Here is a 115,343-nt window from a genome sequence, read left to right as displayed (position 1 = left end):
GGCCTCGTCCTCGGCGCGCACGGCGGTCCCCCCGTTGAGATACGTCGAGAGCGGCTTCATCAAGCGACACCTGTCCCCGGGGCGTCGTCGGTCAGCGAGTCGAGGGCGCGCTCGAAGTCGTCGAGCAGCTTCGTCATGGTCGGCTCATCGAACAGCTCGGTGCTGTACTCCAGGAATCCGGTGATCTCCCCGTCCGCGTCGGATGACGGGCTGATGCCGTCCCGCACCGCCTGGCTCTCCTGCAGGACGAGCGCCACGTCGGACCTGGTGGTGTCGAGTCCTGCCTGGACGGGTTCGATGCGCAGGCCCGGAAGTTCGACGCCGGACCGTCCCGGCGTGTTGTTCAGTACGAGCTTGGTCTGGAACAGCGGGCTGTGCCGGCGGCTGCGGGGCGGGTTGAGCGCCTGGACGACCCGCTCGAAGGGCACGTCCTGGTGGCTGAGCGCTTCGAGCACCGTGCCGTGGACGCGCGCGAGGAGCTCACTGCGGGTCGGGTCGCCCGCAAGGTCGACGCGCAGCGTCAGCTGGTTGACGAAGAAGCCGAGCATGTCCTGCGTCTCGGCGGCGGTCCGGCCCGCGACATCGGTGCCGACGGTCACCTCCCGCTCGCCCGTGTGGGCGCACAGGGCCACGCCGAGGGCGGTGAGCAGCACGGCGAACGGAGTGGCCCCGGACTGCCGGCACAGCCGCCGGATCTTCCCCACCGTTTCGGCCGGGACGGAGACGGGGAGCAGCCGGCCACTGCCGGTGGGCCGGACGGGCCGTGGGTGATCTGTGGCCAGTAGGGGCAGATCGACGACTCCGGCCAACTTGCGCTTCCAGTAGGCCAGTTGGGCGTCCAGGTGGCCCTCGTCGAGCAGGCGACGCTGCCATACGGCGTAATCGGCGTACTGGACCGACGGCGTGGCCGGGTCGGGCTCGCGTCCCTCGGCGAAGGCCTCGTAGAACGCGGCGAAGTCGACGTTGAAGAGGCCCAACGACCAGCCGTCGTGCACGATGTGATGCAGCGACAGGAGGAGGGCGTGGTCCTGCGGGGCGAGGCGCACCAGGTGGGCACGGATGACCGGCCCCTCGGCCAGGTCGAAGGGCCGGCGGTACTCTTCCCGCACCAGGCGGGCCAGTTCCGCTTCCCGAGCCGCCGGGGGCAGCCCGGTGAGGTCGACCAGCGGGAGCGGCACCGGCGCGGGCGGCCGGATCTCCTGCCGGGGCACGCCGTCGGGCGCGGTGATCATCGTCCGCAGCACCTCGTGCCGGGCGACGAGCGCGTCGAGCGCCCGGGACAGCGCCCGGGGGTCGAGTGGTCCGCGGATACGGTCAAAGACCGGCACGTTGTACCGGGGATCGCCCGGGTTCAACTGGTCCATGAACCAGAGCCGTTCCTGGGCGCAGGAGGCCGGCAGCACTCCCGTGCGGGGCACGGCGGTCAGCGGCGGCGGTGCGGCGCCGGCCTCGGGCTCCCGCAGCGCGTCGACACAGGCGGCGAGGTCGGCGAGGGTCCGGTGGTCGAACGGGGCGCGCGCCGGCAGGGCGACGTCCAGGCGCTTGCGGAGGCGGAAGACGACCTGGAGGGTGAGCAGCGAGTGCCCGCCGAGTCCAAAGAAGTCGTCGTCGGGCGTGACGTCACCGCAGTCGAGCAGCTCGCGCCAGATGTCGGCGACGACCTGTTCGGTGGCGGTGAGCTCCCGGGCGGCCACGCCCCAGACGGCCCGCTCCACGACGGCGGGGTCCGCCGCGAGTCGCCGCAGCTGGGTGCGGTCCGCCTTTCCGTTCGAGGTGAGCGGGATCTCGGGCAGCGGGACGTAGTGGGCCGGAAGGAGCGGTTCGGGCAGCCAGCTCCGTACGTGGGCGTCGATGTCCGGAATGGTCACCGCGCAGGCACGGCGCCAGTGCGGGTCGTTGGTGTGCCGCCGTGCGTCGAACAGCTCGGCGGGGGGTGTGGCGGAGCGGTGCGCGGTGGTCTCGGGCGGCGGGGCGGCGCAGTCAGCGCGGCGCACCAGGACGACGTCGTACGCGCCGTCGGACCGCCCTTCGAGCCAGCTCAGTTCCACCTCGTACGCGCACTGATCGGCCAGCTCCCACCAGTCCTCCGGGGCGCGGCCGTGCGGGGGCAGTGCGCTGGCGCGGGCCCGGAGTTCACCCACGGAGGACGAAGGCGCACGCTCCTCGATGAGGTCGCGCAGGGCGAGCGCCGCGCCGAGCCGGGCGTTGGGTACGCCGGTGAGGCTGAGCCGCTCGGGGCGCTCCCGCTCGATGAGGCGCAGGAGTTCGTCCGGAGTGAGGGGTGAGGCGGCCCAGTCGAGCAGCGTGCCTGAGCGCTCCAGCGAGGGCTCCTCGGGGCCGACGGTGAGGACGACGTCGTACCGGTAGTGGTTGAGCTCGTTGTCATGGCGGCCGCGCTTGGGCAGCACACGGACCTGCGCGACCCGCGGCCAGCGGGCCGCCACCTCCTCGAACAGCCGTGGGTCGACGCACAGTTCCGGGTCGAGGGCGCTCTGGCGGCGGATCCTGGACCGCAGTTCGGCGATGCGCATGTTCGCCGGGGCCCGGTGCGTCTGGACGGAGGTGTGGAACAGGTCGAGCAGCGGCAGGCTGCGCAGATCGCCGAGGAAGACGTGGCCGCCGTCGGGCACCGCGTCGACGGCCTGCCGGAGCACGTCGAGGAGGTAGTCGGCCGAAGGGAAGTACTGGACCACCGAGTTGAGCACCACCGTGTCGGGTGCCGGGTCGCCCGCCTCCGGGGTGAAGCTCTGGTGGGCGGGGGCCGTGCGGACCTCGACCCGGCCGGGTGGAAGTTCCATGGCGGCCACCGTGTCCCGTACGTACGCGACGGCGGGGGCGGAGAGGTCGGTGGCCCGGTAACTCCCGCACGTGGGCGCCATGTTGAGCAGGATCATGCCGGTGCCGCTGCCGATCTCCAGAACGTTGCGGGGCCGCAGGGCGCCGATGCGGCGCAGTGTGTCGTCGAGCCAGGCACGCATCTCCCCTTCGTCCAGGGGCCGGCCGGTGTAACTGCTGAGCCAGCCCGCGAGGTTGAAGTCGGCGTCGCGGTCGGCGGGCAGATCGCCGTAGGTTGTCTCGTAGAGCCGCCGCCATTCCTCGACGCGGTCGCCGTCCCAGTTCCGCTCGCTCCTCGAGCTGTCCCGCAGGCAGACGAAGGCGACGATGCGTTCGTCGCCGGGCGCGCGGCTGACCACCTCGACGGCGCATTGCCGCACTTCCGGGTGGCTGCGCACCGCGGCCTCGACCTCGGCGGGTTCGAGCCGGTGGCCGCGCACCTTGACCTGTCCGTCCCGGCGGCCCAGGTACTCCAGCTCACCGCTGGGCAGCAGCCGGACCAGGTCGCCCGTCCGGTACAGCCTGGCGCCCGGGACCGTGCCGAAGGGGTCGGGCACGAAGCGTTCGGCGGTGAGCGCGGGACGCCCCCAGTAGCCCTGGCCCACTCCGGCACCGCCGACGCACGCCTCGCCGGGCACACCGACCGGCACCGGGCGCAGCGCCTCGTCCAGGACGTGGACGCGGACGTTGGCGATCGGCCTGCCGATCGGCACCGGGCCCCCACTGTCCGCCTGCGGGCCGCTCCCCGCGTCGAAGGCGGTACAGGCCACGGCGGTCTCCGTGGGTCCGTACTCATTGATGATCCGGACATCGGGCGTACCCGCGCGCAGCGCGGACAGGGCGTCCTCGTGCAGGGCCTCCCCGCCGAGGATGGCCGTCCGGGCGGGCAGAACGAGCGGTGCGCCGTCGGCGGACTGTTCAAGGAGCCTGAGGTGCGAGGGCGTCAGTTTGACGAAGCTCAGGTCGGCGGCGTCCGTCAGCAGGTCGCGCAGGGCGGCGTCGGGGGTGTCGTCGGCGGTCGGCGTCGGGAGCAGCACGCGCTGACCGGCGAGCAGGGGCGCGAAGACGCTCGTCACGGTCAGGTCGAAGGCGAGCGGCGAGTGCACGGGCACGCCCGTCCCCGCGGCCGCGGCGTAGTAATCCTTCGCCCACAGCAGGTAGTTGACGATGTTGCGGTGGGTGAGCAGCGCCGCCTTGGGGCGGCCCGTGGAGCCCGAGGTGAACATGAGGTAGATCAGGTCGTCCGCCGACACACGGACATCGGGGGCGGCCGATGGCCGCCGCGCTATCGCGTCGGCTTCGGCGGCCGTCCTGACGACCCGGGCGCCGGCCGGGTCCACCTGCGCCGGCAGGGCGTCGTACACCACCAGGACGGTGGCCTCGCTGTCGGCGAGCATGGCGTTCGTACGGGACGCGGGATGCGTGCGGTCGAGCGGCACGTAGGCGGCGCCGGTCTTGAGGATCGCGAGGAGCGCGGTCACTGTCTGGGGTCCGTGGTCCATCAGGACGGCCACCACGGTGCCGGTCCTGGCGCCGGCGTCCCGCAGGTGGTGGGCGAGCCGGTTCGCCGCCCTGTCGAGTTCTGCGTACGTCATGGTGTGGTCCGCGCGGCTCACCGCGACCGCGTCGGGTGTGCGGGACGCCTGGGCCGCCACCAGTTCGTGCAGGGGGGTCGCGCAGGACTCGGTGCCGGTGTCGTTCCACTCGTTCACGATCCGCCGCAGTTCGCGCGCGGACAGCACCGGCAGGGCGGAGAGGCGCCGTTCGGGGTCGGTGGCGACGGCACGGAGCAGTTCGCCGAGGGAGTCGCAGATGCGGCCGACGGTGGCGGCGTCGAAGAGGTCGGTGGCGTAGTCGACCAGGCAGTCGAGTCCTTCGTCGGTCTCCAGGATGTTGAAGTCGAGGTCGAAGCGGGACGACTCGGTCGCCGTGTCGAGCAGTGTCACCGTCAGACCGGAAGGGTCGCCGGTGACGGGCGGCGTGTTGTGCAGGGTGAAATTCACCTGGTACAGCGGATTGCGCGCGAGGTCACGCTCGGGGAACAGGCGCTGGGCGATCAGGTCCACCGGAACGTCCTGGTGGTCGTGCGCCTCCAGGCAGGTCCGGCGCACCCGGGCCAGGTGTTCCGCGAAGTCGGGGTCGTCGTCGAGGCGCACCCGGAAAAGCACCGAGTTGGCGAAGAAGCCCACCAGGTCGTGCAGTTCGCTCTGCCGCCGGTTGGCGACGGCTCCGCCGATGAGCAGATCGCCCTGACCGCTGTAGCGGTGGAGCACGGTGGCGAGCGCGGCGAGCAGGGTCATGTGGAGGGTGGCTCCGTGCCGTACGCCCAACTCGCGCAGGGAGTCGATCAGTTCGGCGTCGACCACGAAATGATGGGTGGCTCCCCGGTGGCTCTGCACGGGTGGCCGCGGCCGGTCGGTGGGCAGGTCGAGCCGGTCGGGGGCGCCGCTGAGGTGCGTCTCCCAGTAGGCCAGTTGCCGCCGGGCCTCCGCGCCGTCCTCGCAGACCGCCTGCCAGCGGGCGAAGCCGCCGTACTGCACGGGCAGGGGCGGCAGCGGGCTCGGCAGGCCGATCGCGAACGCCTCGTACAGAGCGGTCAGTTCGCGGCCCAGGACGGCGAGGGACCAGCCGTCCACGAGGACGTGGTGGAACACCGAGAGGAGCACCGACTCCTCTGCGGAGAGCCGCAACAGCCGGAACCGCACGGGCGGGGTCTCCGCCAGGTCGAAGGGGATGCCGTGCTCGGCCTCGATGAGTCGGTCCGCCTCGGCGGCGCGCCGTGCGGGCGGCAGTCCGCGCAGGTCGACGACGGTCAGCTCGACCCGTGCGGCGGCCCGGACGCGCTGCACGGGGACGCCGTCGACCAGGGGGAACACGGTACGCAGGATCTCGTGCCGGGCCGTGATCTCGTTCAGGCAGCGGTGGAGCACGGCCGGGTCGAGCCGCCCGGTGAGCCGGAAGGGGTTCACGCTGGTGTAGCCGGAGTTCTCCGGCTGCAGCGCGCCCAGGAAGAGGATGCGACGCTGCCCCGACGACACGGGCGCGTCGCCATCGGCAGGGCCTGCGAACAGGCTCAGCGGCGGGGTGATGCCGCGCTCGCGCAGCTGTCTGAGCAGTTCCGTGCGCTGCTTCGCCGTGAGGTTCTGGATCCGCTCGGCGAGGTCGGCTTCAGGCATGGTCCCCCTGTCGCTCCAAGGCGTCCACGAGCGCGCTCAGTTCATCGGCTCCCGCGGCACCGGTCTTCCCTGCGGCGTCGGAGGCGGTGGCGATCGCCTCGCCGAGGCCCGCGGGGGTGGGCTGCCGGAAGAACGCCTCAAGGGTCACATCGGCGCCGTAGCGCTCCTGGACGTGGGTGATGAGCACCGTCGCAAGCAGCGAATGGCCGCCGCACTGGAAGAAGTTGTCGTGCCGTCCGACGCCCGTGCAGCCGAGCAACTCCTCCCACAGTGCGGCCAGTTCGCGCTCCATGGGGCCGACGGGTGCGGTGTTGTCGGACGGCTCCGGGGCGGGTGCGGGGGCGGCGTCCTGCGATGGCGCGGCCGTGAGGCGGCCGTCTCCGCGTGACCGCACCGCGACGCCGGTCGGCCGCGCGGGACCATCCGGCCTGTCGCGGCGGAAGAGCTCACCGACCGCTCCGGGCGGCGCGGGGTGACCGTAGGGGTCGCGGACGGTCAGCACGGCATCGGCGGGCAGCTCCGCGAGGGCCGCATCGCCGCGCAGCTCGTCCGGCAGGACGTCCGGGGCGTACGGACGCTCCTCGGCCAGGGCGATGTCCCGCAGGGGGCGGTCGGGCCGCTCTGCGAGGTCCCGCAGCGCCCGCTGCCAGGCGTGACCCAGGGCCGCGACGGTGTCCTGGTCCCACAGCTCGGTCGCGTAGTCCAGGGTCGCCGAGAGCCGGCCGGCCCTGTTGGTCACGGTGCACACCAGGTCGAAGGTGGTGACACTGGTGGCGGCCTCGCGCATCCGGATGCCAAGCCCTGGCACGGACAGCTCGTCGTCCGGCTCGGCGATCATCTGGAACACGATCTGGAACAGCGGGTTCCTGTTGGCCCTTCGGGCGCCGCCGTGCGCGGCCACCAGCCGCTCGAAGGGCAGTTCCTGGTGGTCGTAGGCGTCGTGACAGGTCTCCGCGGTGGCCCGCAGCACGTCCCGCAGCGTGTGGTCGTCGCGGACCATGGTCCGCAGCACCACCATGTTCACGAAGGAACCGATCACGTTCTGGGTCTCAGGGCGGGCCCGGCCGGACGTGGTGCCGCCCACGGTGAGGTCGGCCCGGCCGCTGTAGCGGTGCAGCGCGACATAGAAGCCGGCGAGCAGGCCCATGAAGAGGCTCGCCTCCTCCTCTCGGCACAGGGCACCCAGCCGGCCCGCGAGCCGGTCGTCGAGCGGGACGGAGAGTTCCTGGCCTCGGTAGGAGAGCTGTTCAGGGCGCGGACGGTCGGTGGGCAGGGGCAGTTCGGGCAGGTCGCGGAGGCGCTCGCGCCAGTGGGCGAGGAGCCGGTCATGGGCGCCGCTCGTCCCGGCGCGCTGCTGCCAGGCGGCGAAATCCGCGTACTGCAAAGGAAGTTCGGGAAGTCCGTCGGGAGCGCCGGTGACATGGGCCCGATAGAGCGCCGCGAGCTCACGCAGGAGCAGGTCCAGCGACCAGGCGTCGGCCACGATGTGATGCAGCGTCAGCAGCAGGACGGCGCGCTGGTCGGTGAGGCGGATCAGTGTGGTCCGCAGCAGGGGGACGCGCCGCAGATCAAAGGGTTCGGCGGCCTCCTGGCGGGCCAGCTCGGCGACGAGGTCCTGCTCGTCCGGCGGGGTGTCCCGCCCGAGCAGGGTGCGCAGGTCGAGGATGCGCAGCCCGGGCTCGTGGTCGGTGACGATCTGCTGCAGCTGTCCCTCGTGGACGCGGAAGCAGGTGCGCAGGCTCTCGTGGCGGCGCACGCATCCGCGCACCGCCGCGTCCAGGGCCGCCGGGTCGAGGTCACCGGTCAGGTCGAGGACACGGGCGACCGTGAACACCCCGGTCCGTTGGGCCAGTTCGTCGAGGAAGTACATCCGCGCCTGGGCGTACGACGCGTCGCTCACCAGGGCGGACACGGTTCGTCCCGTCATGGCGGTCACCCCCGCCCGTTCGCCGCGACCGCCTCGGCCATGGCGACGGCGATCGTACGGGGGCGGGTGAAGGGTTCCCGGCCGTGCGCGGTGAGCATGTTGTCGATGACCAGGACGTCGTCGCGGGACCAGTCGAACCGTGTGGCCGCCGTCCGGTAGCAGTCGCGTACGTGCGCCATCACGTCGTCGGGAATGTCCGCGCCGTCACCGAAGTAGCTCTGGTTGGGCAGGTCTTCCTCGCCGAACAGTTCGAGCATGCCCTCGCGATTCTCCGGCGACAGTGTCGAGATGTGGAAGATCGCCGCGTGGTTGAACCACACCTCCTCCCCCGTCTCCGGGTGCCGATGGACGGCATCGCGCACCGAGGACGTGCGCAGGCCGCCGTCCGGACGCCATTCGACGTCGACGCCGTTGGCCGCGCAGAACCGCTCCACCTGGGCCCGGTCGTCGGTGTCGTAGACCTCCTGCCAGCTCAGCCCGAACTCGGAGCCGAAGTTGCGCACCACCTTCCAGCCGCGCCGCTCGAACTCCTCGCGCACGGCGGGGTCGAGGAGGCTCAGCACACGGCGCGTGTCGGAGAGCGGGGTCGCTCCCCTGCCGCCCGGTGGCTCGACGCAGTAGAAGTACAGGCTCATCGGCCAGGACACGCGGTAGGAGTTCTCGTTGTGGAAGAAGATCTCTTCGTGCGGCGGGTAGTCGGTGGAGGTGTACACCCGGCCCTTGATGGTGCTGCGCGGCGACGACCGTTCCTCGTAGCGCAGCGGGGCCTCGCCGGACAGTTCCCGTACCGCGGACTCGAACCCGTCGACGCCGCCTGCCGTGAAGCCGCGCAGCAGCACGGCGCCGTCGGAGCGCAGCCGCCGGCGGATCGCGGCGCGGTCCCGGCCGATCCTGCCGAGGAGTTCCTCGCCCTCGTGGGCCTCGATGACGTGGGGCAGCTGCACGGCCGTCACTTCCGTCCGGCGGGCGGCTCGAACCGCAGCGCGTCGGCGCAGAAGGCACGCCACTGCGGCGTCGCCGCGTCCCACAGCACCCCTTGGTCGGCCTGCACCGGGTGGCGTACGACGGCCAGGTCCTCGCGCAGATACACCACGGTGTCGTCGGGCAGCTCCCGCTGCTCCCCCGCCGCGGCTTCGGCCCAGCCGGCGAAGCCGCGCACGTCTCCGAGGAGACAGCCCAGGTAGTACGGCGTCATCCGGCGGCCTCCCGCTCGATCCGGCGGCGCAGGCTCAGCGGCCGCATGTCGGTCCAGACGGTCTCGATGTACGCCAGGCACTCCTCGCGCGGTCCGCCGTGCCCGGTGTCCTCCCAGCCGGCCGGGCGCGGCTGTTCGGCGGGCCAGATCGAGTACTGCTCCTCGTGATTGACGACGACCCGGTATGCGGCCGGGTCGCCGCCGTGCTGCGGTCCAGTGGTCACTCAACCCTCCTCGTACGCGATGCGTCGGCGGGCGACCGGGACGATCCGGTCGGGCGCGCCAGAACTTCGGTCCGTCCCGCCCCGTGCGGCGGGATCGGCGAGCAACCCCTCGACCAGCGGGGCGAGTCGGGCCACGGTCGGAGCCCGGAAGAAGGCCCGTACGGTGATGTCCACGCCCCAGGTGTCGTGCGCTGCCGCGATCACCCGCATCACCATCAGCGAGTCACCGCCGTGGCTGAAGAAGTCGTCGTTGACGCCGATGTCCGCGCGCCGCAGCACGCCGCGCCACAGGTCGAGCAGGGTGTGCTCGACCGGTGTGCGGGCGGGTCTGGCGGTGCCGGGCGGCGCGACCTCGGCGCCGCCGGCCTTCGGCAGCGCGGCGCGGTCCAGTTTGCCGTTCGGGGTGAGCGGAAGCTCGGGCAGCAGCACGAGACGGTCGGGCAGCATGTACAGCGGCAGATGCTCGCGCACCACCGCGTGCCAGTCCACGTCTCCCTGCCCGGCGCTCGGTACGAGATAGGCGTGGACGCGCCTCGTGCCCTGCTCCTCGGCGGTGAGGACGACCGCGTCCCGGATGCTGGGTGAGCGGCGGAACGCGGCCTCGATCTCGCCGAGTTCGACGCGGTAGCCGCGCACCTTGAGCTGGTGGTCGCGGCGGCCGAGGAACTCGATGCGCAGGCCGTGCGGCCCGTGCCGGTAGCGGCCGCGGTCGCCGGTCCGGTACATCCGCGCGCCGGGCCGGGTGGCGAAGGGGTGCGGCACGAAGGCGTCCGCGGTGCGGCCCGGGGCGCCGAGATAGCCGCGGGTGAGGCTGGGTCCCGCGATGTACAGGGTGCCGGGCACGCCCGGTGGCACGAGGCGCATCCGGTCGTCGAGGAGATACGCCTCGGTGCCGGGCAGCGGGGTGCCGATGAGCACGGACCGGGTGTCCTGGTCGGCGGCGCCGACGGTGAAGTAGGTGCTGTCGATGGTGCCTTCGGTCAGGCCGTAGCAGTTGACGACATCCGTGTCCGGACCGCACAGCCGGCGGATCCGCTCCAGCTCGTCGGCGGGGAAGGTGTCGGAGCCGACGATGAGCAGCTTGAGGAAGGCCAGGTCCTGGCCGCTCTCTGTGATGTGCGCGGCCAGCGTGCGCAGCACCGTGGGCACGAAGTCGGCCACGTCGACGCCCTCGTCGCGCATCAGGCGGAGCAGCCGGGCCGGCAGGAGCAGTGTCTCGCGGGGGCAGACCACGAGGGTCGCGCCGGATCCTATGGAGCGGACGAGCTCGCCGAGGTAGCCGTCGAAGCTGAAGTTGGCCATCTGCAGATGGCTGCGGATCCGTCCGCGCAGCACGAAGGCGTGCTCCCACGCGAGCTGGATGCGCCGCAGCGATCCATGCGTGGCCATGACGCCTTTCGGGCGCCCGGTCGAGCCCGACGTATACATGACATAACAGAGGCTGTCGCGACCGATCCCGCGCTCGGGCCTGCTGCCCGGGAAGCGCCCGGGGTCGGCGCCGTCCGGGCCGGCGACCACACTGCGTACGGGATCGTCGGCGAGGTCGGCGACGATCCCCTCCTGGGTGACCACCACACCCACCCCCGCGTCGGCGACGATCATCGCGCGGCGGGCGGCCGGGCTGTCGAGGTCCAGCGGCACATGGGCGGCGCCCGCCTTCCACACGGCGAGGACCGCGACGACGCTCTCGGCGGAGCGCTCCATGTAGATGCCGACGCGGGAGCCGGGTGTGACGCCCTCGCCGCGCAGCCGGTGGGCCAGCCGGTTGGCGGCGCGGTCGAGTTCGCCGTAGGTGAGCCGGGTGTCGCCGTGCACAAGGGCGGGCGCGTCCGGCGTGCGCTCGGCCCACTGCTCGAACACGTCGAGGACGCAGTCATCGGCGGGCGCGACCGCGGCGCCCGTCGCGGCGTCGAGCAGCAGCGCGCGCTCCTCGGGGCCGAGGTCACCGGTCAGGCCGACGGGCCGCTCCGGATCGAGGGTCATGTCGTCGAGGACGGTCTGCCACAGGCCGAGCAGCCCGTCGATGGTCTCGGGCCGGTAGAGATCGCTGTCGTACTGGGCGAGTACGTCGGTCTGCCCCTCCTCGGCGAATACGTCGACGGTCAGGTCGAACTTGGCGACGCCGACCTCCACCTCATCGGCGCGGGCGGTCAGACCACCGGCCCTGCGGGTGGAGGGCGTGCCGATGTACTGGAAGGTGACCCCGAAGAACTGGCTGTCGCTCTCGGTGCGTTCGGCGCCGATGGCGGAGACGACGTCCTGGAAGGCGACCGTCTGGTGTTCGTACGCGCCCAGGCAGGTCTCCCGCACCCGGGCAAGGGCCTGCCGCACGGTCGGGTCGCCGGACAGGTCGGTGCGCAGGGCGAGCATGTTGAGGAAGGGGCCGATCAGCAGGTCGGCGTCGACCTCCTCCCGCAGGGCGCTCGGCGTGCCGACCACGACGTCGTCCTGGTCGAGGTGGCGCGAGAGCGTGATCACGAAGGCGGTGAGCAGCACCATGAACGGGGTGACGCGTTCGGCTCGGGCCAACTTGCCGACGCGGCACATCAGTTCGGGGTCGAGCGTCCGGCGCGCGGCGTCAGCGGGCGGGGTGGACCGTTCGGGAGGCGTGCGGTCCGGAGGCAGCCGCCGGACGTCGGTGAGCCCGGACAACTGCGCGCGCCAGTAGGACAGTTCCGCCTCGTATACCGGGTCGCCCGCGCGCAGGTGCCGACGCCCGGCGACGAGATCGGCGTACTGGGCGGGCAGCGGGGTCAGGTCGGGGTCGCGGGACTCGGCCCGGGCGGCGACGAGTTCGAGGAACTCGTCGAGGAAGACCTGCCGGGACCAGCCGTCGCAGATGATGTGATGCCAGTTGAGCAGCAAGGTGTGGTCGTCGTCGGCCGAGCGCAGCAGCACCGTGCGGATCAGCGGGCCGGTCTGCAGATCGAAGGGGCGCCGGGCGTGCTCCTCGGTGAGGCGGCGGGCCTCGGCGGCACGGTGCTCGGGGTGCAGTCCGGTCAGGTCGATCAGCGCGGTGGGCACCGGCAGTTCGGGCTCGACGCGCACCCGTGGGACGCCGCCGTCCGCCGGGAAGCGGGTGCGCAGGACGTCGTGCCTGCGGACGATCTCGGCCACGGCGCGGGCGGCCGCTTCGGGGTCGAGCGGTCCGGTGAGGCGGATCGCCGAGCACGCGTTGTACAGCGCGGTGCCGGGGTGCATCCGGTCCAGGAACCAGAAGCTCTCCTGGGCCGGGGACAGCACGTCCCCGCCGGACGGCGCGGGCCCGGACGGAAGCCGGGTGCCGGGGGTGCCGAAGCTCATGCGACCTCTCCTGCCGGGCGGTCCGCGGCGTGCGGCCGGGTGATGCCGGTCAGCGTCCCGGTCAGTGCGATGGCCAGGACGACGACACCGATGACGAGACAGACCGTGGTGACGCCGACTCCGGCGGCGGCCGCGGTGGTGATGGCCGCGCCGATCGGCCCCAGCGCCGTGTGGATGGTCCAGAACGAGGACGTGACCCGGCCGAGGAGATGGCTGGGGGTCACCTCCTGACGCAGTGACATGGATGAGATGCCGGCGATGCCGGTGCACATCAGGGTGATCATCATCAGCACGGCGATGACCGGCACGCTCCCGGACAGGCCGATCCCGGCGACGGCGAAACCCGCGAGCGAGAACGCGCTGATCCAGGCCACACCGAACCCCAGCCGTTTGCGCACCCGGGCGACCGCAGCGGAGGCGATGAACGAGCCGACGGTCCCGGCCGTGAGGACCCAGCCGACCGTGGTGTCCGGGTGGCCGAGCTCGTCCTTGACCAGGTAGATGACGAGGTCGGTCAGGCCGTAGATGAGGAAGGTGATCAGTGAGAGGAGCAGGGTCAGCGGCCGCAGCACGGGGTGCGCCCACAGGAACTTCGCCCCGGCGAGGAACTCGCCCCGGATGCTGTCGTGTTGGGGGGTGTCGGACCGCCGTGGCCTGCCGTCGAACTTGACGAGCAGAACGCCGAGCGCGGAGACGGCGAAGGTCGCGGAGTCGATGCCGATCGCGGCGGCGGGACCCGCGGACGAGGCCACGAAGCCCGCGAGCGCGGGTCCGGCGACGCTGGCGACCGCGTATGTCGCGTACAGGTGGCCGTTGGCCTTGGTGATCTGGTCCGGCTGCACGATGGCGGGCACCACGGTCACATAGGTGACCTGGAAGAGCATCGAGAAGCAGCCCGCTATGGGGACGACGGTGTAGATCAGCCAGAGAGGCGTCGCGGAGATCCAGACCAGCGGGATCACGAGGTAGAGCAGACAGCGCGCCCCGTCGGCGAGCATGAGGAGCCGCCTGCGGTCGAAGCGGTCGGCGATGACGCCGGCGAACAGGCCGGTGAGGATCGACGCGACACCGGTGAGCCCGGTGACGAGGCCCATCTGAAGGACCGAACCCGTGGTGTGCAGGACGAGCAGCGGCAACGCGACATACGAGAAGGAGTCACCGAGCGCGGAAAGGGTCTGAACGCCTAAGAAAATTCGGTATGCGGGGTTGCTCCATAAAGAGGGCGACCCGCCCCCCGTACCCGTCGGCCGTGCCTGATCCTGGTCCTCGGACAGTTCACCTGACGGCACGGGTTCCCCCCATCCAGATCCGCCGACGGGCAGTACACCACACGCCCCAGAAGGCGTCAAGGACCCCTCGGGCAACGTGTCTTGTTTCAACTTCTTGACGTCAATCTAACATGCATGCTAGAAATTCGATTTCGCTTGGATCGTCTGTGCGCAGCCCCAGTCCCCTCTTCCTTGGAGAGAAATTGCGGGTCGCTTTTGTGCATACTCCCATGTCTACTGTTCCTATTGCGCAGCGCAAAGATTTCTGGCGGAACTTCGACATTCAATACCATGCGGCACATCCCGGTCTTGACCACATGAGAAAGAACATGTGGGAGCTGCCGCACTGGATGCATTGGCTGGGCGGAGTTCTCGTCGCGCACGGCTACAACGACATCGACGTGGTCGACCTGTACACCGATCCGAACACGTTCACACGGCCGGGACACCTCGCCGTGGACGCCGTCGAGTCGGCGTTGCGCGAGCATCCGGCAGACGTCTATCTGTTCTCCCCGATGACCGTGAACCTCTGCTACGCGTACGAGATCTCGGACGCCGTGAAGCGGGTCCATCCCGCGGCCGCCGTGGTGTACGGCGGTGTCGTCGCCACGCCGCTCGCGCACGAGGTGGCCGGCCACCCGAGCGTCGACTACGTCGTGGTCGAACGCGGCGAGCAGGCCCTCCCCGCGCTCCTCGACGCCCTGGCCGACGGACGCGACGTGACCGACGTCGGCAACCTGGTGCACCAGCGGTCCGACGGCACCACCGCGCGGACGACGCGCCGCTATCCGGATCTGCACCCGTCCGAGATCCCCTTTCCCAAGGTGGACCTTTTCCCTGCGAGTACCGGCGAAGACATCCGCTATTTACGCCAGGTCTACGCTCTGGGCTGCCCCTACAAGTGTACGTTCTGCACCATCCAGACCATCGGCCAGCGCCCCGACTATTTCCCCCTGGACCGCGTGCTCGAAGAGATCCGCGCCTACCGGGCCCGCTACGGCCGCCATCACAACATCTACTGGGGCGACGAAACCTTTACCCTGCATCCGGACCACACCCTCGAACTCCTTGACCTCCTGGAGAAAGAGGGTGACATCAATTACGACTGCCAGACACGACTGAATTGTCTGACCGATGACCGTATTCTGCGCAAACTGAAGAGCAGCGGCTGCCAATGGGTGGAGATAGGCCTGGAGACCGCATCCCAGGAAAGCCATGAGACGCATAAGCATCACATGAAGTTGAGCGCGACCAGGGAAACCCTCAAGAAGGTCAGGGACGCCGGGCTCGCCGCCTGCTCCTTCACCGTGAACGGCTTTCCCGACCAGAGCCCCGACGACATGCGGCGCAGCATCGACTGGGTGTGCCAACTGCTCGAAGAGGACCTGCTGCAGGCGACCTATCTCTTCGGCCTCGTGCCGTATCCGGGCAGCGCCATGTTCGAGACTCCCGAGCGGTTCGGGATGAAGCTGCTCCACCGCGACTTCAGCCTCTACCACGAGGACCTGCCCCCCGTCTTCGCCACCGACAAGGCCACCCCGGACCAGGTGTACGAGGTGTTCCTGGAGGGCCAGGAGCTGTTCGCGCAGGCCATGGACAAGACCCCGTACTTCGGTTCCGCGCCGGCCCCCGGCACCGCCGACGAGTACGGCACCTTCTGGGCCGATGCCCACGTATAGCCTTCCGCGGCTCGGACAGACGGGAGCACCATGACTTCTTCTCGATGGCACGTACTGCGGGACGGCGACGCGGGCCTGATCCTCACGGTCGCCTTCGACGCCGGACGCGGCGACGCCCGGTTCGCCGACCTGGCGTCTTCCCTTGACGGTCGGCGCGTACTGGAAGGCCTGCCGAGGCGGAGCACGGTCGCCGACCTTGTGGAGCGCGGGGCCGACGACTATGTGACGCCCTGGCTGGAGGAGATCAAGGAGCACGGGCAGCCGGTGCGGGCCGTGCTCGGACACTGCGCGGGGAGCGGGCTCGCCCGCGAACTGGCCGACCGGTTACGGATGTTGGGGCTCGGCACGCCGTCCCTCATCATTTTCGATCCCATCGTGGCCGAAAGCCGCACCCTGGGCGAGGAGTACCGCACCGCCGTGCGCACCCTCGCCGCCCAGCTCTCCCCGGAGGACCTCGACACCGCCCTCGCCGCGGCCCGACCCTGCGATGCCGAGCCCTCGTTGACGGGTGCGGACGTCCTGCCGCTCGCCGAGGCACTGGAAGCGGCCTACCGGACGGCGGTGGCCGCCGCCTGCAGCCGGCTCTCCGTCGCCCCCGCGGTCCAGCAGCAGCTCTCCGACCGCTTCTCCCACTACCTCGCCTACCTCGCCGCGGCGGCCTGGACACACGCCGGGAACCCGCCGCCGGACACGCCTCCCGCGACGACCGTCCTGTCCGCCACCGGTGGCGTCGGCACCAGCGGCGCCGACCCGCGCGGCACGGTCACCCGCTTCGCCGTGGACCGGACCCGCCTCCTCGCGGACCCCGAGGTCGCGGCGTACGTCTCCCGTGTGACGGGCGGGTGACGCTCATGGACCCCACGCCGCTCGCCGTTCCGGAGGCCCTGGCGCAGAGCGTGCGCCAGGCGCGCGCCGACCGAATAGACCATGAGCTGTACGAGGAGGAGAAACGCTGGCGCTGGCACCCCGGTGACGGCGAGGACCCCCGCACCGTCTCGCAGGAGGCACTGCGCCGCGAGACCGCCCTTGAACACGAGATCGACGCCCGCCTCGGCCCGGCCGCGCCCGGGCCCGAGGACCCGCGCCGTCACGAAGAGCGGCGGCGCGCCAAGCACTTCCCCGTCCTCTTCGTCAGCGCCCCGCACATCGAGGAGGGCGCGACCGGCGCGTTCCCCGGCATGCCCACTCCGCTGCTCTACGCAACCTGCGTCCTCGACCGGATGCTGCGCATCGACGAGTTCCCCGGCGCGCGGGTCCCCGAAGTCGTGGCCGTCCTCAATCCGCCCGCCTACTCCGCCGCCTTCGAGCAGGAACTCGTCACCTGCCTGCGCGAGCACCGCCCCGTCGTGGTCGGCATCAGCAACCTCTCCGAGGGCCACCACTTCGCCCTGCGCATCGCGGCGACGGTCAAGAAGGAGTGCCCGCAGGCGATCGTCCTGCTCGGCGGCCAGCACGAGGACGCCGTGAACCCGGACGCCTACCGGGCGGCCTCGCGGCGTGTGGGCGACATGAGCGGCCGCCGGCAGGCGAGCCACGACGACTTCCGGATCGGCGCGGAGGAACTCGGCCGGCTCACCGCACTGCAGACCTTCGCCCGCCCCGATGAACGCGAGCTCATGGACATCGTGTTCGCGGGTGACTCCGCGTTCGCGCTGCCCGAGGTGCTCAAGGTGGTGGCGGACTGCCTGCCCGCCGACGCCGAGACCGTCAAGAAGCGCATGCTCACCGAGCAGGACCGGTTCGCCGAACTGCCGGGCGTGGGCAGCCTGTTCATCTACGACTGGAACGCGCAGCGCATCGAGTCGATGCCGCTCAGCGGCGTTCCGATCGACGGCGACCGGCTCCCGTACATCGACGTGACCCGGATGACGCACGAGAACCGCTTCCCCGTCTTCGGGCATCGCAGGACCGCGCAGATCATGGCCTGTCTCGGCTGCAAGTACGCGTGCTCCTTCTGCCACGAGTCCGCGGACGCGTTCCTCTACGAGCAGCCCAAGATCCGCCAGCGGTCTCCGCAGCACGTCATCGGAGAGATCAGGCTCCGCATCGACCAGGGCTTCGAGGCGGTGTTCTTCGACGACAGCACCTTCACCCAGAACCCCCGCTGGCTGACCGAGTTCCTGACCCTCCTTGAGGATCTCGCCGCCGAGCACGGCACCTTCGAATGGGGCTGCCAGACCACCGTCAACGACGTGGACCGCGGCCTCCTGCGGCGCATGGCCGGGGCGGGCTGCAGCTATGTGTACTTCGGCGTCGAATCGGCCGAACCCGACGCCGTACGCGTCCAGAAGGTCCGCCAGCTGCTTCTGATCTCCGAGGCCGACTGGACCGAGCGCTTCCGGGACGTGGCCCACTGGTGCCGCGACGCCGGGATCCGGGTCGGTACGTCCTTGCAGTTCGGCCTGGGGGAAACGCCCGAGCAGCGGCTGCTCACGCTCGACCTCATCGCCGAACTGCACCAGGACGGCTGTATCCCGGACGGTTGCGTCGCCCTCAACGTCAACAGCCCCTACCCCGGCACCCGTCAATGGCTCCAGATGCTCCAGTCGGGCGTCGCGCTGCCCGACTACCGCGAGAAGCTGGTGCGCCACCCGGCGTTCGAGACCGCCCATCAGTTCTCCGCGATCACCGGTCAGGACGTCGAAGCCCTGTATCTGCTCGCCGCCGACCGCCTCGGGCGGGCGCTGCACCAGGAGGAGCCTGCGTGACGAATCCACCGCGCGGGCCGCTGCCGGGCCCGGCCGGCCTCCGGCAAGTCGTTCCCGCCCAGGTCAGCTTCACCTCCGACTCGCTCGTCAGCCATGCACCGCTCGCACATCCGGGGGAACCGCCCCTGGTCGTCCGGCCGACCGCCGCCGGAGTCGACGTCGCCGCCTGGGCCGCCCACTCGCGGCCATGGCTCGACGAGACCCTCGACGAGCACGGCGCCGTGCTGCTCCGGGGGTTCTCGGTCACCACCACACACGACCTGGAACCCCTCGCCGCCGCGCTCGTCGACGAGTTGTACCGCGACAACGGCGAGCATCCCCGGGCCTCGCTGAGCGGCAGCATCTCCTCTCCGTTGTTCTTCCCGCCGGAGGAGAAGCTGCTGTGGCACACCGAGAACTCCTTCAACGACACCGGCCCCGCCCGCATCATGTTCTGCTGCGCGCGGCCCGCCGCCTCCGGTGGCGAGACCCCGATCGTCGACAGCCGGCAGGTCTTCCGGCGTCTCGACGCGGACCTGCGGTCCGAGTTCCTGGCCAAGGGCGTGATGTACGTACGCCATTACGGGACGGGCCTCGGCCTCGACTGGCGTGAGGTCCTGCGCACCGACGACCGGCGCGAGGCCGAGGCGCGCTGCGCCCAGCAGGGCCTGCGCTCCGCCTGGGACGGTGACCGCCTGCGCACCGAGGCGGTACGTCCTGCCGCCGTCCGGCACCCGAGGACCGGCGTGTGGTCGTGGATCAATCAGGCCCAGCACTGGCACCCGGCCTGCCTGGCCCCCGCGACAAGGGCGGCACTTGAGGCCACCCACACACCGGACACGCTGCCGCGACAGTGCCATTTCGGCGACGGATCCCCGATCCCCGACGAGGCGATGGCCGAGATCTGCCGGGTGTACGCCGAACTCGAAGTCTGCTTCCCCTGGGAGAGGGGCGACGTCTTGGTCCTCGACAACATCCTGGTCGCACATGCCCGCAACCCCTTCAGCGGACCACGCGAACTCCTGGTGGCCATGGGCGACATGGTGCGGTTCGCATGACGGGGGTCGAGGGGTTCCGGCTGTCGTTCCAGCAGCAGCGCATCTGGCAGGCGTACGAGTCCTCCTCCCCGGGATGGGCACAGGCGCTGCTCCACATCGACGGCGCCGTCGACCCGGACCGGCTTGCCGACGCACTGCGCGCGGTCACCGACCGCCATGGCGCGCTGCGGGCGCGGTACCGGCGGGTGCCGGGGGCGAGAACCGCGCTCGCGGACATCGGCGGGGAGGGCGGCAGCAACGTCGAATGGGCGGTCGCCGATGCGTACATCCCCGGGGACCTGGACAGCGCGGTGCGGTCAGAGCGCCTGCGCCCGGCGGGCATCGACGGTGCCGCCCCCCTGCGCGCACGGCTGCTCAGGCTCTCCGACCAGCGCCACGCGCTGCTGATCACGACCTCGGGTCTGTCCGCCGACAGCCTGACCCTGCGCCGCCTCGTGGCCGAGCTCGCCCTCGCCTACGACGGGCGGTCACCGGACGCCGCGCCTCTGCAGTACATCCAGTACGCGCAATGGCAGTTCGAGCAGGATGCCGCCGGGCCGGTGGCCGGGGGCGAGGCCCACGGTGCTCCTGTGGACCTGCCCCTACGACAGGCCGGGGCGCTCACCGGCCCCGCCGTCATACGCCTGGACCGCACCGTGCCGCTCCCGCTGGCGCGGGCCGTGCGGGAGTGCGCGAAGCAGCATGGCGTCACGACCGAAGTCGTACTGCTCACCTGCCTGATGACTCTCCTGCGCAGGATCACCGACCGCTCCGCAGTCACCATCACGACCGCCCTCCCAGGACGTCCGTACGACGAACTGAGCGACTGCGCCGGTCACTTCGCCCACTGGTCACCGATCCGCACCGGGCCGGACGCGGCCGCCACCTTCTCCGGCCTCCTGGCCCAGATCCAGGACGAGCAGTCGAACGCCGAGCGTGCCGCCGAGCGCATACCGGCGTCGTACGCCACCGACCCGACCGACCGGGCGGCCGCCGCGTACGAGGCGAAGGAGGAGGTTAAGGAGGCGGCACCAGCCGAGCGCGCCGACGGCGTCACCTTCACCTTGGCCTGGGACGACATCGAGGCCGAGCCGGCCGCGATGAAGCTGGAGAGCGTCATGGGCGACGACTCCCTGCGCCTGGTGTGGCGCTACCGCGACGGCGCGTTCCCCGCCGACTATGTGCGGAGCCTCGCCGATCAGTACCTGACCCTGCTGGAAGGGGCCGTCGCCGACCCGTCGGCCCCGCTCGACACCATCAGCCTGCTCGACGAGCACAGCCGCCACCTCGTACGGGCCGCTGCCGACCACGGCCGTGACACCCGGCGAACGCCCCAGTGCCTGCACCGGATCATCGAGCGCCAGGCCCGGCAGACACCGGACAGCGTCGCGGTGATGGACCCTGCGGCCCGGCTGACCTACCGGCAACTGGACGAGCAGGCCGGCCAAGTGGCCCTGGCGCTGCGGCAGTACGGCGTCGGCCCTGATCAACCGGTGGCGCTGGCCATCGGGCACACCCGTCACCTTCTGGTGGCGATACTGGGCGTACTCAAGGCGGGTGGCGCCTATCTGCCGCTCGATCCGGACCTCCCCCCGGCCAGGGCCACGGACATCCTTGAGCGCTCGGGGTGCTCCCTGATCCTCACCGGCCCTGACACGGCGCGGGACCGGTTCGGCACGATCCCCTGCCTGAACGTCGACCAGCTGCCGGAGACTGAAGGCCGGGTCCACCCACAGGCCGAGGTGACACCGGAGAACCTCGCCTACATCTTGTTCACCAGCGGCTCCACCGGTGTCCCCAAGGGCGTGATGCTGCCCCACCGCGCCCTCTCCAACTACGTGCTCTGGGCGGCCCGGACGTACGGGCACGAGGAGGGGACGGGGGCCATGGTGCACTCCTCCGTGGCCTTCGACCTGACGGTGACCAGCCTGTTCGTGCCCCTGGTCAGCGGGCGTACGGTGCATCTGGATCCGGCCTGGCGCAACGTCTTCGGCCTCACCGGTGAACTGGGCCGTCGGGCCGGCCTCGACCTGCTCAAACTGACGCCCTCACACCTGAACGTGATCAACCACGAGCTCGCTCCCGGTGACACCTCCAAAGTCACGCACTCACTAGTCCTGGGCGGCGAGAACCTCTCCTGGGAGCACATCGCACCGTGGCGCGAACACGCGGCGCCCACACGGATCTTCAACGAGTACGGGCCCACGGAGACCGCGGTGGGATGCGCGGTCCACGAGATCACGGCCGATGATCCCGCGGTCGGCGACGTACCCATCGGCCGCCCGGTGGACGGCAGCGACATCTACGTCCTGGACGACCGCCTGGCACCGGTGCCGGTCGGAGCGCTCGGCGAGATCTGTGTGGGCGGCATCGGCCTGGCGCGCGGCTACGTCGCCGATCCCGCCGGGTCGGCGGAACGCTTCGTACCGCATCCCTTCTCCGACATACCCGGCCAACGGCTCTACCGGACCGGCGACATCGGCTACTACGCCCCCGACGGGACGCTGCACTGCCTCGGCCGCCGCGACGAGCAGATCAAGGTGCGTGGCGTCCGCGTGGAGCCGGCCGAGGTGGAGCGGGCGCTGCTCGGACACCCGTCCGTCCGCGAGGCGGCCGTGGTGCTCTCGCCGGACGGTGCGGGCGGTGCGGGCGGTGCGGACGGTGCGGGCGGTGCGGACGGCGGCCGACTCACCGCGTTCCTCTCGGCCGCGGCCACCGGAGCGGTCGCGCCGTCGGAACTGCGCGGCCATCTCACCGAGCGCCTGCCGGCCGCCATGGTCCCCGCCTCGTACGTCTGGCTCGACCGGCTGCCCCTCACGGTGAACGGCAAGATCGACCGCGACGCCCTGCTCGCCGCCGACACCCCGCGCGAACCGCACGGGCAGACGTCCGCCCCGCCTCAGGACGCGGATGCTCTGGAAGCGAAGGTCGCGGCCATCTTCGCTGACCTCCTCTCGATCCCCTCCGTCGGTGTGGACGACGTCTTCTTCGACCTCGGCGGCCACTCGATCCTGGCGGTGCGGCTGATCGCGAGGATCAACGCCGCGTTCTCCGCCGAACTGCCGGTTTCGGTGCTGTTCGAGGAGACAGAGGCGGTCGACGGACCACCGGTCGACCCTGCGACTCCTAGGGCACTGGCCGCGTTGCTCCGCGGTGCGGAGGGGGCCGAGCGTTCGCGTCCCCTCATCACGCTGCAGAGCCGGGGCGAGGGGACGCCGCTGTTCTGCGTCCCCGGTGGCGGGGATGCCATCGGCTTCCGCAATCTCGCCGGCGGGTCCGTGCTGCTGCGTCCGCTGTACGCCGTGCACGACGGCACTCCGCAGGGGGCCGAGGCCGATGCGGAGGTCGATGTCGCGGCTCTGGCCGAGCGCCACCTCGCGGTGGTCCGAGAAGCCAGGCCGCACGGCCCCTACCTTCTGATGGGCTGGTCGATCGGCGGCCTCGTCGCCTTCGAGATGGCCCAGCGACTCACCCGGCTCGGGGAGCGGGTCGCGATGCTGGTCCTCGTCGACAGCTACCTGGCCGACCAGCTCCCGGCCGAATCCGCATCCCGATCCGCGCCGAGCGACCCGCACACTCTCGCGGCGCTGCGGTACCGGCCGACACCGTACGCCGGTCCGACGGCTCTGTTGCAGGCGCAGGAGGGCGACCCCGGAATGCGGGCGGCGGCAAGCGCGGCCTGGGCGGAACTGTGCCCGGCGCTCTCCCCGCCGCGCGTGATCGCCGGTGACCACTACTCCATGCTGGACGAGCCGTTCGTGGCCGCACTGGCAGCGGAACTGGAGAAGACACTTCAGGAGGCGGACGTTCCCGATGCCTGACGGCCACGCTTCGAAGCCTGACGAAGCCCGCGCCACGGTCCCCGGCGGCGGGGGTGTGCTGCGGTACTTCGACGACACACGGCGTACGTCACCCGACCTGCCCGCGGTGGAATACCGGGGACGCCAACTGTCGTACGAGCAACTCGGGCGCACCGCGGACACGTTGGCCGCCCACCTGCGGACCCTCTCCGTCGCCGGCACGGTCGTCGGCATCCGCACCGACCGTTCGTTCCGGCTCCCGATCGCCATCCTGGCCGTGCTGCGGGCCGGCGCCGCGTACATGCCGCTGGATCACGCCTACCCTCAGCCGCGGCTCGACTTCATGATGCGGGACAGCGGGATGCGCGTACTGCTCACGCACCGCACGCCCACCGGCCTGCCACCCGCGCCGCCCGGGACGCGGGTCGTGCTGCTCGACGAGGACATACCCGGCGGTGCCGACGGGCAGCGGCCCCGCACCACCTCCACCGCCGACGATCTCGCGTACGTCATCTACACATCGGGATCCACGGGCACGCCCAAGGGCGTCGCCATGCCGCACGGCCCGCTGCGCAACCTGATCTCCTGGCAGCGCGAGACCTTCACGTCCGGGGTCGGGTCCCGGACCCTCCAGTTCGCGGCGGCGAGCTTCGACGTCCACTTCGAGGAGATGTTCAGCACCTGGGGCACCGGCGGCTGCCTCGTGCTGATCGACGAGGAGATACGCCGGGACTCCCACCGGCTCCTGCGCTTCCTGGACGAGCAGCGGGTGCACCGCGTGTTCATGCCGTTCGTGGCCTTGCAGGCCCTCGCCCACACGGCACAGGACGTGGGCCGCCATCCGCGCTCGCTCCAAGAGGTCGTCTGCGGGGGCGAGCAGCTCTACATCACTCCCGCGGTGCGGCGGTTCTTCGGTGCCCTGCCGGGCGTCGCGCTGCACAACCAGTACGGGCCGTCGGAGACGCACAACGTGACGGCCCTGCGGCTGTCCGGCGATCCCGCGTCCTGGCCGGAGCGCGCCCCCATCGGCCGGTCCATCGACGCCGCGCGCGTGCGGGTGCTGGACGGGGACGGCGACCCGGTCCCGGCCGGAGTCACCGGTGAGATCGTCATCGGCGGCCCGGTGCTCGCCCGTGGCTACCTCAACCGGCCAGGACTGACCGCGGAGCGTTTCACCCCCGATCCGCTGGGACCGCCGGGATCGCGGGTGTACCGGACCGGGGACGCGGGCCGGGTCGACGATCAGGGGCGGATCCACTTCCTCGGCCGCGACGACGGGCAGGTGAAGATCCGCGGGTACCGCGTGGAGCTCGGCGAGATCGAGTCGGCGGTCAGGGCCCTGCCGGAGGCGGCCGACGCCGCGGTCGTGGTGAACGAGAGCCGCACGGCGGGCAAGCGCCTCGTCGCCTATGTGGTGGGGCAGTCACCGCTGCCGGACGACCTCCGGGACCGGCTCGCCGAGACACTGCCCGAGTACATGCTGCCGGTGGCGTTCGTCCCGGTGGACCGCCTGCCTCTCACACCCAGCGGCAAGCTCGACCGCCAGGCCCTGGCCGCCCGCGAGTTGACGGTCACGGGCAGCGGCGTCGGCCTGGTGGAGGACGAGGTGCAGCATGACCTCACCCTGCTGTGGGAGCAGGTGCTCGACGCGAAGGACATCGCCCTCAACGACAACTTCTTCCAGCTGGGCGGCACTTCACTGCTGGCCGCGGTGCTGATAACCCGGATCAACGAACGCTTCGGCGCGTACGCGGACCTGGAGACGTTCATCTCCCGGCCGACGATCTCCGCGATGGCCGAGTGGATCGAGGAACGGTGCGACGTGTCCCGACAACCGGTGAGGCTGGATTCGTGATCGAAACTGACGACGGGCATCTGGCGGAGCTGACCGCGGAGTACGAGGAGAACGGCTGGTGCCACTCTCCGTTCCGGTTCACCGGCCCTGCGGTGAGCGTGCTCCGCGACAGCCTGGACACCATCTGCCGCCGAGGCGGTCCTGAGGTGGTCCACGAGCCGGACAGCACGGCAGTCCGCGCGGTGCACGGCTGCCACGAGTTCGACGAGGCGTACGCGGTGCTCGTGCGCCACCCCTATCTCCTGGCCCTGGCCGAAGCGCTGACCGGGACGCCGGTGTACGTCTACCAGTTCAAGGTGAATCTGAAGCAGGCCCGGGAGGGCCAGGCCTGGCCGTGGCACCAGGACTTCGCCTTCTGGAACGCGGAGGACGGCCTGCCGACGCCCGCGGCGGTCACGCTCGCCGTACCGCTGGACGATGTGCACGAGGGCAACGGTCCGCTGATGCTCATCCCCGGCTCTCACCGCGTGGGATATCTCGGCCCCGGCAAGATCACGCGGGGCGACAGCGGGGACTGGCGCAAGAACTTCGCGGCGGATCCCGAGCACATCATGGACGACGCCCGCGCCCAGGAACTGATCGGGACCTTCGGCAGCACACGGGCGACCGGCCGGGCGGGCACGATCCAGGCCTTCCACCCGAACATCGTGCACTCCTCGTCGGACAACACCTCGCCGGACCGGCGGGCGCTCCTGATGGTGTCGTACAACTCCATCGACAACGCCCCGCCCCATCCGACCCGCCCAGAATTCCTGGTGGGCCGGAACACGGACCAGCTGAAGCCTCGGTGGGACGACCGCTTCCCGCTCGAACGCGTCTGAGGGCGGGCCGCGGCAGGCGACAACCCCGATCAGGCGCCGTCCAGTTGGCTCCAGGGCATCAGGCAGGATGTGGGGCATGCCAGCGCATTCGATACGCCCCGCGGCCCGTCCGAACGAAGACCTGATCCCTGCTGCCCTCTCCGGGCTCATCGGCGGCTCCGGGTACTGGCGGGCCGGCACCCTCGCCGGCTTCGCCCGCACCGGCGACTACCTGACCGGACGGACCGATCAACTGCCCGACCAGTACCGGGGTTGGTACTGGTCCCGGTTCATCGGCCGTATCGGCGCCGTCGCCCTGCGGGCCGGTTCCTTTCCCGTCCACGCCGACCTGCGCGAGGTCCTCCTGGCGATGCTGGACGTGTGGGCCGGGACGCCCTTCGCCGATCCCGCGGCCCTCGCCCGGATGCGTACCGGCACCATCGAGCTCACCGACGATGGCGCGTACGCGGCCCGCGACGAGCGCGGCGCCGTCCTCGCGGTCCACGGAAACGGCGCGAAGGCGACCGGGGAGCACTTCGTGGAACTGCGTACGGGTGAGGCCGATCCGCCCGCTCCCGGAGACATCACCGCGGCCGAGCCCGTCCCGACGGGCGGCTGGGGAACCCCGGCCCAACTGCAGGGGCTCACCACTCTCGTACGCGCGAACGGCCCGGCCCCCTGGGACCGGGATGCGGCCGCCGCACTGGCCGACGCCACGGGACTCAGCCGCGCCGCCGCTTCCCTGCTGCTCGCCGGAATTCCGGACGGCTCCTACGTCAAGTGGCGGCTGGACGCCGAGGCCCGCAAGACCCTGCGGCTCAAGCAGTCCGAAGCCGATGCGGGCTTGCGCGAGCTGAACGACCTGCAGGTGCCCGCACGCCTGGATCTGCTCGCCGGGGTGCTGCCCGACGACCCGGAGCAGTTGTGGCGGCCCGGCGGGCAGGCCGCGCTCGCCGATCGGATCGCCGAGGCCTGGCGCACGCAGCAGGGCACACGCCCGGCCGTCTCGGAGGCGACGCTCGCGGTGGCGACCGAGCACGAGTCGGTGCGCATGGCCCCGGCCGCGGTCTGCACGGTGTTCACCGACCCCACGAGCAACGCGGTGCTGACCCGGGACGCCGACACCCGGCTGCGGGCGAGCAGCGTCATCGGCCACGGCTGGGAGGGCGAGGACGGGTTCCGCTTCAAGGAACTGCTCGCCTCGACGTGCCACGCGATGCCGTGGATCTACGCCGAACTGCCGGGCGGGGACCCGGTCCGCGAAGGCCTGCCCAAGGTGGCCACGCTGCTGCGCGAACGCCTTGCCCACCCGGAGCTGCTCCTGGACACCCGGGGCTACTCACTGCGCGGCTGGACCGTGGCGGACCTGGCACCAAGCTTCCCCGGCGCCCAGGAGTACCGAGAGGCCCGCACCCCCCTCGATCACCCCACGCTCGACGACGGGCTCACCGTCATCGCCGAGGGCGGCATCGACCGGCGGGGCGCCCGCCAGTCGCCGGGCATCTACTTCCGGCCGGCCCAGTACGGCAAGGACGAGCGTTCACAGCGCCTGGATTCCGCCGTCGACCGCGAGGGGTCCTATCTCTCCCTCGTACGTTGGCTGCGTGGCCCCGAGTGCCGCCGCCTGGAGGAGAGGATCAGCTCCGGGGCGCTGCCGCCCGGCAGCTACGAGACGGACCCTCGCGCCTCGGCCCCCGACACCGTGGCCAAGGCCGCCGCCGATCTCGGCCTCGATACCGATGCCGCGACCCTGTACCTCCAGCTGCTCGCGCTGCCCGCACCCACCGACCGCAACATCCGCCGCTGGAACGACTGGACGCCCGCCCGGCACAAGGCGGCCGCCGCCCCACTCCTCGACGCGTCGCTGGTGGTCACCGATCGTCGGCCCCGGGCAGGACGCACCACGTTCCTGCCCGGCGACTGGGCCTCGGCGAAGAAGCCGCATCACCCCATGGAAACCTGGAAGGCAGACCTGCTCGGCGCCGAGCTGTCTCACGACCGCGAGAAGGTGCTCACCAGCCCCACCGCCGGCCCGCTGCCCGAACTGTTCAACCGGGCCTGGCTGTCCCGGCCCCGCTGAGGAGGGCGGCTGCTCCTGGCAGCGGCCGGCATCATGGCCGCCGGCCCGGGCTGCGGCCCGGCGGCGGCTGCCGCCAACGACAAACGGTGCCGGCCGAGAGTCGGCCAGCACCGGATGCTGTACTGCTATGTGTCCGAGGGGGGACTTGAACCCCCACGCCCGATAAAGGGCACTAGCACCTCAAGCTAGCGCGTCTGCCATTCCGCCACCCGGACTAGGTGTTTGCCGTTCGCGGGGTGTTCCCCGCGGCGACATGGACAACAATACCAAGCTTTCGGAGTGCCTTTCACCTGCGTATCCGCCGGTCGGCGGGCGGATGCCCGGCGCCCCGTTCCGCCGCATCTACAGTCTCACCATGAGTGACGGGATGATTACTGGTGCGCTGGGTGACGTGAAGGTTCGGCGGCCCCGGCTGCTGTCCCCGTTGCGCGAGCATCTGCGGGACACCATGTGGTTCGCGCCGACCGCCGGGCTGGTGGGCGCCATGGTGCTGTGGTGGGTCGCGGCCGAGCTGGACGCCCACATCGTGACGGTGGCGAAGGAGGCCGGGGACTACGAAACCGTCGAGTCCCTGATGTCGATCGCCGAGGACGCGAAGGCGGTGATCAGCACCATCGGCTCGGCGATGATGACGTTCATCGGTGTCGTCTTCAGCATCTCGCTGGTGGCCGTGCAGATGGCGAGCGGGCAGTTCAGCCCGCGCGTGGTGCGGCTGTACGTCAGGTCGCGGATCACCAAGATCACGCTGACCGTCTTCCTTGCGACGTTCCTGTTCTCCCTGATGACGCTGACGTCGTTCGACAGCGAGACCGATCCACGGAAGCTGACGACCGTCCCGCTGATCGAGTCCGTCCTGGCGATGGTGATGGTGCTGCTGAGCCTTCTGCTGTTCATCGCCTACGTGAACGGGACGCTCCGCATGATGCGGATCAGCTTCGTGATCGACCGGATCGCCCGGGAGTCGTTCCGGGTGGCGGTGAAGCATCCGACCGAGGGCGCGGTGGACAACGAACGTCTCGGCCCGGAGACCGCCCGGATCACCCACCGCGGGCGGGCCGGGGTGCTGCGGGACGTGAACATCGCCCGGGTCGTGCGGGCGGCGCGACGGCAGGGCGTCGTGCTGCGGCTCGTCCCGCGCATCGGCGACTTCATGGTGCCGGGGACGCCGGTGTTCACGGTCCACGGCGGGGCGGCGCCCTCCCCGCGTGCGTTGCGGTACACCGTCTCGGTGGGCGTGGAGCGCACCTTCCACCAGGACCTCGGCTTCGGGCTTCGCCAGCTCGCCGACATCGCGCTGCGGGCACTGTCGCCCGCGGTGAACGATCCGACCACCGCCGTGCAGGCCCTGGACCGCATCATCCAGTTCCTCGCGTCGGTGGCCCGGTACCCGCTGGGCGCCCTGCGCCACCGTGACCGGCGCGGGGCGGTGCGTCTGGTGCAGCCGGTGCCGGACTGGACGGCTCTGGTGGACCTCGGGTTCGCCGAGATCCGTGGCTGCGCGATCGGCAATCCGCAGGTCACGCGGCGCATGCTGGCCGGCCTCGACGATCTGCTGCGCCTTGCGCCCGAGGAGCGCCGCGAGCCCCTCCTTCGCCACCGCGAGCTGCTCGCGCAGGCCGTGGACCGCACGGTCCCGGAGTCGGCGGACCGCGCGTTCGCCCTGCTCCCCGACCGGCAGGGAATCGGCTAGCCGACCGACTCCCCGCCGGTGATGCCTCAGGACTCAGAGCTCAGGGTCAGAGCTCAGGGTCAGAGCTCAGGGTCAGGGCTCAGGGTGAGGGCTCAGGCCATGAGGTGATAGCTGGGGAAGTTCCCCGGCGGTCGCTCCATCGCCGGACCATGGGTGACGGCCCGCACCAGAAGCTCACCTCCGACGAACGCGCCGCGCCACGACGCGCCGAACCCGCCGAACAGCTCCTCCCGGTCACCGCGCGAACGAGGCTTCCCACGGCCCGTCTTGAACGCCCGGATCTGCGGCGCGAGCCGTTCGTAGGTCTCCGGCTCGTCGGTCGACAGGGTGGCGACCAACGCTCCGTTCGACGCGTTCATGGCAGCGAGCAGCTCCGCTTCCGTGTCGACCAGGACGATGGTGTCGACCGGGCCGAACGGCTCCGCGTGGTGCAGCGGCGAGGACGGCGGCGGGTTGAGGAGCGTGACGGGGTGCAGGTACGCGTCCGTGTCCTGCCCCGGCAGGAAGCGGTCCGCCGCCGGCGCGCCGCGGTACAGCGGCACGGCACCCCGGTCGATGGCCTCCGCCACCTGGTCGGAGAGTTCCTTGGCCTTGGCGGCGTTGATGAGCGGCCCGAAGTCCAGCTGCGGGAAAGGGTCTTCGGCCTGCTCGACCGCCAGCGGGTGGCCGACGCGGACGGTGCGCACGGCCGGGAGGTAGGCGGCGAGGAACTGGTCGAAGAGGCCTCGTTGGACGACGAAGCGCGGATACGCCGTGCAGCGCTGCTTGCCGTAGTCGAAGAGCTTGGGGACGACGGCGCTGAGCGCGTCCCAGTCGCTGTAGTTCCAGATGCCCCAGGTGTTGAGTCCTTCCTGCTCGAGGATGTGCCGCTTGCCGAGGTCGGCGACGGCCGTGGCGACCGCCGCGCCGGTGTCCCGCCCGCCGACGAAGGAGACACAGCCGATCTCCGGTGCGCGCACCAGCGCTTCGGACAGCTCTCCCCCGCTGCCGCTCACGAGGGTGACGGGAATCCCTTCGCGTGCGGCGAGCGCGCAGGCCAGGGTGAGACAGGCGACGCCGCCATCGGTCGGGGTCTTGGCGATGGCCGCGTTGCCCGCGAGTGCCTGTACCAACACTGCATGAACGAGCACGCTCATCGGGTAGTTCCAGCTCGCGATGTTGGAAACCGGACCGTCCAGCGGCGTCCGGCCCTCGATCATCGGCTCGATGCCGTCGACGTACCAACGCACGCCGTCGATGGCCCGGTCCACATCGGCCTGCGCGAGGCGCCAGGGTTTGCCGATCTCCCAGACGAGGAGGAGGGCGAGCAGTTCGCGGTGCTGGGTGAGGGCGTCGAGGGTGGCGGCGACGCGGGCGCGGCGCTCCTCCAACGGGATGTGGCGCCAGGCCCGGTGCTGGTCGAGCGAGGCGCGTACGGCCTGGTGGGCGGTGGCGGCGTCGAGGCGTGGCGGGCCCGCGATGGGGCTGCCGTCGACGGGGCTCGTGGCGGGCAGGGCGCGGCCGTCCGCCTGCCAGCTGCCGTTCCACAGGTTCAGGACGTGGTCGTCGCGGAAGGCCTCGGGTGCGACGGCGAGGCAGCGCTGCCAGGCGTCGGCCCAGGACGTACCGGCCTTGAGGACGAGTGGGGTGGTGAGGGTGGGTGCCATTCGGGATTCTCCGCTCACGGTGCACAGATCGGGGCGGGGGGTGCATGGCTCGTATCGGGGCGGGAGGTGCATGGCTCGTATCGGGGACGAGGCGCATTGCTCGTACCGGGCCGATCAGTTCGCGGCCAGCGTGCGTTGGGTGAGAGACGGTAGTGGAGTGAGGGCCGGTCACCTATGAGTGACGTCACGCCCCGAGTCGGTCGAGAACGAGGCGGGCGGTCTCCGTCGGTGTGGCGCCGACCCGCACACCGGCGGCTTCTAGCGCCTCCTGCTTCGCCTTCGCGGTGCCCGACGAGCCCGAGACGATCGCTCCCGCGTGCCCCATGGTCTTGCCCTCGGGTGCGGTGAAGCCGGCGATGTAGGCGACGACGGGTTTGGTGACGGCGCGCTGGATGTAGGCGGCCGCGCGTTCCTCGGCGTCGCCGCCGATCTCGCCGATGAGGACGATCAGTTCGGTGTCGGGGTCGTCCTCGAAGGCGGCGAGGCAGTCGATGTGCGTGGTGCCGACGACGGGGTCGCCGCCGATGCCCACGCAGGTCGAGAAGCCGATGTCGCGCAGCTCGTACATGAGTTGGTAGGTGAGGGTGCCGGATTTCGACACCAGGCCGACGCGTCCGGGTTTGGTGATGTCGGCGGGGATGATCCCGGCGTTGGCCTGCCCCGGGGTGATGAGGCCGGGGCAGTTGGGGCCGATGACGCGGGTGCCGCGCCCCTTCGCGTACGCGTGGAAGGCGACGGCGTCGTGCACGGGGATGCCTTCGGTGATGACGACGGCGAGTCCGATGCCGGCGTCGGCGGCCTCGGTGACCGCGGCCTTGGAGAAGGCGGGCGGCACGAAGACGACGGTGACGTCGGCGCCGGTGGCATCGATGCCGTCGCGGACGGAGCCGAAGACGGGGACGGCGCGGTCGTCGAAGTCGACGGTGCGGCCCGCCTTGCGGGGGTTGACTCCGCCCACGACGTCCGTGCCCGCGGCGAGCATGCGCCGGGTGTGCTTCATGCCCTCGGCGCCGGTCATGCCCTGGACGAGGACCTTGCTCTCCTTGGTGAGGTAGATCGCCATGTCCGGTCTCCTTAGGCTGCGTCGGCTCGGGTGGCGAGGTCGGCGGCGCGGCGTGCGGCGCCGTCCATGGTGGTGGCCTGCTGGACCAGGGGGTGGGCGCGCTCGTCGAGGATGGCGCGCCCGCGTGCGGCGTTGTTGCCGTCGAGGCGGACCACGAGTGGCTTGGTCAACTGCACGGATTCCAGGGCCTGGACGATGCCGTCGGCGACCGCGTCGCAGGCGGTGATGCCGCCGAAGACGTTGACGAAGACGGACTTGACCGCGGGGTCGGACAGGATCACGGAAAGACCGTCGGCCATGATCTGGGCGGAGGCGCCGCCTCCGATGTCGAGGAAGTTCGCGGGGCGCGCACCGCAGCCCGCAACCACGTCGAGGGTGGACATGACCAGGCCCGCGCCGTTGCCGATGATGCCGACCTCGCCGTCGAGCTTCACGTAGTTGAGGCCCTTGGCCGCGGCCGACGACTCCAAGGGGTCGTCGTGTGCGGAGTTGTCGGCGCCCCAGCGTGCCTGGCGGAAGCGCGCGTTGTCGTCCAGGGTGACCTTGCCGTCGAGGGCGAGGATCTCCCCTTGGTCGGTGCGCACGAGGGGGTTCACCTCTACAAGGAGCGCGTCCTCGCGGATGAGCACCTGCCACAGCTTCACGAGTACGCCGGCTGCCGCCGCGGGGAGTCCGGCCGAGGCGGCGATGTCGGCCGCCTTCGCCTCGTCCACGCCTTGTGCCGGGTCGATCTCCACGCGCGTGACGGCCTCCGGCCTGCCGGCGGCCACCTCCTCGATCTCCATGCCGCCCTCGGCGGACGCGATGGCGAGGAAGCGTCCTGCCGCGCGGTCCAGTACGTACGAGACGTAGAACTCGCTGTCGATCTGGACGGGTTGGGCCACCATCACCTTGTGCACGGTGTGGCCCTTGATGTCCATGCCGATGATCTGGCGCGCCGTGATCTCGGCCGCGGCGGCGTCCGCGGCCATCTTCACGCCGCCCGCCTTGCCGCGCCCTCCGGTCTTCACCTGGGCCTTGACGACGACGCGGCCGCCGAGTCGTTCGGCCCCCGCGCGTGCCTCTTTCGCCGTTCCGGCGACTTCGGCATCCGGCACCAAGATGCCGTATTCCTCGAAGAGTTCCCTTGCCTGGTGCTCGAACAGGTCCATTCCGGCTCCTGACGCCGTGTCGTTCCGGGGAGCGACCCCCGGACCCGAAAAGTGCCGCACGCCCCCTGGACACCACCCACCGGATGCGGGATAACAAGCTTCATACAGTATTCGTCGACTGTATGCAATCTACCGTGAGAGCACCTACGAGCAGCGTGTGAGCGCTCCAACTCCCCTACGAAGGGACAGGACTTCGCCATGCCCGACGGCAGCAGCGACACCAACCAGGCCCCCCAGATCTCCGGTGGGCACCTGGTCGCCAAGGCACTCAAAGCGGAGGGTGTGGAGGTCATCTACACCCTCTGCGGCGGCCACATCATCGACATCTACGACGGCTGCGTCGACGAGGGCATCGATGTCGTCGACGTACGCCACGAACAGGTCGCCGCCCACGCGGCCGACGGGTACGCACGCCTCACGGGCAAGCCGGGGTGTGCCGTGGTGACCGCGGGACCGGGGACGACGGATGCCGTCACGGGCGTCGCGAACGCCTTCCGCGCGGAGTCCCCGATGCTGCTCATCGGCGGCCAAGGGGCGCACACCCAGCACAAGATGGGGTCCCTCCAGGACCTTCCGCACGTCGACATGATGACGCCGATCACCAAGTTCGCCGCGACCGTGCCGGACACGGCGCGCGCCGCCGACATGGTGTCCATGGCGTTCCGCGAGTGCTACCACGGCGCTCCGGGGCCGTCCTTCCTGGAGATACCGCGCGATGTGCTCGACGCCAAGGTGCCGGTGGACAAGGCGCGGGTCCCGCAGGCAGGGCAGTACCGCGCGTCGACCCGCTCGGCCGGCGACCCCGAAGCCGTCGAGAAGCTCGCCGATCTGCTCGTGCACGCCGAGAAGCCCGCGATCCTGCTCGGCAGCCAGGTGTGGACGACGCGTGGCACGGAGTCGGCCATCGAGCTCGTACGCGCCCTGAACGTGCCCGCCTACATGAACGGCGCGGGACGCGGGACGCTGCCGCCGGGCGACCCGCACCACTTCCAGCTCTCACGGCGGTACGCCTTCTCCAACGCCGACCTCATCGTCATCGTGGGAACGCCGTTCGACTTCCGCATGGGCTACGGCAAGCGGCTCTCGCAGGACGCGACCGTCGTACAGATCGACCTCGACTACCGCACCGTCGGCAAGAACAGGGACATCGATCTCGGCATCGTGGGCGACGCGGGACTGATCCTGAAGTCGGTCACCGAGGCGGCGTCCGGCCGTGTCAACGGAGGGGCTTCCAAGCGCAAGGAGTGGATCGACGAGCTGCGGGCCGCCGAACAGACGGCGATCGAGAAGCGGCTGCCGAACCTCCGCTCCGACGCCTCGCCCATCCACCCGTACCGTCTCGTCAGCGAGATCAACGACTTCCTTACGGAGGACTCGATCTACATCGGCGACGGCGGCGACATCGTCACCTTCTCCGGGCAGGTCGTACAGCCCAAGTCGCCGGGCCACTGGATGGACCCCGGACCGCTCGGCACGCTCGGCGTCGGCATCCCCTTCGTGCTCGCCGCCAAGCAGGCGCGGCCCGACAAGGAGGTGGTGGCCCTCTTCGGAGACGGCGCCTTCTCGCTGACCGGGTGGGACTTCGAGACGCTCGTCCGCTACAACCTGCCCTTCGTCGGGATCGTCGGCAACAACTCCTCGATGAACCAGATCCGTTACGGCCAGAAGGCCAAGTACGGCGAGGAGCGCGAGCGCGTCGGCAACACCCTCGGAGACGTCCACTACGACAAGTTCGCCCAGATGCTTGGCGGTTACGGCGAAGAGGTCCGCGACCCCGCCGACATCGGTCCCGCGCTCCGGCGGGCGCGCGAGTCCGGCAAGCCGTCGCTGATCAACGTATGGGTCGATCCGGACGCGTACGCCCCCGGAACCATGAACCAGACCATGTACAAGTGAGGAGCCCGTTCGATGACGACCAAGGCTCTTGAGGGCGTACGCGTCCTCGACATGACGCATGTCCAGTCCGGGCCATCCGCCACCCAGCTCCTCGCCTGGCTCGGCGCGGACGTGGTGAAGCTGGAGGCACCCTCCGGGGACATCACGCGCAAGCAGCTGCGCGACCTCCCGGACGTCGACTCGCTGTACTTCACGATGCTCAACTGCAACAAGCGGAGCATCACCCTCAACACCAAGACCGAGCGCGGCAAGGAGCTCCTCACGGAGCTGATCCGCCGCTCCGATGTGATGGTCGAGAACTTCGGGCCTGGCGCCGTGGACCGGATGGGCTTCACGTGGGAGCGCATCCAGGAGATCAACCCGCGGATCGTCTACGCCTCGATCAAGGGCTTCGGAGACGGTCCGTACACCAACTTCAAGGCCTACGAAGTGGTCGCCCAGGCGATGGGCGGCTCCATGTCGACCACCGGCTTCGAGGACGGTCCGCCGCTCGCCACGGGCGCCCAGATCGGTGACTCCGGGACCGGCATCCATGCCGTCGCCGGCATTCTCGCCGCCCTCTTCCAGAGGGAGAACACCGGTCGCGGTCAGCGTGTGAACGTGGCCATGCAGCACGCCGTGCTGAACCTGTGCCGGGTGAAGCTGCGCGATCAGCAGCGCCTGGAGCACGGGCCGCTCGCCGAGTACCCGAACGAGGACTTCGGTGACGAGGTGCCGCGCTCCGGCAACGCGAGCGGCGGCGGACAGCCCGGGTGGGCCGTCAAGTGCGCTCCAGGAGGCCCCAACGACTACGTGTACGTGATCGTGCAGCCCGTCGGCTGGCAGCCGCTCACCGAGCTCATCGGGCGCCCCGAGCTGGCCGAGGACGCCGAGTGGGCGACTCCGCAGGCGCGCCTTCCCAAGCTCGGCAAGATGTTCCAGCTGATCGAGGAGTGGTCCTCGACACTCCCCAAGTGGGAGGTCCTCGAGCGGCTCAACGCCCACAACATCCCGTGCGGCCCGATCCTCTCCACCAAGGAGATCATCGAGGACGCCTCGCTGGCCGCCAACGAGATGGTCGTCGAGGTCGCACACCCGCAGCGGGGCTCCTTCACCACCGTCGGCTCCCCGCTGAAGCTCTCCGACTCCCCCGTGGACGTGGTCAGTTCACCGCTTCTCGGCGAGCACAACGCCGAGGTGTTCGTCGGGGAACTCGGCCTCGGCGACGAGGAACTGCGCCTGCTCAAGTCGAACGGAGTGATCTGACCGATGGCCGAAGACTTGATGGCCGAAGACCGCGCACCGACGGTGCGGGCGCTGCTCGACTCGGTGCGCGCCGAGGGACGTACGTCGCTGACGGCGCCGGAGGGCAAGATCCTCGCGGACGCGTACGGGATCGCCGTGCCGGGCGAGGAGCTGGCGACGGACGTGGACGAGGCGGTGGCGCACGCGGCCCGCTTCGACGGGCCCGTCGTCATGAAGATCGTCTCCCCCGACATCCTGCACAAGACCGACGCGGGCGGCGTCGTCGTCGGCGTGGAGGGCGCAGCCGACGTACGGGCCGCCTTCTGCGAGATCGTCGCGAACGCGCGTACCTACGCGCCGGCAGCCCGCATCGAGGGCGTACAGGTCCAAGAGCTGCTGCCGTCCGGCCAGGAAGTGATCGTCGGGGCGGTGACCGATCCGACGTTCGGGAAGGTCGTCGCGTTCGGTCTCGGCGGCGTACTGGTGGAGGTCCTCAAGGACGTCACGTTCCGCCTGGCGCCGGTCGACGCGGACGAGGCGGCGTCGATGCTCGACTCGATCAGGGCCGCCGAGATCCTGCGCGGCGTGCGGGGCGCGCCGGCCGTGGACCGGTGGGCGCTCGCCGAGCAGATCCGCCGGGTCTCCCAACTGGTCACCGACTTCCCGGAGATCGCCGAGGTGGACCTCAACCCGGTGATCGCCACCCCGGAGGGCGCGATCGCCGCGGACATCCGCGTCATCCTCTCCGAGGGGGTGCCAAAGGCGCGGCGCACCTACACGCGCGCGCAGATGCTCACCTCGATGCGGCGGCTGATGCAGCCGCGCTCGGTCGCCGTGATCGGTGCCTCCAACGAGCAGGGCAAGATCGGCAATTCGGTGATGCGCAACCTCATCGACGGCGGCTTCTCCGGAGAGATCCATCCGGTGAACCCCAAGGCCGATGACATCTTGGGCCGCAAGGCGTACAAGAGTGTCACGGACGTTCCCGGTGAGGTGGATGTGGCGGTCTTCGCGATCCCCGCCAAGTTCGTGGCGGCAGCCTTGGAGGAGGTGGGCCGCAAGGGCATCCCCAACGCGGTCCTGATTCCCTCCGGGTTCGCCGAGACCGGTGAACACGCCCTCCAGGAGGAGATCGTGGAGATCGGCGAGCGGCACGGTGTGCGGCTGCTCGGCCCGAACATCTACGGCTACTACTCGACGTGGCAGGACCTGTGCGCCACGTTCTGCACGCCCTACGACGTCAAGGGCGGCGTCGCTCTGACGAGCCAGTCGGGCGGCATCGGGATGGCGATCCTCGGCTTCGCACGCACTACGAAGACAGGCGTTTCGGCGATCGTCGGGCTCGGCAACAAGTCGGACCTGGACGAGGACGACCTGCTCACCTGGTTCGGCGAGGACCCCAACACCCAGTGCATCGCCATGCACCTGGAGGACCTCAAGGACGGCCGCGCCTTCGTGGAGGCCGCGCGGGCGACCGTCCCCAAGAAGCCGGTCGTGGTCCTGAAGGCCGGACGCACGGCCGCCGGGGCGAAGGCCGCCGGATCGCACACGGGCGCGCTCGCGGGCGACGACGCCGTGTACGACGACATCCTCAGGCAGGCGGGCGTCATCCGTGCCCCCGGTCTCAACGAAATGCTGGAGTACGCACGGGCGTTGCCGGTGCTTCCCACCCCGCAGGGCGACAACATCGTGATCATCACGGGTGCGGGCGGCTCTGGCGTGCTGCTCTCCGACGCGGTGACCGACAACGGACTGCGGCTGATGGAGATCCCGGACGACCTGGACGCGGCCTTCAAGGCGTTCATCCCGCCCTTCGGGGCGGCAGGCAACCCCGTGGACATCACCGGTGGCGAGCCCCCGTCGACGTACGAGGCGACGATCAGGCTCGGTCTCGAGGACCCGCGGATCCACGCTCTTGTCCTCGGCTACTGGCACACCATCGTCACGCCTCCCATGGTCTTCGCCGAACTGACGGCCCGCGTCGTCGCGGAGTTCCGCGAGCGCGGCATCGAGAAGCCCGTCGTGGCGTCTCTGGCGGGCGATGTCGAGGTGGAGGAGGCCTGCCAGTACCTCTTCGAGCGGGGCGTCGTGGCGTACCCGTACACGACCGAGAAGCCGGTGGCCGCGCTGGGCGCGAAGTACCGCTGGGCGCGGGCCGCCGGGCTGCTCGGAGGTGGTCGATGAGGGCGTGAGTGGAGGGCGGCCGGCGGCGCGCGCCGGCCGCCCCGGAACCCGCGCGCGCACGAAAGGAATTGGACAGGGGGCGCTGGCCAGGGTCTTTTCGACGCAAGGGGTGCTAGAGCGACATGACAACAACCGACATCCAGACACCCGTCCCTTACCGGGAGGTGACGGACGCCAACGGCCGCATGTACCGGCTCGGCGAGACCGACGTCGACATCATGGGCCGCAAACGCAAGTGGATGGTCATCCTGCCGTGGGTGGGCATGATGGGCATCAGCTCGGCCGAATACGCGTTCGCCTCTGCCGAGGACACCCTGCACACCGCGCATTCCTGGAGCAGTCTGCACATCTTCTGGATGCTGGGCGTCTGGGTCTTCTTCCAGGCCGCGGTGGCCTTCCCGGCGGGCAAGCTCCGCGAGAGCGGGAAGCTCCCGGCCCGCTGGGCGATGATGCTCGGCGCGGTCGGCACGCTGCTTGGATATCTGTCCCTGGCGTTCGCGCCGCATGTGGTGGTCGCCTACATCGGCTTCGGCATGTTCAGCGGCATGGGCGCCGGCATGGTGTACGCGACCTGCGTGAACATGGTCGGCAAGTGGTATCCGGAACGCAAGGGAGGCAAGACCGGGTTCGTCAACGGCGGATTCGCCTACGGTTCGGTGCCGTTCGTCTTCATCTTCACCGGTTACATGGACCTGACGAACTTCCGCTGGGTACTGGTGTCCGTCGGCCTCTTCCTGGCGGCGATGGTCGCCGTGGCGGGCTACTTCTTCCAGGACCCGCCGAAGAACTGGTGGCCCGCGGACGTGGACCCGCTGCGTCCGCCGGACGACCCAAGGGCCCGCCGGGCCATGAAGATGAACCCGCCGGCCGTGCGGCAGTACACACCCAGGGAGGCATGGCAGACCGGGCGCGTGGCACTGATGTGGTTCTGCCTGCTGTGCACCTCGGGCGTGAACATCTTCGGCATCGCGTTCCAGGTGGACATCGGGGAGGAGGCCGGATTCGCCGGCGGGATCGTCGCCACCGCCATGTCCCTGAAGGCCATCGTCAACGGCACCGGCCGAGGAGTCATCGGCTGGCTCTCGGACCGCTACGGACGCAAACGGTGTCTGATCTTCGTCTGCATCGTCCTCGGCCTGTCGCAGTACGGCATCTTGTGGTCCGCGGACATCAAGAGCCTCCCGCTGTTCCTGGTCTTCTCCAGCATCTCCGGATTCGGCGGAGGCGCCATCTTCCCGATGTTCGCGGCCATGACGGCCGACTACTTCGGAGAGAACAACAACGCCTCCAACTACGGCCTGGTCTACAGCTCCAAGCTGGTCTCCGGGCTCCTCGGCTCCGGCATGGGTGCCCTGGTGGTGAGCCACTGGGGTCACGCGGGGGCGTTCACCCTGGCCGGGTCCATCTCCCTGTTCGCCGGCTTCATCGCGCTCTTCCTGTCCCAGCCGGGCAGGACCCATCCCAAGAAGATCGACCCCAATCCGCAACCTCTCGGTGAGGAGATGGCCTGATATGACGGCGGAGCCCATCGCCGCGAAAAACGCGCCGGGCAGCCCGGGCAGCACTGACGCGTCGTACCAAGAAGTCACGGACGAACGCGGGCGCGTGTACCGCGTCGGCGAGAGCGACCGGGAGATCCTCGGCCGACCGCGCTGGACGATGGTGGTGCTCCCCTGGGTGGCCATGCTCGCCATCAGCGTCTTCGAGTACGCCTACGGAGCGGCGGAGGACACCCTCTCCGCGGCCCACCACTGGACCTCGTCGAACACCTTCTGGGTGCTCAGCGTCTGGATCTTCTTCCAGGCCGCCGTCTCCTTCCCGGCCGGGAAACTGCGCGAGAAGGGCATCCTGACCAGCAGGGCGGCGATGCTGACGGGCTCCGTCCTCTCCCTCCTGGGCTTCGTCAGCCTCAGCCACGCGCCGAACGTGGCGGCGGCCATGGCGGGCTTCGGCTTCCTGGGCGGCGTCGGCTCGGGGCTGATCTACTCGACCTGCGTGAACATGGTCGGCAAGTGGTATCCGGAACGGCGCGGCGGCAAGACGGGCTTCGTCAACGGAGGATTCGCCTACGGTGCCGTGCCGTTCATCTTCCTGTTCTCCTACGGCTTCGACACCTCGAACTACCGCACCGTCCTCGACCTGGTCGGCTTCTACGTACTTGCCGTGACCCTGGTGGCGGGGCTCTTCTTCAAGGACCCGCCGAAGAACTGGTGGCCGTCGGACGTCGACCCGCTGCGGCGGGACGGCGACAGGCGTACGGCGGTCGCGCTGGCCAAGAACCCGCCGGCGGTACGGCAGTTCACTCCTGGAGAGGCCCTGCGGACCGGAGTCGTCCCGCTGATGTGGGTGTGCATGCTGTGCTGCGCGGGCGTCTCGATCTTCGGGATCTCCTTCCAGGTGCCGTTCGCGAAGGAGATGGGATTCGGTCCGCTCATCGCGGCGTCGTCGATGGGCGTAATGTCGGTGATCAACGGCACGGGGCGGGGCGTCGTCGGCTGGCTCTCGGACCGGCTCGGCCGGCAGCCGACCCTGACCTACGTCTGCCTGGTGCTCGCGGTGGCGCAGTTCGGGGTGCTGTGGGCGGGCGAGATGCACAACCAGCCGCTGTTCCTGGTCTTCGCGTTCCTGTCCGGCTTCGCCGGCGGCGCCTTCTATCCGCTGTTCGCGGCCCTCGTACCGGACTACTTCGGAGAGAACAACAACGCCTCCAACTACGGCATGGTCTACAGCGCCAAGCTGGTCAGCGGTCTCTTCGGCGGCGGGATGGGCGCGATGGTCGTGGCTTCGTGGGGATACGTCGGCGCCTATACGACGGCCGGCGTAGTGTCCCTTGTCGCGGCGGGGCTCTCCTTGTTGCTGCGACAGCCGGGGCACGCGCGCGTGGCGACGGTTTAGAACTTGGGGTGACGCTCCAATACGCGTCGCACGGCTCAGCGGCCGGCCCGTGCACCTGATGCACGGGCCGGCCGCCGCCGTGTCCGGTGTCAGTCGCCGCAGCGCAGCGAGTGCAGGTGCTCGCTGGACTTGCGGGCGAAGGCGTAGGACTCGACCGGGTTGTCGTGCTCGGTCTGCCAGTGGTGGTAGCGGCGGCCGTCATGGCTCCGCGCGGTCACCTTGGAGAGGAACCTCTTGTAGTCGATGTCGCCGTCCCCGACGTCCACCATGCGGTAGCCGTCGCGGGCGGTCTCGTCCCGTATGCCGTCCTTGACATGGAACAGCGGGTAGCGGTGCGGCTGCTTGAGTACGTAGTCGAGCGGCTCGAAGGGCGCCGGCGTGCCGTCCGGGCGCTTGCCGAAGCGGAACTGGCCCGCGAACGCCCAGTAGATGTCCATCTCCAGATAGACGAAGTCGGGGGCGGTCTCGGCGAGCAGCACGTCATAGAGGCGCACGTTCGGCTTGTCGGTGGCGAAGGAGAACTCCTCGGCGTGGTTGTGCTGGTAGAACTTCATGCCGCGCTTGCGGGCCGCTTCTCCGTACGTGTTGAAGTCCTCGGCGGCACGCTTCCATCCGTCGACGGTCGAGCCGTAGCGGAAGGGTCCCGACGCGGTGCCGATGTGCTTGAGGCCCAGGGCCTCGGCGTCGTCGAGGACCTTGGTGAGGTTCTGCGCGAAGGTGTAGGCGTTGGGGTTGTTGTCGTCGTAATAGCCGACGTGGCTGCCGATCGGGTGCAGACCGTGATCGCGCGCCAGCTGCTTCAGCTGGGCCAGGGTGATGGCGCCCGCCGCGCCCTGGGTGTATCCGGCGAACTCGACCTCGTCGTACCCGTACTTCTCCAACTCGGCGAAGACGGCGGCGAATCCGAGGGTGGAGACCTTGTCGCGCAGGCTGTAGAGCTGGATGCCGAGGCGGCCGGGCGGCAGGACGGGTCGGCCGCGGCCCTGCTCAGCCGCGGTGGCGGGGGCAGCCGTGGCGGCGGTGCCGATCAGGGCCGCGGCGGTGGCGCCCGCGGCCACGCCGAGCATGCCGCGTCTGCTGAGTCTGTGGGCCAGTTCGGGGTCGGCGGGGGTGTGCTTGCGGCTCATGAGGTCTCCCGGGATCGAGTCAGGGCTGGATGAGTCAGGGCTGGGGCAGTCAGGGATGGGTTCGATTACCGGCTCGGGGAACGATCAGGGTCGGACCCTGATGGCACGGACCGAGCCATCTGGTTCAGTGGAGATCAAGCTGAACTCGGCGGCGCGGTGCACGGCTCAGTGCAGTCCTGCGAGATCGAGCAGCAGCGATTTCACATCGGTGGCCGCGACGCGGCCGCTTACGGCGCGGGGGGTGGAGCACAGAATGAGCGGTCCTGAATCGAGGTCCTCGCTCGTGGGGAGGCGGCCATGGCTGCCGCGAATAGGTGACGGGTCCAGGGGCACGACCGCCATGCGGTAGCGCATGCCGAGCTTCTTGCGGGCCAGGGCGCCCGCGGCCTTGACGCGGACGTAGGGGTCCTCGGGGTCCATGAAGAGCTCGACAGGGTCGTAGCCGGGTTTGCGGTGGATCTCGACGAGCTGCGCGAAGTCGGGCGCGCGGGCGTCGTCGAGCCAGTAGTAGTACGTGAACCAGGCGTCCGGCTCCGCGACGGCGACGAGCTCGCCGGAGCGCGGGTGGTCCAGGTGGTTGGCCTTCTTGCCCTCGTCGTCGAGGAGTTGCTCGATGCCGGGCAGGTCGGCGAGCGCCGCGCGGGTAGCTTCCATGTCCTCGGGCCTGCGCACATACACATGGGCGATCTGGTGGTCGGCGACGGCGAAGGCGCGGGACGTCATCGGGTCGAGGTACTCCATGCCGTCCTGGGTGTGCACTTCGAGCAGGCCGGCGCGGCGCAGGGCTCGGTTGATGTCGACGGGACGGCTCACGCGGGTGATGCCGTACTCGGACAGCGCGACGACGGTGCGGCCTTCTGCCTTCGCGTCGTCGAGAAGGGGGGCGATGGTCGCGTCGAGGTCGGCGGCGGCCTGGTGGGAGCGCGGGTCGTCGGGGCCGAAGCGCTGCAGGTCGTAGTCGAGGTGCGGGAGATAGCACAGTGCCAGGTCGGGGTGGCGGGTGTCGATGATGTGGCGGGTGGCGTCCACGATCCAGCGGCTGGAGACGATGTCGGCTCCGGGGCCCCAGAAGTGGAAGAGGGGGAACGTACCGAATTTCTCGGTGAGTTCGTCGTGCAGGGCCGGGGGCCGGGTGTAGCAGTCGGGTTCCTTGCGGCCGTCGGCGTAGTAGACGGGACGGGGGGTGATGGTGATGTCGGTGTCGGCGCCCATGGCGTACCACCAGCAGATATTGGCGACGGTGTAGCCGGGGTGCGCGCGGCGGGCGGCGTCCCACAGTTTGTCGCCGGCGACGAGGCCGTTGTGCTGGCGCCACAGCAGTACGTCGCCGAGCTCGCGGAAGTACCAGCCGTTGCCGACGATGCCGTGCTCGGCGGGGGTGGTGCCGGTGAGGAAGGTCGACTGGGCCGCGCAGGTCACGGCGGGCAGGACGGTGCCGAGCGTGGCCTGCGAGCCGGACCCGCCGAGGGACTTGAGGTGCGGCATGTGGTCGAGGAGGCGCGGGGTGAGGCCGACGACGTCCAGGACGAGGAGGGGTGTGGGGCTCATGGGAGTTCCTTGAGGCCGAGGTCCGTCAGGAGATCGCGGGCGAGGGTGAGCTCGGCGGCGATGCCGTCGGCGAGCTGGGGGCGGGAGCGGGGGCGCAGCTCGGGTGGCAGCGCCTGCCAGGTGTAGGTCTCGACCTCGAGGTGGCGGGTACGGGGGTGAGGTCCGCCGACGAGGTGCGTGAGCGTGTCCTTCAGGACGGGGAGTGTGGAGGTGAGAGGCGGCGCGGGGGCTGCGTGCAGGGGGACGTGGAAGTGGGCGCGCCAGGGTGCCGAGTCGGGCAGGGCGTCGCCGGCGAGGGCCTCGCCGAGGTCGTCGGTGCCGCGCAAGCCGGCGGGCGTGCGGGTGCGGGTCTGGTGCAGGAAGCGGGGCTCGTCGAAGGCGGCGAGGGCTTCGCGGACTTGGGCGAGATGGGGGTGTTCGGCATGCAGGGCAGCGGAAAGCTGGGACTTCACGACGGGGACGCCCGCGGCGGCGAGGGCGTCGAGCGCCGTCCGCGGTTCTTCGAAGGAGGTGGCCAGGTGGCAGGTGTCGACACAGACACCGATGCGGTCGTGACCGACCGCGGTGAGGGGGGCGATCGCGTCGCTCGTGGTCTCGACGGTGCAGCCCGGTTCCGGTTCCAGGCCGATGCGGATCGACCTGCCGGTCAACTCGTCGAGCGCGTCCAGACGTTGGGCGAGCGCGGTGAGGGCGGCGCGGGCCGCCTCGGCGTGGACGGGGTCGAAGGGGGTGCGCCAGGCGAGGGGAAGGGTGGAGATGGTGCCGTCGGTGACGTCGTCGGGCAGCAGGGCGGCGAGCAGGCGGGCCAGGTCGGTGGTGTGGGAGAGCCGCTCCGGATCGGTCCAGTCCGGCTTGTACACGCGGTACTTGACCTCTTCGGCACCGAACCCTTCATACGGGAATCCGTTGAGGGTGACGACCTCGAGGCCGCGCCGGTCGAGTTCGGTGCGCAGGCCACGGAGGGCGGCGGGGTCGGTGACCAGGGCGTGCGCGGCGTCCTTGGCGAGCCACAGGCCGATGCCCAGGCGGTCCCTGCCGAGGCGTTTGCGTACGGGTTCGCAGTGGTCGCGGAGTTGCGCGAGGACGCCGTCGAGTGTCTCCGCCGGATGGACGTTCGTGCAGTACGCGAGGTGGACGACGCTGCCGTCGGGGTGCCGGAAGCGCATGGCTCACGCCCCGCCGCGGAGGATGGAGTTGCCTTCGTGGGTGGCGTCGGTGTCGGTGACATCGAGGGCGAGGCGCCCGCTGAGTCCATAGAAGGCGACCGGGTTGCGCCACAGGACCAGGTCGACGTCGTCCTCGCTGAACCCGGCCTTGAGCATGGCGTCGGCCACCTTGCGGGTCTTGAGCGGGTCGCTCTTGCCCCAGTCGGCGGCCGAGTTGACCAGGACGCGCTCGGTCCCGTGCTCGTGCAGGATCGCCACCATCCGTTCCTCGTCCATCTTGGTGTCGGGATAGACGGAGAACCCGAGCCAGCAGCCGCTGTCCTTGGCCTCCTTGACCGTGGTCTCGTTGAGATGGTCGATGAGGACCCGCTCCAGGGGCAGCGCGGACTCCCGGACGACGTCGAGGGTGCGGCGCAGCCCCGCCAGCTTGTCGCGGTGCGGGGTGTGGACGAGCGCGGGCAGCTCGTGGTCGGCGGCGAGCTGGAGCTGGGCGGTGAGCGCGGCGTCCTCGGCGGGGGTCATGGAGTCATAGCCGATCTCGCCGACGGCGACGACGTTGTCCTTGACGAGATACCGGGGCAGCTCGTCGAGGACCGGGGTGCAGCGGGGGTCGTTCGCCTCTTTGGGGTTGAGGGCGATCGTGCAGTGGTGGGCGATGCCGTACTGGGCGGCGCGGAAGGGTTCCCAGCCCAGGAGGGAGTCGAAGTAGTCGAAGAAGGAGGCGGGTGAGGTGCGGGGCTGGCCCAGCCAGAAGGCCGGCTCGACGACGGCGCGGACGCCGGCGGCGTACATGGCCTGGTAGTCGTCGGTGGTTCGGGACGTCATGTGGATGTGGGGGTCGAAGATGCGCATCAGGACTCCTGCTCCTCGCCGGTCGAAGGGGTCGCGGGGGCCGAGGGTGTCGCGGGGGATGACGGGTCCGCTGCGGCGGAGGGCGCCGTAGGGGCGGTCAGGGCCAGGACGCGGTGCAGATCGCCGGGGACGGGGCGGCCTGCGGCGGTGCGTTCGCCCGCGTAGTCGCCGAGCATGCGGGCGAGCTCGGCGTCGGCGTGGGCGCGGCGCGGGAGGTCGGCCACGGCGTCCACGGGGACACCGGTGAACAGGCACTTGAGGACCGCGTGGCGCCAGTGATGCGGTGCGAGGTGCCGGGCGGCGTACGGCCCGACTGCCGCGGCGACGAGCCGGGTGTCGTTGGTGCGCAGGGCGTCCTCGACCAGGGGCAGGGCTTCGGGGCCCGGCACCAGGTGGGGCAGGGCGTGCAGGACGGCGCGGCGCTCGGCGGCGGTGCCCTGTTCGTAGACGCGGTTGAGCGTGGCCGGGTCCGCGTCGGCGGCGTTCAGGAGGAGCACGCGAGCGGCGTCGGCGTGCTCCTGGCCGCAGCGTCGGCCGGCCTCGGCGAAGCGCAACTCCCAGACGGGGGCGGCAGCTTGGTCCGGCTGTCCGTGGCGGGCGGCGGCCTCCGCGGTGGCCTGGTCGAGCCAGGCCCGGGCGGCGCCGCCGAGGTCGGCGTCGAGGCGGCTGCGGAGGTCGGCGATGGCGGTGGCATCGGTCACGGAGTTCCTCCTCTGGCTGGGGTGCGGGCGGGGGCGCTCGGTGGCGGAGTGCCCTTTCGGTCGGGGGCGCGGATTCCTTCGGCGGCCCGGTGCAGGAACTCGATGGAGTGGTAGGCGAGTTGGGGGCCCGCGTGGGAGTGGCGGGGCAGTTCGACGACGGTGAGGCCTTGGTAGCCGGTGGCGGCAAGGGCTTCGAGCACGGGCGGGAAGTCGATCTCCCCGTCCCCGAACGGGAGGTGTTCGTGGACACCGCGGCGCATGTCCTCGATCTGGACGTGCCGTAGCCAGGGCGCGGCGGCGCGTATGCAGTCGGCGGGAGGGAGCGGTTCGAGGCACTGGCAGTGGCCGATGTCGAGGGTGAGCCCCAGGGGCTCGGGGTCGCCGAGTTCGTGGCGGAGGCGGTGGAAGTCGGCGAGTGTGGAGAGGAGGTGGCCGGGTTCGGGTTCGATGGCCAGGGGCACGGCGGCGCCGGACGCGGCGTCCAGGACGGGTCCGAGGGCTTCGGCGAGGCGCTGCCAGGCGGTGTCGTCGGTGGTTCCCTCGGGGGTGATGCCGCTGAAGCAGTGCACGGCGTGGGCGCCGAGGTCGGCGGCGACCTGGACGGCGCGGATCAGCAGCCGGACGCGGGCCGCCCGTGCGTCCGGGTCGGGGTCCAGGAGCGAGGGGCCGTGCTTGCGGCGCGGGTCGAGCACATAGCGGGCGCCCGTCTCGATCGTCGCCGTAAGACCGAACCGCTCCAGGCCGCGGGCCACGCGGCGGCTGCGGGCCGCGAGGTCGGGGGCGAGGGGGTCGAGGTGCATGTGGTCGAGGGTCAGGCCTACGCCGACGTAGCCGAGGTCGGCGAGGAGACCGAGGGCGTCGTCGAGCCGAAGATCGGTCAGGCCGTTGGTGCCGTACCCGAACCGCAGGGGTGCCACGGCACCGCTCGGCGGTGTGTCCCGCCGGTCCGCTCCTCCGGTCACGTGACACTCACCTTCCGGCCGAACCGGCGGGCCGCCGGGGCGAGGGCGGCGGTCGCCAGGGCGCTGCCGAGGGCGCCCGCGCGGGCGGAGAGTGCGGCCTGGAGCGGGATCATGGCGCGGATTCCGCCGCCGACGGCTCGTTGGGTGAGCTGGGGTGACGGGTTGAGCGCGGCGTGGAAGAGGGGGCGGGCAGCGGTGACGGCGTAGCCGGCCGCGAGGGCGGCCTGCACCGCGGCGCGGGTACCGGTGCGCCACACGCCGGGGGCCGCGTACGCCGCGCTCGTGGCGCGGGTACCAGGGCGCCACGCGCCGGGTACGGCGTACGCCGCGCTCGCCCGGCCCGCCCCGTTCGCCCTGCCCGCCCCGTTGACCGCGCCCGCCCCGTTGACCACACCCGCCGCGCCCCCCGCATTCACCGCGTTCACCGCTCGCGCCGCGCCCGCCGCGAGCCCCGGCAGCCCTTCGTTCCGGGTCCCGGTGAGCCACGCCCCCGGTGTCGAGTCAGCCCTCGGCGTCGCGTGCCGTGCGGCGCCGGCGCCCCCGCGGCCGGCACCGTGGGTCGCCTGCTCCGCTGTGGAACCCGGCAGGCCGCGAGTGGCTGCTGCCCGTCGGCCTGCCGGGAGTTGAAGGGCGAGGTCACGGCCGCGGCCACCGTGGCCGCTGCGGCTGCCGTGGCCACCGTGTCCGCCGCCGCCACCGTGGCCGCCATGTCCGCTGCGGCTGACGCCGCGTTCGCCGCCGCCTCCCGGTGTGAGCAGCCGGGCCAGTGCCGCCGTCGCTGCCAGCGCTGCCAGCGGTGCCGCCGTGGAGCCGCCCTGTGCCTCGCGGCGTGAGACCGCGGTCACGGCGAGGGTGTGGGCGCTCAGTACGAGGGCGGTGGGCATCGCGGCTCGGAGTTGGTTGCCCGCCGGGTGGCCCTTGCCGGTGGCCGTCGCGCCCAGGAGCAGGTCGAGGCCGCGGGCCGCGGCCATGGCGGCGGGGCCGGCCGGGGTGTGCTTCAGGCCCAGGTCATAGGCCCAGACCGTGCCCGCCAAGGCACTCGCCACAGCCAGGGCGGGCCATCCCGCGCGGGAGGCGAGGGCCAGGCCGCCGGCCGTGAAAGCGGCGGCCGCGCCCAGGGCCGCCGCTGGGGCGATGCGGCCGGACGGCAGGGGGCGGTGCGGGCGTTCGACCGCGTCGTCCGCGCGGTCCGCCCAGTCGTTGAGGGCCATGCCCGCCTCGTACAGGGAGAGGGATGCGGCCATGGCGAGCAGGGTGCGGGGGTTCGGGCGCAGCCCGGTCGCCGCCGCCCCCGCGAGCGCGTCACCGGGCACGGTGAACAGGGCCGGGACACGCAGGAGTTCGGCCCAGTCGCGAGCAGTACTCATGCGACACCTCGCACACCATGGCGGACCGCGCCGACGCCGCCACCCCGTTGACCAACACAGCTCGTACTCACGCCGCCACCCCGCTCGACACCACAGGTCACGCCGACGCCGTGACCCCACCGACCACCGCAGGCCACACCCACGCCTCCACCCCGCCAAGCACCACAGGCCGCACCCACGCCCCCACCCCCATCCCGCCCAACACCACAGGCCGCACCCACGCCAACACCCCTGCCCCGCTGATCACCGAAGGTCCCTCTCACACCCCCGCCCCCCTCAACCGCTCCGCAAAAGCAACCAACGCCCCGTACTGCTCGCCCAAAGCTGACGATGAGCCTGGGTCCGGGTCCTTGAAGTAGAAGCCGAGGGACGGTGACGGGCCGGTGAGGCCCAGTTCGTGGGAGCGGGCCAGGAGGCGGGCCAGGTCCAGGATCAAGGGGGCCGCCAAGGCCGAGTCGCAGCCCTGCCAGGTGGTCTGGAGGACCATGCGCGCGCCGAGGAAGCCGTCGAAGGCGATGTGGTCCCAGGCGGTCTTCCAGTCGCCGAGGGACGGGACGTCGTCGATGTGGACCTCGCCCTCCGGGGCGGAGCCCAACGTGTCCGCCAGGACCCGTTCCTTGCCCGCGTTCTTCGCGGCCGCCGCGGCCGGATCGGCGAGGGACGCGCCGTCGCCGCCGCCCAGGAGGTTGGTGCCGGACCAGGACCGCACGGAGAGCGCGCGCTGGGCGAACATCGGGCCGAGGACCGAGCGGAGCAGGGTCTGGCCCGTCTTGCCGTCCCGGCCCGCGTAAGGGAGGCCGGACGAAGCGGCCTCAGCGGCGAGCGCCGGGTGGTGCAGGCCCATCGACGGGGTGAAGTTCACGTACGGGCAGCCCGCGCGCAGCGCCGCCGCCGCGTACAGGGAGCTGGCGGGGAGGCGTCCGCCGCCCTCCGCCGGCAGCGGTTCCGTCGAAGCCACGTTCACCACCACCGCACGGGCAAGCCCCCGGCGACGTACAAAATCGCGGAGGTCGGCGGCGAAGGAGGCGATCAGTTCCTCGTCCGACCGCCCGCCGGCGTCGGCGTCGGTGTCGGTGTCGGTGTCACCGGGGCGCGGTCCACCCATCCGTATCTCCGCGTCCGCCGCGGCCAGTTCGGAGCGCACCGCCGCGGGGACGCCGTGCGGCAGCACTCCCCCGGCGGCCAGCTGCTCCGCCCGCTTCGGCAGCGGGCACTCCACCGTGTCGTGGCCGCCGAAGACGAGCGACGACAACGTTGGCAGACCGCAGTCCGCGAACGGCGGGGTCTCCGTGACCATCCCGGTCGGCGGGTGGAGACCGGCCGTCACGGCCGCGCACCCCGCGACAGCCGTCGTGGCGACCGAGCCTCGCGCGCCGATCAGCCACACCCCGGTCAGCCCGCCACCCGAAGAACCAGAGGAACCAGCGGAACCAGAGGAATCAATAGAAGAGGAATTGGGCACGGCTGCCTCCTGTCGAAGAAAAGACGGCGGGCGGAGGTCCGGCGTCCTCCGCCCGCCGCCGTCTAGCGGCCCCCGCCGGAAGCGGTGCGGGCCGGCAGTTCCTTCACCCGGATGTCGCGGAAGGAGACCTGGTCATCGGCGCCGTGGTTCTGGATGCCGATGTGACCGTCCTTCAGGCTCCTCGCCGGATCCGTGTTGGTGAAGTCGTTGATCTTCACTCCGTTGAGATAGATCCGAAGGCGTTCGCCCTCGACACGGAGTTCGTACGTGTTCCACTCCCCCGGCGGGTTCAGCGCCTTGTCGCGCTTCTTCAGGTCGGCGGACTTGAAGCCGTAGACGGAGCCGGTGGTCTTCTCCGGGACGTCGGTGGCGTCGATCTGGATCTCATAGCCGTTGTTCACGGCCGACCAGGGGTCGTCGGAGGCCGGGAAGCCCACGAAGATCCCGGAGTTGTCGTCGCCGTCCATGCGCCAGTCCAGCTTGAGGGAGTAAGAGCCGAGCTCCTTCGGCCCGTCGTACCAGAGCATCCCCATGCCGCCGACCGTCGTGAGCGTCCCTTCGGCCTCGTTCAACTCGAAGGACCCCGGGCCCGCCTGCTTCCAGCCGTCCAGCGAGGCAGCCGTACCGTCGAAGATCGGCGTGTAGCCCTTCTCCGCACGGCAGTCGGCCTGCGCCGCGCCCGTCGCCCAGCGGATCCCGCCGAGCAGATGCGTGCGATAGGCGGGGTCGGCGAACGACTCCTTGGTGTGGCCGCCGCCCGTGTAGAAGGAGCGGCCAGCTGTTCCCTCGACGGAGCCCTGGCACCAGGCGATGGGATGGTCGCCGGACATCGTGCCGCCGGTGTACGACGACTCGTCGAGCGAGGCGAGGACGCGGGCCCGGTCCCGGGGATTCGAGCGGTAGTTGTACCACTCGTCGGTGCGGTCCCAGATCCCCGGCAGATGCTCGGTGGACGGGTGCGCGTGGTCCTCGACCTGGACCTTCGCGGGCTGGATCGCGGGATGCGACTGGAAGTAGGCGCCCGCGAGGCCTCCGTAGAAGGGCCAGTCGTACTCGGTGTCGGCGGCGGCGTGCACGCCCACGTACCCGCCGCCCTTCTTGATGTAGCCCTCGAAGGCCGTCTGCTGCTCGGCGTTGAGGACGTCGCCGGTCGTGGAGAGCCAGATCACGGCGTCGTACTGGGCGAGGTTGGCGGCGGTGAAGGCTCCGGCGTCCTCGGTCGCGTCGACGGTGAAGCCGTTCGCCGCGCCGAGCTCCTTGACGGCCGCGATGCCGTCGGGGATGGAGTCGTGCCGGAACCCGGCTGTCTTGGAGAAGACCAGGACCTTTTCGCCCTCCGCCGAGCCCAAACCCGATCCCGACGAATCCGGCTTCGACGCCGCCGGCCCCGACACACAGCCGATGAGCAGGGCGGCCGCGGCCGTAGCAGTGGCCATCCGTGCGGATGCGCGCATGTGATGCCCCTTCCTCAGCTCGTGGTGAAGGTGAAGTCGTCGACGTCGTAGAGGGATCCGGTGCCCTCGCCCTTGAAGACCAGGTAGAACGTGGTGGTCTTGGTGGGCGCTCCGGCGATCGCGGTGCTCACGTCGGTGTACGTCTCCCACCCGCCGGTCGGCGCGACCTTCGTACTGCCCAGGAGCTTGCCGGTGGCCGAGCCGCTGCGGACCTCGAGCGTGCCGCCCGCTCCGCCCGACGCGACGCGCGCGGTCAGCTTGGTGGCGTTGCCCAGGATGTACGGCTTGAAGGCGATCCAGTCGCCGTTGTTGATGTCACCGACCGCCTTGCCGCCGTGCGCCGGGGTGTGGTTGACCACGGACACGCCCTTGGAGTCGTTGTAGTGCTCGCCCTGGCGGTGCTTGGGCTGGACGACGTTCTGGTCGTGGGTGGTCAGCGCGGGCTGGCCGTTCGCACCCTTGTCGGTGTACTCGGCGTCGAAGACCCCGAAGATGTTGGCGTTCGGGTCGTGCTCGCCGTCCGCCGAGGTCTGCAGGGTGCCCTCGCAGCCGTTGGCCGATGTCACCGGGTGGCCGTGGCTGTCATGGCCGAGGATGTGGGTGACCTTGACCTTCGTGCAGTCGATCGGGCCGTCTTCCTTGTCGGTCACCTTCACCTTGAAGGGAATCTTGTCTCCGAAGGTGAACAGCTGCCCGTCGCCGGGGAGTTCCAGGGTCACCTTGGGCGCGGTGTTGCCGACGGTGAGGTGCGCGCTGGCCGAACCGGTGCGCCCGGTCGAGTCCTTGACGGTCACGGTCGCGGTGTAGACGCCGTTCTTCTTGTACGTGTACGAGGGGTTCTGCTGGGTCGACTTGCCGCCGTCGCCGAAGTCCCAGGCGTAGGTCAGCGTGCCGCCGTCGGCGTCCGTGGCCTTCGCGCTGAACTTGGTCTTGAGCGGGGCCTGGCCGCTGGTCACGGAGGAGCTCGCCTCGACGACCGGGGAGTGGCCCTCGGTGGCGTTCTCGATGCGGAAGAGGCCGGAGTTCTCGTCGCCGCCGAACCAGGCGGTGCCGTAGTCCAGGACGTACAGCGCGCCGTCGGGGCCGAACTCCATGTCCATCACCTGGGTGCCCGTCCACGGGAACGGGTTGATCTTCGAGACGGTGCCGTCGGCGCCCTGCTCGATGCGCTTGATCCAGCGCCGTCCGAACTCGCCCGCGAAGAAGTCGCCGTCGTACGCCTCCGGGAACTTCACCGGGGAGGTGTTCGCCGCGTCATAGCGGTAGACAGGGCCGCCCATCGGGGACTCGGAGCCCGAGCCGAACTCGGGGACGGAGCCGCCGTCGTACGGAATCCAGGCTTCCTGCGCGGCCGGCAGATCGGTCAGGCCGGTGTTGTGCACGGAGTCGTTCTTCGGCGCTGCGCAGTCGAAGGCGGCGCCGGAGGTCTGCGTCGCGAAGTCGTAGTCGATGTATGCGTCGTTCTTGCCGGTGCAGTACGGCCAGCCGAAGTTGCCCGGCTTGGTCACGCGGGTGAACTCGACCTGTCCCGCGGGGCCGCGCTTGGGGTCGGCCGCGCCCGCATCGGGGCCGTAGTCACCGACGTAGACGATGCCGGTCGGCTTGTCGACGCTCATGCGGAAGGGGTTGCGGAAGCCCATCGCGTAGATCTCGGGGCGGGTCTTCTCGGTGCCCGGCGCGAAGAGGTTGCCGTCCGGGACGGTGTAGCTGCCGTCGTCGGCGACCTTGATGCGCAGGATCTTGCCGCGCAGGTCGTTGCTGTTGCCGGCGCTGCGGCGGGCGTCGAAGGCGGGGTTGCGGTCCGCGCGCTCGTCGATGGGCGTGAAGCCGTCCGAGGCGAAGGGGTTGGAGTCGTCGCCCGTCGAGAGGTAGAGGTTGCCGTCCTTGTCGAAGTCGATGTCGCCGCCGACGTGGCAGCAGATGCCGCGGCTCGCGGGGACGTCGAGGACCTTCTTCTCGCTGGCGTTGTCGAGGGTGCCGTCGGTCTTCAGGACGAAGCGGGAGAGGCGGTTGACGCCGTCGAACTTCTTGAAGTCATCGGCGGTGCCGGTCTCCGGGGCGTCGCCGGCCGGGGTGTCGAGCGGGGGCGCGTAGTAGAGGTAGATCGCGCGGTTCTCGCTGAACTTCGGGTCGAGGGCGACGCCTTGGAGGCCTTCCTCGTCATGTGAGTAGACCGGGATCTTGCCCGCGATCTTGGTGTTGCCCGCGGCGTCGGTGAGGCGCAGCGTGCCGTCGCGGGATGTGTGCAGGACCGAGCGGTCGGGGAGCACGGAGAGCGTCATCGGCTCACCCGTCTCCGGCTCGCCCTTGGCGAGGGTCACTTGCTGGAAGTCTTCGGCGACGGGGGCAGCGGCCGCCTTGTCGGCCCGCGTCTGGGCGGCGCGGACGGCCTCCGGGTCGGCGGCGTTCGCGCCGGGGGCGGTGAGGCTGAGGGTGGCGCCGGCCAGCAGGGTGCCGGTGAAGAGCGCGAGGGTCTTGCGGAGTCTCAGGCGTTTCCTGTGCACGGGGGTTCCTCCGGAAGGGGGACGGTCGTACGCGGGTGTGGAACGTGGCGCTGGGCGCCGGGGTGCGCCGTCACCCCGGAAGGTTCATGTCCTGTACACATCAGGGACGGTAGCGAGCTTTGTCTTGGGCCGAAAGCCCTTGCGCATCACCGGAGTTCGGCTTCTTCCTTGCCCAGGACAAAGTGGGCTACGCCGTGCTGTGCGCAGCCCGCGCCGGAACCGCCGGACGGGCCGAGCCATGCCCGGCAGGGCTCAGTTGCCGCCGAACGCCGCGTCGAACGACGCCGACGGAGGCTCGAAGTCAAAGGCCTTCAGCTTGCGCAGCGCCTCGGGGGCGCCCTGCAGCCGGTCCATGCCCGCGTCCTCCCACTCCACCGAGATCGGCCCCTCGTAGCGGATCGAGCGCAGCATGCGGAACACGTCCTCCCAGGGGACGTCCCCGTGGCCCGCGGACACGAAGTCCCAGCCGCGGCGCGGGTCGCCCCACGGGAGGTGGGAGCCGAGGCGGCCATTGCGGCCGTCGAGGCGCCGCCGCGCCTCCTTGCAGTCGACGTGGTAGATGCGGTCCCGGAAGTCATAGAGGAAGCCGACCGGGTCCAGGTCCTGCCAGACGAAATGCGAGGGGTCGAAGTTCAGACCGAAGGCGACCCGGTGGTCAACTGCCTCCAGAGCACGGTGCGTTGTCCAGTAGTCGTACGCGATCTCGGACGGATGCACCTCGTGGGCGAAGCGCACGCCCTGTACGTCGAAGACGTCGAGGATCGGGTTCCAGCGCTCGGCGAAGTCCTCGTAACCCCGCTCGATCATCGACTCGGGAGCCGGCGGGAACATCGCCACCAGATGCCAGATCGAGGAGCCCGTGAAGCCGATCACCGTGTCGACGCCGAAGGCCGCCGCCGCGCGCGCCGTGTCCTCGATCTCGCGGGCCGCACGCCGCCGCACGCCCTCCGCGTCGCCGTCGCCCCAGATCCGCGCGGGCAGGATCGCCTGGTGCCGCTCGTCGATGATCGCGTCGCAGACGGCCTGGCCGACCAGATGGTTGGAGATGGCCCAGCACTTGAGGCCGTACTTGTCCAGGAGCTGGCGGCGTGAGTCCAGATACGAGGTGTCGTTCAGGGCCTTGTCGACCTCGAAGTGATCGCCCCAGCAGGCGAGTTCGAGTCCGTCGTAGCCGAAGTCGCGGGCGAGCCTGCAGACCTCTTCGAGCGGCAGGTCGGCCCACTGGCCGGTGAACAGGGTGAACGGACGTGGCATGACGGCCTCCTCAAACCTGGACGGGGGTGTGCGGGACGGGAGTGTTCGGGATCGGGGTGAAGACGGAGTTCTTGGCCGCGCTCTCCTCCACGGCGGCCAGGACCCGCTGGACGCCGAGTCCGTCGGCGAAGGACGGTTCGGCGACGCCGCCTTCGGCGATGGCGTGCACCAGATCGCGCGCCTGGTGCACGAAGGTGTGCTCGTAGCCGAGCCCGTGGCCGGGCGGCCACCAGGCCTCCAGATACGGGTGGCCCGGCTCGGTCACCAGGATGCGGCGGAAGCCGGAGGACGTGGCGGGCTCCGTGTGGTCGTGGAAGGAGAGCTCGTTCAGGCGCTCCAGGTCGAAGGCCAACGAGCCGTCGGAGCCGTTGAGTTCGAGCCGCAGCGCGTTCTTGCGGCCCGCCGCGAAACGCGTCGCCTCGAACGAGGCGAGCGCGCCCGAGGGGAAGCGCCCGGTGAAGACCGCCGCGTCGTCCACGGTGACCGGCCCGGTGGCCGCGCCACCCGGTCCGGTGGCCCCATCGCCCGGTCCGCTCACGGCACCGCCCGGTCCGCCCGCGGCACCGCCCGCCCCCGTGAGCCCGCTGGACGCCCCGTCGAGCAGCGGCCGCTCGCGCACAAATGTCTCGGTGAGCGCGGAGACCCCCGTCACCGGCTCCCCCACCAGATACTGCGCGAGGTCCACGATGTGCGCCCCCAGGTCACCGAGCGCGCCCGAACCCGCGCGGTCCTTGTTCAGCCGCCAGGTGAGCGGGAACTCCGGGTCCACCAGCCAGTCCTGAAGGTACGTCAGACGCACGTGCCGCAGCGTGCCGAGCCGCCCTTCGGCGACCATCTGCCGGGCGAGGGCGAGCGCGGGGACCCGGCGGTAGTTGAAGCCGACCATGGACACCTGGCCCCGCGCGCGGGCCCGTTCGGCGGCCTCGGCCATCGCCTCGGCCTCCTCGACGGTGTTGGCCAGCGGCTTCTCGCACAGCACGTGCTTGCCCGCGTCGAGCGCCGCGATCGCGATCTCCGCATGACTGTCACCGGGGGTGCAGATGTCGACGACGTCGACGTCGTCACGGGCCACGAGTGCGCGCCAGTCGGTCTCCGCGGCCGCCCAGCCGAGCCGGTCGGCGGCGGCGCGCACGGCGCCGCCGTCGCGTCCGCAGACCGCCGAGAGGACCGGCCGCAGGGGCAGATCGAAGACGCGCCCGACGGTGCGCCAGCCCTGGGAGTGGGCGGCTCCCATGAAGGCGTATCCGACCATGCCCACCCCCAGCGGCCGCTTCCCTGTCCCTGCCTCGTGTTCCGTGTCACGCATGCGGTACTCCTCCTCGTCGGTGCTCGGTGGGGGGTGCGGACGCGCGCATCACTTGAAGCCGGTGGACATGTACTGGCCGACGTTGTCCTTGTCGACCACCGCCGAGTACAGCGTGATGAAGGCCGGGATCTCGAACTCGGCCATGCCGCTGACACCCTTGCCCTGGCCGAGCGCGCGGGCGAGGTCGATCGCGGAGGCCGCCATCGTCGGCGGATAGAGGACGGTGGCCTTGAGGACGCTGTCGTCGGACTCGATGGCCTGGAAGGCGGAGAGGGCGCCCGCGCCGCCGACCATCAGGAAGTCGTCACGGCCCGCCTGCTTGATGGCGCGCAGCGCGCCGACACCCTGGTCGTCGTCGTGGTTCCACAGGGCGTCGAAGTTCTTCTGCGCCTGCAGGAGTTGGGACATCTTCTGCTGGCCCGACTCGACGGTGAACTCGGCGGCCTGCCGGGCGACCTTCTCGATGTTGGGGTAGTTCTTGAGGGCGTCGTCGAAGCCCTTGGTGCGCTGCTTGGTCAGCTCCAGGTTGTCGAGGCCCGCGAGCTCGATGACCTTGGCGCCCTTCTTGTCCTTGAGCTTCTCGCCGATGTAGTGGCCCGCGCTCAGGCCCATGCCGTAGTTGTCGCCGCCGATCCAGCAGCGGTAGGCCTGCGGCGAGGCGAAGACCCGGTCGAGGTTGACGACGGGTATGCCCGCCTTCATCGCCTTCAGGCCGACCTGGGTGAGCGCCTTGCCGTCGGCCGGCAGGATCACCAGGACGTCGACCTTCTTGTTGATCAGCGTCTCGACCTGGCCGATCTGGGCGGCGGTGTCGTTGGAGCCCTCGGTGGACTCCAGCGTCACGTCCGAGTACTTCTTGGCCCGCTCCTTGGCGTTGTCGTTGATCGCGTTCAGCCAGCCGTGGTCGGCCTGCGGGCCCGCGAACCCGATGGTGACCTTCTTGCCGGGCTTGTCGTCCGCGACCGGCTGATCCTTGTCGTCCGAGCCCTCGTCCTTGGGCTCATTGCTCGTGCACCCCGTGATCAAGGCCCCGGTGGACAGGGCCGCGGCTCCGAAGAGAAGTCCTCTGCGGCTGGTGATTTCTGGCATGGCGGTGAACCCTTCGAATCAAGGAGTGTTCGCATCAGGGAGTGGAGGCCGTACGTCGCTGGACGAGCACCGCGGCGACGATGATCGCGCCCTTGGCGATCTGCTGGACATCGCTCTGGAGGTTGTTGAGCGCGAAGATGTTGGTGATCGTGGTGAAGATCAGTACGCCGAGCACGGAGCCGGTGATGGTGCCCCGGCCGCCGCTGAGCAGGGTGCCGCCGATGATCGCCGCGGCGATGGCGTCGAGCTCGTACAGATTGCCGTTGGTGTTCTGGCCCGACCCGGAGAGGATGATCAGCAGGAAGGCCGCGATCCCGCAGCACAGTCCGGAGAGCAGATAGAGATAGAGCCGCTGCCTGCGTACGTCGATGCCGGCGAGCCGGGCCGCTTCCGCGTTGCCGCCGACCGCGACCGAGCGCCGCCCGAAGGTGGTGCGGTTCAGAAGCAGCCAGCCGACGACGGTGACGGCCGCGAAGACGAGCACGAGCGGCGGGATGCCAAGGACGTAGGAGTCGCGTTCTCCGAGGCTCAACACCCCGTCGACGGTGACCATTTGGGTCTTGCCGTCGGTGATCTGCAGGGCGAGACCGCGGCCCGACGCCAGCATGGCGAGCGTCGCGATGAACGGCACCATTCCGCCGTACGCGATGAGCAGTCCGTTGACGAGACCGCAGGCCGTTCCGACGAGTACCGCCGTGAACAGGATCCCGGCGAAGCCGTACTCCTGGGTGGCCACGGTCGTCGCCCAGACGGAGGCGAGCGCCACGATCGCGCCGACCGACAGGTCGATGCCGCCGGAGATGATCACGAAGGTCATGCCGACCGTGACGACACCGATGACGGACGCCTGGGTGAGGATCAGCTGGACGTTGTCGGTGTCGAGGAACGATTCGGGCTGGGTGATGCCGCCGATCGCGATCAGCGCGGCGAGCACCCCGAGCAGGGACAGCGTCCGCACGTCGGCACGCGCGGCTAGCGTCCGCAACTGGCGGCCGCCGTCGGCCGGTTCACTCTTCGATGCGGCGGGCCGTGGCGGCGATGCGGGCTGCGTCATGACGCCGGGCTCCCTTCGAGGACGAGGTCGAGTACGCGGTGTTCGTCGAGGTCACGGGCGGGCGCCGTATGGACGACGCGCCCCTCGCGGAGCACCAGGACGCGGTCGGCGAGGCCGAGGACTTCGGGGACTTCGCTGGATACGAGCAGGACGGCGAGGCCGTCGTCGGCGAGGCGGCGGATCACCGCGTACAGCTCGGCGCGGGCGCCGACGTCCACGCCGCGGGTCGGCTCGTCGAGCAGCAGCACGCGGCAGCCGCGGAGCAGCCAGCGGGCCAGGACGGCCTTCTGCTGGTTGCCGCCGGAGAGGGTGCGCACGGGGGCGGCGGGGTTGTCGGGGCGCAGCGACAGCTCGCGGGTCGCGGTCTGCGCGGCCTTCTTCTCGGCGCCCCGGTCGAGCCAACCGCCGCGTGAGAAGCGGGACATGGAGGAGACCGACACATTGTTGGTGACGGACTCCAGCATGAGCAGGGCCTGTGCCTTGCGTTCCTCGGGGGCGAGGCCGAGTCCCGCGCGGACGGCGGCTCGGACGCTGCCCGGCCGCAACACCTGGCCACCGACGGTCACTTGACCTGCGCTCGGCTTGCGCGCGCCGTAGATCGTCTCCAGGATCTCGGAGCGCCCGGAGCCGACGAGTCCCGCGAGGCCGACGATCTCGCCGGGCCGCAGTTCGAGGTCGAGGGGCTCGAACTCGCCGTCGCGGGCGAGACCGTTCACCCTCAGCACGGCGTCTGTGGTGGGCCGTTGGGTGGGCCGGTCGGGGAAGACGTACTCGACGTTGCGGCCCGTCATCAGGGCGACGACCTCGCGGGTCGGGGTCTCCTTCGCGGGGAGTCCGCCCGCCACCGCGCGGCCGTCCTTGAGGACGGTGACGCGGTCGCCGATGCGGCGGATCTCTTCGAGCCGGTGGGAGATGTAGACGACGGCGACGCCGTCCGCCGTGAGATCGCCGACGATGCGGAAGAGGTTGTCGACCTCGTCCGGGTCGAGCGCGGCCGACGGCTCGTCCATGACGATGAGCCGCACTTCGTGGGAGAGCGCACGAGCCATCGACACGATCTGCTGCTGGGCGGCCGAGAGATCACCGACGAGCGTTCCCGGGTCGATCTCACCGTGCCCAAGTCGCTTGAGCAGAGCGGCAGTTGACGCCTTCGCCTCGCGACCTCGCACGACGAATCCAGCCGCGGTGGGCTCATGCCCGAGGTGGACGTTCTCGGCGACGGAGAGGCCCTCCACCAGGTCCAGTTCCTGGTAGATGGTGGCGATCCCGAGGCGCATCGCGGCGATGGGCGACCGGAGCGTGGTGCGCTCGCCGCGCCAGGTGATCTCGCCGTCGTCGGGCTGGTGGGCCCCGGCGAGGACCTTGATGAGGGTGGACTTCCCGGCGCCGTTCTGACCGAGGAGGCAGTGCACTTCGCCGGCCTGGACCTGGAGGTCGACGCCGTCGAGGGCGCGGACGCCGGGGAACGACTTGGTGATGCCGGACATGGTGAGCAGCGGTGGTTCTGGTGCCATGACGGTTCCCTTGGGCGGATGGGCCGGTTTCAGGGCAGGGCGGGGCTCGTGCTGGGCCGAGCCTGTTTCGGAGCAGGGCGAGGCAGCGCGCTGTACTGGGTGAGGTGAGGTGTGATGCGTCGCGTAGTACGGGTCGTACGTATGGGTGACCGGTACGTATGGGGTCCTACGTCCCGGTCAGGCCGGTGAGAACAGGTGGTCGCTGATGAGCCGGGCGCCGCCGATGACTCCGGCGGTCGGTCCCAACTCGCCCAGGACAATGGGGAGATTGCCGGTCGCCAGGGGCAGCGACTGGCGGTACACCTGGGTGCGGATGGCGGCGAGCAGGGTGTGGCCGAGGCCGGTGACACCGCCGCCGATCACCACGAGGCCCGGGTTGAAGAAGCTGACGAGACCCGCGATGACCTGGCCGGTGCGGTTGCCGCCGTCGCGGATGAGGTCGAGCGCGGTGGCGTCACCGGCCGCGGCCGCCGCAGCCACGTCGACGGCGCTGAGCTTCCCCGCCGCTTCCAGCCGCGTCGCGAGCTCCGCCGAGAGCCCCTGCCCGGCCGCGTCCTCGGCGTCGCGGGCGAGCGCCGCGCCGCTGAAGTACGCCTCCAGGCAGCCCCTGTTCCCACAGGCGCAGGGGCGTCCGTCCGGTTCGACCTGGATGTGGCCGATGTCGCCGGCGCTGCCCGTCGTACCGCGGTAGACCTCACCGCCGACGACGATGCCGCAGCCGATACCGGTGCCGATCTTGACGCAGAGGAAGTCGCCCACGGAGCGTGCGACGCCCGCGTGCTGTTCCCCCATCGCCATCAGGTTCACGTCGTTGTCGACCATGACGGGGCAGCCGAGGTCCTGGCTGATGGCTTCCCGTACGGGGAAGCCGTCCCACCCCGGCATGATCGGCGGGGCGACCGGGACGCCCTCGGGAAAGCGGACGGGACCGGGTACGCCGATACCGGCGCCGTCGAACCCTTCCGCGAGCCCGGAAGCCTTCAACTTGGCCGCCATGGCGAGGACTTGCTCGAAGACCGCGACCGGGCCTTCGCGCACGTCCATGGGCTGGTTGATGTGGCCGAGCACCTCCAGCTCGGCGTTGGTCACCGCGACGTCGACCGAGGTCGCGCCGATGTCCACGCCGAGGAAGCGGAGGGCGGGGGCCAGGCGGATGTTGTGGGAGCGGCGGCCGCCGCGCGATGCGGCAAGTCCGTCGGCGACCACGAGTCCGGTCTCCAGGAGCCGGTCCACCTCGACGGCCAGCTTCGACCGCGAGAGGTCGACCTGATCGCCCAGCTGGGCACGGGAGTTGGGCCCTCCGTCACGCAACAGCCGCAGCAGACGCGCCTGGTGCGCATTGGCGGGTCGAGCCGTCATACGTCTCACGCGCCCCTCCCCGCCTCATCGGGCAACTCATGTCGTCGCGCCGGACTTTCGTTCGTCGCGTCGGGCTTTCGAGGGGAACGTAGCAGCGCCTGCCGGGAGTGGGAAGAAGTTGCGCGGGAATTACCCACGACTTTCTCCAGTCACAGGACAAAGGGAGGCGCCGCAAGCACCGCGCGGCAGCTCGCGGCGCGGTCAGCCCGTGGCGGGCAGAGCGTGCAGGGCGCGCCGGGCGGCGGCCCGGAGGTGGTCGAGGACGTCCGGGTCCGCGTCGAGGGTGTAGTCGGCCGTGAGGCCGGCCAGGGTCTGGGCCATCCGCGTGAGGGAGTCGTCGGATACGTCGACGAGACACCGGCCCTCGTCGAGCGGCCGGATGCGGGTGGCCAGGCCCCGGGTGTGGGCGCGGACGTGGTCGGCCGGGGCGTGGACGGTGGCGACGGCGCGGTGGCGGGTGGGCGCGGCCGAGAGCCGGTCGGCGACGAAGGCGGCGGGGTCGTCGCCGGGCAGATCGCGGGCGGGAACGCGTCGGCCGGTGAGCGTGGGGCCGGCGATGCGGTCGAGGCGGAAGACGCGCCAGTCGTTCTTCGCGGTGTCGTGCGCGAGGAGGTACCAGAGGGGGCCGGAGGCGACCAGGTGCTGCGGCTCGACCCGGCGCGGAGTGGTCGCACCCGTACGGGTGGTGTAGTCGAAGGTCAGGACCTCGTGGTCGCGGCAGGCCACGGCGAGGGTGGCCAGGAGAGCGGGGTCGGCGCGCGGCCCTCGGTCGTCCCAGGCGATGCCGGCGACCGCCCCCTGGAGGGCGGTGACCTGGCCGCGCAGCCGGCGGGGCAGGACCAGTTCGAGCTTGGCCAGGGCCCGCAGCGCGGTCTCCTCGATGCCGGTCAGGCCACCGGCGGCGGTGCGCAGGGCGACGGCGATGGCGACCGCCTCGTCGTCGTCGAGGAGGAGCGGGGGCAGGTCGGCGCCGGGGGCGAGGCGGTAGCCGCCCGCGTGACCGCGGGCACTGTCGACGGGGTAGCCCAGGTCGCGGAGCCGGTCGATGTCGCGGCGGACGGTGCGGACGGTCACCTGGAGCCGGTCGGCCAGGTCGGAGCCCGACCACTCCCGGCGGGTCTGCAGCAGGGAAAGGAGGCGCAGCATCCGGGCCGTCATGTCGCTGGTCATGATCTCCACTATGGCCGAGTCAGAGGACACCCCTTGTCCTGAAAGGGTCCTACTGTGGATCTGTCCAACCAGAGCAAATCGGGAGATACCACCATGAAAATCACCGTTCTCGGCACGGGCGGCGGCGCCCGCGCGCACACGGCCAAGCTCGTCGAACTCGGGCACGAGGTGTACGTCGGCACCCGCGACCCCGAGGCCACCCTCGCCCGCACCGAGCCCGACATGATGGGCAACGTGCCCTACGGCCAGTGGCTCGCCGACCACCCCGGCGTCACCCTGCTGCCCTTCGGCGACGCGGCGGCCGCCGCCGACGGACCGGTCATCAGCGGCATCGACGGCCACAACGCCGTCGCCGCGCTGACCGCCGTCGCGGACCGCCTCGACGGCAAGACGCTCATCGACTACGCCGTCCCGTACGTCTACCAGCACGAGAGCGAGCACCCCTGGCCCACGCCGTGGGGCGTCATGCCCAAGCTGGACCCGTGCGACACGGACAGCCTCGCCGAGCAGATCCAGCGGGCGCTGCCCGGGACGAAGGTCGTCAAGAGCTTCGTCACCCAGGAGCAGACCACCGAGCTGCTCAAGTCGTACGGCTGGAGCGACATCCTCGACCTCGGCCCGCTGGTGTGCGCCCGCGGCATGGAGATGTACGCCCATATGCACTCCGCCATCGGCTTCGGCCTGGGCCAGCAGTTCGGCGGCCACTTCGGCATCAAGGTGGTGCGCTGACATGCCGGGCACGAGCAGCACTCCGACACCCGCCCTGGACGGGAAGATCCTGTGCCATGCGATGTGGGCCCGCGACGGCCGCGAGCTCGCCGACTTCTACGCCGCCGCGCTGGGCACGGAAGTCAGCCGTACCTACCCCGGCCCGCAGGGCGAACCCGCCGCCTGCGCGTTCGACGTCGGCCCCTCGATGTACCTCTTCTACTCCTCCGAGAACTTCAGTGCCCCCAACTGGCCCGAGGAGGAGCTGCCCTTCCACATGGACCTGACGTTCACCGACGTACGGGCAGCGGAGGAACGACTACTGCAGATGGGCGCCACCAAACCCGACCACCAGCCGGGCGGGAAGCACTGGACGATCCTGCTCGATCCCGCCGGGCAGCCGTTCTGCATCCACCAGGCCCGCTGACCCGCGGCCGCCATGACTCACCTGCCCCGCATCACCGCCGGCCGGCGTCGCGCCCGCCTGGTCCGGCGGCACCTGCTCACGCCGGCCGTCCGCGTGGACGGCGCGCACGAGGTGGCCGATGCCCTCATCGGCCTGCACGCCACGGACCCGGCGACCGTCTTCCTCGCCGCGGCCGCCCGTATGCGTGCCCCCACGCCCGACGTCATCGACCAGGCCCTCTACGCGAGGCAGTCCGACGTACCCACCCTTGAGCGCATACGGTGCATGCGCCGCACGATGTTCGTCGTCCCCGCCCGCCTCGCGCCCGCCGTGCTCTCCGCGACCGCGCAGAGCACGGACCGCCTCCGCGCCGAGGCCATGGACAAGCTGAACCAGGCCCTCGGCTGGGATCAGCGGCACTACACCGCCGTGCAGCGGGACGCGCTCGCCGCGCTGGCGGAACGCGGTGCGGCGACGGCGGCGCAGCTGGCCGCCGATGTGCCCGCCCTGCGCGAGCAGCTGGTCGTCTTCCCCGGCAAGTCCTACGAGTCCCGCCAGCGCGCCGCCTCGACGGTCCTGGGTGTCCTCGCGGCCGAAGGGCACATCCGCCGGGCCAGACCGGCCGGTTCATGGACCTCGGCGCAGTTCCGCTGGACGCCCGCCCGGCCGCTGCCCGCCGTACCCGTCGCCGAGGCGAGAGCCACCCTGGCGCGGCACTATCTCGCGGCCTACGGCCCCGCGACGGCCGACGACGTGAAGTGGTGGACCGGCTGGAACCTCACCGACACCCGCAAGGCCATCGTCGCCACCGGCGCGCAGGCCGTAGAACTCGACGAAGGCACCGGCTACCTCCTGCCCGAAGACTTGGAGGACTTGGAGGAGTTGGAGGACGTTGAGGACGTGGGGGACCTCGAAGGCCTCGGCCCCGTCGCGCCCCACGCATCCGGCGCGGTCCTGCTGCCCGGCCTCGACCCCACCCCGATGGGCTGGCGCCACCGCCAGTGGTACCTCGAACCCGCCCACACCGCCGCGCTGTTCGACCGCAACGGCAACATCGGCCCCACCGTCTGGTGGGGCGGCCGCATCATCGGCGCGTGGGCACAGCACGCCGACGGGCACATCAACCACCACCTGCTCACCGATGCGCCCGCCGCCGCCCGAGCGGCCGTGGACGAGGAGATCGGGCGCCTGACCGCGTTCCTCTCGACCACCCGCGTCACGCCCGCCTACAGCACGCCCCTGGAACGCCGACTCGCCACCGGCGGGCCCGACTAGGCGTCGTCGCGCTGGTGGTACGTCTCCCGCGTGTGCTCCGTGTGCGCCCGCATGATCTCCGTGGCGCGGCGCTCGTCGCGTTCCGCGATCGCCGCGATCAACTGGCGGTGCTCGATCCAGGACTGCTTGCCGCGCTGGCGGGCCACCGGCGTGTAGTACCAGCGCACCCTGCGGTCCACCTGCCCGGCGAGTTCGGCGAGCACGACATTGCCGGCGAGCTCCATGACCTTGGCGTGGAAGGCCGCGTTGGTGGTCACCACCAGGTCGACGTCGCCGTCCGCGACGGCCTGTTCGCCCTTGGCGCACAGCTCTTCGAGCGCGGTGATCCCGGCGGTGCCCGTGTTCGCGGCGGCGAGCCGGGCGGCCTCCGCCTCCAGGAGCGTACGGACCGTGAGCAGTTGGTCCGCCTCCTCCTCCGTGGGCTCGTGCACGAACGCGCCCTGCGCGGGGCGCAGATCGACCCAGCCCTCGGTGTTGAGCCGCTGCAGCGCCTCGCGCACCGGTTGACGCGAGACCCCCAGGTGCCCGGCCAGTTCGCTCTCCACGAGGTGCTGGCCCGGCTGGAGCGCGCGGGTCGTGATGAGTTCGAGCAGCGCTTCGTAGACCCGCTCCCGGAGCGGACCAGGGCGTTCCAGCTTGGGCACCGCCCCCTGCGGCAGTCCTGTGGACAACATCGCGGTCCCCTCCTCGACGATTGCCTTTTGTCTACAGTCTACTGAGCACAATGGCCAGCACTAGGGGGAGTTGGGCCGGTCACACGGCTCAATAGCGTTGTTCCGGCCCGCTACGGGCAGCGGACGACCTGTCCCGCGTACGACAGGTTCCCGCCGAAGCCGAAGAGCAGCACCGGGTCCCCGTGGACGATCTCGCCGCGCTCCACCAGCTTGGACAGGGCGAGCGGGATGCTGCCCGCCGAGGTGTTGCCCGAGTTCACGACGTCGCGCGCGACGACCGCGTTGACCGCGCCGATCCGCCCGGCGAGCGGCTCGATGATCCGCAGATTGGCCTGGTGGAGCACGACCGCCGCGAGGTCCTCCGGAGTGAGACCGGCCCGCTCACAGGCCTTGCGGGCGAGCGGCGGCAGCTGGGTCGTCGCCCAGCGGTAGACGCTCTGGCCCTCCTGCGCGAACCGCGGCGGCGTGCCCTCGATCCGTACCGCGTTGCCCATCTCGGGCACCGAGCCCCACAGCACGGGACCGATGCCGGGCTCTTCGCCCGGGCCGCACGCCTCGACGACGGCCGCGCCCGCGCCGTCCCCGACCAGGACGCACGTGGTGCGGTCCGTCCAGTCGGCCACCTCGGACATCTTGTCCGCGCCGATCACCAGGGCGCGGGTCGCTCCCCCGGCCCGCACGGCGTGGTCGGCGGTGGCGAGCGCGTGCGTGAAGCCCGCGCACACCACGTTGATGTCCATGGCGGCCGGGGAGGGGATGCCGAGGCGGGCCGCGACGCGGGCCGCCATGTTCGGCGAGCGGTCGATCGCGGTGGACGTGGCCACCAGGACGAGGTCGATGGCGTCGGGCGCGAGGCCCGCGGCGGCGACGGCCTTGGCCCCGGCCTGCGCGGCGAGCTCGTCGACCGGCTCCTCGGGTCCCGCGATGTGGCGGGTGCGGATGCCCACGCGGGAGCGGATCCACTCGTCGCTGGTGTCGACCATGCCCGCCAGCTCCTCGTTGGTGAGGATCTTGGCGGGCTGGTAATGGCCGACGGCGGCGATGCGTGAGCCGTGCATGAACGGGTCCCCCTTGTTGCCGGAGATGCGGGACCGTCCAGTCTGCTCAGCGACTCACCAGTAACGGGGCACGTAAAGCAACAGGAATCGGGCGTGGGCTTTGGATGCTTCTCATCATCGCGTCACCCGGTGAAGAGCTGGGTGGCCTTGTGTGCGAGTTCGTACAGGCCGTAACCGAGCGGCAGCGCCACCCACAGCCAGGCGGCGGCGATAAGGCCACGGCGGCGCGGCGGACTACTGGGCGGCGGGCTGGTCGGCGCCGTCATGGGCGGCCTCCCTCGGGGCGGGAATGTGGTGGCGGGAGTGGACGGGGCGGACGAACTCGTTCGCCACGAAGCCCACGATCAGCAGGCCGATCATGATCGTGAGGGACATGCCGTACAGACCGGAGCCGTGCTTGCCGGCCTCCTCCTGGCGGTCGGCGACCCAGTTGACGATCAGCGGCCCGAGGACACCGGCCATGGACCAGGCGGTGAGCAGCCTGCCGTGGATCGCGCCGACCTGGTACGTCCCGAAGAGGTCCTTCAGGTACGCGGGGATCGTCGCGAAGCCGCCGCCGTAGAAGGAGAGGATCACCAGCGCGCAGCCGATGAACAGCGGCTTCGACGCGTCTCCGAACTGGGCGATCAGCAGATACATCAGCGCACCCACGCCCAGGTAGACGCGGTAGACGTTCTTGCGGCCGATCAGGTCGGACGCCGAGGACCAGCCGATGCGCCCGGCCATGTTGGCGGCCGAGAGCAGGGCGACGAAGCCCGCCGCCGCGGAGACCGAGACCGGTGTCGCGGTGTCGGAGAAGAAGTCGGTGATCATCGGCGCGGCCTTCTCCAGGATGCCGATGCCCGCCGTCACGTTCATGCAGAGCACGATCCACAGGCACCAGAACTGGGGAGTCCGCACGGCGGCCCGCGCGGAGACCTGCGGCCCGTCGAGCGTGCCGGGGGCGCCCGGTGCCCGCGCCCCTTCCGTACGCGGCACCCGCACCAGGAGCACGCCGAGCGACATGAAGACGGCGTACGTCAGACCGTGCACCAGGAAGGCGAGCGCGATGCCCGACGAGTCCGAGCCGAAGGACTCCAGCATCTGGGCCGACCAGGGCGAGGCGATGAGCGCGCCGCCGCCGAAGCCCATGATCGCGATGCCGGTGGCCATGCCGGGGCGATCGGGGAACCACTTGATCAGGGTCGACACGGGCGAGATGTAGCCGATGCCGAGGCCGATCCCGCCGACGAAGCCGTACCCGAAGACGATCAGCCAGTACTGCTCCGTCGCCGCCCCGAGCGCGGCGAGCAGGAAGCCGGACGAGAAACAGGTGAGGGCGACCGCCATCGCCCAGCGCGGTCCGTTGCGCTCGACGAGGGTGCCGCCGAAGGCCGCCGAGAGGCCGAGCATCACGATGCCGAGCTGGAAGGGCAGCGCGCTCTGGGTGCCGCTGAGGTGGAGGGCGGATTCCAGTGGGGGCTTGAAGACGCTCCAGGCGTAGGCCTGGCCGATGGAGAGGTGCACGGAGAGGGCGGCGGGCGGTACGAGCCAGCGGCTCCATCCGGGAGGTGCGACGGGGGGCCTCATGATCCCGAACAGTAGGAATCGGGCGGGCAGTTGGGAAGAGGCCATGCACTATTCCGTCGACGGTATGCAATGTGCCGCGCAACCCCTTGCTGGCCCAACTTCCATACTGTAGACAATATTCCATCGACAGTTCGGATCCCTCAACCGAACGGAGCGCGCCACCGTGAAAGTCGCAGTCCTCGGCGCCGGTGCGATCGGCGCCTACGTCGGAGCCGCGCTGCACCGCGCCGGAGCCGATGTCCATCTCGTCGCCCGTGGACCGCATCTCGCGGCCATGAGGCAGCACGGAGTACGTGTCCACAGCCCGCGCGGCGACTTCACCGCGCGGGCCCACGCCACCGACGACCCGGCCGACATCGGCCCCGTCGACTTCGTCTTCCTGGGCCTGAAGGCCAACTCGTACGCGGCGTGCGGGCCGCTCATCGAGCCGCTGCTGCACGACGGCACCGCGGTCGTCGCGGCACAGAACGGCATCCCCTGGTGGTACTTCCACCGGCACGGCGGCCCGCACGACGGCCACCGCGTCGAGAGCGTGGACCCCGACGGCGCGGTCAGTGCGGTGATCGCGCCCGAGCGGGCCGTCGGATGCGTGGTGTACGCGGCAACCGAACTGGAGGGCCCGGGAGTTGTCCGGCACATCGAAGGCACCCGATTCTCCGTCGGGGAGCCGGACCGCTCGCGCTCACAGCGCTGTCTCGCCTTCAGCGAGGCCATGCAGGCGGGCGGCCTGAAGTGTCCCGTCGAGCCCGAACTGCGCCTCGACATCTGGATCAAGCTGCTCGGCAACATCTCCTTCAACCCGATCAGCGCGCTCGCCCGCGCCACGATGCGGGAGATGTGCCTGCACGGCGGCACCCGCCGCGTCATCGAGATCATGATGAACGAGACGCTCGCCGTCGCCGCCGCCCTCGGCTGCCGCCCCGACATCTCCGTCGAGCGGCGCCTGGCCGGCGCCGAACGCGTCGGCGACCACCGCACCTCCACCCTCCAGGACCTGGAGCGCGGCAAACCGCTCGAACTCGACGTGCTGCTCGCGGCCGTCGTGGAACTCGCCGGGATCACCAAGGTTCCGGTGCCGACGCTCCGCACCGTCCACGCCATCTCGGATCTGCTGGCCGACCGCATGAGGAGCGCGGCATGAGCAAGAAGCGGGACCGGGTGCCCAAGACCTACACCCGGCTCACCCATCCCCTCGTACGCGACGCACGCGACGCGCCCTTCCGGCGGGCCACCTGGGAGGAGGCGCTGACCCGTACGGCGGCCGGACTTCAGGAGGCCCGCGGCGCGTTCGGCATGTTCTCCTGCGCCCGCGCCACGAATGAAATGAACTACGTGGCGCAGAAGTTCGCCCGCGTGGTCATGGGCACGAACAACGTCGACTCCTGCAACCGCACCTGTCACGCGCCGAGCGTCGCGGGCCTGTCGGCCGCCTTCGGCTCGGGCGGCGGCACCTCTTCTTATGAAGAGGTCGAACACACGGATCTGATCGTGATGTGGGGCTCCAACGCGCGCTTCGCCCACCCGATCTTCTTCCAGCACGTCCTGAAGGGGATCAGGAACGGCGCCCGTATGTACGCGGTCGACCCGCGCCGCACCAAGACCGCCGAGTGGGCGGAGAGCTGGCTCGGTCTGAACGTCGGCACGGACATCCCGATGGCGCACGCCATCGGCCGCGAGATCATCCACGCGGACCTGGCCAACCGGGCGTTCATCGACCGGGCCACATCCGGCTTCGAGGAGTACGCGGCCCTGGTCGAGCCATGGACGCTGTCGCTCGCCGAGAAGGTGACGGGCGTACCGGCCGCCGCCATCAGGGAGTTGGCGCACGCCTACGCACGGGCCGAGCGGGCGCAGCTGTGCTGGACGCTCGGCATCACCGAGCACCACAACGGCACGGACAACGTACGCGCCCTGATCAATCTCTCCCTGCTGACCGGACACGTCGGCCGCTACGGCTCGGGCCTGCAGCCCCTGCGCGGCCAGAACAACGTCCAGGGCGGCGGCGACATGGGCGCGATCCCGAATCGCCTGCCGGGCTTCCAGGACATCCTCGACCCGGACACACGCCTGAAGTTCGAGACGGCGTGGGACACGGTCATCCAGCCGCGCTACGGGCTGAATCTGACAGAAATGTTCGAGGCGATGGAGGAGGGATCGCTGAAGGCGGTCTACTGCATCGGCGAGAACCCGGCGCAGTCGGAGGCGGACAGCGAACAGGCGATGCGACGCCTCCGGGCCCTGGACTTCCTCGTCGTACAGGACATCTTCCTTACGAAGACGGCCGAGTTGGCGGACGTCGTGCTGCCCGCGACCGCCGCCTGGGCGGAGACGGACGGCACGACGACCAACAGCGAGCGGCGCGTGCAGCGGGTCCGCAAGGCCGTGCGGCCGCCCGGTGAGGCGCGCGAGGACATCGACATCATCTGCGAGCTCGCGGGGCTGCTCGGCCACGACTGGAAGTACGCGGACGCGCGGGCCGTCTGGGACGAGCTGCGGTCGGTGTCGCCGGACCACTACGGCATGACGTACGAGCGTCTGGAGTCCCTGCAGGGAATCCAGTGGCCGTGCCCTTCGCAGGACCGGGTCGAACCGACGTACCTGCACGGCAGGTTGTGGGAGTCGGCCCCCGAACGGCGCGGCACGCCCGCACCCTTCGGCCTCGTCGCACACGACCCGCCGGTCGACCTGACCGACGAGTCGTTCCCGATCCGGCTGACGACCGGGCGGCGGCTCGACTCCTACAACACCGGTGTGCAGAGCGGGAGTTTCGCCTCTCCGCTGCGGCGCGGCGAGTACGTCGAGCTGTGCCCGGAGGACGCGGAGCGGTTCGGGGTCGTGGTCGGCGAGGAGGTGCGGATCTCCTCGCGGCGGGGGGCGGTCGTCGCGCCGGTGTGGGTCGACCCTGGCCTCCGCCCGGGCCTCGCCTTCATGACCATGCACTTTCCCGACGAGGTCGACACCAACCAGCTCACGATCGAGGCGAATTGCCCGATCGCGGGGACGGCGGAGTTCAAGGCGTCGGCGATACGGATCGACAGGCTCGCCAGTGAGGTGGGGTGACGGATGGATCTGCACTTCGGTGACAGCAAGCCGACGGACGAGGAGCGGGCGGCCGTCGACGCGGTGCTCGGTCCCCCGGAGTCCGCGTGGGAGGGGGCCGATGACCGCAGTGACGCGGATCTGCGGTGGGCGCGGGGTGGCCGTGCGGCTCGGGAGCGGCGGGATCAGTTGTTGCCGGGGTTGCACGCGCTGAACGATCGCGTGGGGTGGGTGAGCGAGGGGGGCCTCGACTACCTCTGCCGGCGGCTTACGGTGCCGCCGGCGGAGGGGTATGGGGTGGCGACGTTCTACTCCATGTTCTCGGTGCGGCCGCGGCCCTCGACGGTGGTGCGGGTGTGTACGGATCTGGCTTGTGGGGGTGGTGCGGAGCTGTGCGGGGAGGTGGCGGCGCGGCTGGGCCCGGAGTCCGGGGTCGCCGTCGAGGCCAGCCCCTGCCTCGGCTTGTGCGAGCGGGCGCCGGCGGCGTTGGTGGTGCGGGCCGGGCCTCCGGCGGTTCTTTCCCCAACCCCGCCCCTTCCCGGCCGTGACATTTGCGGCTCCGCCGCGTGGTCCGGCTCCGCCGGCCGCGAGGTGACCGCAGATCACCGGCTCCGCCGAGTTCGTCCTCAAACGCCGGACGGGCTAAATCTTTCAGCCCCTCCGGCGTTTGAGGAGCGGGGGTCTGGGGGCGGAGCCCCCAGTACGGTGCCCACCCGGGGGTCCGGGGGCTTGCCCCCGGTTTCGGGAAGGGGCGGGGTCGGGGAAAGTGAACGCCCCTACCTCACCGCCGTCACCGCCCCCGCCACGGTCGAGTCCACCGTCATCGCGGCCACCACCCCAGAAGCAGCAGAATCCGAGCCCCCGGCGACCTTCGCCGTCCCCCAAGCCGGCCAGGAAGACCTCCTCCTCCTACACCGCATAGGCAAGGTCGATCCAGCCTCGCTGGACGACTACCGCTCCCACGGCGGCTACACCGCCCTCCGCCACGCCTTCACCATCGGCCCCGCCGCCGTCATCCGCGAAGTCACCGACTCCGGCCTCCTCGGACGGGGCGGCGCCGCCTTCCCCACGGGACGGAAGTGGCAGGCCACGGCGTCCCAGCCGGATCACCCCCACTACCTCGTCTGCAACGCGGACGAGTCCGAGCCCGGCACCTTCAAGGACCGGGTGATCATGGAGGGCGACCCGTACTCGCTCATCGAGGCGATGACCATCGCCGGGTACGCGATCGGTGCCCACCAGGGCTACCTCTACCTCCGCGGCGAATACCCCCGCGCCCTCCGCAGGCTCGAGCACGCCATCACCCAGGCCCGCACCCGCGGCCTCCTCGGCGACGACGTCCTCGGCCAGGGCTACGCCTTCGACATCGAGATCCGGCGCGGGGCGGGCGCGTACATCTGTGGCGAGGAGACCGCCCTCTTCAACTCCATCGAGGGGTACAGAGGAGAGCCCCGCTCCAAGCCGCCCTTCCCCGTGGAGAAGGGGCTCTTCGGCAAACCCACCGCCGAGAACAACGTCGAGACCCTCGTCAACGTCCTCCCCATCCTCACCATGGGCGCGCAGGCGTACGCAGCCATAGGGACCGAGAAGTCCACCGGGCCCAAGCTCTTCTGCGTATCCGGAAGCGTCGAGCGGCCCGGCATCTACGAGCTGCCCTTCGGCGCCACCCTCGGCGAGCTGCTCGCCATCGCCGGGCAGCCGGACAACCTCAGGGCCGTCCTCCTGGGCGGCGCGGCCGGCGGTTTCGTACGCCCCGACGAGCTCGGCATCCCGCTCACCTTCGAGGGGACGAGGGACGCCGGGACCACCCTCGGCTCGGGCGTCGTGCTCGTCCTGGACGACACCGTTCCGCTCCCCCGCGTCCTGCTCCGCATCGCCGAGTTCTTCCGCGACGAGTCCTGCGGCCAGTGCGTCCCCTGCCGGGTCGGCACCGTCCGCCAGGAGGAGGCCCTGCATCGGATCGTCGAGCGGACGGGGGCCGCTGCCGCCGATGACATCGCCCTGCTCCGCGAGGTGGGGCGGACCATGCGGGACGCCTCCATCTGCGGGCTCGGCCAGACCGCGTGGAACGCCGTGGAATCCGCCATCGACCGCCTGGGGGCGTACAAGTGACCGCCGTACCGCTGGGAATCCCGCGCCGCCTCGTCGAGTTCACCCTCGACGGGCAGGACGTCCGGGTGCCGGAGGGGTCGACCATCCTCGACGCGTGCCGGGCCGCGGGCAAGGACGTTCCGACCCTCTGCGAGGGCGACACCCTCGCCCCGAAGAACGCCTGCCGGGTGTGTGTCGTCGAGGTGGAGGGTGCTCGGACGCTCGCCCCTGCCTGCTCGCGCAAGGCCGAGCCCGGGATGAGCGTGCGCACCGACACCGAACGCACCCGGCACAGCCGCAAGGTCGTCCTCGAACTCCTCGCCTCGTCCGTCGACCTGTCGACGACCCCGAAGGTCGCGGGCTGGCTCAAGGAGTACGAGGCGAAGCCCGACCGCTTCGGCCCGGACGCGGCCCGCCTGAACGAGGAGCCGAAGGTCGACAACGACCTCTACGTCCGCGACTACGACAAGTGCATCCTCTGCTACAAGTGCGTCGACGCCTGCGGCGACCAGTGGCAGAACACCTTCGCGATCTCCGTGGCCGGCCGTGGCTTCGACGCGCGGATCGCCGTCGAGCACGACGCGCCGCTGACCGACTCCGCGTGCGTGTACTGCGGGAACTGCATCGAGGTCTGCCCGACGGGCGCCCTCAGCTTCAAGTCGGAGTTCGACATGCGGGCCGCCGGTACGTGGGACGAGGCGGCGCAGACCGAGACGACGACGGTGTGCGCGTACTGCGGAGTCGGCTGCAACCTGACCCTGCACGTGCAGGACAATGACATCGTGAAGGTCACCTCTCCGCACGACAATCCGGTGACCCACGGCAACCTCTGCATCAAGGGCCGCTTCGGCTACCAGCACGTACAGAACCGGGACTGATCGACATGGGACGAGTCACGGAGCGCCGCCGCGTCCTCCGCATCCGGGACGGCGCCGTCAGCGAGCGGCCCGACACCCTGGTCGCGGAGGAGCCGCTGGAGATCCGGCTCAACGGGAAGCCGCTTGCCATCACCATGCGGACGCCGGGTGACGACTTCGCGTTGGCGGCGGGCTTCCTGGTGAGCGAGGGGGTGCTCGGCTCGGCCGACGAGCTGCAGTCCATCGTCTACTGCGCGGGGGCGACCGCCGACGGATCGAACACGTACAACGTGGTCGACGTGAAGACCGCCCCGGGGCTCGTCCTGCCCGACATCACCCTCGAACGCAACGTGTACACGACCTCGTCCTGCGGCCTGTGCGGGAAGGCCAGTCTGGACGCCGTGCGCACCACGGCGCGCTTTCCGATCTCCGACGCTCCCCCGGTCCGGCTCGGGACCGAGCTGCTCGCGGGCCTCCCCGACCGACTGCGCGCGGCGCAGCGCGTCTTCGACCGGACCGGGGGCCTGCACGCGGCGGCGCTCTTCTCCGAGGAGGGGGAACTCCTCGACATCCGGGAGGACGTGGGCCGGCACAACGCGGTCGACAAGCTCGTCGGGCGCGCCTTGCAGGACGGCCGGCTTCCGCTGTCGCGGGCCGTGCTGCTCGTCTCGGGCCGTGCCTCCTTCGAGCTGGCGCAGAAGGCGGTGATGGCGGGCATTCCGGTGCTCGCGGCCGTCTCGGCGCCCTCCTCCCTGGCCGTCGATCTCGCCGCCGAGACCGGTCTCACCCTGGTCGGCTTCCTGCGCGGCTCCTCCATGAACGTGTACGCGGGCGAGCACCGGATCGCCGTGCGGGCCGCGGCCTCCCAGGGCTGACCGGCGGCTCCCCGCTGCACGGCGGCGGGACCCCGGCCGGCGGGGAGCGCCCCCTGCGCCGGCGGGGTCCCGGCCCCGCACGGTTTGATGCTCTACGCCTCGATGTCCTGCGCCTCGATGCCCGAGATCCGGGTCAGCAGTGCGAGGAACTGCTTCCGCTCCGTGGCCGAAAGAGGCGCGAGCAGTTCGTCGTTGGCCCGCCGCGCGGCCTCGGCACAGCGGTCGAGGGTGCGCTTGCCATCCTCCGTGATCGTGATCGCGTTCTTGCGGCGGTCGGTGGGGTCGGGTGCGCGCAGGACGAGGCCGGCGTCCTGGAGGTCGTTGATGACGCCCACCAGGTCCTTGGGGTCGAGCTGGATGCTGCGGCCGAGGGCGGCCTGCGCGACGGGGCCCTGATCGGCCACGGCCGAGAGCACCACGTGGTGCCACATCTTCATGTCCTCTTCCGCGAGGGCCTCGGCGACGAGGCCTCGGCCACGGGCCGCCGTGCGGCCGAGGAGCCAGCTGGGGAGGGTGCGGATGCCGCTGGGGGCGGGCGGGGTCGTGGGCATGGGACGAGCCTATCCGAGAATCATTGGACTCCCCAATGAAAGTGTGAGTATCGTTGGGACTCCCAACGATCCCCTTTCTCTGGAGATGCGCATGCGTCGCGTTCGGTACGAACACAGCGGTGGCCCCGAGGTGCTGTTCCTGGAGGAGGCGCCCGTACCGGTGCCCGGCGCGGGTGAACTCCTCGTCCGGGCCGAGGCGATCGGCGTCACGCTCCCCGTCGTCCGCAAGGTCCGCGAGTCCCGCGAACCGGTCGCACTCGGCGGCGAGATCGCCGGAGAGGTGATCGCGGTCGGTGAGGGCGTGACGGCGTACGCGCCCGGCGATCGCGTCACGGGGCTCGTCTTCGGCCACGGCTATGCGGACTACGCCCTCCTGAACCAGGCCATGGCCTCACCCGTCCCCGATGGAGCAAGCGCCACCGACGCGGTCGCGCTCGTCCGCAGCGGCCTCGTCGCCTACGGCGCACTCGACGCCGCACGGCCCGAGCGGGGCGAGGCCGCACTCGTCACGGCCGCGGCGAGCGGAGTCGGTCATCTCGCCCTGCAGCTGGCCCGACTGAGGGGCGCGAGCCGGGTCGTGGGGGCCGTCTCCGGACCCGCCAAGGCGGACTTCGTGCGCTCGCTCGGCGCCGATGAGGTCGTCACGTACGAGGAAGAGGCGTGGGGCGAGCCGGTCGACTACGCCCTCGACGCCGTCGGCGGCGAACTCCTGTCCCCCGCCGTACGGGCACTCGCGCCGCACGGGCGGCTCGTCGCGTACAGCTCGGGCGGCGGCACGGTCCAGGCGTACGACCTGCTCGTGGGCGCCAAGTCGGTGATCGGCTTCCAGATGGGGCTCATCGCGCGCGGGAAGCCCGAGCTGTACGAGACGTGGCGGCAGGAGCTGTGGCGGCTCTTCTCCAGGGGCGCGCTGCGGCCCGCCGTGCACGCGAGGTTCGCGCTGGACGACGCGGCGAAGGCGCACGCGGTGATCGAGGCGCGGAGCAACCTCGGGAAGGTCGTCCTGATCCCCTGACCAAAGTCGTTCCGATCCCCTGACCAGGTGACGCGCATTCACCCATCGCGCGCTTCTTGTGGGGTGCCGAACGCCCCAAGTAGCGTCTGTGACGCACGTTGGACGTGGGATGTCAGGATGTCCAGTCACCTTGGAGGGTGGACCGCACCATGCCATCAGGTCTCCGTGTACGCCTCAGATCACTCCGAACGGCCGCGACCGCGTTAACCCTCGTCGCCTTCGGCGCGCTGCTGCCCGCGCCGTCCGCGCAGGCCGCCCCCGACGCCCCCGCGACGGAGTTCGAGCAGCAGGTCCTGTTCAAGGCCTCGCAGGACCCCGGGTACGCCTGCTATCGCATCCCCGCCGTCGTGAGGACGGTGAAGGGCACGCTTCTCGCGTTCGCCGAGGGGCGGGTCAACGACTGCAGCGACGCGGGCGACATAGACATCGTCGTCAAGCGGTCGCACGACGGCGGCCGCACCTGGAGTCCGCTCCAGGTCATCAATGAGGGCGCGGGCGACACCCACGGCAACCCCGCCCCGATCGTGGACCGCAGGACCGGCCGCATCGTCCTGGCGGAGACGTACAACACGGGCCGCACGGACGGGCTGAACTGCGCCGTGCCCTGCGACCGCACGCCGCACCTGCAGTACAGCGACGACGACGGCCGCAGCTGGTCGGCGCCGCGCGACCTGAGCGACCAGATCCTCCCCAAGGACTGGAACTCCTGGTACGCGACGGGGCCCGTGCACGGCCTCCAGCTCACCCGCGGCAAGCACGCGGGCCGGCTCGTGTTCACCGCCAACACCGAGACGTGGGACGGCAGTCGGGTCACCGCCAACCACGCGGCCCTGATCGTCAGCGACGACGGCGGCAAGAACTGGAAGATCGGCGCCAAGGACTCGTACCCGATACCTGAAGACGGCACGTTCCGCCAGAAGCCGTCCGAGATGACGATCACGGAGCGCCCCGACGGGGCGGTCTACGTCAGCGGGCGCGAGCAGGACGGCACCGATCTCGGGCATCGCACCCACACCATCAGCCGCGACGGCGGGGGCTCCTTCACCGCGCCGTTCAAGGCCATCCCCGACCTCTATACGCCCCAAGTGCAGGGCGCCACGCTCCAGTTCGGCAAGCGGATGCTGCTCGCCTGCCCGGGTGACCCGGACCGCCGCCGCACGATGCAGATCCGCTCCTCGTACGACGGCGGCCGCACCTGGGACAGCGTGGACCGCGGCACGACGGTCACCACGGACTGGTCCGGCTACTCGGACCTGGTGCGGGCCGACGACGGGCACGTGGGTCTGATGTACGAGGGCGGGGCTGTCGACGCCCGCGACGAGATCCGCTTCGCGCGCTTCACCGAGGACTGGCTGCAGCCGCGCCGCGGCCCGGACCCGACGACCGCCGACCGTGCGCCGCGGGCGAAGCCCGCCGCCGTGCTCGGCGGGGCGGCGTCGACCGAAGGCCGCTTCGGCAAGGCCGTCGCCTTCGACGGCACGGACGACGCCGTCCGGCTGCCCTACCGAAGCCAACTCCCGCTCGGCACAAAGGACTTCACCGCATCGCTGTGGTTCCGCTACTCCGCGACCAGCGGTGAGCAGCCGCTGCTGTGGATGGGCGGTATCGGCACCAATCAGCCGCAGGTGTGGCTGCGCGGTGAGCCCGCGAGCAACCGTGTCACGGGCCTGATCACCACGCGCGACGGGGCGACCCCGCCGAGGTCGGCCTCCGTGCGCACCACGGGCGCGTACAACGACGGCCAGTGGCACCACATCGCGCTGCGCAGGGGCGGCGGGCAGCTGACGCTCTCCGTCGACGGTACGGGGATCAGTACCGCCGATGTGCCGGGCACGGTCACCCGCAATTCGGCGTACGGCTTCCATGTCGGCCAGCGGGTCGACAGCCGCGCCCATTTCAGCGGCTCGATCGATGAGGTGCGCGTCTTCGACCGGGCGTTGAGCGACGCGGAGCTCGTGGAACTGGGGAAGGACGGGGCCGCGAAGGCTCCTGTGACGCGGGACACCGTCGCATGGCTTCCCATGGACCACATCCGCGCGAGCAACTAACGTCCCGCTCGTGCCCGCCGAACGAGCTCCCCGCACCGGCTGGGGCGCGCGCAGGACCACGCTGGTCCTGCTGCTCGCCCTGGTCTGCGCGGCCGTGCTGCTCACCGCCCTCCCGGACGACCGGGAGGGCGGTCCGGCATGCGAGGCGCGCACGGTCTCCTCCTGGTCGGCCGACGAGCGGACCACCGGGGCGTTCGCCCGGTACGGCGACGACACGGCGCGCGCGGACGACTGGACCGGCGGGGACGGCACCCATTCGGTGCGCCTCCCGGACGGGCGGCTCCTGTGGCTGTTCTCCGACACCTTCCTCGGCCAGGTGCACGCGCCGCCCAACCCGGTCGGCCAGCCGCACACCTGGCGGGACACGACCGCGCCGATGGTGCGCAACTCGGCCGTGGTGATGTCCCGCTCGGGCACGCTGCAGCGCACCCTGCCGGCCCCGCTCTTCCCCGACCCGGCGCCGAACCAGTGGCGCTGGCCGGTGGCGGCGCAGGTGGAGCCGCGCTCCCCGGGCTCGGCGGACGACGTCGTACGCGTCCTGCTGTGGACCCGCGCCACCGGGACCGGGCCGTGGATCTACGGCGTGCCCACCGGCACCGAGGTCGCCACGCTCTCGCTGCCCGATCTGCGCGTCGAGGGCATCGTCAAGGTCTCCGACCAGCAGTCGGTGCCGGACCCCGACAAGCGCGTGCTCTACGGCACCACCGCGATCGACGACGACGGCTGGACCTATGTGTTCGGCGGCAATGACGGGCAGGCGGCCGCGCGTCCTGCCTCGCACGCGTACGTCGCGCGGGTACCGAAGGGCAGGCTGGCCGAGCCGGGCGCGTGGCGGTACTGGGACGGCAAGGGCTGGACGAAGGACGGGAAGCCGCGGTCGGTGCTGGGTGACGGTGAGCGCAAGGGGGTGGGCAGCGCGTTCACCGTGGTGCGCGTGAAGGGGACGTACGTCCTGTTCACGATGGCCGCGGGCACCGAGGGCCTGACCACCGTGACCTCCTACTGGGCCTGCTCGCCCACCGGCCCGTGGCGCGGCCCCACGAAGAGCTTCGCGCCGCCCCTGCCCAAGGACGGCGCGGTCCGGCAGGACGTGGCCGCGTACAACCCGCAGGCTCATCCGGCGCTCAGCGAGAACGGGCGGCTGCTGCTCAGTTACGACGTCAACTGGCTGGACGCGGTGCCGGCGAGCGCGCAGGCGAACGTCAGCCGGAACGTGTCCCTGTACCGACCGCGGTTCGTGTCTCTTCGGATCGCGACGGCTCGCTGACGAAGTCCTCCAGATCGCGCGAGCGCCGCTTGGCGATCACCGCGCAGACCATCAGCTGCATCTGGTGGAAGAGCATCAGGGGCAGCACGGCGAGCGACGCCTGGGCCCCGAACAGGACGCTGGCCATGGGCAGTCCGGCGGCCAGGGACTTCTTCGACCCGGCGAACTGGATGGCGATCCGGTCCCCGCGGCCGAAGCCGAGCCGCTTGGCCCCGTACCAGGTCAGGGCGAGCATCACGGCGAGCAGGACCGCCTCGACACCGAGCAGCGCGACAAGGCGCAGCGGGGTCACCTGGTGCCAGATGCCCTGCACCATGCCCTCGCTGAACGCGGTGTAGACGACGAGCAGGATCGAACCACGGTCGACGAGGCCGAGGACCTTCTTGTTCCTGGCGATGAAGCGGCCGATCCAGCGGCGCAGGAACTGTCCCGCGAGGAAGGGTGCGAGTAGCTGCAGCACGATCTTCAGGAGCGAGTCCGCGGAGAACCCGGCCCCGCTGTTGCCGAGCAGCGCGGCCGCGAGCAGCGGGGTGAGGACGATGCCGGCGAGCGAGGAGAAGGAGCCCGCGCAGATCGCCGCGGGCACGTTGCCGCGCGCCATGGAGGTGAAGGCGATCGACGACTGGATCGTGGACGGCACGAGGGTCAGGAAGAGGAACCCGCTGTAGAGGGCGGGGGTCAGCACGTACGGGACGAGTCCCTTGGCCGCGAGCCCGAGCAGCGGGAAGGCGAGGAACGTACAGGCGAGGACGGTGACGTGCAGCCGCCAGTGCTTGAGTCCGTCGAGCGCCTCGCGGGTGGAGAGCCGTGCCCCGTAGAGGAAGAAGAGCAGCGATACCGCCGCGGTGGAGGCCCCGGAGGCGATGTCGGCGCCGGTGCCGCGCGCGGGAATCAGCGCGGCGACGCCCACGGTCCCGAGCAACGCCAAGATGTACGGGTCGATCGGCATCCAGGAGGGCCAGCTCGGGCGTTTCACTTCGCTCCATCGGTTTCGGTTCAGATCGTGCCCTCTTGATGGTCCTCCTGATCGTCGCGATCGGGAATCCCGTATACCGCTCTGACTGTCATCACGTATCGCGATAGGCGGGGCTAAGCTCGGGAGCATGTACGACCCCGCGCAGCTCCGTACGTTCCTTGCCGTGGCCCAGACGCTGAGCTTCACGCAGGCCGCCCGGCGCCTGAATCTGCGCCAGTCCACGGTCAGCCAGCATGTGCGCCGCCTGGAGGACGCCACCGGACGCCAGCTCTTCGCCCGTGACACGCACTCCGTGGAGCTGACCGAGGACGGCGAGGCGATGCTCGGCTTCGCGCGGCGGATCCTGGAGGTGCATGAGCAGGCGTCGGCGTTCTTCACCGGGACGCGGCTCGGCGGGCGGCTGCGGTTCGGGGCGTCGGAGGACTTCGTCCTGACCCGGCTGACCGACATCCTGGAGTCGTTCCGGCACGACCATCCCGAGGTCGATCTGGAGCTGACGGTCGAGCTGTCGGGCACGCTGCACGAGCGTCTCGACGCCGGGAAGCTCGACCTCGTCCTTGCCAAGCGGCGCCCGGAGGATCCACGCGGCGAGCTGGTCTGGCACGACAAGCTCGTCTGGATCGGCGCCGAGCGGCTGCGGCTCGACCCCGAGCAGCCGGTGCCGCTCATCGTGTTCCCGCCGCCGGGCATCACCCGCGCGCTCGCCCTCGAAGCCTTGGAGCGGCGCGGCCGTGCCTGGCGGATCGCCTGCACGAGCGGCAGCCTCAACGGCCTGGTCGCCGCCGCCCGCGCGGGACTCGGCGTGATGGCGCACTCCCACGGCCTCATCCCGCCGGGCCTGGTCCGCGTCCCGGAGCGGGCGGGCCTTCCCGAACTGGGCGCGGTCGACTTCGTGCTGCTGCACGGGGAGCGGCGGGCGTCCGCGCAGGGGGCGGCGGACGCCCTCGCGGCGGCGATCCTGGCGGGCGGGGACCGGCTGCGCCGCTGAGCGCTCCGTTGGACGTGCGGTGATGGACCCGCGGGCCGGTGGGGGCTGGTCGCGCCCGCGCGGCGGAGCCGCATATGTCACAGCCCGCGCCCCTTTCGGGGCGCGGAACGGCTCAGCGCGGAAACGGCCGGTAGGTCAGTTGTTTGACGCGGCGGATGAACGGCGCCGTCTCGACGTGCTGGACGCCGTCCAGGTGGCCGAGCCGCCCGCTGAGGTAGCGGTAGAGCGAGGGGATGTCGCGGGCCACGGCGGTCGCCATGATGTTGGACGCCCCCGCGACGGCGCTGGCATGGGCGATCTCCGCGTGGGTGGCGAGGGTCTTGCCCACCGTGTCGAGGGCCCAGGGGGCGGCGGTGATCCAGAGCATCGACCCGACGTGGAAGCCGACCAGGGCCGAGTCGTACTCGATGTCGATGTAGATCGCGCCGGCCGCGAGGAGCGCGGCGAGGCGGCGCTTGACCGCGGACTCCGAGCGTCCGGTGGCCTGTTGGAGCTCGGGGTAGGTCGCGCGGCCGTCCCGTTCGAGCGCGGCGACCAGCGGTTCGTCCTCCGGGTCGATGCGCAGTGGTCCTTCCGGGCGGTCGGTGCCGGGCCGGGCTGGGCGCAGGGCCGCGGCCTGTTCCTCGGCGAGCGGTCCGTGCTTGATCAGCCAGCCGTTGGGGCCGCCGAAGAAGCGGTGCAGCATCTGCTGGGCGCGGATGTCGACGATGTGCGGGGTGCGCGGGAGCTTGCCGAGCAGCAGTTCGTCCTGGTCGCTCTGGCTGCGCGGCCGGGTGCAGCAGACGACTTCGGTGCCGCCGGACGTGAGGCCGATCCATGAGGTGTCGGGGCGGCGGGCCAGCGCGGCCGCGATGGCCTCGGCGCCGTCGGGGGCGCAGCGCAGGCGCAGCATCCACTGGTCCTGGCCGAGCCGCTCGTTGTCCCGTACGGCGACGACCCGCAGACCACCGTCGGAGACCAGCTTGCGGTAGCGGCGGGCGACCGTCTGGTCCGAGACGCCGAGGACGGCCGCGATCCGGCTGAAGGGCGCGCGTCCGTCGATCTCCAGGGCCTGCAGCAGCTTCGCGTCGAGCGAGTCAGGCATGGGAGACATGGAGGATTCCATTGGCCTGATGTCCATCAGTGTCGGTTTCCTTCGGTCTGCCGCTGGTGATGGCCGGGATCGTCCGGCCGCATCCCATCGTACGAGGCACGCAGATCCGTCGTACAAGGAGTTGAGGATGCGTACATGGGGGCCGCTCACCGCGGTGAGCCTGGGGACGTTCATGCTGTTGCTGGACGTGACGATCGTGGTCGTGGCACTGCCCGACATGGCGCGGGCGCTGAACGCCTCGCTGAGCGATCTGCAATGGGTGATCGACGGCTACGCGCTTGCGCTCGCCGCGCTGCTGCTCGGGGTGGGGGCCGCGGCGGACGTGCTGGGGAGGCGGCGGCTCAATGTCGCGGGCACCGCGCTCTTCGCGCTGGCCTCGCTCGGCTGCGGGCTCGCGTCGAACGCGGACGTCCTGGTGGCCGCCCGCGCCCTGCAGGGACTCGGCGCCGCCGCGATGTTCGCCACGACGCTGCCACTGCTCGGCGCCGCCTACCAGGGCCGCGACCGGTCCGTGGCGCTCGGCGTCTGGGGCGCGGTGAGCGGGGCCGCGGCGGCGATGGGGCCGATCGTCGGCGGGCTGCTCACCGAGGGTCCCGGCTGGCGGTGGATCTTCTTCGTGAACCTGCCGGTGAGCGTGGCGTCGATCTGGCTGACGCTGCGGGTGGTGCCGGAGTCGAAGGGCCAGGCGGGGCGCCGGGTCGACTGGGCGGGTACGGCGACGTTCGCGCTGTTCGCCGGAGCGCTGACGTACGGGGTGGTGCGGGCCGGGTCGGAGGGCTGGACGTCGGCGGCCACCACGGTGACCCTCGCCGTCTCGGTGCTCGCACTCGTCGGCTTCGTGGCGGTCGAACGCCGGGTCGCGCACCCGCTGCTCGACCTGAGGCTGCTGCGTACGCCCGCGTTCACGGGCGTACTGCTCGGCGCGATCGGCTACAACGCCGCCGCGTTCGGACTGATGCCCTACCTCTCGATCTGGCTGCAGACGGTGCTCGGCATGAGCCCGGTGACCGGCAGCCTCGTGATGCTACCGCTGGCCGCGATGTCGTTCGTGGTAGCCGCGGTCGGCGGGCGGATGCTGCACGGGGTGCCCGCGCGGCTGACGATCGGCGTGGGCCTGCTTCTGATCGGCGTCGGCGGGATCGCCCTTGCGGTGCTCGACGCCGGGTCGTCGTGGGGCGCGCTCATCCCGGGGCTCACGGTCGCCGGGATCGGCACGGGCCTGGTCGCACCGGGCCTGGCGGGCGCCGCGCTCGCCGCGGTGCCGGCCGCGAACTCGGGGATGGCGGGCGGCGCGGTCAACACGTTCCGGCAGCTCGGGTACGCGCTCGGGGTCGCCGTCTTCGGCACGGTGCTCACCTCGCGGATGCAGGACTCGCTGGGCCATGACGCGGCTCACACCCTCGCGGGCGGCGGCGCCGAGGCACTCCGTGGGACCCTCTCCGAGCACACCGTGCGGGCCGCGTTCGCCTCCGGTCTGAACGCGGCGGCGGTCGTCGCGGGCGCCGTGGGTCTGGTCGCCGGAGTGCTGGTCCTCGTCATGGTGCGGTCCGCGCGCAAGGCGCCGGAGGATGAGGTTCCGGCGGCCGAAACCCGCATCCCCGCAGGGCAGCCGCAGCCGTAACCGCTGCGTACAGATTCGGTGGAGATTACGCCACCGAAACTTACTCAACCGTAAGTATTCTGTCCCGCCTCTCCCCTTGTGGCCGGATTTCAGCGGCTGACCAGCGTGGATGGTACGTACCGACGGGTCGGTCACCCCTCTCCCGCCGGGCAGCATGGTGGGGTACCGTCACCGGCGCTGTGCGGAGCGCCACAAGGAGCATCATTGCGCGAGTTCACGAACCCTCCGATGGCGTCGGCGCCGCTGGTGGGCGGCCTTGCCGACGTCGTGTTCGACCATGCCCTTGAGGATCCGCTCCACGTCGCCCTCGGCCGCAAGATCGACGGTGTGTGGTGTGACGTCACTTCGGCCGAGTTCCGCGACCAGGTGATGACGCTCGCCAAGGGGCTGCTCGCCCAGGGGGTCCGTTTCGGCGACCGCGTCGCCATCATGTGCCGCACCCGCTACGAGTGGACGCTCTTCGACTACGCGCTGTGGACCGTCGGCGCCCAGGTGGTGCCCGTCTATCCGACCTCGTCGGCCGAGCAGGTCTTCTGGATGCTGCACGACGCCCAGGTGTCGGCCGCCATGGTCGAGCACGAGGACCACGCGATGACCATCGGCTCGGTGATCGACCGGCTGCCGCAGCTGCGCAGGCTGTGGCAGCTGGACGCCGACGCGCTGGGCGAGCTGAACCGGTCGGGCGTCGACATCGACGACGAGGTCGTCAACCGCCACCGGCGCGCGGTCACCCCCGACTCGATCGCCACGATCATCTACACCTCGGGCACCACGGGCCGCCCCAAGGGCTGTCTGATCTCCCACGCGAACTTCATGTTCGAGGCGGAAACGGTCATCCAGCGCTGGGAGCCGGTCTTCCACTCCCGGCGCGGCGACGAGGCGACAACGTTGCTCTTCCTGCCGCTTGCGCATGTCTTCGGGCGGATGGTGCAGGTCGCGGCGGTCCGCGGCGGGGTCAAGCTGGGCCACCAGCCGAGCCTGAACGCGGCGGCGCTCATCCCCGATCTGGCCGCGTTCCGGCCCTCGTTCATCCTGGCCGTGCCGTACATCTTCGAGAAGGTCTTCAACGCCGCGCGGCGCAAGGCGGAGAAGGGCGGCAAGTCGGGCCCCTTCGACAAGGCCGTGGAGTGCGCCGTGCGGTACGCGGACGCCATCGAGGCCAAGGCCTTCGGCACCGGACCAGGGCCTTCGGCGGCCCTGCGGATGCAGCACCAGCTCTTCGACAAGCTCGTCTACTCCAAGGTGCGCGAGGCGATGGGCGGCCGGGTGCGGCACGCGATGTCCGGCGGCTCCGGGATGGACCGGCGGCTCGGCCTGTTCTTCGCGGGCGCGGGCGTGACGATCTACGAGGGGTACGGCCTCACCGAGTCGACGGCCGCCGCGACCGCCAACCCGCCCGAGCGCACCCGCTACGGCACAGTCGGCCAGCCCATCCCCGGCACGACCGTGCACATCGCGGACGACGGCGAGGTCTGGCTGAGCGGCGGCAATGTCTTCCAGGGCTACCTCAACGACCCCAAGGCCACCGACGCGACGCTGCACGAGGGCTGGCTCGCCACCGGCGACCTGGGCGCGCTCGACGAGGACGGTTACCTCACGATCACCGGGCGCAAGAAGGAGATCCTGGTGACCTCCGGCGGCAAGAGCGTGTCGCCGGGGCAGTTGGAGGAGCGGGTGCGCGACCATCCGCTGGTCGCCCAGTGCATCGTCGTCGGCAACGACCGCCCCTACATCGCGGCGCTCGTCACGCTGGACGCCGAGGCCGTCGAGCACTGGCTGAACATGCGCCGCAAGCCGCCGATGTCGCCGACGGACCTGGTGCGCGATCCGGATCTGGAGACGGAGGTACGGCGGGCCGTGGTGGCCGCCAACACCCTTGTCTCACAGGCCGAGTCGATTCGTACGTTCCGGATACTGGCCCACCAGTTCTCCGAGGAGCACGGGTTGCTCACGCCTTCGCTGAAGCTGAAGCGGAAGGCCATCGAGACCGCCTACTCGGCCGAGGTCGAGGCGCTTTACCGCGCGTAACAGGCCCTTTGGGGTTTCTGACGGTTCATCAATTACCGACGCGTCAGTTATTGACGGTTCATCAGGTCACGCACAGAATCAGCCCCACTTCGACGGAGGGGGCTCGACCCGTGTCGCGATCGATCCGCACCTGTACCCGTACCATCACCGCCACCGTGGCCGCACTGCTGCTCGCCACCGCCTGCAACTCCGCATCGAACAGCAGTGGTTCGGGCGGGGGCGACAAGGCCGGCGGCTCCGCCCGCGGCGTGAGTGCCGACTCCATCAAGGTCGGCGGAATCGTCTCCATGACGACGGCGAGCGGCTACAGCAAGAAGGACACCGACCTCGGCGCCAAGGCCCGCTTCGACCGTGCGAACGCCGACGGCGGCGTACACGGACGGAAGATCGACTACCTGGGCGCGGAGGACGACGGCCAGGACCCCGGGAAGAATCTCGCGGCGGCGCGCAAACTCGTCCAGCAGGACAAGGTGTTCGCCATCGCGCCGATGAGCTCGGTCACCTTCTCCGGAGCGGACTTCCTCCAGAAACAGAAGGTGCCGACGTTCGGCTGGGGCACCATCCCGCCCTTCTGCGGCCCCAGCTACATGTACGGCTTCGGCGGCTGCATGGTGCCCATGCCGGGCGGCACGATCACCCAGAGCTGGCCCGAGGGCCTGAAGAAGGTGACGGAAGGATCGAAGGGCAAGTCGGTGGCGATCCTCGCCAACGACAACGACGCGGGCACCTTCGCCATCCGCACCTACAAGCAGAGTTTCGCCGCCGCCGGCTACAAGGTGACGTTCGCCAAGTCGACGGTGCCCGCGACCTCGGTGCCCAGCGACTGGTCGGCGTACACGAAGGAAATTCTGCGCTCGGACGGCGGCGAGGCGCCCGACGTGGTGGTCTCCGTGATGCAGACCCCGTACAACATCGGCCTGTTCACGGCCGTCAAGCGCTCGGGCTTCAAGGGCGTGCTCACCGACCCGACCGACTACGACCCGGGCCTGCTCGCCAAGAGCGCGACGAAGAAGGCGCTCGACGGCGTACACATCCTGCTCTCCTTCCAGCCGTTCGAGCAGAACACGGCGGCGATGCGGCAGTTCAAGACCGACATCAGGAAGGCGGCGGGCAAGGACGTCCCGCTCAACATGCACATGATGACCGGCTATATGTCGGCCGACCTTTTCCTCGCGGTCGCCGAGAAGGCGGGCAAGGATCTGACGGTCTCCTCCTTCCAGAAGGCGGCGAACGGCTTCTCGGACAAGGGCACGATGGTCGGCGACCGCGCCCTGCCCAAGGGACAGAAGGAATCGTTCGGCTGCGGTGCGCTCGTCCAGCTGAAGGGCGGCAAGTACGCGGTGTCCGCGCCCTTCAAGTGCTACGAACCCATCCCCTTCAAGTAGCAAGCGGGGGGCGTCTCACCTCATGTCGGACCTCCTCGGCTTCATCCTGAGCGGTCTCGTATCGGGCGCGCTCTACGCGCTGCTCGCCACGGGCCTCGTCCTGTCCTACTCCGCATCCGGCCTCTTCAACTTCGCGCACGGCGCCACCGCCTACATCTGCGCGCTCGCCTTCTACGAACTCCACTCCGGCTTCGGCTGGCCCGCCGTGCCGACGGCCCTGCTCCTCGTCTGCGTGGTGGCACCCGCGCTCGGCTGGGGCCTGGACCGGCTGATGTTCCGCAAACTGGCGCGGGTCGGCGAGACCGCGCAGATCGTGGCGACGATCGGCCTGCTCGTCGCGCTGCCCGCGCTCGGCCTGTGGATCGTGGAACTCCTGGAGGACGCGGGCGCTTCCGTGCAGCCCGCCGAGAACCAGTTCGGTCTGCCGGGGGTCGGGCCGAGCCCCGCCAAGTCCTGGCAGCTGATGGACGGCGTCGGCATCGACTCCGACCAGCTGATCACGTGGGTGGCGACGGCCGTGGTCGCGGTCGGCCTGTGGGTCCTGATGCGGCACACACCGCTGGGGCTCCGGCTGCGGGCCGCGGTCGACAACCGTTCGCTGGTGGAGCTGCGGGGCATGAGCGCGGACCGGCTCTCGTCGGTGGCGTGGATGCTGTCGTCGGGGCTCGCGGGCCTTGCGGGTGTGCTGGCGACTCCCTTGCTGGGGTTGTCGTCGCACGACTTCACGCTGTTTCTTTTCGTCTCCGCGACGGCGGCAGTGCTGGGCCGCTTCATGTCGATCCCGCTGGCCTTCGCGGGCGGGCTCGGGCTCGGGGTGCTGCAGAATCTGGTCGCCGGCTACGCCGACTTCGCGGAGAAGATCACGGGCTTCCGTACGGCGGTCCCGTTCCTGATCCTCTTCGCCGGGCTGCTGCTGCTGACGCGGCGGCAGCGCACCGCGGGCACGGCGGCGGCGGACGCACCGCCGATCGACTATCTGGCGGGGCGGTCGTGGGCGCGGCGGTGGGGGCCGTGGGCGGCGGGGGCGGTCGCGCTTGCGGTCTCGTTCTACACGGTGACGACGCCCTTCTGGAGCGGCATCCTCGCGCAGGGCCTCGCCATCTCCGTCGTCTTCATCTCCTTCACCGTGGTGACGGGGCTCGGCGCGATGGTGTCCCTGGCGCAGGCGACATTCGTGACGGGGGCGGCGCTGGTCGCCGGTCTCCTGATGAGCCACGGCTGGCCGTTCATCGCGGCGGCGCTGGTGGGGACGTGCGGGGCGGCGGTGCTCGGCGCCCTGGTCGCGCTGCCGGCGCTGCGGCTCGGGGGCCGGTCCCTGGCCCTTGCCACGCTGGCCCTTGCCTTTCTCGCCGATCAAGTCCTCTTCCAGATCGGCTGGTTGAGGAACGGTGACACGGGGTGGGAGATACCCCGGCCGGTCTTCGGCTCGGTGGACCTGACGGACGACCGTGCGATGGGCGTGGCGATGGTCGTCCTGGTGACGGTGGCGGTGGCGGCGCTCAGCGCGCTGCGGGGGTCGGCGACCGGGCGGGCGATGCTGGCGGTGCGGTCCGCTCCGGCGGCGGCGATGGCGTCGGGCGTGTCGGTGGTGCGGACGAAGCTGCTCGTCTTCACGCTGTCGGCGGGTCTTGCCGGGTTCGGGGGTGTGATGTACGCGTCGTTCAACACCCGGATCACTGCTACGGACTTCACGGCGATGACGGGGCTCGTGTGGCTGGCGGTGGTGGTGGCCGCGGGGGTGCGGAGGCCGCAGTTCGCGGTGGTGGCGGGGTTGGTGTTCGCGGTGATGCCGCATGTCCTGGCGGACTATGTGACGGAGTCGGTGCAGGTGCCGGTGATTCTGTTCGGGCTTGCGGGGTTGGCGCTGGCCAATGATCCGGATGGGTACTGTGCGGCGGTTTCGGTGCGGATGCATCGGCGGCGGGTGCGGGGGGTGGGGGTTGAGGTTGCCTCCGGCGGCGGACTTCCCCAACCCCGCCCCTTCCCGAAACCGGCTTCGCCGCCACCAGTTACCGTCGATCACCGGCTTCGCCGAGTTCGTCCTCAAACGCCGGACGGGCTGGATCTTTCAGCCCGTCCGGCGTTTGAGGACGAGGCCGAAGGCCGATACGGGGGTCCGGGGGCGGAGCCCCCGGTTTCGGGAAGGGGCGGGCTTGGGGAAGAGAAACCCCCTGCCCTCGCCCTCCACGACCTGCACGCCGGATACGACGGCGCCCCCGTCCTCCACGGAGTGACCCTCACCGTCCACCCAGGCGAAATCGTCGCCCTCCTCGGACCCAACGGGGCAGGCAAGTCCACGACCTGCAAGGTCGCCGCAGGGCTCCTCGCCCCCACCACCGGCCTGGTGTACGTAGCCGGTGCCGACGCCACGCGGCACGGCGCCGTCGCCCGCGCGAGGGCAGGCGTCGTCCTCGCCCCCGAGGGACGCGGAATCTTCCCGTCCCTCACCATCGAGGAGAACCTCACCCTCCACCTCCCGGACAAGGCCGCACGCGAAGCCGTCTACGACCGGTTCGGCAGCCTCGCCGCCCGGCGGAAGATCACCGCGGGCTCCCTCTCCGGAGGCGAGCAGCAGATGCTCGCCCTCGCACCCCTCCTCCAGCACCCGCCCGCGGTGCTCATCGCGGACGAGCCGTCCCTCGGCCTCGCACCCCGCGTCGTGGACGAGGTGTTCCGCCTGCTCGGCGAACTCCGGGACGCCGGAACGGGGTTGCTCCTGGTCGAGGAGAAGGCGGCGGAGATCCTGGGCGTCGCCGACACCGTGGCGTACCTCGCGCAGGGCCGCGTCTCGTGGTGCGGCCCCCGCTCCGAAGTCCGGACGGACCAGCTCACCGAGGCCTATCTGGGCATAGCCGCGCAGGGGCACACCGAAGGAGTGGGCAGGCCATGAGCGACGACCGCGTAGACGACCGGATACTCGAAGCCCGCGGCATCGGCGTCCGCTTCGGCGGCATCCGCGCCCTCGACCAGGTCGACCTCGGCCTGCGCCAGGGCGAGGTCTGCGGCCTCATCGGGCCCAACGGGGCTGGAAAGACCACCCTGTTCGACGTGGTCTCCGGCATCCGCCGCCCCGACGCGGGGCGGGTCCTGTTCGACGGGGCCGACATCACCCGCCGCTCCCCCGTCTGGCGGGCCCGGCACGGCATGCGCCGCACCTTCCAGCGCCAGCAGCTCTTCGGGCAGCTCACCGTCGCGGACAATCTGCTGGTGGCGCAGGAGTGGCGGGGCGGCGGAGGCGGGTTCGCCGCCGATCTCCTTGCGGCGCCCACCCGGCGTACGCGGGAGAAGGAGCGGCGTACCCGCGCCGCAACTGTCCTGCGCAAGTGCGGACTTGACGCCATCGGCGACGACTACGCGGGGGCACTCCCCGTCGGCCGCGCCCGCATGGTGGAGCTGGCGCGGGCCGTGGCGGACCCGCCGAGGGTGCTGCTGCTCGACGAGCCCGCGTCGGGGATGACGGCCGACGAGCGGGGCCAGCTGTCGGCCGTCATCCGGCATCTCGCGGACGAGGAGGGCTGTGCCGTGCTCCTGGTCGAGCACAACGTCGCGTTCGTGATGGAGCTCTGCGCCCGCGTCGTCGTGCTCGACCTGGGCGGCGTCCTCGCGCAGGGCACGGCGGCCGAGGTGCGCGCGGACCCGAAGGTACGGGACGCCTACCTCGGCACCGCGGCGGCGTGAGCACGTGATACGTGATACGTGATCTAACCGATCGTCACTCGGAAGATCTGATCCGAACCGTCCGGCTCTCCACCGTTGTTGTCCGCGTTGGTGGTGGAGAGCCAGAGCTGATCGGCGCCCGGCACGGCGGTGACGGCGCGCAGCCGCCCGTACTCACCGACGTAGAACGCCTTCGCCGTGCCGACGTCCTCGTTGTCGGCGCTGATCGGTATGCGCCAGAGCCGCTCGCCCTTCAGCGCCGCCATGTAGACGGCGCCGTCGACGACGGCGACACCGCTCGGCGAGGCCTCCGCGACGCCCCAGGTCTTCTTGGGGTTCGTCATGCCGGAGACGTCGCACTCGCCCTCGCAGGTGGGCCAGCCATAGTTCGCGCCGGGCTTGATGAGGTTGAGCTCGTCCTTGGCGCTCTGCCCCAACTCGGCTTCCCACAGCCGCCCTTGGGGATCGAAGGCGATGCCCTGCGGGTTGCGGTGGCCCATGCTGTAGGCGTAGTTGCCGAAGGGGTTGCCGGGGGCGGGTTCGCCGTCCCTCGTCAGGCGCAGGATCTTGCCGTTGAGGGAGTTCTTGTCCTGCGCGAGGCCGCCGTCCTGGGCGTCGCCGGTGGTGGCGTAGAGGTGGCCGTCGGGGCCGAAGGCCAGGCGGCCGCCGTTGTGGTACTTGTTCTTCTTGATCCCCTTGAGCAGAACCTTGTAGTCCGTCAGCCGCGTGCCGTCGTAGGTCATGCGGGCGATGCGATTGCCCTCGGACGAGGTGTGCATGACGTACACGTAAGGGTTCGTGTCCCAGTCCGGGTCGACGGCCACACCCATCAACCCGCCCTCGCCGCCCGTGGTCTGGGACTCGGGGACGGTGCCTATCTGCGTCTTCTCCTTGCCGTCCTTGGAGACGAGCCAGACGCGGAAGTCGTCGCGTTCGGTGACCACCGCGGACGCCCCGTCGGGTGTCCAGGAGGTGCCCCAGGGGATCGTCCAGCCGGTGGAGATGGTGGCGATGTCCGTCGGTTCTCCGGCCGCCGACGTCGACATCGGTGGCGCGGGGGCGGCCGCGGACACGGCGGGGCCGTACTGCGTGAGCCCGGCCACCACGAGTGCGGCGGCCCCGAGCAGAGCCGCTCTCTTCTTGCCGCTGTTCTTGCCGCTGGTCATCTCTCAACCTCCGTACTGGGCAACGATTTTGGTGAAGTCGTACGGCTGTTGCGACACGCCGCTGCACGAGTCGCCGGGGCTTCCGCCCGAGCCGCAGTCGCGGTCACGGTTGACCGACCAGAAGGAGAACCGTGCGATGTGGTGCTCCTTGGCGTACGCGAGGATCGTCTCGAAGTCAGCCGTGGTGACGGTCTCGTCGGGCACGTCGGTCTTGCCGTTCATGGAGGAGACGCCGATGTGCTGGTACGCGTCGGCGTCGCTGTAGCCGTAGGCGCTCTTGACCGCGCTCTGCAAGCCCTCCATGGCGCTGACCGAGGCCTCGCCCATGGAGCCGCTGTGGCCGCCGAAGTCGAACGGCATGATCACCCAGGCGTCGTTGTCGAGTCCGGCGTCGGCGCCACGCCGGATGAGGTCCTTGCCGGTGGCGTCGGGGCCCTCCGGGGTCGTGCCCATGGTCACGTAGGTGACGATCCCCGGGTTCTTCTCCTTCACGATCTTCAGGGCGTCGACGACCCGCTGGCGCACGGTCGCGTTGTTGAACTCGGTGTCCTCGATGTCGATGTCGAACGCCTTGAGGTCATAGGCGTCGATGACCTTCTGGTAGGCGCCGGCGAGCGCGTCGGCGCTGGTGCACTTCTCGCCGAGCTTGGCGCCGCTCCAGCCGCCGACGGAGACGACGATGTCGCCGCCCGCACCACGTATGGAGTTGATGGCGGATTCATCGGAGCCGCCCTTCAGAGGGCGGCTGCCGTCCCAGGCGGGGTTGCAGCCGCCGTCGGACAGGATGAAGGCGAGCGTGAACCATTTGACGCCGGTCGCGGCCATCACGTCGGTGGGCTGCTGCGGGTCGCCCCAGCCCAGGTACTCGTAGGGGGCGGCGTGGATGGTGCCAGGGGCTTTGGGCCGTGCCTGCGGGGGCGCGGCCGATGACTGGGCGGCCAGGGTGAGGGAGGCCGCCGTCGCGAGGACTCCGGCGGCGGCCACCGCGGTGACCGTTCTGTGGGGGGTGTGGGACATGGGGGGTGTGCTCTCCTTTGCGGTGTTAGGAAGGGTTCCTAACGGTCTGAGGGTGCAGGGCAGGTGCGGCTCCTGCGGGAGGGAGGGGTTACGTCTTCGGGTACGCCCGGTAGGCGAAGTCCGTCGGGCGGTCACCCGCGCCGTCACTGGCGCCGTCACCGGCGCCGTCGACGAGGGCGCGGACCGCCGCGTGGTCCGGCGAGCGGTGGCAGGCGGGGTCGGTGCGGGTGGCATCGCCGGTCAGGGCGTACGCCTGGCAGCGGCAGCCCCCGAAGTCCACGGTGCGCAGCTCGCAGCTGCGGCAGGGGTCACGCATCCACGCCTCGCCGCGATAGCGGTTGAAGGCCGCCGACTCCCGCCAGATCCAGCCCAGTTGGCGGTCCCGCACGTTCGGTGCGTCTTCTGCGAGCAGCTCACCGGCGGCCGGGCAGGGAAGCACCGTCCCGTCCGGGGCAACGGTCAGTGAGACGGCGCCCCAGCCGCCCATGCAGGGCTTGGCGATCCCGTCGACGTAGTCGGGCGCCACCCACACCAGCTCCATGCGCCCCGCGAGCCGCTCCCGCCACCGCTCGACGCGTTCACGGGCGTACGCGACCTGTTCCCGCCCCGGAAGCAGCGCGCCCCTGTTCCGCAGCGCCCAGCCGTAGAACTGGGTGTTGGCCAGCTCGATGCGGTCGGCGCCCCAGGCGAGCCCCAGCTCCACGAGCCCGTCGAGCGCGTCGAGATTGGCGCGGTGCAGCACCGCGTTGAGCCCGAGCGGCAGCCCGGCAGCCCGCACGAGCCGGGCAGCCCGCTCCTTGGCACCGAACGCCCGTACCCCCGCGATGAGTTGAGCGGCTGCGGGGTCAGCGTGCTGCACGGACAGCTGGACGCTGCGCAGCCCCGCGTCGACAAGTGCGCCGAGCCGACGCTCGTGCAGTCCGACTCCACTGGTCACGAGCTGCGTGTGGATCCCGACGGAGTCGGCACCGCGCACGATCTCCACGAGATCACGACGCAGGAGCGGCTCCCCGCCGGACAGATGCGTCTGCACGACACCGATATCAGCGGCCTGCCGCATCACATCGGCCCACTGCGCGGCAGTCAACTCACGCTCGCGCTCGACCAGTTCGATGGGATTGGAACAGTAGGCACAGCACAGAGGGCACCCGTGGGTGAGCTCGGCGAGCAGGGCCCAGGGCGGCTCGACGGGATGGGGATGGGGGCGCGGGGGCGCGGCGGTGGGGCTCGGGGGCGCGGGGGTGGCGGGGCGCGGACGCTCAGCCGCACCAAGTCTCAGGCGCGCAGGCGTGCCGGCGTTCGGAGGCTCGGTGGTGGCGGGGCTCGGGGGTACAGCCGTGCCAGGGCTCGGGGGCTCGGTGACGCCAGCGCTCGGACGCACGGCAGCGCCAGAACTCGGACGCAGAGTCGCACCAGCACTCGGGAGCTCGGTAGCACCAGCGCGCGGACGCTCAGCCATGCCGAGGCGCGGGCCCGCAGCCGCGCCAGGACTCGAGGGCTCGACGACGCCAGCACTCGGGAGCTCGGTGCTGCCAGGACTCGGGCCCCCAGCCGCACCCACATTCGGAAGCTCGGTGGTACCAGCGCTCGGACGGGCAGCCGCACCAGCACTCGGGCCCTTCGCCACACCAGCACTCGGGAGCCCGCTCGCCCCAGCGCTCTGCGGATCGCCCCTCACCGGAGCCACCCCTCCGCCCGCAGTGCCGCGAGGAACCCCGGCACCTCGTCGGCGACCGGCGCGTCCGGATGCCGCCGCGCCAACTCGCCCACGATCTGCTCCACTTCACGCTCACCGTCGCACAGGCCCACCACGCTCCCCGCGGACCCGCGCAGTACGACCACCCGCTCGGGCAGTACCAGCAGGTCGACTCCGCGCACCCGGTCGTGTCGCAGGGTCACGGAGCGGGCGAGCACGGGGCGCCAGTCGCCGGCCATCAGCCGCGCCCCGGCCCGCGGTCGACCGCGTCCAGCAGTGTCCACAGGACGTCGCACTTGAAGCCGAGCGCGGCGACGGCCCGCTCCTGTTCCGGCCGTGTGCGCGCCCACTCCAGGACGAGGCCGAGCGCCTCCTGCCCGTCCCTGCCGCCCTGTTCCACCCGGGTGCGGAAGTACGCGAGGCCCTCCGCCTCGATCCACGGGTAATGCCGCTCGAACGCCTCGATCCTGGTCCGCATGAGGTCCGGCGCGGACAACTCGGTGAGCGATGCGGCGACGGCGTCAAGGGCGGGCCTGAGGCGGCAGAAGTTGACGTACCCGTCGACCGCCAGCCGCACGCCGGCCAGCACGCTGGATACGTCGAGCAGCACCTCGCGCCCGATTCCCGCGGCCTCACCGAGCCGCAGCCAGCGCTCGATGCCGCCGTCGCCGTCCTTCTCCCCGTCGTGGTCCTGGATCCGCCGCACCCAGCCGCGCCGCAGCGCCGGATCGTCGAACTTGGCGAGAATCAGCGCGTCCTTGACAGGGATGTACCGCTGGTAGTGGAAGCGGTTGACGATCCAGCGGCGCAACTCGTCCCGGGTGAGGGTGCCTTCGTGCATGCGTACGTTGAAGGGGTGCCGGTCGTGGTACCGCTCGGCGGAGACGGCGCGCAGCCGCGCCGTGAACTCGTCGGCCGTCCAGGGAGCCGTCACAGTCATAGCTCGATCACCATCCGTTCCGCCGCGACTTCGATTCCCCACTCCGCGAGCAGCTTGTGCTGCTCGGCGTGCGGATTCCCCAGGGGATTGGTGTTGTTGAGGTGGGTGTAGAGGCAGCGCCCCGGCAGCCGGGCGAGCCGGCGCGCGGTGCCGCCGGGCCCAGTGATGGGCAGATGCCCCATGCCGGTGGCGGTGCGGGTGGAGAAGCCGCAGCGCAGGGGCTCGTCGTCGTCCCAGAAGGTGCCGTCGACGAAGACGAGATCGGCGTCGCGCACGGCTTCGTCGAAGGCGTCGGACCAGACGGCGAGGGCGGGCGCGTACAGCAGGGTCCGGCCGGTACCGGAGTCGTGCAGACGCAACGCCACGGACCAACTATCCCCGCTGTTCGTGGAGTTGGCGGCGTACCTTGGGCGCTTCCCGGACAGGGGCACGGCGCTGACACGCAACCCCCCGCCCCCCAACGAGCACCCGGCGGCGGTCAGCTCCCGCCACCGCACATCCGTATAGGGCCCGAGGACGGCATCGAGCCCCAGCCCCTCCCCCACCGCCTGCCGTACGGGAGCGGTGGCGAGGACCTCGAAGCCGGCGGCCGCTTCCCGGAAGCGGGCGATGCCGAGGGTGTGGTCGAGTTCGGCGTCGGTGAGCACGACACCGGCGATGGGAGTCTGCCGGGCTCCGGGACCGGGACGCAGGTCCGGGCAGTCCTCGATCTGCTCGCCGATGTCTGGGGTGGCGTTGACGACGTACCAGCACCCCTCCGCCGCGCGCACGGCGAGCGAGGCATGCCGGCGGCGACGCTCCGGGTGGGCGCGCGCCCCGGTGCATCCGGGGCACGCGCAGTTCCACTGGGGCAGCCCGCCGCCCGCCGCGGTGCCGAGCACCTGCAGCAGCATGGCGGCGGGGTTACCGGTCGGCGCGGCGGTACGCGGTCACTTCGAGCGCGGTCTCCACGACCTCGTACTCGGGGGTCTGCCATGCGGTGACGGCTTCTGGCGCCGGAAGTGCCGTGGGGGTCTCGTGGTCATTCATACGTGGATCGCTGCCTTCCTGAAAAAGTGGGGGTTCAGGGTGGGGGCCAGGGTGAGGGTTCAGGGTGGGGGGCAGGAGCGAAAGGAGCACCCAGTTCACCGGGCGTTCACATGAGTGTCCTGCGTTCAGTGATGTGCAATAGAGTCGCGGCATGACGGAACGCGGTCAATGGTGCGGACCAAAAAACGCCCGTACTTCACCCGGGAGTGGTCAAGGAATGCAGCACCGCACCTGATCGTTGACCATGGGAGTACCACCCGACGACTTAAGGATCGAGAGCTCGTGAGCAAGGTCCCCCCGATCATCCTGAACAATGGCGTCGAGATGCCGCAGCTCGGCTTCGGCGTCTGGCAGGTACCGGACGACGAGGCCGAGGCGGCCGTCACGACGGCACTGGAGGCCGGGTACCGCAGCATCGACACCGCGGCCGTCTACGGCAACGAAGAGGGCACCGGCAAGGCCATCGCCGCTTCCGGCATCGCCCGCGCGGAGCTCTTCGTCACCACGAAGCTCTGGAACGCGGACCAGGGTTACGACGCCACGCTCCGCGCCTTCGACGCGTCGCTGGAGAAGCTGGGCCTCGACTATGTGGACCTGTACCTGATCCACTGGCCGCTGCCCTCCAAGAACCTCTACGTGGACACGTACAAGGCGTTCGAGAAGATCCAGGCCGACGGGCGCGCGAAGTCCATCGGCGTCTCGAACTTCGAGCCCGACCACCTGGAGCGGCTGCTCGACGAGACGTCGATCATCCCGGCGGTCGACCAGATCGAGCTCCACCCCCACCTCCAGCAGCGCGCCGCCCGCGAGTACCACGCGGAGCAGGGCATCACCACGGAGGCCTGGTCCCCGCTGGGCCAGGGCAAGGGGCTCCTGGAGGTCCCCGCGATCGTCGCGATCGCCCAGAAGCACGGCCGCACGCCCGCACAGGTCGTCCTGCGCTGGCACGTCCAGTTGGGCAACGTGGTGATCCCCAAGTCCGTGACGCCGTCGCGGATCAAGGAGAACATCGACGTCTTCAGCTTCGAGCTGGACCCCGAGGACATGGCGGCGATCAGCGCCCTGAACGAGGACCGGCGGCTCGGTCCGGATCCGTCCACGTTCGACGTGCTCTGACGTCACCCTGGGGCGCCTCCGTCCGGCACACGCCGGGCGCAGGCGCCCCTTTGCCGTCCCGCCCGCTGTTCGCGTCAACAGGCCTTCGTCAAGTCAACAGGTCTTCGTCAACAGGTCTTTCGGTACTCGACAGTTGGCAGATAGGTCTGCCACTGCGCCCTGCTGAGTCCGCCTCTGGCGCGCTCACACACGGCGTCCGCCGCACGGCCCGCCCCGATCGGCACCGAGCGGCTGGGGATGTGCGCGGTCGCCACCCGGAGTTCGTCCCCGGCGAAGCCGAGTCCCAGGACGGGGCCGTCCGTGGCGGGGTACTCGGCGCCCGCAAGGCGGGGGGTTTCGGTCTCCCAGACGCGTACGGTGCCGTTCTCTCCACCCGCGGCGAGATAGCGGCCGTCTTCGGAGAAGGACAGGACCGATCCGAGTGGCTCCTCCGCCCTGCCCCATTCGTACGAGCCCGGAGAGAGCACGCCCAGGGCTCGGCGGCCACGGGCGTCCCACAGGGTGATCCTGCCGCTGTCGTCGGCGACGGCGAGAAGGCGGCCGTCGGGGCTGTGGACCACGGTGCTCAACATGTCCTCGCCGCGCAGTGCCCGCGACGACCGCCCCGTCCGGAGGTCGGTCAGCACACCGTCCGTCGTGAGGAGGGATCGGCCGTCGGGAGCCAGCGTTCCCACCAGTCCGGCCGTATGCTGCCGCAACGCCCTGGTTCGCGTGTCCCCCGTCATGTTCCAGACCTCGACCTGCCGGTCGTCGTGGTCCCGCTCGCCCAGCGGTGTGCCCGCGGCGACCACTCGCGCACCGCGCGACGGGACCGCCAGGCTGTCGACCCACGACGGGACGCGCGTACGGGACGACTCCTGGGCGTCCCTGATGTTCCACCGCCGCACCGTCGTGCCGCTCTGGCCCAGGAACCCGTAGGCAAGAGCCCGGCTGTCCGGGGAGAAGGCCCACGGCTGGCCCACCCCGCATTCCACGCAGGCCGGTCCTGGCAGCGACGCCGACACCTCACCGCTCCGCGCATCGCGCAGCCTCAGCTTCCCTTCGCTGCCGCGGCCTTCGACCGTGGCGAGGGTGCGCCCGTCCGGGCTGAAGCGCGCGGCCGCCAGCGGTCGACTGCGACCGTGCACGGTCAGGGCCGCTCGAATGTCGAGGGTGCGTACGACTTCGGAGCTGGCCCGGTAGCGGATCACACCCGCTGCCGTGTCCACCCTCAAGTCGGTGGCTCCGCGGTCCCGCACCGGATAGCGCAGGAGCGACGTGCCGGGCGAATCGGTCATCCACAGCGTGATGTCCCCGTCGTCGGCCATGACCGCCGCGACCGTCCCGTCATCGTCGAAGTCCACACCTCCCTCGGAGCCGGCGGGCAGCTTGATCTTCGGGCGCTCCCGGCCGGTCGTCGGCTCCCAGGTGCGGATCCCGCTCCCCATGGAGAAGGACAGCGCCCGGCTGTCCGGGGTGAAGGTCAACTCAGGTGCTCCGCAGACCTGTTCATCCACATCGCGCGGCCAGGTCCTGGGCACGTACCGCCCCTTCGCGACGTCCCGCACAGCGAGCCGGCCGCCCTGCGAACAGGTCGCGAGCAGCCGGTCATCGGGGCTGAGCGCCGGAGCGGGACTCTCCGTGTCCTGGCCCCGGATCTCGTCGAGAAGCTTGTGCCTGCGTATGTCCCACACCTGGACCGTGGCACCGTCGCCGACCCTCGTGCGGATGACGAAGGTCCGGCCGCGCGGCCCGAACCAACCGTCCGTGTCCCACCGTTCCCCCGTCCCGAAGCGCGGGCCGACCGCCCGGTTCCGGACCAGATCCCACACCAGTACGCCGCTCCTGCCGTGCTGCGCGACCATGCGTCCGTCGGCGCTGACGTCCATGCTGTTCTCGTGGGCACCGGGCCGGGACGTCGTACCGATGCGGCGATGGTCGCGCACGTCCCACCGCACCACACGGTCACGGTCGACCGCCGTCAGCGTGCGCCCGTCCATGCTCAGCCAGCGCCGCGCGTTCGGCGTGGTGCTCTTGTCGAGGCCGGCGAACGAGTCCTGCTCCCGCCACGCGCCGACGGCACGCACCGCCTCGCGTGTCTCCGGCAGATCCGCGACGCGCCAGGCAGCCACACTCAGCCGCATCGCGGTCACCGGATCCGAAACCCGCAGCGTCTGCGCGACGCCGACGATCCGCCGCGCCTGGGCCTCGGCCCGCTGCCGCTCCCCGTTCCGGTTCTGCTGCCAGGCGGCCATGCCCGCGACCACGGCGAGGCAGAGCAGTACGGCGAGGCCGGAGATGAGCGCCCGCGTCCGGCGCGCGGCGCGTGCCTTCGCGCGTATGTCGTGGTCGTGGGCGTCGACACCGGCGTCGAGGAACTCCTTTTCCAGGGCGGTCAGTTCGAGGGAGCCGGAATCAGTTCCCGAACCGAACGCCTCCCGCGCCGCCGTCAGCCTCGTCCCCCGGTACACGGCCCCCGCGTCCCGCCCAAGCTCCTGCCACGTCACGGCCGCCTCGGTCAGCGCCCGGTGCAGCCGCAGCCGGTCGCGGTCCGCGTCGACCCACCCCCGGAGCCTCGGCCATGCGCTGATCAGGGCCTCGTGGGCGAGGTCGACCGTCGTTCCGTCGACGGTCAGCAGCCGCGCGGCGACCAGGCGTTCCAGTACGTCGTCGCAGCCGGCCGGAAGTTCGGCGCGGTCGACGGGGCGGCGGGTGTCCTGCGTGCCGTCGCCCGGCGCGACCATGCGCAGGAGCAGCCGACGGGCCGTCGCGGCCTCCGCGTCCGTCAGCCGCCCGAAGACTTCCTCCGCGGTGTGCGCGATGGCGCCCCGTACGCCGCCGATCGCCTCGTACGCCGCCTCTGTCAGTGTCTTGCCGCTGCGCCGCCGCCACACTTCGCGGAGCGCGTGCGCCATCAGCGGGAGGCCGCCCGGCTCGTCCACCACGTCGGCCACGATCCGGGCCGTCAACGTCCGCTCCACGACGAGCCGTTCGGCCGCCGCGGGCCTGACGATGGCCTCGCGCAGTCGACTCGGCGACATGGGGCCGACGAGGAGGTTGGCGTCTCCCAGCGCGTCGGCCAGGGGGCCGTGTTCGGCGCAGCGGCCGTAGAAGTCGGCGCGGACGGCGACGATCACGCGCAGGCGGCTGCCGGGGGCGCGGGCCATGAGCAGCCGGTCCAGGAATTCCGTCCGTTCCGCCGGGGAGTGGCAGAGCGAGAAGACCTCCTCGAACTGGTCGATCACGAGGAGCGTGTCGCCGGCGCCGTCGGCGGGCGTCAGCAGGGCCCGGTGCGTTCGGGCCGGGCGGTCGCCCGGGGTGAGAATGCGCATCGCGGCCGGGCGCCGGGCATCGGTGGACTCCCGTAACGCCGGGATGAGCCCGGCCCGCAGCAGCGACGACTTGCCGCTGCCGGAGGCACCGATCACGGCCGCCACGCGGCGCCGCGAGGTGAGCCGCACCAGCTCGTCCACGAGGTCGCCGCGGCCATGGAAGCGGGCCTGGTCGTCGGCACCGAATCTGGCGAGCCCGGGATAGGGGGACTCGCCCCCGTCCGTGTCCCGTTCGGCGTCTTCGGCGACCGTTTCGTACCAGCGCCGCTCCCACTCCTGCGGGTCCCCGTCGCACACGGACACATAGGCGAGCAGCACGGGCAGCGTCGGCAGCCGCTCTCCGGCGGCGGCCGCGGAGAGCGTCGGAGCGGAGTACGCGACGCGCTGGGCCATCGCCCGGTAGGTGGGGCTGCCCGCGTCGACGCGGAGCTTGCGGAGTTCGTACGCGAACCGCTGTACCGGGCCCGCCGTCGGCTCGAGCGGCTTCTCCCGACGCCCCATCCCCTGCCCCTCCCAGCCCCCTCTGGTCAAGATCCGAGACCACGTTAGCAATTGATCGGTGCGGCGAAACAGGGCTGCCAATCAATCCGTGCGCCGCTGAACTCGGCTTTCCGGTCCCGTTCTTGGGCCCGGATCCGCACAGCCGACCGCACACGCACGGGGAGCCCGCCATCGCCACCACCACTCGGTCCAGCCTTTCCGACCGGCCGCAAGCATCCGCGCGCCAGTCCGAGCACGCCGTTCAACTAAGGGATCGCACACGGTGGTTACCCGCCGTCCTGCCAGGCGTGCTGCTGACTCTCGCCCTGGGCCTCTGGGGCGTACGCCGCGGCGGAAGCATGTGGCGGGACGAAGCGGTCACGTACGACGTCGCGCACCGCGGCCTGTCCGACCTCTGGCACACGCTGGGAAACGCGGACGCCGTGCACGGGCTCTACTACTTACTCATGTACGGCCTCTACGGGATCTGTGAACTCTTCGGCCGTGCCGACCCGTTGCTCGTGATGCGGATCCCGTCCGTGCTCGCGATGAGCGTGGCCACCGCCGGTGTGGCGATGCTCGGGCGGCACCTCGCCGGTCCGCGGGCCGGGCTGCTCGCCGGGGCCGTGTTCGCGGTGATCCCTTCGATCCAGCGTTTCGCACAGGAGGGCCGTTCGTACGCGATGGTGTGCGCCCTTGTCGTCTGGGCGACGTACGTGCTGGTGCGCGCGGCATCGGCCGACGGACGCCGGGCGCGCCGCCTGTGGCGCTGGTACGGCGCGCTGATGCTGGTGACGTGCCTGCTGCACGAGTTCGCGGTGTTCGCGCTGCCCGCGCACGCCCTGACGGTGCCGTGGACCGCGCGCCGGCCGTGGGCCCGGGCCGCGGCGGTCGTGGTCACGGGTCTCGCGCCGCTCGCCGTGCTGAGCCAGCGGCAGAAGGAACAGGTGGGATGGCTCCACGTCGACCTGAGCCAGTACGCGGGAGCCACCGGTCTGTGCGTGGCCGGGGTGGTCTGCGCGGCGCTCCTCGGCAGGCTCGGCGGGCGGGCGGCGGATGCGGGGCGGCCGATCGGGCTGCGTCGGCCCGCCCTGGCGCTGCTCGTCACCCCCACGCTCGCGCTGCTGCTCATCGCCCCGGTCAAGCCGCTCTACGCGGACCGTTACGTCCTGTACGGCATCGCCGGGCTCGCGCTGCTCATCGGGGCGCTCCTCGACCAGGTGTCGCGCGGCGGACGCCGGCGGACCACCATCGCTGTGGTCGCCGCCGCTGCCGCCCTGATCGCTCTGGCCCCCTACAGCGCGCATCTACGTACTCCGGACAGCCGCCTCGACAACACGGCAGCGGTCACGCAGGCCCTTCAGGACGCCGGGAGCGAGGGCGACGCCGTGCTCTACATGCCGCTGCGCCGCCGGGTCTGGTCCCTGCCGCACCCGCAGGCCGTCGCGGAGCTCGACGATCTCGCCCTCGATCGGCGTCCCGCCCCTTCGCACACCTTGTACGGCACCGAGGTCGGCGCCGATGTCATCCGGGCCCGGATGCTCACGCGGACCCGGATCGTCTTCGTCACCGACCCCTCGCGCGATCCCGTCGACCAGATCCCGCGGGAGACCGTGAAACGCGACGTCCTGAAGGACCACTTCGAGCAATGCCACACCCGGAGCGACCGGGGCTGGCGCGTCACCCTGTACGCCCGCCCCGGCCACTGCCCAGCTAGCCCTTGACCCCCACATGCACCGTCTGCACGGACAGCAGGAACACATCCGGCCGGTGGTGCAGGCTCTGGTCGTCGTTCTCGTCCAGGAGGCGGTCGACCGTGGCGAGGTCGCCGGCGTCGAGGGTGTCCGCGTGCATCTCGCGGCGGCGGGTGAGTTCGCCGATGAGGTGGGTGCGGGCGTCGGCGGGCAGGGGGGCCGGGAGGTCGAGGAGGAAGGAGCGGGTGCCCACGTGGCGCAGGCCCGCCTCGGTCAGGAGCGCGGGCCAGTCCTCCGTGACCGACTTGGCGCCCGGCAGGTCCGCGCGCATCTGCGTGAACCACTTCTCGTCGGCCAGGTCGAAGCGGGTCTGCAGGCCGGGGCGGCCGAAGCCGATGTCGCGGGGCAGGCTGCGGGGATTGAGGCCGCCTTCGAGGAGGGCAAGGGCGCCGCCCGGCGCCAGGCGGTCCGCGAGCGCGGCGAGCGCCGCCTGCTGGTCGCCCACGTGGTGCAGGGCACGGCCGATCCAGAGGAGGTCGGCGGGCGGCAGTTCGCCGATGCCCTCGGGCAGTTCCGCCCTGCGGGTGCTTACGCGGTCCGTCAGGCCCTCGCGGGCGGCGCGCTCCCTGGCCCGCTCCAGGAGCGGCTCCGCCGGGTCCACGGTGATCACAGCGGCCTTGGGGAAGACCTCGGCGAGCAGGAAGGAGATGCTGCCCGAGCCGCCGCCCACGTCCGCGATCAGGGACGGCTCCGGCTGCCAGTCGCGCAGCCACGCGGCGATCTCGCGGTTCTGCGGCGCGGCGAGCTCCGCCTGCCGCTCCAGCATGGGGCCCATCGCCGCCCAGTCGATGTCGTCGTGGTGGTGGTGACCGTGGCCGTGGCCGTGGCCGTGGCCGTGCTGGTGAGTGTCGTCGTGGTCGTGGGCCATCTTCGCTGCCGCCGCCTTCGGTGTGCTCAGGGGTGGGTGGGATCGGTCCCCAGCCTGCGCTTCGGGGCGCCACTCGCCAAGCAGCCTTGCCGTTTCAGCAAACCGTCGTGCGGAACTTATGGGGCGGTGACCGCCGGTTGCTTCCTGAACGACAGGAGCGTGAACTCCGGGTCGGCGCGCGGGACTTCCTGGTCCGGCAGCTCCGCGAGGCGGGCCGCGAACCCTGCGGTCAGGGGCGAGTCCGGGGCCAGCATGGTGAACCAGCCGCGGTGCAGGTCATCGACGGTGCCGCGCGGCGAGCGCCCCTGGCCGTGCCCGCGGAACCGGGCCCGCCCCTCCCCCGTCAGGCCGTGCGCCGCCGCGTGCGAGCGCACCGTGTCCGCGCGGTCGGGGGCGGTGCGCACCGGACGTCCGGCGAGCACGGCGTCGATGTCGCTGCCCACGTCGTGCGAGGCGGCCTTGTCGACGGTCGTGACATAGACGCCGCCGGGCCGCAGCACCCGCGCGCACTCGGCGACGACCACGGCCGTCTCGTCGGCTCCGGGCAGCAGATGCAGCAGCCAGACCGTGCTCACGGCGTCGAACGAGGCGTCGGGGAAGGGCAGTTGACGGCTGTCCCCGAGCACCACGGATCCCGGGACCCGCGCCGCCGCCATCCGCGCCATGCCGTCCGCCGCGTCCACGCCGGTCACCCGCAGGCCAGGGCGGGAAAGCCGCCGGGTGACCAGGCCCGTGCCGCAGGCCACGTCCAGCAGGGTGCGGGTCCGGGAAGGCACCAGGCCCAGGACCGCTGCGGCAGCGGCCGCGGCGCGTGGCTCACCGCCGCGCGACGCGTCGTAGCGGACTGCTTCCTTGCCGTAGTCCAGCATCGGTATTCAGGCCGCCCCGTGACCCGGCGCCAACTCCTCGACCCTGCGGGCCAGTTCGAAGTCGAGGCCGGTGATCGCGCCGCCCGCGCTGTGGGTGTTCACGGAGAGGGCGACGGAGTTGTAGCCGAGCGTCAGGTCGGAGTGGTGGCCGAGCTCCTCCTGGATCTGCGCGATGTGCACGACCATCGCGGCGGCCGCGAAGTGCGAGCCGAGGCGGTAGGAGCGGGTGATCCGGTCGCCGTCGAGGGACCAGCCGGGAAGTTCGGCGAGCCGTTCCTCGACCTCCTTCTGTGACAGCGGTTCGACAGGCATGGCCGCGCTCCTTCCGGGTCGGGCTCCGGGTCGTACGGCGTACGGTGTACGGCCGCGGGACCGGCGAATGTACGTACGTTTCTCACCCTGCCACAGCACGCGTCCGCCCGCCCTGGCCCCGAGCTCCGCCCGGCCTCGGCGGCGGCCACCGACAGGCCCGGTCGGCCCGTACCCTCCGGAGCGTGTCGGACCCATCGATTACCGTCTGAGTATGACAACTGCCGCGCCCGCACAGGCGAATCCCACGTCCGGAGTCGGCCCCCTCCTGCGCGGCTGGCGCGAGCGGCGCAAGGTCAGCCAGCTGGACCTTGCCCTGCGCGCTGACTCGTCGGCGCGGCACATCAGCTTCATCGAGACGGGCAGGTCACGACCGAGCGAGGAGACCCTGCTGCGTCTCGCCGACCACCTCGACGTGCCGATGCGGGACCGCAACTCCCTGCTCCTGGCGGCCGGTTACGCCCCCCGTTTCCGGCAGACCCCCCTCGACGACCCGTCGATGGGCCCGCTGCGCGAGGGCCTGGAACAGCTCCTGACCGGCTACGAGCCCTATCCGGCCCTGGTCGTCGACGCGACGTACGACGTGATCACGGCCAACCGCAGCCTGGCGATGCTCCTCGAAGGCGTCCCCGAGCATCTCCTGGCGCCGCCCCTGAACGCGATGCGGCTCACCCTCCACCCCGAGGGCCTCGCGCCCCGGATCCGCAATCTGCGGGAGTGGCGGGGGCATCTGCTGCACCAGATGGAACGGCAGATCGCCCTGCAGCGCTCGGACGCGCTGCGCGCGGTGTACGAGGAGGTGGCCGCGTACCCGGTGGCGGATCCGGGGGTGGACGCCTTCGAGGCCGGCACGGACGTGCCCTACTTCGCGCTGCCCCTGCGGGTCGAGCACGACGGGCACGTCCTCTCCTTCATCTCGTCGATCTCCACGTTCAACACCCCCATGGACGTGACGGTCGCCGAGCTGGCCATCGAGACGCTGCTCCCGGCCGACCCGGCGACGGTCAAATACCTGCAGACCCACCAGCCCTAGCGGCCGGGGCCCGCCGCCCGCAGCGCCGCGTACTGCAGCACCGCGAATCCGCCGACCGTCACGGCCTGCAGCAGGGTCCACACGGCCCCCGCCGTACTGGGCGAGAGCCATGCGACGAGCGCGACGACGCTGAGCACCGCCCAGACGGCGTTGGCCTCGACCACCGCCCGGACGGGCAGCGACGGCGGACTCTTGCGGGCGGCGAGGAAGCCGACGGCCGCCCCGTAGACGGTGAGGAAGACGCCGAGTCCGAGCAGCAGCCCGGTGTCGACGCCGAGGAAGCGCCCGAGCGGGCCCGCGGCGACGGCGTACGCGATGCCGTTCGCGGTGGTCACGACCGCGTCCAGGGCGAGGAAGCGGCGCAGCATCGTCTTCGGGTCGGTCGTGCGGGCGAGGGTGGTGAGGGCGTATGTGGACATGACGGGTCGGCCTCCAAGCAAGGGGGGAGAGCGGGGCAAGGAACCCGGGTCCCGGACCGGAGTGCGCCGGACCGGGCCCGGTGACATCACTGTGGCGTGCCCGCGCCGGCCGGTCGATTACGTCCGGGGTAATGCCCGGCCGTCCGCGGACAACCCGTACGGCGGCGGCAGACAGGTGTCCCGTACCACCCGCACCTAGGTTCGTTGAAAGGCAGACCTAGGGAGCTCCAGGGTGACTGAGACGACCGAGCCCGCCGCGGTGCTGCTGCGCGCGGGGAAGTTCTTCCGCCGCGGCACCGCCGCCCCCGACCTGCACAGCGTGGCGCTGACCGGCGGCAGGGACGCGGACGCCTTCTACCGCGACCGGTGGAGCCACGACAAGGTCGTGAACTCGACGCACGGCGTGAACTGCACCGGCTCCTGCCGCTGGAAGGTGTACGTCAAGGACGGCATCATCACCTGGGAGACCCAGCAGACCGACTACCCGTCCGTCGGCCCCGACCGCCCCGAGTACGAGCCCCGCGGCTGCCCCCGCGGCGCGGCCTTCTCCTGGTACACGTACTCCCCCACCCGCGTCCGCTACCCGTATCTGCGCGGCGTCCTCCTGGAGATGTACCGCGAGGCCAAGTCCCGGCTGAAGGATCCGGTCCTCGCGTGGGCGGACATCCAGGACGATCCCGAGCGCCGCCGCGCCTATCAACAGGCGCGCGGCAAGGGCGGGTTGGTGCGAGCCACGTGGGACGAGGCCGTCGAGATCATCGCGGCGGCGCACGTCCACACCATCAAGAAGTACGGCCCCGACCGCGTCGCCGGCTTCTCCCCCATCCCCGCGATGTCGATGGTGTCGCACGCCGCGGGCGCCCGCTTCATGTCGCTGATCGGCGCGCCCATGCTCTCCTTCTACGACTGGTACGCGGACCTTCCCGTGGCCTCGCCGCAGGTCTTCGGCGACCAGACCGACGTACCGGAGTCGGGCGACTGGTGGGACGCCGCGTATCTGATGATGTGGGGCTCGAACGTCCCCGTCACGCGCACCCCCGACGCGCACTGGATGGCCGAGGCGCGTTACCGGGGCCAGAAGGTCGTGGTCGTCGCGCCGGACTACGCCGACAACGCCAAGTTCGCCGACGAGTGGCTGCACCCGCACCCCGGCACGGACGGCGCCCTGGCGATCGCGATGGGGCACGTGATCCTCAAGGAGTTCTTCGTCGACCGGCAGACGGAGTTCTTCACCGACTACGTCCGCAAGTTCACCGACCTGCCGTTCCTGGTGACGCTGACCGAGCGCGACGGTGCGTTCGTCCCTTCGAAGTTCCTGCGCGCCACGGACCTGGGCGAGCGCGGTGAGGGCGGCGACTGGAAGACGGCCGTCCTGGACGAGAACACCGGGCAGCCCGCCGTGCCCAACGGCTCGCTCGGCTTCCGCTGGACCGACTCCGGCAAGGGCAAGTGGAACCTGGAGCTCGGCTCGATCAAGCCGCAGCTCTCCCTGCACGGCTCGGACGTCGCTGCGGGCGTCGAGGTGCTCCTGCCGCGCTTCGACACCGAGGGCGGCACGCACGGCCAGGGCCGCGGCGAGGTCGTCCGCCGCGGCGTGCCCGCCACACGGCTCGGCGGGCAGGACGGGCCGCTGGTCACGACGGTCTTCGACCTGCTGCTCGCGCAGTACGGCGTGGGGCGCGAGGGTCTTCCGGGTGAGTGGCCTTCTTCGTACGAGGATGAAGACGCGCCGGGCACCCCTGCCTGGCAGGAGGCGCACACCTCGGTGCCGGCCGCGAAGGCGGTGAAGATCGCACGGGAGTTCGCGAGGACCGCGGAGCAGTCGCGCGGCCGCTGCATGATCCTGATGGGGGCGGGGACCAACCACTGGTTCCACTCCGAGACGATCTACCGGTCGTTTCTCGCGCTGCTCCAGCTGACCGGCTGCCAGGGCCGCAACGGCGGCGGCTGGGCGCACTATGTCGGCCAGGAGAAGTGCCGTCCCGCGACCGGCTGGGCGACGCTCGCGAGCGGCAACGACTGGAGCAGGCCGCCGCGGCAGATGATCGGCGCCGCGTACTGGTTCCTCAACACCGACCAGTGGCGCTACGACAAGTTCGCGGCGGACGTGCTCGCATCGCCGCTGGGCGAGGGCCGGTTCGCGGGGATGACGGGCGCGGACTGTCTGGCGCTCTCGGCGCGCACCGGCTGGATGCCGTCGTACCCGACGTTCGACCGCAACTCCCTTGAGCTGGGCGAGACTTCGGATGATCCCGTGGCCAACGTGGTCAACGAGCTCAAGGCGGGCTCGCTCAAGTTCGCCTGCGAGGACCCGGACGCACCGGAGAACTGGCCGCGTGTCCTGACCCTGTGGCGCGCCAATCTGCTCGGTTCGTCGGCGAAGGGCGCCGAGTACTTCACGAAGCATCTGCTCGGCACGCACTCCTCGCTGCGGGCGGAGGAGGCAGCCCCGAACGAGCGTCCCTCGACCGTCACTTGGCGGGACGAGGCCCCCGAGGGGAAGCTCGATCTGCTCGTCTCGCTCGACTTCCGGCAGACGTCGTCGACGCTGCTCTCGGACGTGGTCCTGCCGGCGGCCACCTGGTACGAGAAGCACGACCTGTCGACGACCGACATGCACCCGTACGTGCACTCCTTCACCCCGGCCGTCGACCCGCCCTGGCAGGCCCGCACCGACTTCGACACCTTCAAGGCGATCGCGGAACGGCTCAGCGATCTTTCCGTGGACCATCTCGGCGTACGCAAGGACGTCGTCGCCACCGCGCTCCAGCACGACACGCCGGGCGAGACGGCCCAGCCCGGCGGTGTGGTCGTGGACTGGCGCAAGGGCGAGTGCGAGCCGGTGCCGGGGAAGACCATGCCGAACCTGGCGGTCGTGGAGCGCGACTACACGGCGATCGGCGCGAAGTTCGCCTCGCTCGGCCCGCTGGTGGAGAAGCTGGGCCTTCCGGTCAAGGGCATCGCGTTCCAACCCGACCAGGAGGTCGAGGAGTTGAAGGAACGCAACGGCGTCGTGCGCGGCGGACCCGCCGACGGCCGCCCCGCCCTGGACACGGCGATCAAGGCGGCCAACACGATCCTCGCCCTGTCCGGCACGACCAACGGGCGCCTGGCCACCCAGGGCTTCCACACCCTGGAGGCGCGCACGGGCCAGGAGATGGCTCACCTCGCCGCCGAGCACGAGGGCAAGCGCATCACGTACGCCGACACACAGGCGGCGCCGGTGCCGGTGATCACGTCGCCGGAGTGGAGCGGCAGCGAGTCCGGCGGCCGCCGGTACACGGCGTTCACGCTCAACACCGAGCATCTGAAGCCCTGGCACACCCTCACCGGCCGCCAGCACTTCTTCATCGACCACGACTGGATGCACGAGCTCGGCGAGGCACTGCCCGTCTACCGGCCGCCCCTGGACATGAACCGCCTCTTCGGCGAGCCACGCCTGGGCCCGGACGGCGAGAAGGAAGTGACGGTCCGTTACCTCACCCCGCACAACAAGTGGTCGATCCACTCCGAGTACCAGGACAACCTCTTCATGCTGTCGCTGTCGCGCGGCGGCCAGTCCATCTGGATGGCCCCGCAGGACGCGGACGCGATCGGCGTCAAGGACAACGACTGGATCGAGGCGGTCAACCGCAACGGTGTGGTGGTGGCGCGCGCGATCGTCTCGCACCGGATGCCGGCCGGCACGGTCTATATGCACCACGCGCAGGAGCGCACGGTGAACGTCCCCAAGACGGAGACCACCGGCAAGCGCGGCGGCATCCACAACTCCCTGACCCGCCTCATCCTCAAGCCGTCCCATCTCATCGGTGGATACGCGCAGTTGTCGTGGGCCTTCAACTATCTGGGCCCGACGGGCAATCAGCGCGACGAGGTGACGGTGATCCGTCGCCGCAGCCAGGAGGTTCAGTACTCATGACCCGTGACGGAGTCACAAATAGACGCATTATGGCTCAGATCGCGATGGTGATGAACCTCGACAAGTGCATCGGGTGTCACACCTGCTCCGTCACCTGCAAGCAGGCGTGGACCAACCGCGACGGCATGGAGTACGTCTGGTTCAACAACGTCGAAACCCGTCCTGGCCAGGGCTATCCGCGCCGCTACGAGGACCAGGACAAGTGGCGCGGCGGCTGGGAGCTGAACAAGCGGGGCGCCCTGAAGCTGAAGAACGGCGGCCGGATCAAATCCCTCCTGGAGATCTTCTCCAACCCCAAGCTGCCGGAGATCAAGGACTACTACGAGCCCTGGACGTACGAGTACAAGAACCTCACCGACGCCCCGCTGGGCGACGACTACCCGGTCGCCGAGCCGCGCTCCCTGATCAGCGGCAAACCCATGAAGATCGAGTGGTCGTCGAACTGGGACGACAACCTCGGCGGCGCGACGCAGTACGGCGACCTCGACCCCATGGTGGAGAAGACCCGTCAACAGGCCGCCGACAAGGTGAAGTTCGCCTTCGAGCAGACCTTCATGTTCTATCTGCCGCGCATCTGCGAGCACTGCCTCAACCCGGCGTGCGTGGCGTCCTGCCCGTCCGGCGCGATGTACAAGCGCGAGGAGGACGGCATCGTCCTCGTCGACCAGGACAGTTGCCGGGGCTGGCGCAAGTGCGTGACCGGCTGCCCGTACAAGAAGGTGTACTTCAACCACCGCACCGGCAAGGCCGAGAAGTGCACGCTGTGCTACCCGCGCCTGGAGGTGGGGCTGCCCACCGTCTGCTCGGAGACCTGCGTGGGCCGGCTCCGCTACCTCGGAGTGATTCTGTACGACGCGGACAAGGTGACGGCGGCGGCGTCCGAGCCCGACGAACACAAGCTGTACGAGGCGCAGTTGGGCGTCTTCCTCGACCCGGACGACCCGGATGTGCGCCGGGACGCCGAGCGGGCAGGGATCTCGTACGAGTGGATCGAGGCGGCGCGGCGCTCCCCCGTGCACGCGCTGATCAGCAAGTACAAGGTGGCGCTTCCGCTGCATCCGGAGTACCGGACGATGCCGATGGTCTGGTACATCCCGCCGCTCTCTCCGGTGGTGGACGCGCTCAGCGAGACCGGCCACGACGGCGAGGACCTGGACAATCTCTTCGGGGCGATCGACACGCTGCGCATTCCGCTCGAATACCTGGCGGAGATCTTCACGGCCGGTGACGTCGGCCCGGTGCGGGCCTCCCTTGAGAAGCTCGCCGCGATGCGGGCGCACATGCGGGCCATCAACCTCGGGGCGCGGCCCGAGAGTTCGGTCGCCGAGGCGGTGGGCATGAAGGGCCCGGAGATCGAGGAGATGTACCGGCTGCTCGCCATCGCCAAGTACGAGGACCGCTATGTCATCCCGACCGCGGCCGTCGGGGACGCGCAGCGTCTGGAGGAGTCGGCGCTCCCGGACTCCTGCAGCCTCGACTACGAGGAAGGACCCGGCATGGGCAGCGACGGGCCGTTCGGCCAGGACTCGGGCCGCAAACAGCTGCCGCTGGTCACCATCGAGAACTTCCACGCGCTGCGCAGCCGGCAGACCGCCGACGAACAGCCCACCGCCGCCCGGGAGGACGAGCTGTGAGGAACGACCACGCCGTGCTCTACCAGGCCGCGGCGCACTGCCTCGCCTATCCGGACGCCGAGTTCCACGAGCGGCTGCCCCTGCTGACGGCGGCCGCGCCCCCGGCGCTCGGCGGCTTCCTCGCGCACGCGGCCGCCACGGACCCGCGCGAGCTCGCGGCGCACTACGTCCAGGTCTTCGACTTCAAGAACCGGCACAGCCTGTACCTGAGCTGGTGGCGCGACGGCGACACCCGGCGGCGCGGCATGTCCCTTGTGCGCTTCAAGGAGGTCTACCGCGCGCACGGCATGGAGTTCACCGGCGAGGAGCTGCCGGACTTCCTGCCCGCCGTCCTGGAGTTCTCCGCGCACGCGGGCCCGCTGCTCCTGGATGACCACCGCAGCGGTCTTGAGCTGCTGCGGCTCGCGCTGAGCGACTTCGGCACGCCGTACGCGGAGGTCGTCGAGGCGGTGTGCGCGACGCTGCCCGGGCCCTCGCCCAAGGACCGCGCCGAGGCGCTCGCGCTCGCCCGCTCCGGGCCGCCCCGCGAGGACGTCGGCCTGGAACCCTTCGCACTCATCGGGGAGCGAACCTCATGAAGACCCTGCTGTGGGGCGTGCTCCCCTACGTCGCGTTCGTCCTGCTCGTCGCGGGGATCGTCTGGCGCTACCGCTACGACAAGTTCGGCTGGACGACGCGTTCTTCACAGGTGTACGAGTCGAAGCTCCTGAACGTCGCGTCGCCGATGTTCCACTACGGCATCCTCTTCGTGCTGGTGGGCCATCTGGTCGGCCTGTTCGTCCCCGAGTCGTGGACGGAGAAGGTGGGCGTCAAGGAGCACACGTACCACCTGTTCTCGCTGTACGGAGGTACCGCGGCCGGGATCATGCTCGTGCTCGGCATGCTGCTGCTCCTGTACCGGCGGCGTACGAATGCTCCGGTGTTCCGGGCGACCACCTCCAACGACAAGCTGATGTATCTGGTGCTGCTCGGGGCGATCGTGCTCGGCATGGTGGCCAAGCTGACGCACGCGTCGGGCGACGGCTACAACTACCGCGAGTCGATTGCGCCTTGGGCCCGCAGTCTCTTCACGCTGCAGCCGGACACGGGGCTGATGGC

At 70.8% G+C, this 115,343-nt stretch carries 85 protein-coding genes and 1 tRNA gene (2 of these 86 cut by a window edge); 38 read left to right on the top strand and 48 right to left on the bottom strand.

Annotated features, from left to right (window positions below):
• The 8 genes in view from OG453_RS33020 to OG453_RS32985 are tightly spaced (at most 5 nt apart) and all read right to left on the bottom strand, a layout consistent with a single transcriptional unit that may run on beyond the window.
• Positions 1-60 carry the start of a class I SAM-dependent methyltransferase gene (locus tag OG453_RS33020; RefSeq protein ID WP_266872222.1) on the bottom strand. It extends 1,188 nt beyond the left edge of the window, so only the first 60 of its 1,248 coding nucleotides appear in the window; the start codon lies at positions 58-60; its stop codon lies beyond the left edge, outside the window.
• Positions 60-6,011, bottom strand: coding sequence for a non-ribosomal peptide synthetase (locus tag OG453_RS33015; protein ID WP_266872221.1), 5,952 nt, complete (start codon positions 6,009-6,011; stop codon positions 60-62). The genes OG453_RS33020 and OG453_RS33015 overlap by 1 nt, the downstream gene beginning before the upstream one ends.
• The gene (locus OG453_RS33010; protein ID WP_266872220.1) at positions 6,004-7,938 is read right to left on the bottom strand and encodes a condensation domain-containing protein; all 1,935 of its coding nucleotides are present in this window, start codon (positions 7,936-7,938) and stop codon (positions 6,004-6,006) included. The genes OG453_RS33015 and OG453_RS33010 overlap by 8 nt, the downstream gene beginning before the upstream one ends.
• Positions 7,939-7,943: 5 nt before the next feature.
• Positions 7,944-8,882 (bottom strand): TauD/TfdA family dioxygenase, encoded by a 939-nt coding sequence (locus tag OG453_RS33005; RefSeq protein ID WP_266872219.1) that lies wholly within the window; start codon positions 8,880-8,882, stop codon positions 7,944-7,946.
• A 5-nt stretch (positions 8,883-8,887) separates the two neighbouring features.
• Positions 8,888-9,133: a hypothetical protein gene (locus OG453_RS33000; protein ID WP_266872218.1), complete on the bottom strand. Its 246-nt coding sequence runs from the start codon at positions 9,131-9,133 to the stop codon at positions 8,888-8,890.
• Positions 9,130-9,357, bottom strand: a complete 228-nt coding sequence (locus OG453_RS32995; RefSeq protein ID WP_266872217.1) for an MbtH family NRPS accessory protein — start codon at positions 9,355-9,357, stop codon at positions 9,130-9,132. Before OG453_RS32995 ends, OG453_RS33000 begins: the two co-directional genes overlap by 4 nt.
• Positions 9,358-12,660, bottom strand: coding sequence for an amino acid adenylation domain-containing protein (locus tag OG453_RS32990; RefSeq protein ID WP_266872216.1), 3,303 nt, complete (start codon positions 12,658-12,660; stop codon positions 9,358-9,360).
• The gene (locus OG453_RS32985; RefSeq protein ID WP_266872215.1) at positions 12,657-13,949 is read right to left on the bottom strand and encodes an MFS transporter; all 1,293 of its coding nucleotides are present in this window, start codon (positions 13,947-13,949) and stop codon (positions 12,657-12,659) included. Before OG453_RS32985 ends, OG453_RS32990 begins: the two co-directional genes overlap by 4 nt.
• A 296-nt stretch (positions 13,950-14,245) precedes the next feature.
• Between OG453_RS32985 and OG453_RS32980 the strand changes: the two genes are divergently transcribed.
• The 8 genes from OG453_RS32980 to OG453_RS32945 all read left to right on the top strand — a co-directional run bounded on the left by OG453_RS32980 (position 14,246) and on the right by OG453_RS32945 (position 27,866).
• A complete protein-coding gene (locus OG453_RS32980) occupies positions 14,246-15,607 on the top strand; it encodes a radical SAM protein (protein WP_266872214.1) in 1,362 nt (453 codons plus the stop codon).
• 30 nt (positions 15,608-15,637) lie between these two features.
• Positions 15,638-16,453 carry a hypothetical protein gene (locus tag OG453_RS32975; protein ID WP_266872213.1) on the top strand — a complete coding sequence of 272 codons (816 nt, stop codon included), beginning with the start codon at positions 15,638-15,640 and terminating at the stop codon, positions 16,451-16,453.
• Positions 16,454-16,458: 5 nt separating this feature from the next.
• Positions 16,459-18,315: a radical SAM protein gene (locus OG453_RS32970; RefSeq protein WP_266872212.1), complete on the top strand. Its 1,857-nt coding sequence runs from the start codon at positions 16,459-16,461 to the stop codon at positions 18,313-18,315.
• Positions 18,312-19,352, top strand: a complete 1,041-nt coding sequence (locus tag OG453_RS32965; RefSeq protein ID WP_266872211.1) for a TauD/TfdA family dioxygenase — start codon at positions 18,312-18,314, stop codon at positions 19,350-19,352. The genes OG453_RS32970 and OG453_RS32965 overlap by 4 nt, the downstream gene beginning before the upstream one ends.
• Complete coding sequence (locus OG453_RS32960; protein WP_266872210.1) at positions 19,349-23,152, top strand: amino acid adenylation domain-containing protein; 3,804 nt, start codon at positions 19,349-19,351, stop codon at positions 23,150-23,152. The genes OG453_RS32965 and OG453_RS32960 overlap by 4 nt, the downstream gene beginning before the upstream one ends.
• Positions 23,145-24,986 carry a non-ribosomal peptide synthetase gene (locus OG453_RS32955; RefSeq protein WP_266872209.1) on the top strand — a complete coding sequence of 614 codons (1,842 nt, stop codon included), beginning with the start codon at positions 23,145-23,147 and terminating at the stop codon, positions 24,984-24,986. The genes OG453_RS32960 and OG453_RS32955 overlap by 8 nt, the downstream gene beginning before the upstream one ends.
• Positions 24,983-25,807: a phytanoyl-CoA dioxygenase family protein gene (locus OG453_RS32950; RefSeq protein WP_266872208.1), complete on the top strand. Its 825-nt coding sequence runs from the start codon at positions 24,983-24,985 to the stop codon at positions 25,805-25,807. Before OG453_RS32955 ends, OG453_RS32950 begins: the two co-directional genes overlap by 4 nt.
• A 76-nt stretch (positions 25,808-25,883) precedes the next feature.
• On the top strand, positions 25,884-27,866 hold the full coding sequence (locus OG453_RS32945; protein WP_266872207.1) for a hypothetical protein: 1,983 nt from the start codon (positions 25,884-25,886) through the stop codon (positions 27,864-27,866).
• 130 nt (positions 27,867-27,996) lie between these two features.
• On the opposite strand, the gene OG453_RS32940 is transcribed toward OG453_RS32945, so the two are convergent.
• Positions 27,997-28,081 (bottom strand) — tRNA-Leu (locus OG453_RS32940).
• A 140-nt stretch (positions 28,082-28,221) separates the two neighbouring features.
• Here OG453_RS32940 and OG453_RS32935 point away from each other — a divergent pair.
• Positions 28,222-29,556 carry a DUF2254 domain-containing protein gene (locus OG453_RS32935; RefSeq protein WP_266872206.1) on the top strand — a complete coding sequence of 445 codons (1,335 nt, stop codon included), beginning with the start codon at positions 28,222-28,224 and terminating at the stop codon, positions 29,554-29,556.
• Between the two features lie 92 nt (positions 29,557-29,648).
• Here OG453_RS32935 and OG453_RS32930 read toward each other — a convergent pair whose 3' ends face one another.
• The 3 genes from OG453_RS32930 to sucC form a co-directional block, all read right to left on the bottom strand.
• Positions 29,649-31,202 carry an aldehyde dehydrogenase family protein gene (locus OG453_RS32930; RefSeq protein WP_266872205.1) on the bottom strand — a complete coding sequence of 518 codons (1,554 nt, stop codon included), beginning with the start codon at positions 31,200-31,202 and terminating at the stop codon, positions 29,649-29,651.
• Between the two features lie 184 nt (positions 31,203-31,386).
• Entirely contained in the window at positions 31,387-32,265 is an 879-nt protein-coding gene (gene sucD / locus OG453_RS32925; RefSeq protein WP_266872204.1) for a succinate--CoA ligase subunit alpha, read from the bottom strand.
• Between the two features lie 11 nt (positions 32,266-32,276).
• On the bottom strand, positions 32,277-33,416 hold the full coding sequence (gene sucC / locus OG453_RS32920; RefSeq protein ID WP_266872203.1) for an ADP-forming succinate--CoA ligase subunit beta: 1,140 nt from the start codon (positions 33,414-33,416) through the stop codon (positions 32,277-32,279).
• Positions 33,417-33,614: 198 nt separating this feature from the next.
• Between sucC and OG453_RS32915 the strand changes: the two genes are divergently transcribed.
• The 5 genes from OG453_RS32915 to OG453_RS32895 all read left to right on the top strand — a co-directional run bounded on the left by OG453_RS32915 (position 33,615) and on the right by OG453_RS32895 (position 41,615).
• Positions 33,615-35,312, top strand: a complete 1,698-nt coding sequence (locus OG453_RS32915; RefSeq protein WP_266872202.1) for a thiamine pyrophosphate-binding protein — start codon at positions 33,615-33,617, stop codon at positions 35,310-35,312.
• 12 nt (positions 35,313-35,324) lie between these two features.
• Positions 35,325-36,557 (top strand): formyl-CoA transferase, encoded by a 1,233-nt coding sequence (frc, locus tag OG453_RS32910; protein WP_266872201.1) that lies wholly within the window; start codon positions 35,325-35,327, stop codon positions 36,555-36,557.
• 18 nt (positions 36,558-36,575) lie between these two features.
• A complete protein-coding gene (locus OG453_RS32905; protein ID WP_266873213.1) occupies positions 36,576-38,720 on the top strand; it encodes an acetate--CoA ligase family protein in 2,145 nt (714 codons plus the stop codon).
• A gap of 122 nt (positions 38,721-38,842) precedes the next feature.
• On the top strand, positions 38,843-40,231 hold the full coding sequence (locus OG453_RS32900) for an OFA family MFS transporter (protein WP_266872200.1): 1,389 nt from the start codon (positions 38,843-38,845) through the stop codon (positions 40,229-40,231).
• 1 nt (position 40,232) lies between these two features.
• Positions 40,233-41,615 (top strand): OFA family MFS transporter, encoded by a 1,383-nt coding sequence (locus tag OG453_RS32895; RefSeq protein WP_266872199.1) that lies wholly within the window; start codon positions 40,233-40,235, stop codon positions 41,613-41,615.
• Between the two features lie 89 nt (positions 41,616-41,704).
• On the opposite strand, the gene OG453_RS32890 is transcribed toward OG453_RS32895, so the two are convergent.
• From OG453_RS32890 to OG453_RS32810, 17 genes are all read right to left on the bottom strand, one after another.
• Entirely contained in the window at positions 41,705-42,742 is a 1,038-nt protein-coding gene (locus OG453_RS32890) for a sugar phosphate isomerase/epimerase (RefSeq protein ID WP_266872198.1), read from the bottom strand.
• A gap of 165 nt (positions 42,743-42,907) precedes the next feature.
• Positions 42,908-44,290, bottom strand: a complete 1,383-nt coding sequence (locus tag OG453_RS32885; protein ID WP_266872197.1) for a nucleotide pyrophosphatase/phosphodiesterase family protein — start codon at positions 44,288-44,290, stop codon at positions 42,908-42,910.
• Positions 44,287-45,456 (bottom strand): metabolite traffic protein EboE, encoded by a 1,170-nt coding sequence (eboE, locus tag OG453_RS32880; protein WP_266872196.1) that lies wholly within the window; start codon positions 45,454-45,456, stop codon positions 44,287-44,289. Before eboE ends, OG453_RS32885 begins: the two co-directional genes overlap by 4 nt.
• 3 nt (positions 45,457-45,459) lie before the next feature.
• Complete coding sequence (locus tag OG453_RS32875; RefSeq protein ID WP_266872195.1) at positions 45,460-46,308, bottom strand: TatD family hydrolase; 849 nt, start codon at positions 46,306-46,308, stop codon at positions 45,460-45,462.
• Positions 46,308-47,009 (bottom strand): EboA domain-containing protein, encoded by a 702-nt coding sequence (locus tag OG453_RS32870; RefSeq protein WP_266872194.1) that lies wholly within the window; start codon positions 47,007-47,009, stop codon positions 46,308-46,310. Before OG453_RS32870 ends, OG453_RS32875 begins: the two co-directional genes overlap by 1 nt.
• Positions 47,006-47,971, bottom strand: a complete 966-nt coding sequence (locus OG453_RS32865) for a sugar phosphate isomerase/epimerase (RefSeq protein ID WP_266872193.1) — start codon at positions 47,969-47,971, stop codon at positions 47,006-47,008. Before OG453_RS32865 ends, OG453_RS32870 begins: the two co-directional genes overlap by 4 nt.
• On the bottom strand, positions 47,968-49,338 hold the full coding sequence (locus OG453_RS32860; protein ID WP_266872192.1) for an SCO3242 family prenyltransferase: 1,371 nt from the start codon (positions 49,336-49,338) through the stop codon (positions 47,968-47,970). Before OG453_RS32860 ends, OG453_RS32865 begins: the two co-directional genes overlap by 4 nt.
• Positions 49,339-49,597: 259 nt before the next feature.
• Positions 49,598-50,782 (bottom strand): inositol-3-phosphate synthase, encoded by a 1,185-nt coding sequence (locus OG453_RS32855; protein WP_266873212.1) that lies wholly within the window; start codon positions 50,780-50,782, stop codon positions 49,598-49,600.
• Positions 50,783-50,862: 80 nt separating this feature from the next.
• A complete protein-coding gene (locus OG453_RS32850; protein ID WP_266872191.1) occupies positions 50,863-52,254 on the bottom strand; it encodes a ThuA domain-containing protein in 1,392 nt (463 codons plus the stop codon).
• 14 nt (positions 52,255-52,268) lie between these two features.
• Entirely contained in the window at positions 52,269-54,758 is a 2,490-nt protein-coding gene (locus OG453_RS32845) for a PQQ-dependent sugar dehydrogenase (protein ID WP_266872190.1), read from the bottom strand.
• A gap of 252 nt (positions 54,759-55,010) precedes the next feature.
• Entirely contained in the window at positions 55,011-56,012 is a 1,002-nt protein-coding gene (locus OG453_RS32840) for a sugar phosphate isomerase/epimerase (protein ID WP_266872189.1), read from the bottom strand.
• 10 nt (positions 56,013-56,022) lie between these two features.
• Complete coding sequence (locus OG453_RS32835; RefSeq protein ID WP_266872188.1) at positions 56,023-57,318, bottom strand: Gfo/Idh/MocA family protein; 1,296 nt, start codon at positions 57,316-57,318, stop codon at positions 56,023-56,025.
• Between the two features lie 48 nt (positions 57,319-57,366).
• Complete coding sequence (locus OG453_RS32830; protein ID WP_266872187.1) at positions 57,367-58,407, bottom strand: substrate-binding domain-containing protein; 1,041 nt, start codon at positions 58,405-58,407, stop codon at positions 57,367-57,369.
• Between the two features lie 34 nt (positions 58,408-58,441).
• The gene (locus OG453_RS32825) at positions 58,442-59,461 is read right to left on the bottom strand and encodes an ABC transporter permease (protein ID WP_266872186.1); all 1,020 of its coding nucleotides are present in this window, start codon (positions 59,459-59,461) and stop codon (positions 58,442-58,444) included.
• Positions 59,458-60,975 (bottom strand): sugar ABC transporter ATP-binding protein, encoded by a 1,518-nt coding sequence (locus tag OG453_RS32820; RefSeq protein ID WP_266872185.1) that lies wholly within the window; start codon positions 60,973-60,975, stop codon positions 59,458-59,460. Before OG453_RS32820 ends, OG453_RS32825 begins: the two co-directional genes overlap by 4 nt.
• Before the next feature lie 177 nt (positions 60,976-61,152).
• Positions 61,153-62,334, bottom strand: a complete 1,182-nt coding sequence (locus OG453_RS32815; RefSeq protein WP_266872184.1) for an ROK family transcriptional regulator — start codon at positions 62,332-62,334, stop codon at positions 61,153-61,155.
• 201 nt (positions 62,335-62,535) lie between these two features.
• The gene (locus OG453_RS32810) at positions 62,536-63,504 is read right to left on the bottom strand and encodes a YafY family protein (RefSeq protein ID WP_266872183.1); all 969 of its coding nucleotides are present in this window, start codon (positions 63,502-63,504) and stop codon (positions 62,536-62,538) included.
• Between the two features lie 93 nt (positions 63,505-63,597).
• Here OG453_RS32810 and OG453_RS32805 point away from each other — a divergent pair, with 93 nt between their 5' ends.
• Genes OG453_RS32805 through OG453_RS32795 form a run of 3 tightly spaced genes read left to right on the top strand, consistent with a single transcriptional unit; the run spans position 63,598 to position 65,893 of the window.
• Positions 63,598-64,233: an NAD(P)-binding domain-containing protein gene (locus tag OG453_RS32805; RefSeq protein WP_266872182.1), complete on the top strand. Its 636-nt coding sequence runs from the start codon at positions 63,598-63,600 to the stop codon at positions 64,231-64,233.
• A gap of 1 nt (position 64,234) precedes the next feature.
• Positions 64,235-64,639 (top strand): VOC family protein, encoded by a 405-nt coding sequence (locus OG453_RS32800; protein WP_266872181.1) that lies wholly within the window; start codon positions 64,235-64,237, stop codon positions 64,637-64,639.
• A 12-nt stretch (positions 64,640-64,651) separates the two neighbouring features.
• On the top strand, positions 64,652-65,893 hold the full coding sequence (locus OG453_RS32795) for a winged helix DNA-binding domain-containing protein (RefSeq protein ID WP_266872180.1): 1,242 nt from the start codon (positions 64,652-64,654) through the stop codon (positions 65,891-65,893).
• Here OG453_RS32795 and OG453_RS32790 read toward each other — a convergent pair.
• From OG453_RS32790 to OG453_RS32775, 4 genes are all read right to left on the bottom strand, one after another.
• On the bottom strand, positions 65,890-66,567 hold the full coding sequence (locus tag OG453_RS32790; RefSeq protein WP_266872179.1) for a GntR family transcriptional regulator: 678 nt from the start codon (positions 66,565-66,567) through the stop codon (positions 65,890-65,892). The two genes, OG453_RS32795 and OG453_RS32790, sit on opposite strands and share 4 nt — an antisense overlap.
• A 110-nt stretch (positions 66,568-66,677) precedes the next feature.
• Complete coding sequence (locus tag OG453_RS32785) at positions 66,678-67,625, bottom strand: beta-ketoacyl-ACP synthase III (protein ID WP_266872178.1); 948 nt, start codon at positions 67,623-67,625, stop codon at positions 66,678-66,680.
• Positions 67,626-67,747: 122 nt separating this feature from the next.
• Complete coding sequence (locus OG453_RS32780) at positions 67,748-67,891, bottom strand: hypothetical protein (RefSeq protein WP_266872177.1); 144 nt, start codon at positions 67,889-67,891, stop codon at positions 67,748-67,750.
• Complete coding sequence (locus OG453_RS32775; RefSeq protein WP_266872176.1) at positions 67,860-69,194, bottom strand: OFA family MFS transporter; 1,335 nt, start codon at positions 69,192-69,194, stop codon at positions 67,860-67,862. Before OG453_RS32775 ends, OG453_RS32780 begins: the two co-directional genes overlap by 32 nt.
• Positions 69,195-69,357: 163 nt before the next feature.
• On the opposite strand from OG453_RS32775, the gene OG453_RS32770 reads away from it, so the two are divergent.
• The 5 genes from OG453_RS32770 to fdhD are packed head-to-tail and all read left to right on the top strand — an operon-like array spanning position 69,358 to position 76,056.
• A complete protein-coding gene (locus OG453_RS32770; protein ID WP_266872175.1) occupies positions 69,358-70,335 on the top strand; it encodes a 2-dehydropantoate 2-reductase in 978 nt (325 codons plus the stop codon).
• The gene (locus OG453_RS32765) at positions 70,332-72,254 is read left to right on the top strand and encodes a molybdopterin oxidoreductase family protein (RefSeq protein WP_266872174.1); all 1,923 of its coding nucleotides are present in this window, start codon (positions 70,332-70,334) and stop codon (positions 72,252-72,254) included. The genes OG453_RS32770 and OG453_RS32765 overlap by 4 nt, the downstream gene beginning before the upstream one ends.
• Positions 72,255-72,257: 3 nt before the next feature.
• Positions 72,258-74,345, top strand: a complete 2,088-nt coding sequence (locus OG453_RS32760) for an NADH-ubiquinone oxidoreductase-F iron-sulfur binding region domain-containing protein (RefSeq protein ID WP_266872173.1) — start codon at positions 72,258-72,260, stop codon at positions 74,343-74,345.
• Positions 74,342-75,202, top strand: coding sequence for a 2Fe-2S iron-sulfur cluster-binding protein (locus OG453_RS32755; protein ID WP_266872172.1), 861 nt, complete (start codon positions 74,342-74,344; stop codon positions 75,200-75,202). The genes OG453_RS32760 and OG453_RS32755 overlap by 4 nt, the downstream gene beginning before the upstream one ends.
• Before the next feature lie 5 nt (positions 75,203-75,207).
• On the top strand, positions 75,208-76,056 hold the full coding sequence (gene fdhD, locus OG453_RS32750; protein WP_266872171.1) for a formate dehydrogenase accessory sulfurtransferase FdhD: 849 nt from the start codon (positions 75,208-75,210) through the stop codon (positions 76,054-76,056).
• A 92-nt stretch (positions 76,057-76,148) separates the two neighbouring features.
• Here fdhD and OG453_RS32745 read toward each other — a convergent pair whose 3' ends face one another.
• Complete coding sequence (locus OG453_RS32745; RefSeq protein ID WP_266872170.1) at positions 76,149-76,607, bottom strand: MarR family winged helix-turn-helix transcriptional regulator; 459 nt, start codon at positions 76,605-76,607, stop codon at positions 76,149-76,151.
• Between the two features lie 91 nt (positions 76,608-76,698).
• Here OG453_RS32745 and OG453_RS32740 point away from each other — a divergent pair, with 91 nt between their 5' ends.
• From OG453_RS32740 to OG453_RS32730, 3 genes are all read left to right on the top strand, one after another.
• Complete coding sequence (locus OG453_RS32740; protein WP_266872169.1) at positions 76,699-77,622, top strand: zinc-binding dehydrogenase; 924 nt, start codon at positions 76,699-76,701, stop codon at positions 77,620-77,622.
• A 149-nt stretch (positions 77,623-77,771) separates the two neighbouring features.
• Entirely contained in the window at positions 77,772-79,670 is a 1,899-nt protein-coding gene (locus OG453_RS32735) for a sialidase family protein (protein WP_266872168.1), read from the top strand.
• Positions 79,671-79,680: 10 nt separating this feature from the next.
• On the top strand, positions 79,681-80,937 hold the full coding sequence (locus OG453_RS32730; protein WP_266872167.1) for a DUF4185 domain-containing protein: 1,257 nt from the start codon (positions 79,681-79,683) through the stop codon (positions 80,935-80,937).
• On the opposite strand, the gene OG453_RS32725 is transcribed toward OG453_RS32730, so the two are convergent.
• Positions 80,873-81,886 (bottom strand): bile acid:sodium symporter family protein, encoded by a 1,014-nt coding sequence (locus OG453_RS32725; RefSeq protein ID WP_266873211.1) that lies wholly within the window; start codon positions 81,884-81,886, stop codon positions 80,873-80,875. The two genes, OG453_RS32730 and OG453_RS32725, sit on opposite strands and share 65 nt — an antisense overlap.
• 154 nt (positions 81,887-82,040) lie before the next feature.
• Between OG453_RS32725 and OG453_RS32720 the strand changes: the two genes are divergently transcribed.
• Positions 82,041-82,901, top strand: a complete 861-nt coding sequence (locus OG453_RS32720; RefSeq protein WP_266872166.1) for a LysR substrate-binding domain-containing protein — start codon at positions 82,041-82,043, stop codon at positions 82,899-82,901.
• A 112-nt stretch (positions 82,902-83,013) separates the two neighbouring features.
• Here OG453_RS32720 and OG453_RS32715 read toward each other — a convergent pair whose 3' ends face one another.
• Positions 83,014-83,994, bottom strand: coding sequence for an Lrp/AsnC family transcriptional regulator (locus tag OG453_RS32715; protein ID WP_266872165.1), 981 nt, complete (start codon positions 83,992-83,994; stop codon positions 83,014-83,016).
• A gap of 127 nt (positions 83,995-84,121) precedes the next feature.
• On the opposite strand from OG453_RS32715, the gene OG453_RS32710 reads away from it, so the two are divergent.
• From OG453_RS32710 to OG453_RS32690, 5 genes are all read left to right on the top strand, one after another.
• Positions 84,122-85,615: an MFS transporter gene (locus OG453_RS32710; protein ID WP_266872164.1), complete on the top strand. Its 1,494-nt coding sequence runs from the start codon at positions 84,122-84,124 to the stop codon at positions 85,613-85,615.
• Between the two features lie 204 nt (positions 85,616-85,819).
• Positions 85,820-87,643 (top strand): long-chain fatty acid--CoA ligase, encoded by a 1,824-nt coding sequence (locus OG453_RS32705; protein WP_266872163.1) that lies wholly within the window; start codon positions 85,820-85,822, stop codon positions 87,641-87,643.
• Positions 87,644-87,798: 155 nt separating this feature from the next.
• A complete protein-coding gene (locus tag OG453_RS32700) occupies positions 87,799-89,028 on the top strand; it encodes an ABC transporter substrate-binding protein (RefSeq protein WP_266872162.1) in 1,230 nt (409 codons plus the stop codon).
• A 22-nt stretch (positions 89,029-89,050) separates the two neighbouring features.
• The gene (locus tag OG453_RS32695; RefSeq protein WP_266872161.1) at positions 89,051-91,918 is read left to right on the top strand and encodes an ATP-binding cassette domain-containing protein; all 2,868 of its coding nucleotides are present in this window, start codon (positions 89,051-89,053) and stop codon (positions 91,916-91,918) included.
• Positions 91,915-92,706 (top strand): ABC transporter ATP-binding protein, encoded by a 792-nt coding sequence (locus OG453_RS32690; protein ID WP_266872160.1) that lies wholly within the window; start codon positions 91,915-91,917, stop codon positions 92,704-92,706. The genes OG453_RS32695 and OG453_RS32690 overlap by 4 nt, the downstream gene beginning before the upstream one ends.
• A 23-nt stretch (positions 92,707-92,729) precedes the next feature.
• Here OG453_RS32690 and OG453_RS32685 read toward each other — a convergent pair whose 3' ends face one another.
• From OG453_RS32685 to pqqA, 7 genes are all read right to left on the bottom strand, one after another.
• Positions 92,730-93,851, bottom strand: a complete 1,122-nt coding sequence (locus OG453_RS32685; protein ID WP_266872159.1) for a sorbosone dehydrogenase family protein — start codon at positions 93,849-93,851, stop codon at positions 92,730-92,732.
• Positions 93,852-93,854: 3 nt separating this feature from the next.
• Positions 93,855-94,868 (bottom strand): chitinase, encoded by a 1,014-nt coding sequence (locus tag OG453_RS32680; protein WP_266872158.1) that lies wholly within the window; start codon positions 94,866-94,868, stop codon positions 93,855-93,857.
• 88 nt (positions 94,869-94,956) lie between these two features.
• Complete coding sequence (gene pqqE, locus OG453_RS32675) at positions 94,957-96,147, bottom strand: pyrroloquinoline quinone biosynthesis protein PqqE (RefSeq protein WP_266873210.1); 1,191 nt, start codon at positions 96,145-96,147, stop codon at positions 94,957-94,959.
• A 395-nt stretch (positions 96,148-96,542) separates the two neighbouring features.
• Positions 96,543-96,803, bottom strand: a complete 261-nt coding sequence (gene pqqD / locus OG453_RS32670) for a pyrroloquinoline quinone biosynthesis peptide chaperone PqqD (RefSeq protein ID WP_266872157.1) — start codon at positions 96,801-96,803, stop codon at positions 96,543-96,545.
• Positions 96,803-97,504 (bottom strand): pyrroloquinoline-quinone synthase PqqC, encoded by a 702-nt coding sequence (gene pqqC, locus OG453_RS32665; RefSeq protein WP_266872156.1) that lies wholly within the window; start codon positions 97,502-97,504, stop codon positions 96,803-96,805. Before pqqC ends, pqqD begins: the two co-directional genes overlap by 1 nt.
• A complete protein-coding gene (locus tag OG453_RS32660; RefSeq protein ID WP_266872155.1) occupies positions 97,501-98,397 on the bottom strand; it encodes an MBL fold metallo-hydrolase in 897 nt (298 codons plus the stop codon). Before OG453_RS32660 ends, pqqC begins: the two co-directional genes overlap by 4 nt.
• A 10-nt stretch (positions 98,398-98,407) precedes the next feature.
• Positions 98,408-98,533, bottom strand: coding sequence for a pyrroloquinoline quinone precursor peptide PqqA (gene pqqA, locus OG453_RS32655; protein ID WP_266872154.1), 126 nt, complete (start codon positions 98,531-98,533; stop codon positions 98,408-98,410).
• Between the two features lie 324 nt (positions 98,534-98,857).
• Between pqqA and OG453_RS32650 the strand changes: the two genes are divergently transcribed.
• Positions 98,858-99,649: an aldo/keto reductase gene (locus tag OG453_RS32650; protein ID WP_266873209.1), complete on the top strand. Its 792-nt coding sequence runs from the start codon at positions 98,858-98,860 to the stop codon at positions 99,647-99,649.
• Positions 99,650-99,756: 107 nt separating this feature from the next.
• On the opposite strand, the gene OG453_RS32645 is transcribed toward OG453_RS32650, so the two are convergent.
• Positions 99,757-103,461, bottom strand: a complete 3,705-nt coding sequence (locus OG453_RS32645; protein WP_266872153.1) for a WD40 repeat domain-containing protein — start codon at positions 103,459-103,461, stop codon at positions 99,757-99,759.
• 287 nt (positions 103,462-103,748) lie between these two features.
• On the opposite strand from OG453_RS32645, the gene OG453_RS32640 reads away from it, so the two are divergent.
• Positions 103,749-105,164 (top strand): glycosyltransferase family 39 protein, encoded by a 1,416-nt coding sequence (locus tag OG453_RS32640; RefSeq protein ID WP_266872152.1) that lies wholly within the window; start codon positions 103,749-103,751, stop codon positions 105,162-105,164.
• Here OG453_RS32640 and OG453_RS32635 read toward each other — a convergent pair.
• The 3 genes from OG453_RS32635 to OG453_RS32625 form a co-directional block, all read right to left on the bottom strand.
• Positions 105,154-106,062 (bottom strand): class I SAM-dependent methyltransferase, encoded by a 909-nt coding sequence (locus tag OG453_RS32635; protein WP_266872151.1) that lies wholly within the window; start codon positions 106,060-106,062, stop codon positions 105,154-105,156. The two genes, OG453_RS32640 and OG453_RS32635, sit on opposite strands and share 11 nt — an antisense overlap.
• Before the next feature lie 116 nt (positions 106,063-106,178).
• Complete coding sequence (locus OG453_RS32630; protein WP_266872150.1) at positions 106,179-106,931, bottom strand: class I SAM-dependent methyltransferase; 753 nt, start codon at positions 106,929-106,931, stop codon at positions 106,179-106,181.
• 6 nt (positions 106,932-106,937) lie between these two features.
• Entirely contained in the window at positions 106,938-107,243 is a 306-nt protein-coding gene (locus tag OG453_RS32625) for a 4a-hydroxytetrahydrobiopterin dehydratase (RefSeq protein ID WP_266872149.1), read from the bottom strand.
• A 211-nt stretch (positions 107,244-107,454) separates the two neighbouring features.
• Here OG453_RS32625 and OG453_RS32620 point away from each other — a divergent pair, with 211 nt between their 5' ends.
• On the top strand, positions 107,455-108,273 hold the full coding sequence (locus tag OG453_RS32620) for a helix-turn-helix domain-containing protein (protein ID WP_266872148.1): 819 nt from the start codon (positions 107,455-107,457) through the stop codon (positions 108,271-108,273).
• Here the strand turns inward: OG453_RS32620 and OG453_RS32615 are convergent.
• Entirely contained in the window at positions 108,270-108,692 is a 423-nt protein-coding gene (locus OG453_RS32615; RefSeq protein ID WP_266872147.1) for a hypothetical protein, read from the bottom strand. The two genes, OG453_RS32620 and OG453_RS32615, sit on opposite strands and share 4 nt — an antisense overlap.
• 232 nt (positions 108,693-108,924) lie before the next feature.
• On the opposite strand from OG453_RS32615, the gene OG453_RS32610 reads away from it, so the two are divergent.
• The 4 genes in view from OG453_RS32610 to narI are tightly spaced (at most 29 nt apart) and all read left to right on the top strand, a layout consistent with a single transcriptional unit that may run on beyond the window.
• Positions 108,925-112,611: a nitrate reductase subunit alpha gene (locus OG453_RS32610; RefSeq protein WP_266872146.1), complete on the top strand. Its 3,687-nt coding sequence runs from the start codon at positions 108,925-108,927 to the stop codon at positions 112,609-112,611.
• Positions 112,612-112,640: 29 nt separating this feature from the next.
• Positions 112,641-114,245, top strand: coding sequence for a nitrate reductase subunit beta (narH, locus tag OG453_RS32605; protein ID WP_266872145.1), 1,605 nt, complete (start codon positions 112,641-112,643; stop codon positions 114,243-114,245).
• Positions 114,242-114,823, top strand: a complete 582-nt coding sequence (narJ, locus tag OG453_RS32600; protein ID WP_266872144.1) for a nitrate reductase molybdenum cofactor assembly chaperone — start codon at positions 114,242-114,244, stop codon at positions 114,821-114,823. The genes narH and narJ overlap by 4 nt, the downstream gene beginning before the upstream one ends.
• Positions 114,820-115,343 carry the 5' portion of a respiratory nitrate reductase subunit gamma gene (gene narI / locus OG453_RS32595; RefSeq protein ID WP_266872143.1) on the top strand. Its footprint extends 199 nt past the window's final position, so only the first 524 of its 723 coding nucleotides appear in the window; its start codon is at positions 114,820-114,822; its stop codon lies beyond the right edge, outside the window. The genes narJ and narI overlap by 4 nt, the downstream gene beginning before the upstream one ends.

The sequence above is a fragment of the Streptomyces sp. NBC_01381 genome (assembly GCF_026340305.1).
Lineage (GTDB): Bacteria > Actinomycetota > Actinomycetes > Streptomycetales > Streptomycetaceae > Streptomyces.
The sequence above is the reverse complement of the archived record's forward strand: the minus strand, read 5'-3'. Positions and strand labels throughout refer to the sequence as shown.

Excerpts from the sequence above, each read along its gene's own strand:
- eboE (WP_266872196.1), bottom strand. The coding sequence starts at position 45,456 with ATGCGCTTCCGGCACCCCGACGGCAGCGTCGTCCACCTCGCGTACTGC.
- OG453_RS32715 (WP_266872165.1), bottom strand. The coding sequence starts at position 83,994 with ATGTCTCCCATGCCTGACTCGCTCGACGCGAAGCTGCTGCAGGCCCTG.
- OG453_RS32775 (WP_266872176.1), bottom strand. The coding sequence starts at position 69,194 with ATGAGGCCCCCCGTCGCACCTCCCGGATGGAGCCGCTGGCTCGTACCG.
- OG453_RS32635 (WP_266872151.1), bottom strand. The coding sequence starts at position 106,062 with ATGGCCCACGACCACGACGACACTCACCAGCACGGCCACGGCCACGGC.
- OG453_RS32905 (WP_266873213.1), top strand. The coding sequence starts at position 36,576 with ATGGCCGAAGACCGCGCACCGACGGTGCGGGCGCTGCTCGACTCGGTG.
- OG453_RS32795 (WP_266872180.1), top strand. The coding sequence starts at position 64,652 with ATGACTCACCTGCCCCGCATCACCGCCGGCCGGCGTCGCGCCCGCCTG.
- OG453_RS32695 (WP_266872161.1), top strand. The coding sequence starts at position 89,051 with ATGTCGGACCTCCTCGGCTTCATCCTGAGCGGTCTCGTATCGGGCGCG.
- OG453_RS32830 (WP_266872187.1), bottom strand. The coding sequence starts at position 58,407 with ATGCCAGAAATCACCAGCCGCAGAGGACTTCTCTTCGGAGCCGCGGCC.
- pqqA (WP_266872154.1), bottom strand. The coding sequence starts at position 98,533 with ATGAATGACCACGAGACCCCCACGGCACTTCCGGCGCCAGAAGCCGTC.
- OG453_RS32630 (WP_266872150.1), bottom strand. The coding sequence starts at position 106,931 with ATGCTGGACTACGGCAAGGAAGCAGTCCGCTACGACGCGTCGCGCGGC.
- OG453_RS32765 (WP_266872174.1), top strand. The coding sequence starts at position 70,332 with ATGAGCAAGAAGCGGGACCGGGTGCCCAAGACCTACACCCGGCTCACC.
- OG453_RS32815 (WP_266872184.1), bottom strand. The coding sequence starts at position 62,334 with ATGACGGCTCGACCCGCCAATGCGCACCAGGCGCGTCTGCTGCGGCTG.
- narH (WP_266872145.1), top strand. The coding sequence starts at position 112,641 with ATGGCTCAGATCGCGATGGTGATGAACCTCGACAAGTGCATCGGGTGT.
- OG453_RS32625 (WP_266872149.1), bottom strand. The coding sequence starts at position 107,243 with ATGCCTGTCGAACCGCTGTCACAGAAGGAGGTCGAGGAACGGCTCGCC.
- OG453_RS32790 (WP_266872179.1), bottom strand. The coding sequence starts at position 66,567 with ATGTTGTCCACAGGACTGCCGCAGGGGGCGGTGCCCAAGCTGGAACGC.
- OG453_RS32885 (WP_266872197.1), bottom strand. The coding sequence starts at position 44,290 with ATGAGCCCCACACCCCTCCTCGTCCTGGACGTCGTCGGCCTCACCCCG.
- OG453_RS32805 (WP_266872182.1), top strand. The coding sequence starts at position 63,598 with ATGAAAATCACCGTTCTCGGCACGGGCGGCGGCGCCCGCGCGCACACG.
- OG453_RS32960 (WP_266872210.1), top strand. The coding sequence starts at position 19,349 with ATGACGGGGGTCGAGGGGTTCCGGCTGTCGTTCCAGCAGCAGCGCATC.
- OG453_RS33000 (WP_266872218.1), bottom strand. The coding sequence starts at position 9,133 with ATGACGCCGTACTACCTGGGCTGTCTCCTCGGAGACGTGCGCGGCTTC.
- OG453_RS32990 (WP_266872216.1), bottom strand. The coding sequence starts at position 12,660 with ATGAGCTTCGGCACCCCCGGCACCCGGCTTCCGTCCGGGCCCGCGCCG.
- OG453_RS32825 (WP_266872186.1), bottom strand. The coding sequence starts at position 59,461 with ATGACGCAGCCCGCATCGCCGCCACGGCCCGCCGCATCGAAGAGTGAA.
- sucC (WP_266872203.1), bottom strand. The coding sequence starts at position 33,416 with ATGGACCTGTTCGAGCACCAGGCAAGGGAACTCTTCGAGGAATACGGC.
- OG453_RS32785 (WP_266872178.1), bottom strand. The coding sequence starts at position 67,625 with ATGCACGGCTCACGCATCGCCGCCGTCGGCCATTACCAGCCCGCCAAG.
- OG453_RS32620 (WP_266872148.1), top strand. The coding sequence starts at position 107,455 with ATGACAACTGCCGCGCCCGCACAGGCGAATCCCACGTCCGGAGTCGGC.
- OG453_RS32860 (WP_266872192.1), bottom strand. The coding sequence starts at position 49,338 with ATGAGTACTGCTCGCGACTGGGCCGAACTCCTGCGTGTCCCGGCCCTG.
- pqqC (WP_266872156.1), bottom strand. The coding sequence starts at position 97,504 with ATGACTGTGACGGCTCCCTGGACGGCCGACGAGTTCACGGCGCGGCTG.
- OG453_RS32810 (WP_266872183.1), bottom strand. The coding sequence starts at position 63,504 with ATGACCAGCGACATGACGGCCCGGATGCTGCGCCTCCTTTCCCTGCTG.
- OG453_RS32685 (WP_266872159.1), bottom strand. The coding sequence starts at position 93,851 with ATGACCAGCGGCAAGAACAGCGGCAAGAAGAGAGCGGCTCTGCTCGGG.
- OG453_RS32980 (WP_266872214.1), top strand. The coding sequence starts at position 14,246 with ATGAGAAAGAACATGTGGGAGCTGCCGCACTGGATGCATTGGCTGGGC.
- OG453_RS32650 (WP_266873209.1), top strand. The coding sequence starts at position 98,858 with ATGCCGCAGCTCGGCTTCGGCGTCTGGCAGGTACCGGACGACGAGGCC.
- OG453_RS33015 (WP_266872221.1), bottom strand. The coding sequence starts at position 6,011 with ATGCCTGAAGCCGACCTCGCCGAGCGGATCCAGAACCTCACGGCGAAG.
- OG453_RS32930 (WP_266872205.1), bottom strand. The coding sequence starts at position 31,202 with ATGGCACCCACCCTCACCACCCCACTCGTCCTCAAGGCCGGTACGTCC.
- OG453_RS32725 (WP_266873211.1), bottom strand. The coding sequence starts at position 81,886 with ATGCCGATCGACCCGTACATCTTGGCGTTGCTCGGGACCGTGGGCGTC.
- pqqD (WP_266872157.1), bottom strand. The coding sequence starts at position 96,803 with ATGGCCGGCGACTGGCGCCCCGTGCTCGCCCGCTCCGTGACCCTGCGA.
- OG453_RS32850 (WP_266872191.1), bottom strand. The coding sequence starts at position 52,254 with ATGCGCGCATCCGCACGGATGGCCACTGCTACGGCCGCGGCCGCCCTG.
- OG453_RS32720 (WP_266872166.1), top strand. The coding sequence starts at position 82,041 with ATGTACGACCCCGCGCAGCTCCGTACGTTCCTTGCCGTGGCCCAGACG.
- OG453_RS32890 (WP_266872198.1), bottom strand. The coding sequence starts at position 42,742 with ATGAGCCGCAAGCACACCCCCGCCGACCCCGAACTGGCCCACAGACTC.
- OG453_RS32955 (WP_266872209.1), top strand. The coding sequence starts at position 23,145 with ATGCCTGACGGCCACGCTTCGAAGCCTGACGAAGCCCGCGCCACGGTC.
- OG453_RS32895 (WP_266872199.1), top strand. The coding sequence starts at position 40,233 with ATGACGGCGGAGCCCATCGCCGCGAAAAACGCGCCGGGCAGCCCGGGC.
- OG453_RS32900 (WP_266872200.1), top strand. The coding sequence starts at position 38,843 with ATGACAACAACCGACATCCAGACACCCGTCCCTTACCGGGAGGTGACG.
- OG453_RS32760 (WP_266872173.1), top strand. The coding sequence starts at position 72,258 with ATGGATCTGCACTTCGGTGACAGCAAGCCGACGGACGAGGAGCGGGCG.
- OG453_RS32690 (WP_266872160.1), top strand. The coding sequence starts at position 91,915 with ATGAGCGACGACCGCGTAGACGACCGGATACTCGAAGCCCGCGGCATC.
- OG453_RS32710 (WP_266872164.1), top strand. The coding sequence starts at position 84,122 with ATGCGTACATGGGGGCCGCTCACCGCGGTGAGCCTGGGGACGTTCATG.
- frc (WP_266872201.1), top strand. The coding sequence starts at position 35,325 with ATGACGACCAAGGCTCTTGAGGGCGTACGCGTCCTCGACATGACGCAT.
- OG453_RS32780 (WP_266872177.1), bottom strand. The coding sequence starts at position 67,891 with ATGACGGCGCCGACCAGCCCGCCGCCCAGTAGTCCGCCGCGCCGCCGT.
- OG453_RS32875 (WP_266872195.1), bottom strand. The coding sequence starts at position 46,308 with ATGCGCATCTTCGACCCCCACATCCACATGACGTCCCGAACCACCGAC.
- OG453_RS32800 (WP_266872181.1), top strand. The coding sequence starts at position 64,235 with ATGCCGGGCACGAGCAGCACTCCGACACCCGCCCTGGACGGGAAGATC.
- OG453_RS32745 (WP_266872170.1), bottom strand. The coding sequence starts at position 76,607 with ATGCCCACGACCCCGCCCGCCCCCAGCGGCATCCGCACCCTCCCCAGC.
- OG453_RS32660 (WP_266872155.1), bottom strand. The coding sequence starts at position 98,397 with ATGCTGCTGCAGGTGCTCGGCACCGCGGCGGGCGGCGGGCTGCCCCAG.
- OG453_RS32645 (WP_266872153.1), bottom strand. The coding sequence starts at position 103,461 with ATGGGGCGTCGGGAGAAGCCGCTCGAGCCGACGGCGGGCCCGGTACAG.
- OG453_RS33010 (WP_266872220.1), bottom strand. The coding sequence starts at position 7,938 with ATGACGGGACGAACCGTGTCCGCCCTGGTGAGCGACGCGTCGTACGCC.
- OG453_RS32680 (WP_266872158.1), bottom strand. The coding sequence starts at position 94,868 with ATGTCCCACACCCCCCACAGAACGGTCACCGCGGTGGCCGCCGCCGGA.
- OG453_RS32840 (WP_266872189.1), bottom strand. The coding sequence starts at position 56,012 with ATGCCACGTCCGTTCACCCTGTTCACCGGCCAGTGGGCCGACCTGCCG.
- OG453_RS32735 (WP_266872168.1), top strand. The coding sequence starts at position 77,772 with ATGCCATCAGGTCTCCGTGTACGCCTCAGATCACTCCGAACGGCCGCG.
- OG453_RS32820 (WP_266872185.1), bottom strand. The coding sequence starts at position 60,975 with ATGGCACCAGAACCACCGCTGCTCACCATGTCCGGCATCACCAAGTCG.
- OG453_RS32935 (WP_266872206.1), top strand. The coding sequence starts at position 28,222 with ATGAGTGACGGGATGATTACTGGTGCGCTGGGTGACGTGAAGGTTCGG.
- fdhD (WP_266872171.1), top strand. The coding sequence starts at position 75,208 with ATGGGACGAGTCACGGAGCGCCGCCGCGTCCTCCGCATCCGGGACGGC.
- OG453_RS32915 (WP_266872202.1), top strand. The coding sequence starts at position 33,615 with ATGCCCGACGGCAGCAGCGACACCAACCAGGCCCCCCAGATCTCCGGT.
- OG453_RS32945 (WP_266872207.1), top strand. The coding sequence starts at position 25,884 with ATGCCAGCGCATTCGATACGCCCCGCGGCCCGTCCGAACGAAGACCTG.
- OG453_RS32740 (WP_266872169.1), top strand. The coding sequence starts at position 76,699 with ATGCGTCGCGTTCGGTACGAACACAGCGGTGGCCCCGAGGTGCTGTTC.
- OG453_RS32970 (WP_266872212.1), top strand. The coding sequence starts at position 16,459 with ATGGACCCCACGCCGCTCGCCGTTCCGGAGGCCCTGGCGCAGAGCGTG.
- OG453_RS32835 (WP_266872188.1), bottom strand. The coding sequence starts at position 57,318 with ATGCGTGACACGGAACACGAGGCAGGGACAGGGAAGCGGCCGCTGGGG.
- OG453_RS32975 (WP_266872213.1), top strand. The coding sequence starts at position 15,638 with ATGACTTCTTCTCGATGGCACGTACTGCGGGACGGCGACGCGGGCCTG.
- sucD (WP_266872204.1), bottom strand. The coding sequence starts at position 32,265 with ATGGCGATCTACCTCACCAAGGAGAGCAAGGTCCTCGTCCAGGGCATG.
- OG453_RS32615 (WP_266872147.1), bottom strand. The coding sequence starts at position 108,692 with ATGTCCACATACGCCCTCACCACCCTCGCCCGCACGACCGACCCGAAG.